The organism is Marinobacter sp. X15-166B, from assembly GCF_001752365.1.
Classification (GTDB): Bacteria; Pseudomonadota; Gammaproteobacteria; order Pseudomonadales; family Oleiphilaceae; genus Marinobacter.
The window spans coordinates 990,880-1,105,023 of record NZ_MEIY01000001.1 but is presented as its reverse complement, the minus strand read 5'-3'; the positions used below and the strand labels follow the sequence as shown (position 1 = coordinate 1,105,023).

General features: G+C 60.4%; 106 protein-coding genes (1 of these 106 only partly in view). 54 read left to right on the top strand and 52 right to left on the bottom strand.

Going from position 1 to position 114,144, the window contains the following annotated elements; all coding sequences use genetic code 11:
- The 4 genes from BG841_RS05195 to BG841_RS05180 form a co-directional block, all read left to right on the top strand.
- A partial coding sequence (locus BG841_RS05195) for a bacteriophage T4 gp5 trimerisation domain-containing protein (protein WP_416202615.1) occupies positions 1–607 on the top strand: 607 nt, incomplete at its 5' end.
- On the top strand, positions 604–1,476 hold the full coding sequence (locus BG841_RS05190; protein WP_070056679.1) for a DUF4123 domain-containing protein: 873 nt from the start codon (positions 604–606) through the stop codon (positions 1,474–1,476). The genes BG841_RS05195 and BG841_RS05190, both read left to right, overlap by 4 nt.
- Entirely contained in the window at positions 1,460–4,324 is a 2,865-nt protein-coding gene (locus tag BG841_RS05185) for a toxin VasX (RefSeq protein WP_070056678.1), read from the top strand. Before BG841_RS05190 ends, BG841_RS05185 begins: the two co-directional genes overlap by 17 nt.
- A complete protein-coding gene (locus tag BG841_RS05180) occupies positions 4,299–5,174 on the top strand; it encodes a hypothetical protein (RefSeq protein ID WP_070056677.1) in 876 nt (291 codons plus the stop codon). The genes BG841_RS05185 and BG841_RS05180 overlap by 26 nt, the downstream gene beginning before the upstream one ends.
- Before the next feature lie 30 nt (positions 5,175–5,204).
- Here BG841_RS05180 and BG841_RS05175 read toward each other — a convergent pair whose 3' ends face one another.
- Both BG841_RS05175 and BG841_RS05170 read right to left on the bottom strand, forming a co-directional pair.
- The gene (locus BG841_RS05175; RefSeq protein ID WP_070056676.1) at positions 5,205–5,891 is read right to left on the bottom strand and encodes a response regulator; all 687 of its coding nucleotides are present in this window, start codon (positions 5,889–5,891) and stop codon (positions 5,205–5,207) included.
- A complete protein-coding gene (locus tag BG841_RS05170) occupies positions 5,863–7,497 on the bottom strand; it encodes an ATP-binding protein (protein WP_070056675.1) in 1,635 nt (544 codons plus the stop codon). Before BG841_RS05170 ends, BG841_RS05175 begins: the two co-directional genes overlap by 29 nt.
- A gap of 234 nt (positions 7,498–7,731) precedes the next feature.
- Here BG841_RS05170 and BG841_RS05165 point away from each other — a divergent pair, with 234 nt between their 5' ends.
- The 8 genes from BG841_RS05165 (at position 7,732) to BG841_RS05130 (ending at position 16,111) form a co-directional block, all read left to right on the top strand.
- A complete protein-coding gene (locus BG841_RS05165; RefSeq protein ID WP_070056674.1) occupies positions 7,732–8,709 on the top strand; it encodes a Bug family tripartite tricarboxylate transporter substrate binding protein in 978 nt (325 codons plus the stop codon).
- The gene (locus BG841_RS05160) at positions 8,706–9,152 is read left to right on the top strand and encodes a tripartite tricarboxylate transporter TctB family protein (RefSeq protein WP_070056673.1); all 447 of its coding nucleotides are present in this window, start codon (positions 8,706–8,708) and stop codon (positions 9,150–9,152) included. Before BG841_RS05165 ends, BG841_RS05160 begins: the two co-directional genes overlap by 4 nt.
- Positions 9,152–10,678 (top strand): tripartite tricarboxylate transporter permease, encoded by a 1,527-nt coding sequence (locus tag BG841_RS05155; protein ID WP_070056672.1) that lies wholly within the window; start codon positions 9,152–9,154, stop codon positions 10,676–10,678. Before BG841_RS05160 ends, BG841_RS05155 begins: the two co-directional genes overlap by 1 nt.
- 170 nt (positions 10,679–10,848) lie before the next feature.
- Positions 10,849–11,049: a DUF1656 domain-containing protein gene (locus BG841_RS05150; protein ID WP_070056671.1), complete on the top strand. Its 201-nt coding sequence runs from the start codon at positions 10,849–10,851 to the stop codon at positions 11,047–11,049.
- A gap of 8 nt (positions 11,050–11,057) precedes the next feature.
- Entirely contained in the window at positions 11,058–11,921 is an 864-nt protein-coding gene (locus BG841_RS05145; RefSeq protein WP_070056670.1) for an HlyD family secretion protein, read from the top strand.
- A gap of 61 nt (positions 11,922–11,982) precedes the next feature.
- Positions 11,983–14,043, top strand: coding sequence for an FUSC family protein (locus tag BG841_RS05140; RefSeq protein WP_228141602.1), 2,061 nt, complete (start codon positions 11,983–11,985; stop codon positions 14,041–14,043).
- Positions 14,044–14,123: 80 nt separating this feature from the next.
- A complete protein-coding gene (locus BG841_RS05135; protein WP_198929154.1) occupies positions 14,124–14,954 on the top strand; it encodes a hypothetical protein in 831 nt (276 codons plus the stop codon).
- A gap of 29 nt (positions 14,955–14,983) precedes the next feature.
- Positions 14,984–16,111 (top strand): AI-2E family transporter, encoded by a 1,128-nt coding sequence (locus BG841_RS05130; RefSeq protein ID WP_228141601.1) that lies wholly within the window; start codon positions 14,984–14,986, stop codon positions 16,109–16,111.
- A gap of 12 nt (positions 16,112–16,123) precedes the next feature.
- On the opposite strand, the gene BG841_RS05125 is transcribed toward BG841_RS05130, so the two are convergent.
- On the bottom strand, positions 16,124–16,858 hold the full coding sequence (locus BG841_RS05125) for a TrmH family RNA methyltransferase (RefSeq protein WP_070056669.1): 735 nt from the start codon (positions 16,856–16,858) through the stop codon (positions 16,124–16,126).
- 147 nt (positions 16,859–17,005) lie between these two features.
- Between BG841_RS05125 and rlmE the strand changes: the two genes are divergently transcribed.
- The 5 genes from rlmE (at position 17,006) to BG841_RS05100 (ending at position 20,787) form a co-directional block, all read left to right on the top strand.
- The gene (gene rlmE, locus BG841_RS05120; protein ID WP_070056668.1) at positions 17,006–17,626 is read left to right on the top strand and encodes a 23S rRNA (uridine(2552)-2'-O)-methyltransferase RlmE; all 621 of its coding nucleotides are present in this window, start codon (positions 17,006–17,008) and stop codon (positions 17,624–17,626) included.
- Between the two features lie 227 nt (positions 17,627–17,853).
- Positions 17,854–18,267 (top strand): nucleoside diphosphate kinase regulator, encoded by a 414-nt coding sequence (gene rnk, locus BG841_RS05115; RefSeq protein WP_074454289.1) that lies wholly within the window; start codon positions 17,854–17,856, stop codon positions 18,265–18,267.
- A gap of 106 nt (positions 18,268–18,373) precedes the next feature.
- The gene (locus BG841_RS05110) at positions 18,374–18,817 is read left to right on the top strand and encodes a YtoQ family protein (protein ID WP_070056666.1); all 444 of its coding nucleotides are present in this window, start codon (positions 18,374–18,376) and stop codon (positions 18,815–18,817) included.
- Positions 18,817–19,227 (top strand): alternative ribosome rescue aminoacyl-tRNA hydrolase ArfB, encoded by a 411-nt coding sequence (gene arfB / locus BG841_RS05105; protein ID WP_070056665.1) that lies wholly within the window; start codon positions 18,817–18,819, stop codon positions 19,225–19,227. The genes BG841_RS05110 and arfB overlap by 1 nt, the downstream gene beginning before the upstream one ends.
- Positions 19,228–19,473: 246 nt before the next feature.
- Positions 19,474–20,787 carry a DEAD/DEAH box helicase gene (locus BG841_RS05100; protein ID WP_070056664.1) on the top strand — a complete coding sequence of 438 codons (1,314 nt, stop codon included), beginning with the start codon at positions 19,474–19,476 and terminating at the stop codon, positions 20,785–20,787.
- Positions 20,788–20,885: 98 nt separating this feature from the next.
- Here the strand turns inward: BG841_RS05100 and dsbG are convergent, their stop codons facing one another.
- Positions 20,886–21,674, bottom strand: coding sequence for a thiol:disulfide interchange protein DsbG (gene dsbG, locus BG841_RS05095; RefSeq protein WP_070056663.1), 789 nt, complete (start codon positions 21,672–21,674; stop codon positions 20,886–20,888).
- A gap of 8 nt (positions 21,675–21,682) precedes the next feature.
- On the bottom strand, positions 21,683–22,522 hold the full coding sequence (locus BG841_RS05090; RefSeq protein ID WP_070058695.1) for a TlpA disulfide reductase family protein: 840 nt from the start codon (positions 22,520–22,522) through the stop codon (positions 21,683–21,685).
- A gap of 257 nt (positions 22,523–22,779) precedes the next feature.
- Between BG841_RS05090 and BG841_RS05085 the strand changes: the two genes are divergently transcribed.
- A complete protein-coding gene (locus tag BG841_RS05085; RefSeq protein WP_070056662.1) occupies positions 22,780–23,352 on the top strand; it encodes a gamma-glutamylcyclotransferase in 573 nt (190 codons plus the stop codon).
- Positions 23,345–23,974 carry a MarC family protein gene (locus BG841_RS05080; protein WP_070056661.1) on the top strand — a complete coding sequence of 210 codons (630 nt, stop codon included), beginning with the start codon at positions 23,345–23,347 and terminating at the stop codon, positions 23,972–23,974. The genes BG841_RS05085 and BG841_RS05080 overlap by 8 nt, the downstream gene beginning before the upstream one ends.
- Before the next feature lie 25 nt (positions 23,975–23,999).
- On the opposite strand, the gene BG841_RS05075 is transcribed toward BG841_RS05080, so the two are convergent.
- The 5 genes from BG841_RS05075 to BG841_RS05055 form a co-directional block, all read right to left on the bottom strand.
- On the bottom strand, positions 24,000–24,899 hold the full coding sequence (locus BG841_RS05075; RefSeq protein WP_070056660.1) for a DMT family transporter: 900 nt from the start codon (positions 24,897–24,899) through the stop codon (positions 24,000–24,002).
- Positions 24,900–25,234: 335 nt separating this feature from the next.
- The gene (locus BG841_RS05070) at positions 25,235–27,736 is read right to left on the bottom strand and encodes an acyl-CoA dehydrogenase (RefSeq protein ID WP_070056659.1); all 2,502 of its coding nucleotides are present in this window, start codon (positions 27,734–27,736) and stop codon (positions 25,235–25,237) included.
- A 126-nt stretch (positions 27,737–27,862) separates the two neighbouring features.
- Positions 27,863–28,651, bottom strand: a complete 789-nt coding sequence (locus BG841_RS05065; RefSeq protein ID WP_070056658.1) for an OmpA family protein — start codon at positions 28,649–28,651, stop codon at positions 27,863–27,865.
- Positions 28,652–28,674: 23 nt separating this feature from the next.
- Entirely contained in the window at positions 28,675–29,052 is a 378-nt protein-coding gene (locus BG841_RS05060) for a DUF4398 domain-containing protein (protein ID WP_070056657.1), read from the bottom strand.
- 177 nt (positions 29,053–29,229) lie between these two features.
- On the bottom strand, positions 29,230–30,114 hold the full coding sequence (locus tag BG841_RS05055; protein ID WP_070056656.1) for an AEC family transporter: 885 nt from the start codon (positions 30,112–30,114) through the stop codon (positions 29,230–29,232).
- Between the two features lie 197 nt (positions 30,115–30,311).
- Here BG841_RS05055 and BG841_RS05050 point away from each other — a divergent pair, with 197 nt between their 5' ends.
- Positions 30,312–31,487: a MalY/PatB family protein gene (locus BG841_RS05050; protein ID WP_070056655.1), complete on the top strand. Its 1,176-nt coding sequence runs from the start codon at positions 30,312–30,314 to the stop codon at positions 31,485–31,487.
- A gap of 4 nt (positions 31,488–31,491) precedes the next feature.
- Here BG841_RS05050 and BG841_RS05045 read toward each other — a convergent pair whose 3' ends face one another.
- Entirely contained in the window at positions 31,492–32,865 is a 1,374-nt protein-coding gene (locus tag BG841_RS05045; RefSeq protein ID WP_070056654.1) for a succinylglutamate desuccinylase/aspartoacylase family protein, read from the bottom strand.
- Positions 32,866–33,068: 203 nt separating this feature from the next.
- Here BG841_RS05045 and BG841_RS05040 point away from each other — a divergent pair, with 203 nt between their 5' ends.
- A complete protein-coding gene (locus tag BG841_RS05040; protein ID WP_022989318.1) occupies positions 33,069–33,227 on the top strand; it encodes a YqaE/Pmp3 family membrane protein in 159 nt (52 codons plus the stop codon).
- A 9-nt stretch (positions 33,228–33,236) separates the two neighbouring features.
- Here the strand turns inward: BG841_RS05040 and BG841_RS05035 are convergent, their stop codons facing one another.
- Positions 33,237–34,874, bottom strand: coding sequence for an MBL fold metallo-hydrolase (locus tag BG841_RS05035; RefSeq protein WP_070056653.1), 1,638 nt, complete (start codon positions 34,872–34,874; stop codon positions 33,237–33,239).
- Between the two features lie 103 nt (positions 34,875–34,977).
- On the opposite strand from BG841_RS05035, the gene BG841_RS05030 reads away from it, so the two are divergent.
- On the top strand, positions 34,978–35,403 hold the full coding sequence (locus tag BG841_RS05030) for a thioesterase family protein (RefSeq protein ID WP_070056652.1): 426 nt from the start codon (positions 34,978–34,980) through the stop codon (positions 35,401–35,403).
- Here the strand turns inward: BG841_RS05030 and BG841_RS05025 are convergent.
- The 3 genes from BG841_RS05025 to BG841_RS05015 form a co-directional block, all read right to left on the bottom strand.
- Entirely contained in the window at positions 35,389–36,723 is a 1,335-nt protein-coding gene (locus BG841_RS05025; RefSeq protein WP_070056651.1) for an MATE family efflux transporter, read from the bottom strand. The two genes, BG841_RS05030 and BG841_RS05025, sit on opposite strands and share 15 nt — an antisense overlap.
- A 98-nt stretch (positions 36,724–36,821) precedes the next feature.
- Positions 36,822–37,319 (bottom strand): thiol peroxidase, encoded by a 498-nt coding sequence (tpx, locus tag BG841_RS05020; protein ID WP_070056650.1) that lies wholly within the window; start codon positions 37,317–37,319, stop codon positions 36,822–36,824.
- Between the two features lie 52 nt (positions 37,320–37,371).
- Positions 37,372–38,580 (bottom strand): multidrug effflux MFS transporter, encoded by a 1,209-nt coding sequence (locus BG841_RS05015; RefSeq protein WP_070056649.1) that lies wholly within the window; start codon positions 38,578–38,580, stop codon positions 37,372–37,374.
- Positions 38,581–38,791: 211 nt separating this feature from the next.
- Between BG841_RS05015 and BG841_RS05010 the strand changes: the two genes are divergently transcribed.
- On the top strand, positions 38,792–39,682 hold the full coding sequence (locus BG841_RS05010) for an acyltransferase (protein WP_070056648.1): 891 nt from the start codon (positions 38,792–38,794) through the stop codon (positions 39,680–39,682).
- Here BG841_RS05010 and BG841_RS05005 read toward each other — a convergent pair.
- The 23 genes from BG841_RS05005 to pilG form a co-directional block, all read right to left on the bottom strand.
- Complete coding sequence (locus tag BG841_RS05005; protein ID WP_070058694.1) at positions 39,679–39,891, bottom strand: hypothetical protein; 213 nt, start codon at positions 39,889–39,891, stop codon at positions 39,679–39,681. The two genes, BG841_RS05010 and BG841_RS05005, sit on opposite strands and share 4 nt — an antisense overlap.
- 74 nt (positions 39,892–39,965) lie before the next feature.
- Positions 39,966–41,945, bottom strand: a complete 1,980-nt coding sequence (locus BG841_RS05000) for a ribonuclease R family protein (protein ID WP_070056647.1) — start codon at positions 41,943–41,945, stop codon at positions 39,966–39,968.
- A gap of 189 nt (positions 41,946–42,134) precedes the next feature.
- The gene (locus BG841_RS04995; protein WP_070056646.1) at positions 42,135–42,584 is read right to left on the bottom strand and encodes a DUF411 domain-containing protein; all 450 of its coding nucleotides are present in this window, start codon (positions 42,582–42,584) and stop codon (positions 42,135–42,137) included.
- On the bottom strand, positions 42,565–45,159 hold the full coding sequence (locus tag BG841_RS04990; protein ID WP_074454287.1) for a heavy metal translocating P-type ATPase: 2,595 nt from the start codon (positions 45,157–45,159) through the stop codon (positions 42,565–42,567). The genes BG841_RS04995 and BG841_RS04990 overlap by 20 nt, the downstream gene beginning before the upstream one ends.
- Before the next feature lie 6 nt (positions 45,160–45,165).
- Entirely contained in the window at positions 45,166–45,597 is a 432-nt protein-coding gene (locus BG841_RS04985) for a MerR family transcriptional regulator (protein WP_070056645.1), read from the bottom strand.
- Positions 45,598–45,724: 127 nt separating this feature from the next.
- A complete protein-coding gene (locus BG841_RS04980; RefSeq protein WP_070056644.1) occupies positions 45,725–46,042 on the bottom strand; it encodes a hypothetical protein in 318 nt (105 codons plus the stop codon).
- Positions 46,043–46,081: 39 nt separating this feature from the next.
- The gene (locus BG841_RS04975; RefSeq protein ID WP_322853359.1) at positions 46,082–48,343 is read right to left on the bottom strand and encodes a putative bifunctional diguanylate cyclase/phosphodiesterase; all 2,262 of its coding nucleotides are present in this window, start codon (positions 48,341–48,343) and stop codon (positions 46,082–46,084) included.
- Between the two features lie 69 nt (positions 48,344–48,412).
- Complete coding sequence (locus BG841_RS04970; protein WP_070056643.1) at positions 48,413–48,841, bottom strand: CoA-binding protein; 429 nt, start codon at positions 48,839–48,841, stop codon at positions 48,413–48,415.
- 44 nt (positions 48,842–48,885) lie between these two features.
- The gene (folX, locus tag BG841_RS04965; protein ID WP_070056642.1) at positions 48,886–49,269 is read right to left on the bottom strand and encodes a dihydroneopterin triphosphate 2'-epimerase; all 384 of its coding nucleotides are present in this window, start codon (positions 49,267–49,269) and stop codon (positions 48,886–48,888) included.
- A gap of 13 nt (positions 49,270–49,282) precedes the next feature.
- The gene (gene folE, locus BG841_RS04960; RefSeq protein WP_070056641.1) at positions 49,283–49,849 is read right to left on the bottom strand and encodes a GTP cyclohydrolase I FolE; all 567 of its coding nucleotides are present in this window, start codon (positions 49,847–49,849) and stop codon (positions 49,283–49,285) included.
- A gap of 66 nt (positions 49,850–49,915) precedes the next feature.
- Entirely contained in the window at positions 49,916–51,043 is a 1,128-nt protein-coding gene (locus BG841_RS04955; protein WP_070056640.1) for a sensor domain-containing diguanylate cyclase, read from the bottom strand.
- A 108-nt stretch (positions 51,044–51,151) separates the two neighbouring features.
- Positions 51,152–52,585, bottom strand: coding sequence for a PAS domain-containing protein (locus tag BG841_RS04950; RefSeq protein WP_070056639.1), 1,434 nt, complete (start codon positions 52,583–52,585; stop codon positions 51,152–51,154).
- A gap of 106 nt (positions 52,586–52,691) precedes the next feature.
- Positions 52,692–53,504, bottom strand: a complete 813-nt coding sequence (gene znuB, locus BG841_RS04945; protein ID WP_070056638.1) for a zinc ABC transporter permease subunit ZnuB — start codon at positions 53,502–53,504, stop codon at positions 52,692–52,694.
- On the bottom strand, positions 53,491–54,273 hold the full coding sequence (znuC, locus tag BG841_RS04940; RefSeq protein ID WP_070056637.1) for a zinc ABC transporter ATP-binding protein ZnuC: 783 nt from the start codon (positions 54,271–54,273) through the stop codon (positions 53,491–53,493). Before znuC ends, znuB begins: the two co-directional genes overlap by 14 nt.
- Positions 54,266–54,766 (bottom strand): Fur family transcriptional regulator, encoded by a 501-nt coding sequence (locus tag BG841_RS04935; RefSeq protein ID WP_070056636.1) that lies wholly within the window; start codon positions 54,764–54,766, stop codon positions 54,266–54,268. The genes znuC and BG841_RS04935 overlap by 8 nt, the downstream gene beginning before the upstream one ends.
- 76 nt (positions 54,767–54,842) lie before the next feature.
- Positions 54,843–55,304 carry a chemotaxis protein CheW gene (locus tag BG841_RS04930; protein ID WP_070056635.1) on the bottom strand — a complete coding sequence of 154 codons (462 nt, stop codon included), beginning with the start codon at positions 55,302–55,304 and terminating at the stop codon, positions 54,843–54,845.
- 26 nt (positions 55,305–55,330) lie between these two features.
- Positions 55,331–56,368, bottom strand: a complete 1,038-nt coding sequence (locus BG841_RS04925) for a chemotaxis protein CheB (protein ID WP_070056634.1) — start codon at positions 56,366–56,368, stop codon at positions 55,331–55,333.
- On the bottom strand, positions 56,368–63,777 hold the full coding sequence (locus tag BG841_RS04920; RefSeq protein ID WP_070056633.1) for an Hpt domain-containing protein: 7,410 nt from the start codon (positions 63,775–63,777) through the stop codon (positions 56,368–56,370). The genes BG841_RS04925 and BG841_RS04920 overlap by 1 nt, the downstream gene beginning before the upstream one ends.
- An 11-nt stretch (positions 63,778–63,788) precedes the next feature.
- A complete protein-coding gene (locus BG841_RS04915) occupies positions 63,789–64,688 on the bottom strand; it encodes a CheR family methyltransferase (protein WP_070056632.1) in 900 nt (299 codons plus the stop codon).
- Positions 64,689–64,716: 28 nt separating this feature from the next.
- Positions 64,717–66,792 carry a methyl-accepting chemotaxis protein gene (locus tag BG841_RS04910; RefSeq protein WP_070056631.1) on the bottom strand — a complete coding sequence of 692 codons (2,076 nt, stop codon included), beginning with the start codon at positions 66,790–66,792 and terminating at the stop codon, positions 64,717–64,719.
- Between the two features lie 78 nt (positions 66,793–66,870).
- Positions 66,871–67,416 (bottom strand): chemotaxis protein CheW, encoded by a 546-nt coding sequence (locus tag BG841_RS04905; protein WP_070056630.1) that lies wholly within the window; start codon positions 67,414–67,416, stop codon positions 66,871–66,873.
- Positions 67,417–67,433: 17 nt separating this feature from the next.
- The gene (gene pilH / locus BG841_RS04900) at positions 67,434–67,796 is read right to left on the bottom strand and encodes a twitching motility response regulator PilH (protein WP_070056629.1); all 363 of its coding nucleotides are present in this window, start codon (positions 67,794–67,796) and stop codon (positions 67,434–67,436) included.
- Positions 67,797–67,830: 34 nt separating this feature from the next.
- A complete protein-coding gene (pilG, locus tag BG841_RS04895) occupies positions 67,831–68,220 on the bottom strand; it encodes a twitching motility response regulator PilG (RefSeq protein WP_070056628.1) in 390 nt (129 codons plus the stop codon).
- A gap of 300 nt (positions 68,221–68,520) precedes the next feature.
- Here pilG and gshB point away from each other — a divergent pair, with 300 nt between their 5' ends.
- From gshB to BG841_RS04860, 7 genes are read left to right on the top strand one after another with little or no spacing between them, the layout of a single operon-like run.
- The gene (gene gshB, locus BG841_RS04890) at positions 68,521–69,465 is read left to right on the top strand and encodes a glutathione synthase (protein ID WP_074454285.1); all 945 of its coding nucleotides are present in this window, start codon (positions 68,521–68,523) and stop codon (positions 69,463–69,465) included.
- A gap of 42 nt (positions 69,466–69,507) precedes the next feature.
- Positions 69,508–70,365, top strand: coding sequence for an energy transducer TonB (locus BG841_RS04885; protein WP_070056626.1), 858 nt, complete (start codon positions 69,508–69,510; stop codon positions 70,363–70,365).
- Positions 70,362–70,928, top strand: a complete 567-nt coding sequence (locus BG841_RS04880) for a YqgE/AlgH family protein (RefSeq protein WP_070056625.1) — start codon at positions 70,362–70,364, stop codon at positions 70,926–70,928. The genes BG841_RS04885 and BG841_RS04880 overlap by 4 nt, the downstream gene beginning before the upstream one ends.
- Positions 70,921–71,370 carry a Holliday junction resolvase RuvX gene (gene ruvX, locus BG841_RS04875; RefSeq protein WP_070056624.1) on the top strand — a complete coding sequence of 150 codons (450 nt, stop codon included), beginning with the start codon at positions 70,921–70,923 and terminating at the stop codon, positions 71,368–71,370. Before BG841_RS04880 ends, ruvX begins: the two co-directional genes overlap by 8 nt.
- A gap of 7 nt (positions 71,371–71,377) precedes the next feature.
- Positions 71,378–71,884, top strand: a complete 507-nt coding sequence (gene pyrR, locus BG841_RS04870; protein WP_070056623.1) for a bifunctional pyr operon transcriptional regulator/uracil phosphoribosyltransferase PyrR — start codon at positions 71,378–71,380, stop codon at positions 71,882–71,884.
- Positions 71,881–72,891 (top strand): aspartate carbamoyltransferase catalytic subunit, encoded by a 1,011-nt coding sequence (locus BG841_RS04865; protein ID WP_070056622.1) that lies wholly within the window; start codon positions 71,881–71,883, stop codon positions 72,889–72,891. Before pyrR ends, BG841_RS04865 begins: the two co-directional genes overlap by 4 nt.
- Positions 72,888–74,180, top strand: coding sequence for a dihydroorotase (locus BG841_RS04860; RefSeq protein ID WP_070056621.1), 1,293 nt, complete (start codon positions 72,888–72,890; stop codon positions 74,178–74,180). Before BG841_RS04865 ends, BG841_RS04860 begins: the two co-directional genes overlap by 4 nt.
- 86 nt (positions 74,181–74,266) lie before the next feature.
- On the opposite strand, the gene BG841_RS04855 is transcribed toward BG841_RS04860, so the two are convergent.
- The 7 genes from BG841_RS04855 to mutM all read right to left on the bottom strand — a co-directional run bounded on the left by BG841_RS04855 (position 74,267) and on the right by mutM (position 79,902).
- Positions 74,267–74,599, bottom strand: coding sequence for an HU family DNA-binding protein (locus BG841_RS04855; protein ID WP_265733891.1), 333 nt, complete (start codon positions 74,597–74,599; stop codon positions 74,267–74,269).
- Positions 74,600–74,706: 107 nt separating this feature from the next.
- On the bottom strand, positions 74,707–76,239 hold the full coding sequence (locus BG841_RS04850; protein ID WP_070056619.1) for a phosphoenolpyruvate carboxykinase: 1,533 nt from the start codon (positions 76,237–76,239) through the stop codon (positions 74,707–74,709).
- Positions 76,240–76,439: 200 nt separating this feature from the next.
- Positions 76,440–77,294 (bottom strand): Hsp33 family molecular chaperone HslO, encoded by an 855-nt coding sequence (hslO, locus tag BG841_RS04845; protein ID WP_070056618.1) that lies wholly within the window; start codon positions 77,292–77,294, stop codon positions 76,440–76,442.
- A gap of 76 nt (positions 77,295–77,370) precedes the next feature.
- Positions 77,371–77,778 (bottom strand): ribosome-associated heat shock protein Hsp15, encoded by a 408-nt coding sequence (gene hslR, locus BG841_RS04840; RefSeq protein ID WP_070056617.1) that lies wholly within the window; start codon positions 77,776–77,778, stop codon positions 77,371–77,373.
- 41 nt (positions 77,779–77,819) lie between these two features.
- Positions 77,820–78,509, bottom strand: coding sequence for a GMP/IMP nucleotidase (gene yrfG / locus BG841_RS04835; protein ID WP_070056616.1), 690 nt, complete (start codon positions 78,507–78,509; stop codon positions 77,820–77,822).
- Positions 78,510–78,624: 115 nt separating this feature from the next.
- Positions 78,625–78,957 (bottom strand): hypothetical protein, encoded by a 333-nt coding sequence (locus BG841_RS04830; protein WP_070056615.1) that lies wholly within the window; start codon positions 78,955–78,957, stop codon positions 78,625–78,627.
- Positions 78,958–79,089: 132 nt separating this feature from the next.
- On the bottom strand, positions 79,090–79,902 hold the full coding sequence (gene mutM / locus BG841_RS04825; RefSeq protein WP_070056614.1) for a bifunctional DNA-formamidopyrimidine glycosylase/DNA-(apurinic or apyrimidinic site) lyase: 813 nt from the start codon (positions 79,900–79,902) through the stop codon (positions 79,090–79,092).
- Positions 79,903–80,061: 159 nt separating this feature from the next.
- On the opposite strand from mutM, the gene BG841_RS04820 reads away from it, so the two are divergent.
- Positions 80,062–81,237: a fatty acid desaturase gene (locus tag BG841_RS04820; RefSeq protein WP_070056613.1), complete on the top strand. Its 1,176-nt coding sequence runs from the start codon at positions 80,062–80,064 to the stop codon at positions 81,235–81,237.
- Positions 81,238–81,269: 32 nt separating this feature from the next.
- Here the strand turns inward: BG841_RS04820 and rsmD are convergent, their stop codons facing one another.
- Positions 81,270–81,881 carry a 16S rRNA (guanine(966)-N(2))-methyltransferase RsmD gene (rsmD, locus tag BG841_RS04815; protein WP_070058691.1) on the bottom strand — a complete coding sequence of 204 codons (612 nt, stop codon included), beginning with the start codon at positions 81,879–81,881 and terminating at the stop codon, positions 81,270–81,272.
- Between the two features lie 185 nt (positions 81,882–82,066).
- Between rsmD and ftsY the strand changes: the two genes are divergently transcribed.
- From ftsY to BG841_RS04785, 6 genes are all read left to right on the top strand, one after another.
- Positions 82,067–83,296: a signal recognition particle-docking protein FtsY gene (gene ftsY, locus BG841_RS04810; protein WP_070056612.1), complete on the top strand. Its 1,230-nt coding sequence runs from the start codon at positions 82,067–82,069 to the stop codon at positions 83,294–83,296.
- Between the two features lie 9 nt (positions 83,297–83,305).
- Positions 83,306–83,977: a cell division ATP-binding protein FtsE gene (gene ftsE / locus BG841_RS04805; protein ID WP_070056611.1), complete on the top strand. Its 672-nt coding sequence runs from the start codon at positions 83,306–83,308 to the stop codon at positions 83,975–83,977.
- Entirely contained in the window at positions 83,967–84,977 is a 1,011-nt protein-coding gene (gene ftsX / locus BG841_RS04800) for a permease-like cell division protein FtsX (protein ID WP_070056610.1), read from the top strand. Before ftsE ends, ftsX begins: the two co-directional genes overlap by 11 nt.
- Before the next feature lie 210 nt (positions 84,978–85,187).
- Positions 85,188–86,045, top strand: a complete 858-nt coding sequence (gene rpoH, locus BG841_RS04795) for an RNA polymerase sigma factor RpoH (protein ID WP_070056609.1) — start codon at positions 85,188–85,190, stop codon at positions 86,043–86,045.
- 177 nt (positions 86,046–86,222) lie between these two features.
- Positions 86,223–86,903 (top strand): response regulator transcription factor, encoded by a 681-nt coding sequence (locus BG841_RS04790; protein WP_070056608.1) that lies wholly within the window; start codon positions 86,223–86,225, stop codon positions 86,901–86,903.
- Positions 86,890–88,377, top strand: a complete 1,488-nt coding sequence (locus tag BG841_RS04785; RefSeq protein ID WP_070056607.1) for a sensor histidine kinase — start codon at positions 86,890–86,892, stop codon at positions 88,375–88,377. The genes BG841_RS04790 and BG841_RS04785 overlap by 14 nt, the downstream gene beginning before the upstream one ends.
- Positions 88,378–88,383: 6 nt before the next feature.
- On the opposite strand, the gene BG841_RS04780 is transcribed toward BG841_RS04785, so the two are convergent.
- From BG841_RS04780 to BG841_RS04765, 4 genes are all read right to left on the bottom strand, one after another.
- Positions 88,384–88,671: a hypothetical protein gene (locus tag BG841_RS04780; protein ID WP_070056606.1), complete on the bottom strand. Its 288-nt coding sequence runs from the start codon at positions 88,669–88,671 to the stop codon at positions 88,384–88,386.
- A 286-nt stretch (positions 88,672–88,957) separates the two neighbouring features.
- A complete protein-coding gene (locus BG841_RS04775) occupies positions 88,958–89,836 on the bottom strand; it encodes an SDR family NAD(P)-dependent oxidoreductase (RefSeq protein WP_070056605.1) in 879 nt (292 codons plus the stop codon).
- A 180-nt stretch (positions 89,837–90,016) separates the two neighbouring features.
- Entirely contained in the window at positions 90,017–90,325 is a 309-nt protein-coding gene (locus BG841_RS04770) for a site-specific integrase (RefSeq protein WP_070056604.1), read from the bottom strand.
- Positions 90,326–90,453: 128 nt separating this feature from the next.
- The gene (locus BG841_RS04765; RefSeq protein WP_070058690.1) at positions 90,454–90,717 is read right to left on the bottom strand and encodes an acyl-CoA-binding protein; all 264 of its coding nucleotides are present in this window, start codon (positions 90,715–90,717) and stop codon (positions 90,454–90,456) included.
- A gap of 227 nt (positions 90,718–90,944) precedes the next feature.
- Between BG841_RS04765 and tssB the strand changes: the two genes are divergently transcribed.
- The 16 genes from tssB to BG841_RS04685 are packed head-to-tail and all read left to right on the top strand — an operon-like array spanning position 90,945 to position 112,036.
- Positions 90,945–91,439 (top strand): type VI secretion system contractile sheath small subunit, encoded by a 495-nt coding sequence (tssB, locus tag BG841_RS04760; protein ID WP_070056603.1) that lies wholly within the window; start codon positions 90,945–90,947, stop codon positions 91,437–91,439.
- A gap of 43 nt (positions 91,440–91,482) precedes the next feature.
- The gene (gene tssC, locus BG841_RS04755) at positions 91,483–92,964 is read left to right on the top strand and encodes a type VI secretion system contractile sheath large subunit (protein ID WP_070056602.1); all 1,482 of its coding nucleotides are present in this window, start codon (positions 91,483–91,485) and stop codon (positions 92,962–92,964) included.
- A gap of 3 nt (positions 92,965–92,967) precedes the next feature.
- The gene (gene tssE / locus BG841_RS04750; protein WP_070056601.1) at positions 92,968–93,411 is read left to right on the top strand and encodes a type VI secretion system baseplate subunit TssE; all 444 of its coding nucleotides are present in this window, start codon (positions 92,968–92,970) and stop codon (positions 93,409–93,411) included.
- Between the two features lie 4 nt (positions 93,412–93,415).
- Positions 93,416–95,194: a type VI secretion system baseplate subunit TssF gene (tssF, locus tag BG841_RS04745; protein ID WP_070056600.1), complete on the top strand. Its 1,779-nt coding sequence runs from the start codon at positions 93,416–93,418 to the stop codon at positions 95,192–95,194.
- Complete coding sequence (gene tssG / locus BG841_RS04740; RefSeq protein WP_070056599.1) at positions 95,158–96,171, top strand: type VI secretion system baseplate subunit TssG; 1,014 nt, start codon at positions 95,158–95,160, stop codon at positions 96,169–96,171. Before tssF ends, tssG begins: the two co-directional genes overlap by 37 nt.
- A gap of 38 nt (positions 96,172–96,209) precedes the next feature.
- A complete protein-coding gene (tagH, locus tag BG841_RS04735; RefSeq protein ID WP_070056598.1) occupies positions 96,210–97,451 on the top strand; it encodes a type VI secretion system-associated FHA domain protein TagH in 1,242 nt (413 codons plus the stop codon).
- 47 nt (positions 97,452–97,498) lie between these two features.
- The gene (tssJ, locus tag BG841_RS04730) at positions 97,499–98,038 is read left to right on the top strand and encodes a type VI secretion system lipoprotein TssJ (protein WP_070058689.1); all 540 of its coding nucleotides are present in this window, start codon (positions 97,499–97,501) and stop codon (positions 98,036–98,038) included.
- Positions 98,038–99,372, top strand: coding sequence for a type VI secretion system baseplate subunit TssK (gene tssK / locus BG841_RS04725; protein WP_070056597.1), 1,335 nt, complete (start codon positions 98,038–98,040; stop codon positions 99,370–99,372). The genes tssJ and tssK overlap by 1 nt, the downstream gene beginning before the upstream one ends.
- Positions 99,373–99,375: 3 nt before the next feature.
- Positions 99,376–100,194 (top strand): type IVB secretion system protein IcmH/DotU, encoded by an 819-nt coding sequence (icmH, locus tag BG841_RS04720; protein ID WP_070056596.1) that lies wholly within the window; start codon positions 99,376–99,378, stop codon positions 100,192–100,194.
- Positions 100,195–100,204: 10 nt separating this feature from the next.
- Positions 100,205–102,811, top strand: coding sequence for a type VI secretion system ATPase TssH (tssH, locus tag BG841_RS04715; protein WP_198929153.1), 2,607 nt, complete (start codon positions 100,205–100,207; stop codon positions 102,809–102,811).
- Positions 102,812–102,843: 32 nt separating this feature from the next.
- Entirely contained in the window at positions 102,844–104,400 is a 1,557-nt protein-coding gene (locus BG841_RS04710; RefSeq protein ID WP_070058687.1) for a sigma-54 interaction domain-containing protein, read from the top strand.
- A 2-nt stretch (positions 104,401–104,402) separates the two neighbouring features.
- Complete coding sequence (vasI, locus tag BG841_RS04705; protein ID WP_158007597.1) at positions 104,403–105,068, top strand: type VI secretion system-associated protein VasI; 666 nt, start codon at positions 104,403–104,405, stop codon at positions 105,066–105,068.
- Between the two features lie 23 nt (positions 105,069–105,091).
- Positions 105,092–106,510, top strand: a complete 1,419-nt coding sequence (gene tssA, locus BG841_RS04700; RefSeq protein WP_070056594.1) for a type VI secretion system protein TssA — start codon at positions 105,092–105,094, stop codon at positions 106,508–106,510.
- Between the two features lie 48 nt (positions 106,511–106,558).
- On the top strand, positions 106,559–110,116 hold the full coding sequence (gene tssM, locus BG841_RS04695) for a type VI secretion system membrane subunit TssM (RefSeq protein ID WP_070056593.1): 3,558 nt from the start codon (positions 106,559–106,561) through the stop codon (positions 110,114–110,116).
- A 30-nt stretch (positions 110,117–110,146) separates the two neighbouring features.
- Positions 110,147–111,037: a DNA ligase gene (locus BG841_RS04690; protein ID WP_070056592.1), complete on the top strand. Its 891-nt coding sequence runs from the start codon at positions 110,147–110,149 to the stop codon at positions 111,035–111,037.
- A 15-nt stretch (positions 111,038–111,052) separates the two neighbouring features.
- On the top strand, positions 111,053–112,036 hold the full coding sequence (locus BG841_RS04685; RefSeq protein ID WP_070056591.1) for an NAD(P)H-quinone oxidoreductase: 984 nt from the start codon (positions 111,053–111,055) through the stop codon (positions 112,034–112,036).
- A 9-nt stretch (positions 112,037–112,045) separates the two neighbouring features.
- On the opposite strand, the gene BG841_RS04680 is transcribed toward BG841_RS04685, so the two are convergent.
- Both BG841_RS04680 and cysK read right to left on the bottom strand, forming a co-directional pair.
- On the bottom strand, positions 112,046–112,450 hold the full coding sequence (locus tag BG841_RS04680) for a DUF4332 domain-containing protein (RefSeq protein ID WP_070056590.1): 405 nt from the start codon (positions 112,448–112,450) through the stop codon (positions 112,046–112,048).
- 155 nt (positions 112,451–112,605) lie between these two features.
- Positions 112,606–113,577 (bottom strand): cysteine synthase A, encoded by a 972-nt coding sequence (gene cysK / locus BG841_RS04675; protein WP_070056589.1) that lies wholly within the window; start codon positions 113,575–113,577, stop codon positions 112,606–112,608.
- 165 nt (positions 113,578–113,742) lie between these two features.
- On the opposite strand from cysK, the gene BG841_RS04670 reads away from it, so the two are divergent.
- Positions 113,743–114,144, top strand: partial view of a spermidine synthase gene (locus tag BG841_RS04670; RefSeq protein ID WP_070056588.1) — the 5' portion only. It continues 324 nt past the right edge of the window; only the first 402 of its 726 coding nucleotides appear in the window; the start codon lies at positions 113,743–113,745; the stop codon falls past the right edge of the window.

Sequence of the window (114,144 nt, the reverse complement as noted above, 5' to 3'; positions counted from 1 at the left end):
CCAGGAGCAGATTTACCTCCACGCCCAGAAAGACCTGGCTGTGCACACCCGGCACAACCGCACGGAGGTCATTCGCCACGACCGCCATCTGACCGTGGCGAACGACCGCTTCAGCCAGATAAAGGCCAACAGCCACACCACGGTCAAGGGTGACAAGTGGGCACAGACCGGCAAGAACCACAGTTTTCAGGTTACCGGCAGTCTGCACCTCAGAGCCGGAACGGCCTGGCTGAGTAAGTCCGGCGGTGAACTGCACATTAAGGCCGGTCACAAAGTTGTCATCGAGGCCGGCGCCGAAATAATCCTTCAAGCCGCTGGCAGTTTTGTAAAGATTGATCCCGGTGGCGTCGCCATGGGCGGTCCGACCATCAGGCTGAATGCAGGTGGCACGGCGGGCAGGGGAAGCGGACCGCAGACAGAGGTGCCGGAGCGGCCGGGGACGGTGGACAAATCTGGTGTGGTGAGCACAGGCGAGGTCGCGCCTTCACCGGGGGCCACAAGACCATTGGCGACCGCGGATCAGATCCGGGCGCTGAAAAATGCCGCCCAACAGGGCAAAGGACTCTGTGAGCTATGCCCAGACACGACCGCAGGTACGACCTCATGAGTATGCCTCGCATAAGCGGCGACGCGGAGACCTACATCCTGGCCGATGGCGCAAAAATAGATGGACTGTCCCGGTATATCTATGGGGATGAGGGGGCCCCGGTATGCGAGGCGCTGTACCGGGGTACCGAGCTTGAAGGGTTGATGGCGATTTCTCCCTGGTTGGTCAAGGCACCGCTCGACGGCCCTTTTGCCACCCGTTGTTTTGCTGGCTGGGTGCAACACGGGGTGGCCATTGCGCTGGCATCGGAGTTCGGGATTGAGCAGCTGGCTCGGCATTGTCGCGATTTACTGATGGCGCTGACGACCGGCGGTGAGCCGGCGATCTTTCGATTCTACGATCCGGAGATACTTCGAGGGCTGCTCTCGACCGACCGCTCCGGTGAAGACAGCGGCCGCCTGTTGGGGCCGGCGAGTGTGGTAGCTGTTCAGGAACGAACCACCGGGGCCTGGGAATATTTTCGCCAGGCTACTCCAGCCAGCGATCGGCAAACGGCCCCCTTTGTGATCCGGGAAAAGCATCTTGTGGCCATGGAGAAGGCGGTGCAGCGCACGGCACTCAGAAGGCTCGAGTGCCACACCGCCACTTATTTCCCCCAGCTGATGGGCAGCGAGAGCAGGCAGGAAGAGGGCGATTCGATCATTGTCCGGCTGATCCGGGCCGCCAATGGTAAAGGGTTGTGGAGCACAAGGGATCTGGCTCTGTATATCAATACCCACGGTTGGCTGGGCCTGGACGCGTTTGCCCGTGCGGACGTGACCGCAATCTGGGACCGTCATTCGTCGCAACCGTCACAAGCCATTGTACGCGTCGCTGCATACGCGGAACAACAGTCCAGGGAGGGACGGGATTATGGGCAACGCCAATAGTGCTGCGTTCTTGCAGGGAACGGATGATATCAATTCCGCGGTTCAGATGTGCCCCCTGCCTGACAAAACGGTGGCCCTGTACCCGGTGCGCTGGGCGGTCAGTCAGGAAGAAACTCCCTTGCCGGCGGGCTTTTCCCCGCCGGCGGTCTCTATGGGGTACGCGCATTACTGTCTGAGAAAGCTGACCGCGGGCTGGGTGTATCTGTATTCCGGGGCTTATGGCGTGCTGCATGAATACCGCGTGGACCAGAATGGAGAGATTCGGGATGTGCAGCCCGGGATAAACTCCGTGTTGTTGCCGGGGCAGGACGCGGAGCTGGCTTTGCCCTGTATTGAACACCCCGCAGCAGGGCAGGTGTTTCTGAAGTTTGTCACCCATCGGTGGCCCCCGCGCCTGCAGGAGCTGGTCAGGACGGATGCGGCGGTCCGCACGCAGTACATGCAGGTGTTTGAGCTGGATGAACTGCCAGCTAAGGGGCAGGGCGACAATATCGCTGAGGTCGAGACGGTGTTCCGGTTTATTGAAGAATTCCGGCCGCTCCCGGTTGAGTTCGGCTGGAGCCTTACGGCTTTCAATCAAGGCACGGACGCGGCTGACGTTCTCGGGGTGTGCAAGAAAACCACGGAGTATGCTTACGGCGTTGCGCTGGATGATGAAATCGGTATTGCCGCCGAATTGGGGCAACTGCACGCGTTGTATGTGCATCTGATCAAGAACCATGCGGAGGAGAACGCCTACGCCTATACCACCGCCCACATGGTGGATGCGCTGATTGCGCGGGAAACGGCCAAAAAAACCTCGGATGGCGGGCGCCAAAAGGTCACAGACACCCTGCGAGAACGCATTCGGGCATCCGAAAAGGACGCCTTTGTAGAGCATTATCACCGGCAAATTGAAGAGTATGACCAGATTCGGACCCGGGTATTTGCCGACTGGAAGCAATGGATGGCCTCCCGGCCGCTCGCCAGAAAACTGGAACTCAATGACACCTACAGTGCGGAGGGGTTTCGGGCGGTAGAACAGGAGCTGGCGGACATTCTCGACGGTTATGGCGCCGCTGACACCGGCCGGGAGGACGCCAGCACCTGGCTGGCACCGGGTGAAGACGCCGGCACCATTGGTGACACGTTAAAAAGCGTGTTGTTTCTGGTCACTGCCACCAACAAGATCACCGAAAAACTCAAGGCGCTTCCCGGCTTTGACTATGGCACCCTGAACATTGTGGACCGCATGGATGACATGCCGGGCTATGTGCCAGCCACCGCTGCAGCGGACACCCTGTTGCTGGAGTTCGCCGCGCCCGCCGCCGCAGAGGGAGGCTGGGCGGCCGACCCGCAAACCCGGGCGCAATGGCAGCAACGGATCCGGCAAGTCGCCCGGCGTTACGGGATCCTCATCCATGAACAGAGTGTGACCCTGGAAATGGCCACCGAGCTGCTCATGACTGCCAACCGCCGTGCTCTGGCGACCGCCTCGGGTTATAACCTGTCTGAACTTGCCTTGTCTCCCCTCGCCGCCGGCATACTGGAAGCAAACGCACGCAACCGGTTGCGCGACACTCTGATCGACGTGTTCCACCTGACCCCCGACTTCCGGGACAACCCCTTTGGCTGGCTGCACACCCGGCTTGACCCGGTGGTGGCCGACATCAAACAGAACCGGGGCAAATTCATCGGCGCGGTGGCTCTGTTTCAGGCAGTCAATCTGGCCAGCCTGTTCTCCGGTCTGCAGGTCACCCGGCAAGATGTCGTGCTGGCGGACCGCTCCAGCATCGACCAGTGGTTACCGATGGTGGACGGCTTATGGAGCCTGGCGGAAAGCGTGATCAACCTCAGTGGGCTGCTGATCCGCACGGAGTACGCCAAATCCCTGGGGGTGGACCTGGCGGCGGCTGGAGGCAAGGTGTCGGTGGTCTTAGGCGGTGTGAAGGAATTGAAACTCTTGTCAAAGGGTACGCAATTTATAACAAAAACGGTAATTAAATACCTGCCTTATGTTGGACCATTATTAACAATAACTCTTGAGAGTAGAGCCGCTTGGCAAGCTCAGCGTACCGGTCATAGTGTCGCGGTGGTGCTGGCCGGCGTCCAGATTGGCTTGGCCATTGGTATCGGTTACCTGACCGCGTTGGCGGTGGCAGGTACTGCCACCTTGGTGGGAACCCCGATTGTGCTTGTGGGTGCGGTGCTGGTGGTGTTTTCTGTGGCAGTCACCGCTGTCCAGCTGTACATCGCCCGCTCCCGTATCGAGGAGTTCCTGTGCCAGTCTTTCTGGGGGGATGGACCCTATCTGCGCTACTGGGCTGGCCAGTCGCGACCTGAAAACGCGGAGCTGCTGGAGGCAAGCAAGGCCTTGGTGCCAACGAAGGATGGGGCCGCGATCCGGGCCTACTTTGAGGCGGAGATGGACGCTTTTTACCATTTGCTGTTCTCGCCGGTGGTGTCCATTACAGACCATGTGCCCGCCCTGCCCGCCATCACCCGTCAGGGGGAACACCGTGTGCTGTCCGAAATCACCAGCTTGGCGGTGTATTTCCCCGGCTACCGCGAGGGACAGTGCGCAGTGCTCATCAGGCTGTACGAGGCGAATCGCAACCTGATCCTGAGCAATGAATGGAATGACATTACCGGAATATTCAGGCAGAGACGGACCGTGCGCGCCTCCCCCCCGGGGGCCACCTACCGGTTCACCCACTATAACCACAACAAATGCGACCAGCTTGAACTGCTGATCGAGTACGTCAAGGGCGGTCGCAAAGTGACCGGGGATGGCGGATTGCGGGTCATACTGGACGGTACCACCGTAAAGGAGCTGGGGGTTAATGAGCGACTCACCTTTGAACTGTGATTTGCCGGAAACGGACCTTGAGCAACAGTTACAGAAACCTTGGTATCGGACTCAGGGTGAGCGGCTCGCTAGCCCTCCGGCTTCCATGGTAGCAGGAGTGTCGACTTCGTCAGATGCAATGGACTTTGGATTTTCGCATATCGATGAACGAATCATTGATGTACGAACCGCGTTTATGATTCTTAGACGGTTTCAGTTGGTTCCCATTAACCTATTTATGATTGTCGCCTTGTCGATTATGTGGATTATTGGTCAGTTCTATTATGGCGTATTCGCTGCTTCGGCGGCGCTGTTCGTGCCCCTATGGGCGGCCGTTTACCTGTTTGAGATATTTTTTCCGCTCACTCTGCCGGTGCGGATCGACCGGCACGGGGGGGTGGTGTACGTGGGGCATAGAGGCACTTTCTACCGGATACCCTGGAATGAACTGGAGGTAAGTTTTTCCCATAATCTGCAGTATCTGGGTTCCGGCGTAATGTGGGAGCGTCAGTATTACTCACATCTATATTTGAGGAATAACCATTATTTTTGTGGAAAAAAGCCCAAAAGGGCCTTGCAGCGCAAGAGAATATCCTCAACTTTCAATGAAGGCGTTATGTATCAAAGATGGAACTTCATTGTTAGGTACTACCATGGAGAGGTTGCAGAGAAGGAGCGTGTCGAGCTTATTGGCATCAATCATGATTCATACAAAAGATATTTGAACTCCAAAACACTCATAAGACGAATATTAGGTAATTTGGTATTCATGATTTTCATGCCATCAATGTTTTGGTGGAAACTCACCCCCTTCAAGTTCAAATGGCCAAAAGAAATCGAAGCGATATTCGGCAAAAAAAACTATTACTGAGGTTGCACCAAGTGCTGTCGACCGTTCAGCCTACTCCACCACCCGATAGCGCCTTTCCGGCCGGCCCACACTGCCGTAGGTGACTTCGGCGATGAGGGTGCCGGTGCCCACCAGGTATTCGAGATAGCGTCTGGCGGTGGTGCGGGAGGCGCCGATGGCGCTGCCCACTTCCTCCGCACTCCAGTGTTCGCCGTTGGCGAGAACTTCCTGAATATTCTCCAGGGTGAGGGCATCTATGCCCTTGGGCAGACGGCCATTGGGGGTCGGAGCACCTTCCTCCGCGCTTCTGGGGATCAGCGCATCCACTTCGCTCTGGGCCAGCTGGTTCAGTCCGGACAGGTGCTCGAGTTGATGGCGGAAGCGGTTGATGGCTTCTTCCAGCCGCTCGAACACCAGCGGTTTGAGGATGTAATCAAATACGCCGCCGCGCAAAGCACTGCGCAGGGTGTCGACTTCCTTGGCGGCGGTGATCAGAATCACATCGCTGCGGCTGTCCCGGGCGCGCAGCTCCCGCAACAGCTCCAGACCGCTGCCATCGGGAAAGTACACGTCCAGTAGTATCAGGTCCGGCGCCAGCACTTCCACCAGGTCGCGGGCATCGGCGAGGGTGTGCGCAATACCACAGAGTTCAACATGGTCGAGACGTTCAACAAACCTTCGCTGAATCTCCGCAATCTGACGGTCATCTTCAGCGATCAGCAGACGGATGGTGCTCAATGGATGCTCCTGATTTATAAGGGATAGCCGGACGTTTGGGTAAGTATAAGGTGAAACGGCTGCCACTGCCGGCCAGATTTTCCAGAGTGATGGATCCGCCCCAGCGGTTCAGGAACTGCCGCACCAGATACAGCCCGTAACCGTGTTGCTGTTCTTCTTTTTGCGTTTTGGTGGTGACCCCTTTTTCGAAGATGCTTTCCCGCGCCTCCTCGGCGATGCCGGGTCCCTGATCTTCCACCTCAAAAATCAGTTCCTGCCCCAGGTCCGTCATGGAGAGGGTTACCTCTCCGCCGGCGCCGGTGTGTTTGCGGGTGGCTTCGAGGGCATTGTCGATCAGGTTGCCCAGCACGCTGACCAGCTGGTCACGGGGCAAGTTGTCAGGCAGGTCGATCATTTGGCTGCCAGGATCAATGGCGAGGTGGAGGCCCATTTCTTTGGCACGGTTGTACTTGCCCAGCAGACAGCCAGCGATCACCGGATCCGGCACCGCATCCAGCAGGAAGTGAATCAGCTCCTGATGGCCACTGACTTCCCGGCCGATCAGGCTCAGGGCGTCGGCGTTGGCGCCAATCTGAATCAGACCGGCAATGGTGTTCAATTTATTGGAGTACTCGTGCGTCTGGCTGCGCAAGGCATCGGCGTATTGCTGAATCCGGGTCAGTTGCTGGCTGACGTGATCCAGTTCATCCCGCCGTCGAAAGCTGGCAACTACGCCGATGATGTCATCGCCCTGGCGCACCGGCAGCCGGTTGACCACCATCTGACGGCCTCTGAGCCATACTTCACGGTCGAAGTCCGGTAGGCCGGACTGCAGGACGGCGAGCAGGTCGCTTTCCGGCAATACCTCCAGAATTGGCCGGCCGGCGACCGGGGTCTGTTCATCCAGCCCCAGGGTTTCCAGGGCGGTGCGGTTCACGGTGGTGATCACGCCATCCCGGTTGATGGCAATAATACCCTCCCGCACCGATTGCAGGGTGGCGTTGCGTTCTTCAAACAGGCGGGCGATCTCTTCCGGCTCAAGACCGAATATCTCCCGCTTGAAGCGTCCGGCAATCACCACCGCAATCAGAATACTGAGCAGCAACATTACCCCGACCACGCCGTAGAGCACGAAGTTGTAACGCTGAATGGTTGCGCTCACCTGGGACACGCTGTAACCGACGGACACGATCCCGATGATGTCGCCGCTTTCCGGAGCTCTGACCGGGGCCTTACCCCGCATGGACTCTCCCAGGTTGCCAACCGCGCGGGCAATGTAGCCGCGGCCGTCGATCAGAGCCTGGCGGCCATCGTCACCGTCGTCGTCCGCCATGGAGTGGCCCACCCGCTCGGGTGAGGGGTGCGCCAGCCGAATGGCCTGATGGTCGCCGATGACGATAAACAGGGCTTCATTGGTGGCCGCGAGGGTGCGGGCAAGGTGGTTCAGGGTGACCGTGTCGCGCTGTTGAATGCCCGTTATCACGGTGGGGCTGGCAGCCACTGTTTTGGCGACCATCAACGCCCGCTGGCCGATCTCGCGGTACAGCGATTCGCTGAGGTAATAACCGGCAAACCCGCCAATCAATGCGGTTTGCAAGGCACTGACCAGCCCGAGAGTAAGGATCATGCGGGTTTTGAGTTGGGTTTTTCTCGCCACGGCTTAATCGGATTTTGTTGTCGTTGAAAGTGCAGAGTAAATCACCGGTTGCGGATTTGCCCGTGAACTTTATGAACATAATGCCCGTTAGGTTTTTAAAAGGCATTACGTCCACAAACTTTGGAGAAGCAAGGGCGCCTTTTAATCTGTCTGTTGGGCGGCTCCTGCGGAGCGCATACAACAACAAGTGAAGGAAGATGATTCATGTATATCAAACGAACTCTGACGTTTGCGGCAGCGGCCGTTTTCAGTATGTCGGCCATGGCGTGGCAGCCTTCCGGCAAAGTGGAATGTCTGGCGCCGGCTGATCCGGGTGGCGGCTGGGACTTTACCTGTCGCAGTGTTGGTAACGTGATGCAAACGCTGAAGCTGGTTGAGGGCAGTGTGCAGACCATCAACATGGCCGGCGCGGGTGGTGGTGTGGCCTACGCGCACACCGTGAGCAAGCGTAACAGCGACGACAAACTTCTGGTGGCCGCGTCCACCGCGACCACGACACGCCTGGCGCAAAAGCAGTTCCCCAATCTGGATGCGGACATGGTGACCTGGGTCGGTGCGCTGGGGGCCGATTACGGCATCATCGCCGTGGGCAAGAACTCCCCTTACCAAACCTTGAGCGAGTTGTTTGAAGCCAGCAAGGCCAACCCCCGGTCGATCAAGTTTGCCGGTGGCAGTGCCCGCGGTGGCTGGGATCACCTGAAAGTGCTGATTGCCGCCAAAGCCGCTGGCGTCGAACAATTGCCGGCGATTCCCTACCTGTCCTACAACAACGGTGGCGAGGCCATGACCCAGGTGGTTGGTGGCCAGGTGGACGCCTTTACCGGTGACATCTCGGAAGCCACGGGTTTCATGGACTCGGGCGATCTGCGCGTGCTGGCGGTGCTGGCGGACGAGCGCCTGCCCGGCAAGTTCGGTGACATCCCGACGGCCAAGGAGCAGGGCATCGATGCGGTCGGCCCCAACTGGCGCGGCTTCTATATGCCCAAAGGCGCCAGTGACGAAGCCAAACAATACTGGGTCGAGGCGATCGACACACTGTACGCCAGCGACGAGTGGAAGCAGGTGATGGCCAGCAATGGTCTGATTCCGTTCCATCCGGATGCCGATCAGTTCGAAAGTTTTGTGCAGCAGCAGGTGCAGGATATTGCCGACCTGTCCCGTGAAATCGGATTGATGAAATGAGCGGACTGAGCGACCGCTTGCTCGGCCTGGGCCTGTTGGTCCTGGCCGTAGCCTACGGCTGGGTGGCCCAGCAGTGGCCTGAGCCGTTCGGTGGCTCGGAAGGGGTCGGCCCGGAGACGTTTCCCACCATATTGGCGGTGGTGCTGGTTATCGGCAGTCTCTATCTGATGGTAAAGCCGGATCCCGAGGCCGAGTGGCCCTGGGGCAAAACCGTGGTCGAGCTGCTGGTGGCCGTGGTGGTGCTGGTGGTTTATGCCTTCTTGTTGGAGCCACTGGGCTTTGTGATCTCCACCACCCTGGCGGTGGGGACCTTGTGCTGGCGCATGGGGGCGACCCCGGGCAAAGGCTTTCTCACGGGTCTGATCAGTGCCGTGGTGGTGTTCGGGCTGTTTAATTATGGCCTGTCACTGAGTCTGCCGGCCGGCCTGCTGGAGATCAACTGATGGAAACCCTCGGCTTTTTGATGGACGGGTTTGCGGTGGCGTTAACGCCGTACAACCTGATGTTCGCCCTGTTCGGGGCGTTCGTGGGCACTCTGATCGGGTGTTTGCCGGGACTGGGGCCCGCCAACGGTGTGGCGATCCTGATTCCGCTGGCGTTCACCCTCGGCTTGCCCCCGGAAACCGCAATGATCCTGCTGACTTCGGTGTACGCCGGTGCCATGTATGGCGGGCGGATCTCGTCCATTCTGCTCAACATACCCGGTGACGAACCGGCGATGATGACTTGCCTGGACGGCTATCCCATGGCGCGCAAGGGGCGGGCGGCGGATGCGCTGGCAATCTCGGCCATCGCGTCCTTTGCTGGCGGCCTGATCGGTACCATTGGTCTGATCATGCTGGCCCCGGTGTTGGCGAAATTTGCCCTGACCTTTGGCCCGGCAGAGTATTTCGCCCTGTTTGTGCTGGCGTTTGCCACCTTGGGCGGTATCACCGGTAAAAACCCGATGAAAACGGTGATTGCCGCGGCGATCGGCATCATGATTTCAACCGTGGGCATTGATATCAGCACCGGTACCCAGCGCTACACCTTCGGTGTGCTGGAACTGTACGAAGGGATCGACTTCATTCTGGCCATTGTCGGTCTGTTTGCCATCTCCGAGTTGCTGTTTTTTGTGGAATCCCGTATTCGCAGCGGCCACAAGAAGGTCAACGTCGGCAAGGTGACTCTGACATTCAAGGAGTTTTTCAGCACCCTGCCCACGCAGTTGCGCGGTGGTGTGCTGGGCTTCATCGCCGGTGTGCTGCCCGGTGCCGGCGCGTCCCTGGGCAGTTTCATCAGCTACACCCTGGAAAAGCGGGTGATTGGCAAGAAGGGTACCTTCGGTGACGGGGATATTCGTGGCGTGGTCGCGCCCGAAGCCGGTAATAATGGCGCCGCCTCCGGTGCACTGGTCCCCATGCTCACACTGGGCGTGCCCGGCAGCGGAACCACTGCGGTGTTGCTGGCGATGCTGATCTCGCTGAACATCACCCCCGGGCCGCTGATGTTTACGCAGAACGCCGACATCGTCTGGGGAGTCATTGCCGCGCTGCTGATCGGCAACGTGCTGCTGTTGCTGCTGAACGTGCCGATGATCGGGGTGTTCGTCAGGTTGCTGTCGATCCCGCCGATGTATTTGCTGCCGATCGTCACCATGGTGGCGTTCGTGGGCATCTACTCCATCAGTAACAGTACCTTCGACTTGTACTTCATGGTGGCGTTCGGAGTGGCCGGTTATTTTCTGCGCAAGTTGGAAATACCCCTGGTGCCGATCATTCTGGGGTTATTGCTGGGGCCGGAAATGGAGAAGAACCTCGGCCACGCCCTGATTCTGTCGGACGGTGACTGGAGCACCCTCTGGGCCAGTCCACTGGCGCTGGGGCTGTGGGTGGTGGCCGGTCTGGGGCTGGTATTGCCGGCGGTGGTTGGCCCCATCCTCAGACTGCGCATGAAAGCTGCCCTCAAAGAGGGGCCGCTCGGCGATTAAGCAAGACATCTTCAGTGGTTTTCTGATGATCAGTCTGTCATCAGCTTCACACCGGGCCCTGCCCGGTGTTTTTTATTGCCGGCAAAAAAAACTGACCCCCGCCAGCGATTTAGCTATTCTTGGCAACACATCTGTTTTTCTTGCAGTGACACAGTCACGATAAGGGATACATGCTTCACGAACTGAGTTTTGGAGGAGTGCTGATCAGTCCGCTGCTGGCTCTGGTGCCAATGGCGTTCATACTGACGGCGCTGACCCGGCAAGTCTTACATTATCTGGATTGGCGCCGTCATATCTGGAAGGCAGCCTGGTTCGAGGTGGGGCTGCTGGTGTGTTATCTGGCGGCAATCGTTTATTTGTTCGGGAATTAGACTGGCTTATGGCAAAAATGGTGCGTATCGGGGTGACGTTGCTGGTGGTGGTGGTCGCACTGCTGGCGGGTTACTGGGTCTGGAATCATTATCTGTATTCCCCCTGGACCCGGGATGGCCGGGTACGAGCGGAAGTGATCACGCTGGCGCCGGACGTCTCCGGTTGGGTGACCCGACTGCATGTGGCCAACAACCAGGCGGTCAGCGCCGGCGACCCGCTATTTGCCATTGATGACACCCGTGCCAAGGCAAGAATTGCCGAAGCGGAGGCCTACCTTGCCGAGCAGCGCAGCGCCTGGGAACTGGCCGTGCATCAGTATGAGCGCCGCCAGGGGCTGAGTGGCCGCCAGACCATCAGCGATGAAAGTCTGGAAACCTATCGTATCCAGGCCGAGTCGGCCCGGGCCAGTTACGAACTGGCCCGGGCACAGCTCAACAGCGCGCGCATTGACCTGACACGCACCCGCATGACGGCGCCGGAAGACGGCACCATCAGCAACATCAGTCTGCGGGAAGGCAATTACGTCACCAGAGGCGAGGCGGTGTTGTCTCTGCTGAAAAAGGACTCTTTTTACGTTACCGGCTATTTTGAAGAGACCAAACTGCAGGGCGTCCATGTGGGCCAGCACGCCCGAATCACGTTGATGGGCGGGCAGCACAAACTCACCGGCCAGGTGGTGAGCATCGCCCGGGGCATCGCCGATACCAACGCCAGCAGTAACAGCGAACTCCTGCCCCAGGTCAAACAGGTGGTCAATTGGGTGCGTCTGGCGCAACGCATCCCGGTGGACATTGCCCTCGATCCACTTCCTGAGGGTATCAATATCAGTGCAGGCATGACCGTTTCGATTTACCTTGACGCCGACCAGTAGGGTGGTTGCCATGTCCACGCACCCCTTAGCGGTTCAGTTGCTCACCCCCGACCGGAGCAGCATGATTTTTGCTGTGAAGGGGGTGATCGCCATGGCCATGGCGTTGTTTGTATCCATGTCGCTGGGGCTGGACCGGCCCTATTGGGCTCTGGTATCCGCCATCTTTCTGCAGATTCGTCCCGAAAGTGGCCTGGTGATCGAAAAGGTGGTCTGTCAGGTGGCCGGTTCGGTGGTCGGTGGGCTGGTTGGTATTCTGATCCTGGCGTTCCTTACCCCTTACCCCTATCTGGCCCTCGCCGGACTGGCTCTTTGGGTCGGATTGAACTCGGCCGCCGCCACTATGGTGCTCAGCCGGAACTTTACCTACGCCTTTGCGATGGCCGCTATGACCGCTGGCCTGGTGGTGGTCATGGTGATGGTGGATACCACCACCGCCAACAGCGAGGCGGTTTTTGTGATTGCCCAGGCGCGGATCAGTGAAATTGCCGTCGGTGCCGTGTGCGCCATGCTGGTCAGCCAACTGCTGTGGCCGGTTCAGGTCAAGGACAGCCTGCGCCGCCACGCCCGTAATGTCATCAACATGACGGTGAGTTACCTCACGCTGGAGCTGGACCCGAAAAGTACCCACGAGCAGCGTCACCAGCAGGCGGACAAGATTCTGGAAACCCTGATGACGCTGACGGAGGATTCCAGTGCCGTGGTTTATGAAGGCCCGGAGGGCCCGGGTCGGGCCCGGGCGGCCAATGTGCTGTGCAACAAGGTGATGTCCCTGCTGGCGGTGATTCAGATCCTCGGGCGTTTTCATCGAAACCACGGCGATCTGGTGTCCCCGGCGTTTGCCACCCTGCAACAGCAAATGCAGGCGCATTTCAAAAAGATTGTCGCCGCCAACAACTACGGAGAAGCCTACCTGCAGACCCAGGCCCTGCGGCGGGATCTGCTGGAAAAGCGCGAACGCTTTGTGGACGAGTCCGCGATCATTTTCCGCATGACCCGTACCTCGCTGGAGCTGGTTGCGGATCTGGTGGTGGTGCTGCGGGCTTATAACGCGTTGGAAAACCGGGACAGCACCCTGTTGAACGCCCCCAAGCTGACCACCCACCGGGACCCCCTGCTGGGGGCCATCAACGGCTTGCGGACCGCGGTGGTGTTTCTGATTGGCGCGGGGGTGTGGGTGGCCACCGCCAGTCCTGCCGCGGTTGTCATGATGATCATGCCGGTGGTGTTTTCGGTCACCCTGGCGCGCTTTTCACTGGTCGCGCTGACGTCGTTTATGCGCCGCCTCCTGGTGGGGGTGATCGTGTCGATACCCTTCGCCCTGGTGTTTGGGCTGGCCTTGTTGTCACAAGGCAGCGGTGATTATGAAATTTTGGTACTGGTGCTGGCCGGACCCTATTTTTTAGGGTTGTTGGCGCTGGCGAAATGGCCGACACTGCCTTACGGACTGGGGTTTTGCATTCCGTTTACCATCATTGTGCAGCCCAGCAACAACATGATGTTCAATGTGGAAGTCGCCCTCAGTACCGCATTGGGCTTGTTCGTCGGCATCGGGCTTCTCTATTGGGTGTTCAAACTGGTCGCTCCTCCGGACAGCCAGTTGATGCAACGCCGGCTGCTGAAAGCCACCGCCCGGGACTTGCTGGATATCGACAACCACCCCCATCCTGAAAACTGGTTCAATGGCCGCATGGGGGAGCGCCTGTTGCGGCTGGCCAACTACGATCAGGACATCGGTCATAAGGATCGTTACATCACCGACTTGGGGTTCACCGGGCTGAACCTGGGCCATGTATCCATGCGTTTGCGGCAGTTGATCAAAAAACACCGCGGGCTGCGGGTTGACGCCCGGCTTCAGCAATGGCAGCAGGCGCTGGCCGAGACTTACCTGATGAGTTCCCGGGGGGAGAGCAATACATTGTTCCGGGATGCCAGTGCCCGTCTGCTGGTGGCTGTACGGGCGGGCCAAGAGGAACCCGACAACAACACTCTTATTGCCGAGGGCCTGTGCGAGCGCCTCGCCCTGACCTTTGAGCGCACCGCCATGACCGTGTCCGCCGCCAAGGGTAAACCGGCCTGGAGCAGTTTGGAGACCGGCCAGGCTCATACCGGTACCGGCGCATAACTTGCCAGACACAGTCCGGCTACTTAAGCTGAACTGTTGTCTGCCTATCTGTGATCAGTCTGTTGAGCCGGGGTTTCTCAGTGCTGCATGTTCGTCGTTTTTTCCGTTTTTTCCGTTTGTTCCCCCTGGTATTGCTGCTGTTGCTCGCGGGCTGCGAGGATCAACCATCCGAGTCCGGACTGCGCTTGAGCGGCGCGGAACTGGCGTGGGTGGGGCAGCGGATTTTCCAGAACGAATGTGCCAGTGAACATCGCTGTCTGGTGCACTGGAACCGGGGTGAGGCGTTTCCATCGTTGGGGATCGGTCATTTTATCTGGTACCCGGAGGGTGTGGATGAACGATTTGTGGAAAGCTTTCCCGCCTTGATCAGTTTTATGAGGCTGCGTTCCGTGGAGCTGCCGGGCTGGCTGGATGAACTCGACCCCATGGCGGCCCCCTGGGCTGATCGCGACCAATTTATGGCGGCAGAGGACAGCGACCAGGTGCGCTCACTGCGGCTGTTTCTGGCAGACACCCACGCCATCCAGACTGAATTTATCGTGGCCCGGGCGAGGGCATCCCTGGGCCGGGCGATTGCGGCGGCACCACCAGCGGAGCAGCAGCGCTTACAGCAACGACTGCAAGCCTTGGTTGAAACGCCGGGCGGCACCTATGCTGTAATAGACTATGTGAATTTCAAAGGCGAAGGCTTGTCTTCCCGCGAGCGTTATAACGGCGAAGGTTGGGGCTTGCTGCAGGTCTTGCAGCAGATGGACGCTGCCGGAGGCCAGTCGGCGTTGCAGCAGTTCCGCGAGGCGGCCGCAGTGGTGCTGACCCGGCGCGCCCACAACGCCCGAAACCCCATTGAGCGGCATACCTGGTTGCCGGGTTGGCTCAACCGACTGCAAAGCTACCGGGAGCCAGAGGTGTAGCGACACGACTCTAACAAGGAGTTCAGTTGGTGAACCAGCCTGACAATACACCTGCAACCCGCCGGCCACCGCTGATCAAGGCGATAAACGCCCGCAGCGTATCTCTTATTGTGCTGGCGAGTGTCGCGTCGATTTTCTTTATCGACTGGGCGCAGGCGGTGTTACTGCCACTGGTGGTTGCGGTGCTGATCAGTTACGCGCTGGACCCGTTGGTGTCACCCTTTGACCGCTTCCATGTGCCCCGTCCGATCAGCGCGGCCTTCGTTGTCACTCTGGTTGTGGCGATCCTTGTCAGTGCCGCTATACCGCTGCACAGTGAAGCTCTGGCGATGCTGGACAAGGTGCCGGAGGCCGTTGGTAAATTCCAGCAACAAAAAGCGCGGGTGCCGGTCACCGAAGAAAGTATTCTCGAAAAAGCACAGGTGGCCGCTGAAGAAATCGAAGCCTCGGCCAGTGACGCGGACACCGGCATGCCGGGGGTGACCCCGGTGCGCATCGTCGAACAGCCCTTCAGTGTGCAGCGGTTTCTGCTCGGCGGGGCCTCTGCCGGTCTGGTGCTGGTGTCTCAGGGTTTTTCCGCCCTGTTTCTGGTGTACTTTCTGTTGTCGGTGGGCAAATTATACCGGCGCAAGGTGGTCCGCATGGCGGGGCCTTCTTTTGGGCGTATGCGCAAGGCGGCCTACATTATGGCGGATTTTCACCATCAGGTCCGGCGCTTCTTGTTCGTGATGTTGCTGAGCGGGGTGTTTGTCGGGGTTCTGACCTGGCTGGCGTTTTTGCTGCTGGGGGTCGAGCAAGCCGGTTTCTGGGGGGCCGTCGCCGGAGTGGCCAGCAGTATTCCCTACCTGGGCCCGTTCCTGGTGTTTCTGGGCACCGGCACCGCCGGGTTTATCCAGTTTGGTTCCATGAATATGGCTCTGATCGTCGCCGGTGTCTCCCTGTTCATTACCAGCCTGCAAGGTTATTTATTGATGCCCTGGCTGACCAGCCGCCTGTCCAGTCTCAACCCGGTGGCGGTCTTTGTGGGGTTGCTGTTCTGGGGCTGGTTGTGGGGGGCGGTGGGGTTGGTCATTGCCACCCCGGTGATGATGGTGATCAAATCCCTCTGTGACCACGTCATCAATCTGCGCCCACTGGGGGAGCTGTTGGGAAAATAACGCGCTGCGGGATTATTGGCGCATCAGTTCGTACACACACATGTTGACCGTCGACGCCAGATTGAGGGAGTCGATGGTGCCACTGCCCGGGATGCTGTACGCCCGCGCCTTCAGTTGCTGGCGTGCGGCGGCGGGTACCCCGCGGGCTTCGTTGCCAAACACATAGCAGTCGCTCTGCTGAAAGCCGGTGGCCGTCAGGCGGTCACCGTCCAGATCCAGGCAAGCGATGCGGGCATAGCGGTGCGGCAGAGACTCCAGAGACACGCCCGTCTCCAGGGGCACGTGAAAGATGGCCCCCATGCTCGAGCGAACCACTTTGGGGTTGTAGGGGTCGACGCTGTCGGGGCTGAGCAGGCAACGAAAGCCGCCAAACCAGGCCAGGGTGCGCAAAATTGTTCCCAGATTGCCGGGGTCCTGCACTTCATGCAGGTAAATTGCCTTGGCAGCGGATGAGTCAGCCTGCTGGGTACCGCTGGCCGACGGCAGCGGCACGACCGCCAGAATGCCCTGCGGGGTGCGGGTGTCGGCGATGTGCGCCATTTGCCGGTCGCTGACCACGCGAGTGTCAAACGGGCTGGCCCAGCTACTGTAGGCGTCGGTCACATACAGCTGCGCCCGTTGCAGGGCGGGTTGTTGGCGGGCGGCTTTTTGCAGCTCCAGAATCAGGTGCTCGCCTTCCACCAGATAGTGCCCGAATGCCTGGCGATATTTTTTCTGGTGCAGTTTTTTTACGTCATCCAGTTTCACGGGGTCGATCCGGCAGTGTAGGGGAGGGACCAATTGTACGTGGGCCGTCGGGCAATGTCAGTGTCACCGGCCGCAGCCCCGGATTTTGCGGCGATTGCGCCGGCGACGTACAATAACGACCGAATTTCTTCAGGTGACAAACTTCCCATGGCCCGTTCCAAAAGCAGTAATCGCTGGCTCGATGAGCACGTCAACGACCCCTTCGTTAAACAGGCGCAGGTGGACGGTTACCGCTCGCGCGCCAGCTACAAGCTTCTTGAAATCAACAAAAAAGACAAGTTGATTCGTCCCAATATGCTGGTGATGGATCTGGGCTCCGCGCCCGGTGGCTGGTCACAGGTGGCGGCCGATCTGGTGGGCCATAACGGCCGGGTGATAGCGTCGGACATTCTCCCCATGGCGGCGATCGCCGGGGTTGAGTTTATTCAGGGAGATTTCACCGAGGACGCGGTGTTCGAGGCGATTATGGCCACACTGGCGGGTGCCAGGGCCGATGTGGTGGTGTCGGACATGGCGCCCAATATCAGCGGGGTCAATGCTGCGGATCAGGCTGCGTCCATGTATCTGGTCGAGCTGGCCCTCGACATGGCCTGCGAGGTGCTCAAGCCCAAAGGCAGCTTTGTGGCCAAAGTGTTCCATGGTGAAGGCTACGACGAGTATGTCAAAGCGGTCCGTGCGGTGTTTGACAAGGTGGTGGTGCGCAAACCGGATTCGTCACGGGCCCGTTCCCGGGAGGTTTATCTGGTGGGCAAGGGCTATAAACGCTGAGCCCGCAATTATTTTCCGGTCCGCTGCACCCGCCAGTAGCCAAGGCCGTCAGTCTGGGCTAGAGTCGTATTGAGACCCGGCGTCTCTCGTTTTTCCGTTCTGTAGCAACACCTTAATATTTATAGTTATTTTTCCAGATAGTCTGCCCAGGCAGGTGGATCGGTCTGTTCCACCGTTTTAGCTATTTACGTCAATAAAGTATTAACAACGAGTATAAGAGGGTTAACGTGAGTACAAAGCCAAAAATCATTATGTCGTCGCTCGACGCCGAACGCCTCGATGCGTTGCTCGACTCTCTGCCGGAGAACGCCTTCCCGGGCAGAGACGCGCTGGAAGCGGAACTGGATCGCGCGGAGGTGGTCGAGCCGACCGAGGTTCCCGAGACGGTGGTCACCATGAATTCGACCGTCAAGTTCAAGGTGACCTCATCGGACGAAGAGTTTTGCCTGACCCTGGTCTATCCCCGGGATGTTGACCCCGAGGCGGACAATATTTCGATCCTGGCGCCGGTGGGCAGTGCTCTGCTGGGGCTTTCCCAGGGGGACGAAATTGAATGGCCCAAGCCGGGTGGCGGGGTATTGCGGGTGCGCATAGAGGACGTTATTTTCCAGCCGGAGCGCGCCGGCGAATACCATCGTTGATTCTTGTCGCAAGGGTGCCGATGTGCTTCTGTTGCCCCGGTGGCGTATCATCCACCGGGTTGTATGGCCTTTCAATGACATCTGATTACCATAGCAGGAGACCATTATGATCTGGACCGTTTACCTTTCCGGTGAAATCCATACCGACTGGCGTGAACAGATTCAGGCCGGTGCGCAAGCGGCCGGATTACCGGTTGAATTTACCGCGCCGGTCACCAACCATGACGCCAGTGATGCAGCGGGTGATGTGCTGGGGGATGAATCCGATTCTTTCTGGCGGGATCATAAATCGGCCAAGGTGAATGGTATCCGTACCCAAACCTTGATTGAAATGTGTGATCTGGCGGTGATTCGCTTTGGTGACAAATACAAACAGTGGAACGCGGCCTTTGATGCGGGCTATTGTGCGGCCCTGGGTACGCCTTACATCACCCTGCACGATAAGGATATTATTCATCCTCTGAAAGAGGTTGATGCCGCCGCCATGGCGTGGGCGCAAACCCCGGAACAGGTGGTGGAAGTGCTGAAGTATGTCACCACGGCGCAGTAATGCTGCGCATTTCCAATGCAGTGAGCATCGCGGATTGGGAGCTTGAAATTACCCAGGTGCGCGCCCGGGGGCCGGGTGGCCAGAATGTGAACAAGGTCTCGTCGGCCGTCCATTTGCGTTTTGACGTGCCCAATTCCGCTTTGCCGGCCTATTACAAGGAGTGTCTGCTGGCGCTGGCTGACCAGCGCATCAGCAAAGACGGCGTCATTGTCATCAAGGCGCAGACTTATCGAACCCTGGAGCAGAACAAGGACGACGCTCTGGAACGTTTGCGAGTGATGATTCAGGAAGCGGTCAAACCCAGAAAGGCGCGCCGTGCCACCCGGCCGTCGCTGTCAGCCCGGCGCCGGCGTCTCGACAACAAAGCGCAGCGGGGCAAAATCAAAGCCTTGCGGGGCAGAGTGTTGTGACTAAAACGCCCCGGGATGTTTATCTACCTATGGCTATTCACCCGGCGCTCTGTTAGTGTGCGTGCATCCTGCCTCGAAGGAATCCGCAGTTAACGGTTAGTTATGCCAACTCGCGGGCTCATCCGATACGACCTGTTAGAGGACGGCACCCCAGCATTGGTGGGTGACCGTAGTCGTTCTTTATTTCCGTGATTCGGTCACGGGCTCTCCCGCCTTGTCGGGGGACAATCCAAGAGTTAATCAATTATGAGTTTTTCTTCACTCGGCCTTACCGAGAAGCTGGTTCGTGCAACAGCGGATCAGGGTTATGAAACACCGTCACCTATTCAGCAACAAGCGATTCCTGCCGTACTTTCCGGCCGGGATGTCATGGCCGCCGCCCAGACCGGTACCGGTAAAACCGCAGGCTTTACCTTGCCCTTGCTACAGCGTCTGGCGGAAAAGCCCCGTGCAGGCAAAGGTCCCCGGGTCCTGATTCTGGCGCCTACCCGTGAACTGGCGGCGCAGGTTCACGAGAGCGTGGAGCATTACAGCAAATATTTGCCCACAGCCTCGGCGGTCGTCTTTGGCGGGGTAAAGATCAACCCGCAAATGATGAAACTGCGCAAAGGCCTGGACGTGCTGGTAGCAACTCCGGGCCGGCTGATGGATCTGTACGGCCAGAACGCCGTGCGCTTCAACGAAGTTGAAATTTTGGTGCTGGACGAAGCCGACCGTATGCTGGATATGGGCTTTATCCGCGACATTCGCAAAATTCTGGCGCTGCTGCCCAAGCAGCGGCAAAACCTGCTGTTCTCGGCGACCTTCTCGGGTGAGATCCGCAAGTTGGCTGAAGGCTTGCTGAACAACCCGGTGCAGGTTGAAGTCGCGACCCGGAATACCACCGCAGAAACGATCAAGCAAACCGTGTACCCGGTGGACCAGAGTCAGAAATCGGCCCTGCTGAGCAAGCTGGTGCAGCAAAACGACTGGCAACAGGTGTTGGTGTTTACCCGCACCAAACACGGCGCCAACCGTCTGACCCAGAAACTGGAAAGAGACGGCATTACCGCCGCCGCCATTCATGGCAACAAATCACAGGGTGCACGGACGCGGGCCCTGAGCAATTTCAAACTGGGTGAAGTGCGGGTGCTGGTGGCGACGGACATCGCTGCCCGTGGTCTGGATATCAAACAATTGCCACAGGTGGTGAACTTCGAGTTGCCCAATGTGCCGGAAGACTATGTGCACCGCATTGGCCGTACGGGTCGCGCGGGTGAGCAGGGGCATGCGTTGTCATTGGTCAGTGCCGATGAGGGCCGTATGTTGGCGGGCATCGAACGGCTGATCAAAAAGCAGCTGCCGCGCAAAACCGTCGAAGGCTTTGAGCCGAGTAACAATTTGCCGCTGAAACCCAAGGCCAAGGCGGACCCCAGCCGAGCCCGTAACCGCAGCCGTCGTCCTGCCGGTGGGACCAGTGCTGCGCCCGGCCGCGGTCGCGGGAACGGCCGTGGTCAGGGGCAGGGGCGGAACCAGGGGCAGAGCGGACGTCGCTCCAGTCCGCAGTCTGCACGGGACTGAGCGCGCGTAACAAGCGCCGACGCGTGATGTTAAAAAAAGCCGCGGGACCTGATGGTCCGCGCGGCTTTTTTATGGCTCGGGCACCGGTCGGGCCCGGATTACCGGGGGCGCTCGCTGCCCATGATGGCGCTGATTTCCGCCGGGCGGGGCAGCCCCTGCTTCATCGTCACCTGGCCATCGGCGTCCTTGTAGAAGGTGCTGGGTGTGGCCCGCAGACCGAGGCTTTGCATCAGCTGGTTGTTGGCGGCGACCTGGTCACGGGCTTTGCTCACCGCACGGTCATCGACTTTGATACCGCCGGATGAGAAAGCCGCGTTATGACGGACGATGGCTTCGTGGGGGTTGTTGCTGCCCAGAATGGTGGCCGCTTTGGTCAGGCTGTCGGCCCGCAGAATGCCTACCATCACGTGGCGCAGCTGTACCTTGCCCGCATCCACCCAGGGTTGTGCCGCTTCGTGGAATTTATGGCAGTACGGACAGTTGGGGTCGGTGAAAGTGTAGACAATGGTTTCCGCATTGGCGTCACCTTCGCGGGCCCAGTTGCTTTGTTCCAATTGCGGCCAGGCTTGGGCCATTTTGGGGCCGATAACCAGTTTCTGCACTTTGTCATCGGTGAGGTTGTTGCCTGCTGCGTCCAGCATGGGGCCGATGATCACGTGCTGGCCGTCATCGGTCAGATAAAAGGCAACCGGCTGGCCCTGCATTTCACCAACATACCCGGTCAGGTTTCCCGGGGCATCAAACTGGTCGACAATATCGACGCCACGCTCAACCAGCTGCTGCACCGGAGCCGGATAGTCGGCCGCCTGCACCGTCAGCGGCAGCAGTGCCGTGGTTGCCAGAGCGGCTCCGAGAGCCAGGCGGCGAAGGGGGGTTGGTCCGGTCATAGTCGTTGTTACTCCTGAGTAGATGAGGGGGTCAGATAGTGCGCATCGAAGCGTCTGAGACCCTGGGCGAGTGTGGCTCTGGACAGCTCGCCCAGATGAGAGTCTACCAGTCGTCCGTTGGCATCATAAAATAATGTGGTTGGTAATGCCTGGCTGCCGGCTTGCCGGCCCACCAGACCGGAGCGGTCACTGTACACATGTTCCAGTGATAATCCCTGTTCGTCGAGAAACCGGCGGATTGCCTCTTCCGGCTCGCCCTGGTTTACAAACACAAAGGCAATCTCCGGATACTGTTGCTGGGCGGCCTCCAGCACCGGCATTTCGCGGACGCAGGGCGGGCACCAGGTGGCCCACAGGTTGACAACCCGGGGCTGGCCTGCGGCCACCGCGCTCAGTTGCACGGCGGTGCCGTCCATTTGGGTGAGCGCGACTTCCGGCATGGCCGTTGCCTGTTGGTCAATCAGATTGATCAGCCCAAAAGTGGCCCCCCAGCTCAGCAGACCGGCGGTAACGGCGATCCCCAGAGGGCGACGGATGGGTGGGCGACGCCACAGCAACCAGGCAGTAAAGGCGAGGGTGCCGATCAGCCCGGAAACCATATCGAAGCCGCCGTCGCGGATGTCAATCAGACCGAACAGGTTGTCGCGGTAATAGTCAAAGTAGCGCACCACAAACCCCAGTCGGGCGCTCAGCATGGCCACGACAAACACGTCTACCAGCGTACTGGCGGTGGGTATTTGCCGTTGTCGGCCCGCCAGCCCGCCGGTGATCAACGCAATCACAAAGGCCACCATCACCAGCAGTTGTCCGAGGGACAGACTCAGGGGGCCAACACTGACCGACAACATCGACAGACTCCGTTTAACGAAAAGGGCGCATTGCAGCCATGAACCCGGGTTGACCGGAAAATTGGCCGGGAGTTCACCGGGCCCGGGCAGCATATACTCATTTGTGTGAAAATGAGACGCAGGGCACCCGCGCGGGTTGCGCAGGGGTTTTCCCGCATTGTCAGCCGCCCCGCAGAGCGTCTAGGATGGGCAGTTTAAACAACGCTCCGTGAGGGGTTTCGCAAGTCCTTTCGACGAATTCCGCAGAGACAGGTTGCATGATCGCCAATACCATTGAAGACAACCGCCAGCGCCAGTGTTTTGAAGGGGTGTCGTCGGTGTGGTTGTTTGGTTACGGGTCCTTGATTTACAAGGTCGACTTTCCCTTTCTGGAACAACGGGCCGCCAGTATCGAAGGCTGGGCACGGCGCTTCTGGCAGGGCTCCCATGACCATCGGGGTACGCCGCAGGCGCCCGGACGGGTTGTCACTCTGGTGGAACAGCCCGGGGCCCGATGCCGGGGCATGGCCTATCGCGTCGCCCCTGAAGTGTTCACTCATCTGGATGAGCGGGAAAAAAACGGTTACCTGCGATTTACCACCGCCATGCAGTTTGATGACGGCACCCGGTGTGACGGTCTGGTGTACATTGCGACCGCCGATAACAGTGCGTTTCTCGGCCCCGCTGATGACCTGGATATCGCCCGACAGATCGACACCGCCGAGGGCCCCAGTGGGCCCAACCGGGATTACCTGCTGCAGCTGGCCGATGCCCTGCGCAGTCTGGGGGACGACGATCACCACGTATTCACCCTGGAAACCTTGCTCTCCTGGACCCCCGCCGATGCTTGACTCTTTTCTGGGCACCTACCTGAGCAGTGCCATCCGCTTCCTGTTTCTGCTGGCGCCATTTTTTGTGGTCACCATGTTTCTGGCGCTGACCCGAGGCCAACCCGCGGCTGAGAAAAATTCGATTATCCGGCGTGCCACCCTGTCGGCACTGATTTTGGGGCTGATTCTGTTCTTTGCCGGTCCGGTGTTGTTCAATGCGATCGGCATCACCCTGAACTCGTTCCGTATCGGTGCGGGCACGCTGCTGTTTCTGACGGCAATCAGCCTGGTGAACAGCGGTACCCGCAATCACGCCACGGGCTTGCCGGTGGAGGACCGCGACGACATTGCCGTGGTCCCGCTGGCCATACCGGTGATGATCGGGCCTGCCACCATCGGTGCCATCCTGGTATACGGTGCGGAACTGAGAACCGCCACCGAAATGATCGGCGGCGTCCTGGGACTGGTCACCGGGTTGCTGTTTCTGGCCCTGTTGCTGTACCTGTCCAACTATCTGGAAAAGGCTTTGGGCCGAACCGGTCTGAATATCATGTCGAAAATCAGCGGCCTGGTGCTCTCGGCCATGGCCGCCGAAATTGTTTTGACGGGGGTTGCCGGCTTTATTGCCAGTGCCGGACTCTGAGGTTCAGCCGCTCACCGGCAACGCCTCAGCCGGAGGTTTCCGGACATTCCCTGGCAGTGACAAAGTGGCTTTCGGCGCGGGGCAGACGGCGCTGGCGCAGACTGACCATGATCAGGGGGATTACGATCATGCAGCTGCCCACCACGAACCACAGGTCGGGGGTTTCATTGAACCAGATCCAGCCAATGGCGACGGCCCAGATCAGTCCGGTGTATTCCGCACTGGTCACCTGGTTGGCGTCCACTTGCCGGTACGCCAGCAGCACGGTGATGTTGTAACCCAAAATCAACAGCGCCGACGCAATGGCGGTGGTCACGATGGCCGGGTTAAAGGGAGCGCCTTCGTACAGCATCAGGGCAAAACTGGCGGGTAAAACCATCAGATAGGTCAGGAACAACGTGTGCACGGTGGTCTGGTGCTTTGGCAACATGCGCACCATCACCGCATTGACCGCAAGAGACGCGGCCGCGCCCAACGCCATGATGGCGGCCCAGTTGAACTCCACCGGACGCAGGATAACAATGATGCCGGAAAAGCCGCAGCCCACGGCCAATACACTCAAGGTGGACAAGCGCTCCCCGAATACCAGCACCGACAGCACCATGACCAGAATGGGCGCAACGTAGAAGATCGCGTTCGCGGTGGCCAGCGGTAATGACCCCAGAGCGATTACCATGCACACAATACCCGCCAGATGGGCGTGTGCCCGGAAACAGTGTACTACGCCCCCTTCAAACAACTTTTCCCGATTGATCTGTTTCCACAGGGGCAAGAGCACCAGCAGGGTAACGGCACAGCGGATGAATGCAAACTGAAAGATCGGGACGTCGGTGCCCAGCATCTTGATCAATACATCAGACACCAATGCGATGGCATTGCCGATGATCAGTAACAGGATGGCACTGTTGACGGTTTTTCCAGACATATGTTGGCTTCCTCCCTGTTGGTAGTTGTCGTATACGTAGCGGTGTTCAGGTGAACCTACTGAGCATCTGCAGGGCTTGTCGGTGCGGGCATTAGCGGAAGGCGTCAGTCCCTGCGGTGGCTCTGCAGCCAGCTCATCAGACTGGCGCCCTGGCCAGAACCCCAAGTACCAAACAGTAGATTTACGAATGAGTCAGAAGGGACCGTCAGTGTAGTCAACAAGCACGGTCCGGCATAATGCTGATTTACCCGTATTTGCAGACAAATCAGATAGGTAAAACCACCAACCCGGACCACACAGGGGCGGTGAAAAACAAGGTCCCGCAGCCGCCTCGATTACTCGTGGGGAGGGCGCTCAATCACCCGGCGTTTGCCCTCGGCGGCGGCAGCCAGTTCCTTGAGACCGTCGGCGTCGAAGGCATCCACCCGTATCACGTCGTACAGGGCTGTCAGGGCTTCCAGCAGCGCGTCACACTCGGAACCTTGAATGATGTCTTGTTCACAGGCCCAGTCCACCAGCTGTTTGCGCTCGTGCCCCATCAGCAAGGCTATGGCATCCAGCTCGTCTTCATTACGGGCGCGGATGGCCTGGTGCAGGCGCGCGCGCATTTCCCGGGTTTCATTGGCCAGCCGGTAGGCTTGGAGTACCCGTCCCAGTGGGTCGTCCGGGTTGTCTGTCCGGAAGCAGCCCCGGGTGATGCGTTCCCGCAGGGGCGTGTCTTGCACAATACTGGCGGCAACGGTGGCGCCCAGTGGGTCGCCGGGCCCGTTGAGGCCGGTGGCACCCAAGGGGAACACCAGCAGGCGCAAGGGCCAGCGCAGGGACCTTACCGGGAAGTTGATGATCAGTTCCCGCATCTGATGCTGCAGATCCCGCAGGCAGGTTTTCAGACCCCACTCCACCACCGGACGCTGGTTGGGGGGATACCCCTCCTCATGCCATTGTTTGATGATGGCGGAGGCGTAATAAAGGTGCACCAGGCAGTCAGCCATGCGCCCGGATAAACGCTGGCGGGCTTTGAGGGCGCCGCCGACGGACAGCAGGGTCACATCGGTCAACAGCGCAAATGCGGCTGAAAAACGTGCCAGCTGGCGATAACAGGGGCGGATGTTGCCCCGATCCGGGACTGGTTCAAGCACCCCTCGGGTCAGGCCGAGAACCAGTGCACGCAGGGCGTTGCGGGTGGTGTGAGCGAGGTGCCGGTAAAATACCCCGTCAAATTTTTCCACCGCGGCCTGCTGGTCTTCCATGCCCGCCGCGGCTATTTCCTCGGCGATGAAGGGGTGACAGCGAATAGCGCCCTGACCAAAAATCATCAGACTGCGGGTCAGAATATTGGCCCCCTCAACGGTGATGCCGATGGGAACGGCCTGGTAGGCACGGGACAGAAAATTGCGTGGTCCGGTGATCACACCACGCCCGGCCACCACGTCCATGGCGTGATTGATCACCTCGCGCATCAGGTCGGTATTGCGGTACTTCAGCACCGCGGAAGGCACCGCGGGCCAGACCCCCCGATCCAGCATGCCGGCGGTCAATAAACGGGCGGCATCCATCATGTAGGTGTAGCCGGCAATTGGCTCTAATGCCTCCTGGACGCCTTCAAACTGACTGATGGAGCGGCCAAACTGCTCCCGCACCAGGGCGTAGGAGCCGGTGGCCAGACACGCTACCTTGCCAGCGCCCGTGCCCAGCGCCGGCAGTGAGATGGAGCGGCCAATGGACAGGCATTCCAGCAGCATGGTCCAGCCACGACCGAGCATCGCTTGCCCGCCAATGACCTGGTCCATAGGAATAAACACCTCCGTGCCCCAGGTCGGTCCATTCATGAAGACGGTGTTCATGGGCAAGTGACGGGCACCGCGGTGCACCCCTTCAAGGTCGGCGGGCACCAGCACGCAGGTCACGCCCACCTCCTCCTCACCACCCAGTAACCGGTCCGGGTCGTACACCTTGATGGCCAACCCGATCAGCGTGGCGACCGGTGCGAGGGTGATATACCGCTTGTTCCAGGTGACCTTCAGCCCCAGCACCTGCTCGCCCTGCCAGTCGCCTCGGCACACGATGCCTTTGTCGGGAATGGCGCCCGCATCGGAACCGGCAATCGGTGAAGTGAGTGCGAAACAGGGAATCTCGGTGCCCGCCGCCAGCCGGGGCAGGTAGTGTTTTTTCTGGGCGTCGGTACCGTAATGCATCAGCAACTCGCCCGGGCCGAGCGAGTTGGGCACCATGACGGTGACGGCGGCCGATACACTGCGGGTGGATAGTTTCATCACAATTTCGGAATGCGCCGTATTGGAAAAGCCTTTCCCGCCATCTTCTTTGGGAATCACCAAACCGAAAAAACCGTTGTGGCGAATGAACGTCCAGGCTTGTTCCGGTAAGTCATAGAGTTCGTTGGTGATTTTCCAGTCGTCGAGCATCCCGCACAGTTCTTCCACCGGTCCGTCCAGAAAAGCCTGTTCTTCGTTGCTCAGATGCGCCGGTGCGGCGGCCAGTAGTTTGGACCAGTCGGGCTGGCCGGAAAACAGCTCCCCATCCCAATCGACGGTGCCGGTTTGCAGCGCTTCGGCCTCGGTGGCGGACAACTGGGGCAGTTTGCCCTTTACCCAGCGCAATAACGGAGCACTCAGTCTGTCTTTGCGCAATTGAGTCGGAAACAGGAGGAGCAGCCCAAAAGCAAGCGCCGCACCGCCCAATAACAGGCTGAGAAAGTGCCAATCATCGAGCACCACACCGATAAGGAGCGCGATCACCAGCGTGATTGTGGCGCGGGTTCCACCGATGCCCAGATAAATCAACACCAGGGCGCTGATTAACAGTAGCAAAACGCTCATAGTGAGGTCCCTTTCCGAGTGCCGGTGAACCAGTGATACGCCGGTTACATGGTTGGGTCAAGGCACCCCCAAGCCGGGGCGGATGGTCCGGCTTGGGGGCGTTTACAACACCGTCCGAGAGGCGCGTCAGCGTGCTTGCAGCCGGCCGTCCTGATCAGAAATCACGATTTCCACCCGCCGGTTCTGTTGCCTGCCGCTGGCAGTATCGTTGCTGACGACCGGGTACTGTTCGCCGTAACCCTGATACTCGATCCGGCTGCTGGCAATACCCCGGGCCTGCAGGGCGTCGCGCACCGCCAGGGCGCGGCGCTCGGACAGTTGCTGGTTGTACCCGGCGTCACCGGTACTGTCGGTGTAACCTTCGATGCGCACCCGCCGCTCCGGGTACTCGGCCATGAATTCGGCCAGCCGGTCGATGGTGCGCGCAGACGCGGCTTTGAGGTCGGCTTTGTTGACGTCGAACAATACGTCACCGAGGGTCAGCACCATGCCCCGCTCGGTTTTTTCGGCTTGCAGGGCGGCCATTTGCCGGCGCAATGCCTCGGCTTCCCGATTACTGTTTTGCAGCATAATTTGGCGGCGGGTCTCTTCCGCCTGGTTGATGCGTTTGCTCAGCGCCTCGCGTTCGCCTTTTCGGGCGGCGATCATCGCATGTTGCCTGGCCAGATAAGCCGCGTGTTCCACCTTGACGGTTTCGGCGTCTTCGGCCAGCAGTGACTCGGCGTTTTCCAGATATTTGTTGGCGCTGCGCAGATCGGTGGCGGCGCTGCGGGCAACGTTGGGGTCGTTTTCAATGGCGGCGACGGCACGGCGGGCCTCGGCGACCATGGCGTTGTCCTGGGGGGCACTGGCGCAGCCTGCGATGGCCAGAAACGCCACCGCCAACAGGCTTGCAGACAGACTCTGCTTGATCATGGTGTCATCTCCTGTTGCAGGGCTCACTGGGCGTTCTCATTGAGTTCCATACGCAAGGCTTCAATATTGCGGCTGATTTCTTCAGCGGCTTGCCGGGATTTTTGCGTTTCCGAACTGGCTGCCGCGAGCTGGGCGTCCACCGTGGCCTGCTCCAGCAGGCGTGTGGCTTGTTGGTACTGTTCCCGGTCGATCAGTTCCCGGGCGTCGGCGGCCTTATTGGTGGCCTGATTCAGCAGCACAGGTTCGTACTGACGGGCGCCGGCTGCTTCGGCCTGTTCGATCGCCGCCGAGGCGGAGATAACCAAAGCATCGGGTCGCGGAGCTTTGCTCGCACACCCCGCTAACAGAATGAGGCAACCGAGCGCAATCGCGGCGTGCCTGCAATTTCGAAGAAGATTCATGCAGCGACTCCTTGAGTGGAAAACGGAACCGTCATCCCCTCTCGTCTACTGCTCATAACGGACGGACTGCCTGACGAAAACGGCTAGACTTAACTATAGCAGCCGGTGCCGGCGCCGCTAACTCTGATCGTGCATCGGCTGAGCCGGGCGGGCGATCGCGGCGGCGCGTCGCTGGGGTCAGGCTTGCAGGGTAAACACCGCTCCCAGCACCAGAGGCATGACCACCAAACTGCCCAGATTGCCGATGAGTACGAGCGAGGCCACCCGGTGAGGCTCCTGACGGTATTGTTCGGCGACCATATAGTTCAAGACCGCCGGTGGCAGCGCGGCGAATACCCACAGGGCGGCCACTTGCAGGGGCGGCAGGTCCATCAGCCACACCAGCGGGCAGGCGAGAATCAGGCCACTGAGGGGGCAGGCAACCGCCCCGAGCATGCCCAGTTTCCAGTCGTTGAAGTCCACCTCCAGCATGCGCACGCCGAGGGTAAACAACATGAGCGGAATGCATACACTGCCGAGCATATTGAGGGCCTCCAGCAGCCAGCCGGGCAGAGCTACGCCTCCCAGATTGATGCTCAGACCGGCGATGGTGGCGATCACCACCGGTACCCTGAACAAACGCCACAACGGGGAGTGGGGGTCGAGCATGCGCAGCCCCACGGAAAAGTGCAGCAGCATTTCGACAATGAACAAGACCACCGCCGCGGGCAGCGCCGCTTCTCCAAATGCCAGCACAATCAATGGCAGCCCCATGTTGCCGGAATTGTTGAACATCATCGGAGGCAGGAAGGTTTTGACATCCAGTTGCAGCCATTTCGCCAAGGGCCACAGCAACAGGCCCGAACCGAGCACGATCACCGTCGCAGCCACCGCCAAATGGGCGTAATCCTGCAACGGGGCCTGCTGGTCGGCAAGCACCGCAAACACCAGCATGGGTACAAACAGTTCCATGTTCAGGGTGTTCAGTCCCTGGATATCGGGGCTGCGATAACGACCATAAAGTGCACCGCAGGCGGCGATTGCAAACACCGGCAACAGCGTGGCGAGAATCTGGGCAAGCATATAAGGGCTCCGGAACGGGTAATGTCGAACGAGAACAAGCTGCTAGCTTCGCAAGCATTGCGGGCCCGAGGCAAGCTACCGGGTCCCCGCATTTGACCAAGGTAGGGAGGCAAACTGGAGGGAGTCGGTTGCGGGCATGATAAGGTGAGTCTGCAGAGGCACCAAACCACCATTGGAAATCGATAGGAACGGGTGAAATGAAGCATCAGTTTGATCGGGTTATTGCACGGGAGCAGACGGCAGCGGTCAAGGTTGACGCCCGTCGGGCGGTGTTCGGGGATGACAAGGTGTTGCCGCTGTGGGTTGCGGACATGGATTTTGCCGCGCCCGAGGACATCACCCGGGCGCTGAGCGCGCGGGCCGCGCACCCCCTGTATGGCTACACCCTGATTGAGGAATCGCTGTATCAATCGCTGATCGAGTGGTTTGCGCACCGCCATCACTGGGCCATCCACCGGGATTGGGTGGTGATGGCACCCGGGGTGGTGCCGTCGTTGCATGCCGCCGCGCTGGTGTTCGCCGAGGAGGGAGAGGGCATCATTATCCAGCCACCGGTGTACCCGCCCTTTTACAGCGCGATCAAAAAAACCGGGCGCCGGGTGGTCGAAAATCCGCTGCGCTGCCGCGCTGGCCGTTATGAGATGGATCTGGCACACCTGGAACAGTGCGCCAAAGCCGGGGCCAGGGTGTTGTTTTTGTGTTCGCCCCACAACCCGGTCGGGCGTGTGTGGACGGAGACGGAACTGGCCGAGGTGCTCGCCATCACCCGCCGTTACGGGGTGGTGGTGATTTCCGACGAGATCCACGCCGATCTGGTGTACCCCGATTGCCGACCCCACACGGTCATGGCGCGACTGGCAACGGCGGAGGACCAGCTGATTACCGCCGTGTCGCCCAGCAAAACCTTCAACATTCCCGGGTTGGGGCTGTCGGCGCTGATTATACCCGATGCCCGTCAGCGCCAGCGTTTTAAACACGTCTTCGACCGTCTGCACTGTTTGCAGGTGAACCCGTTCAGCACCGTGGCTTTTGAAACCGGTTACCGGCAGGGTGCCGCCTGGCTGGATGCGTTGCGTCGCTACCTGCAAGTCAGCCGGGACCGGGTGACCGCCCGCCTGCGCGAGATGCCCGGCATCGAGCTGATTGAGCCGGAAGGCACTTATTTGCTGTGGCTCGATTGCCGCGGATTGGCGTTCGATGACGCCGCGCTGCAGCGGTTTTTTGTTGACCAGGCCGGTCTGGGCCTGAACCCCGGGGCGAGTTTTGGCACCGGCGGCAGCGGGTTTATGCGCATGAACATTGCGTCGCCGCTGGCGGTGCTGGAAGAGGGCGTGTCACAACTGGAGCAGGCGATAGCGGCGCGGTGCCGCTGACGCCTTAGCCCTCCTCCGGCGATGTGGCTTTGGACCCGATGTGGTAGGCCGCAAACCCGGCCATCACCACCTGATCCACGGCCATGCCGATGATGCGCCCCTTACTGGTGGCTTTAATGGGGTGCTGGGCGTTGGTGATCGGGTCGGCCACATACCCGAGGATCTGCCCATCGGAGACTGTATCGCCCAGTTTGACCTCACTGAACAGTATCCCACCGTGTTGCGCGCGTACCCAGTGGGAGTCGTAGTAGACCGGTTCCGGATTGCCCCACACAAACATACGCGAAATCATGCCCTGCTTTTCCATCAGACTGTTCAGACTGTTCACCCCCGCGTTGATCTGGTGCTCCTGAATTCGCAAGGATTCACCGGCTTCCATGGTGACAGCGGTGATGCCTGCATCGACCGCGGCATTGCGCAACATGCCCCGGCTGCCACTGCTGTGCACCACCGCCATGCGATCAAACCCCTTGGTGAAGCTGGCCACTGCCGGGTTGTTCATGTCGGCCCGCAACTGGGGCAGGTTGGTGCGTCGTAACGAACCGGTGTGTATGTCCACCAGCAGGTCGCAGTGACGGATGACCCGCTGGAACAGCGAGTGAGCGATCCGGTCGGCCAGACTGCCATCGGGTTTACCGGGGAAGTGCCGGTTGAGGTCGCGGCGATCCGGCAGGTAGCGGCTGGCCTGCTGAAACCCTTGCAGATTGACGATGGGGACGCCGATGACCCGGCCGGACAATTTGGCAGGGTTAAGGTCATAAACCGTACGCCGCACGATCTCGATGCCGTTGAGTTCGTCGCCGTGGATGGCCGCCGTCAGGCACAAATTGGGCCCCGGGCGGGTGCCGTTAACCACCAGCACCGGTGTCGGCTGGGCCAGCCCGGCGATCTGGATATTGGGGGTCCAGGCCAGGCGGGTCGAGGTGCCGGGCAGCACGTCGGTGTCCAGCAGGGTCAGGGTTGCTGCCTGAGGGGGTGATTCGGACGCTGCCGGTGACGGCGCTACGGGGGCGTCGTCTGGCTCGGCGTCCGTCTCCGCTGCCGCCTCAAGGGGCTCGGCGGTGAGCGCCTCCGGGGTCACTTCTTTCAAGTCGATATTGGGTGCGATCCGTTTTGCAGGCTCGGCCGGCGGCCGGTCAGTGTTACCGGCGGCGGTAGGCTGAGTAATCGGTGCCACGGGGGGCACGGTGCCGTTGGTACGGGGAACGGAGTTTTCAATATCCGCCACCTCTTCATCCTCGTCGGTATCGACCGGTGCATCGGGGCTCACCGTCTCTTCCGGCAGGTCCGCCCGGACAGGGGTGGTGAGCGCAGTACTCAGGCTCAACCCCGCAATAACAACAAACAGAACCCTGTGCGAATAGTGAATAATGGACATACGCCCTCTTGCGTCAGTGTGGCAGCAGGTGCACAGCATAAAGGGCTGCGTGGCCGCTGGAAACGGGTGTGACAAAGGTTTAATGCCCGCACCAGGGTCCATTTCAACTATGTTTGAAAGGAAGAGACGCGAGGTTTCTGCTCGGTGGTGAGCAAACCCGTTAACCGGTCAATATCGAAAACCGCACACTGGGAACCGAAACTATGGACTTACTGCGTATTCTTATCGCCATCTTGTTGCCGCCCCTGGGGGTCTTCTTGCAGGTTGGTATCGGCAAGCATTTCTGGATCAACATCGTGCTGACCCTGCTGGGTTACATCCCGGGCATCGTGCATGCCGTGTGGGTGATCGCCAAGAAATAAGCCGGGCAGTCACAACAGGCGCCAATGGTCATCGGTCTGCGCAACCCGGTCTTCCTGTTCCAGCTTGAACAGATGCGCCAGTAACGAACGGCGCGCCAGGGGGTGAATGGCGGTGGGCACGTCGTCGTAGGCGACTTTGGTAATCTCCGTGCTGCTGGCGGGACCGGTCTGGGCCATCGCGTCAATGATTTTGTGTTCCCGCGCCAGCCGGTGGGTCACCAGATGATCGATGGCGGCGTGGGGATTGCCCATCAGAAAACCATGTCCGGGGGCAATGAATTCAAGGTGTTCGGTGTGCAAACCGTTCAGCGAGTCCAGGTAGGCTTTCATGTCACCATCCGGCGGGTTGATCACCACGGTGGAGCCTTGCATGATGTGGTCGCCGGAAAATAACAGGCGTTGCCCGGTCAACAGATAGCACAGGTGGTTGGATGCGTGGCCTGGGGTGTGAATCACTTTCAGCGGACCGGCTGCGGTGGGCAGAGTCTCGCCATGCACCGGCACGGTGTCGGGTTTGAAACTGCTGTCCTGACTGCCGCCTGCCGGTGCCGGCATACCCATCACCCGGGCGCCGGTCGCCGCCTGCAGCAGACGGGCGCCGGGGGAGTGGTCGCTGTGGGTGTGGGTCACCAGAATGCGGCTGATGGGTCCTTGGGCATGGGTGAGAATGGCGTCTATATGCGCGGGATCGGCCGGACCGGGGTCAATCACCAGCGTATCCTGTGCATCGCTGAGCAAATAGGTGTTGGTGCCCGGCCCCGTCATCATCCCCGGGTTGGGGGCGGTCAGACGAAACACCCCGGCGCCCAGACACACCGGTGAGCCCGGCGTAATTTCCGCCAGTGCAGAACCGTGACGCTGTGGGTCCAGTTTGCGCACTTCGTCGTAGGCGGGCGCGTCCGGTTCGATCAGGTGACGCTCCCCCCGCTGCAATGCCGGCCATGGAATCGATGGTCGGGGGGCCGGCGGGTTGGCGTGGGCATAGGCCAACAGGGCGTCAACCCGGGTAAAGTCGCTCAGTACCCGCAGTGTTCTGAGGGTGGGCGCGCTGAGCAGTAATTCGCCCCGGTGATGGCGCTCCAGCGCTTCCCGGGGGGATACCCAAAGGTGGTCGATGGTTTCGTCGCCATCGTGGGCGGAGGGTTGCTCCTGTGGAGCCCGTGCCACAAAGAAGCGGGTATCAAAGCGCCGCGGCAAACCCGGCGGGGTAATCCAGTGGCTCAGATACGCCAACCGATCCAGGGGCAAGGTGAGATGGAGTTCCTCACACAGCTGGGAAAACAACCCTTCACCCGTGCACAGGGCGTGGCGCCGGGCCAGTGCGGTCTGATATTGCCGGGTGGTCAGCGGCTTGCCCTGGTGCCCGTTGGCCAGCAACAACCCGGCCTCTTCAAAACACTCGCGCAGCGCGGCAATCATATAAGCGGCGCCGCCCTGATCGAGGCTCATGGTCTGGCTGACGGCGCGATCACTGACTCCGGTTATCCGCGCCTGATGCTGTTGATCGTCCGCGTCGACGGTGCCACCGGGAAACACATAGTAGCCGGGCATGAAAGAGGCATTCCAGGTGCGTTGCAACAGCAACACTTCCAGTCCTCCGGAGACGTCGCGGAGCAGGGCCAGGGTCGCAGCAGGGCGGATAGTCATGATGGATCCAAACTCAGGGTGGTTGTTGGGTATGCACAATAATCATCAGGTATGATGGCGGTATTGCGTCAGCTTTTAAACCCCACGAACAGGGAGTCCCATTGTGGCCAGAATTCAACTGTCGTTTCCCGACGATGTGTTTAACTACGCGACCGAAATGCAGGTGCGGATCACCGATATCAACGGTGCCAACCATCTCGGTAACGATGCGCTGGTGTCGATGCTGTCAGAAGCCCGGGCGCGCTTTCTGGCTGCTCAGGGCATCGACGAAGGCAGCGATGATGAAGTGGGGGTGATCGTTACCGATCTGGCTACCCAGTATCAGTCGGAGTCGTTTTTTCCCGACCGTCTGAAATTTGAAGTCGGGGTGACGGACTTTAACCAGTACGGCGGTGACTTTGTGTTCCGGGTCACCAAAGTGGGCAGTGGCCACCCCGTCGCTCTGGCCAAGTACGGCTTCGTGTTTTTCAATTTTGCCGACAAGAAGGTGGTGCCCATGCCCGCAGCGTTTCGCTCACGTTTTGTTTGACGCGTCCAGCTGGCGTATGCCTGCGCGGTAGAGTGCGTAAGCCATTACCCCGGCCAGCAGATTGCCCGCCAGAGCGCCACTCATCAGACCGGGGATTCCCCCCAGTTGGGCGCCCAGCCACAATAACGGCAGGAAACAGGCGAACAGCCTTAAGGTGGCCATCAACAGGGCGCGCATGGCCAGACCGAGGGCGTTGCAGACCGAGACCATCAGGATGCACACGCCCAGGCCACTGTAACTCAGTGGCACCCGTATCAGATAGTTGTGGAGCACCGCGCTGACCGAGGCGTCGGTGCTGAACAGTTCGGACACCAGGCCGGAGGCCAGCAGCCAGATCAGCCCCACCGCCAGCTGCCAGCCCACCACAAAACGCACACTCAGGCGGATAAGCTGACGAATTTCATGCAGCTGACCGGCACCCAGCAGGCGGCCAATCATGGGCGGCAGGGACATGGTCAGGGCCAGCACCACCACCATGGAAAACAGCTCGAGTCGCGAACCCAGCCCCCACGCGGCCACGGCCGCCGAGCCGAAGCCGGCCACCAGCGCCGTGGCCAGCATGGCCGACAGCGGTGGCATCAGCTGGCTGATCATGGCCGGTGCCATAATACGGCCAAGTTGGGCCAGCGCTGCGCCCACCGCCAGCTCGCCGTATTCGAAGCGCAACCAGCCTCGCCGCAGCAGCGCCGGGTAGACCACCAGACCACCGCAGGTGAAGGCTGCGATCGACGCCCAGGCCGCGCCCGGCAGCCCCCAGCCAAAGACAAAAATAAACAGCGGATCCAGAGCGATATTGAGCAGGCTGGTGCAGACCATCATATAACCCGGCAGCCGGGTGTCACCGTGGGAACGGCAGATGCTGTAACCAAAATACAGCATGGCGGCGGTCCACGCCGACATCAGCCAGGGTATCCAATAGCTCTGAATCAGTGGCAGTAACACGACATCGGCGCCAAGCAGCGCCATGATGGGGGCCTGCAAAAACCACAGCACCAGACACACCAGGGCGACCATAACCGCTCCGCTGATCACAACCAGGCCCGCCAGTTGTTCGGCCTTGCGCTGGCCGCCGGCCCCCAGGGTGCGGGACAGGATGGCGGTGGTGGCGATGCCCAGACCAACTTGCAGACCGATGATGAGCTGCTGCATGGGCAGCGTGAATCCCAGCGCCGCCAGAGGGTCGCGGCCCAGTTGGCCGATGAACGCACTGTCGACCAGCTGGAAAGTCATCAGCGACAGCACGCCAAACAGCATGGGCCAGGTCATGCTGATCAGCTGGCGGGCCAGGGGGGAAGCAGATTCGGGGTGTGGTGCAGTCATTCAACGGCCTTGATGGGACTTCGGGCCGGTGAGTGTACCAGAATCAGCGTCAAACCTTGCCGGGGGCGCGCCATCGCCCCGCCGGCAAGGGGTGGCTGTCAGAGTGCCGCCAGCGCGGCGTTGTAGTCCGGTTCGTTTTTGATCTCGTCAACCAACTGGCGGTGGAGCACGGTATTGTTCTCGTCCAGTACCAGCACCGCGCGGGCGCACAGGCCGGCGAGGGGGCCGTCTTCAATACCCACGCCGTAATCCTGAAGGAAACGGTGGTTGCGGAAGGTCGACAGGGTGGTGACGTTCTGCAGCCCTTCGGCCCCACAGAACCGGCTGGCGGCAAAGGGCAGGTCCGCAGACACCACCAGCACCACGGTGTTATCCAGTGCACCGGCTTTTTCATTGAACTTGCGGGTCGATGCGGCACACACGCCGGTATCGACGCTGGGGACAATATTAAGAACCTTGCGCTGGCCCGCGTAGGTGTCGAGGGTTACCTCGTCCAGACTTTGGCTGGTCAGGGTGAAGGCCGGAGCGGTATCGCCGGTTGCCGGTAACTCGCCGCTGAGAGTGATGGGGTTGCCATCCAGGGTTACGGTGCTCATCGAAATCTCCTGATCGGGACTGGGGGCGGTGCGCCTCGGGGTTTGGCGTCTCTCAGGTGAGCGACTCAAAACCCTGGGCCGGGTGTCGTTGTACCAGCAAAATATAGCACAGCAACGCGGACAGGGCCGCCGCCGCGATGATCAGCGCCATCTCCAGCGAGCTGCCGCTGTAAAGCACGCCGACCAGCATCCCGGCGCCGGCCGCCACAGCCATCTGCAGGAATCCGAACAGGGCCGAGGCTGAACCGGCCATGCCCGGAAAATTCGCCAGCGCACCGGCCATGGTCTGGGGCAACACCATGCCCACGCCGAAGGTCAGAACGACCTGCGGGACAATCACCGCCCAGACATTGAACACTTCGGCCATGGCCAGAGCGGCCATGGCACTGCCGGCCAGCGCCGCGATGAGCAGCCCCCGCAGGAGCAACTGATCGGGCGACAGAGCGCGGCTGAGACGCACGGAACTGAGATTGCCGGCAATGTAGCCGGCCACGATGCAGGCAAAATACAACCCAAAATGATCCGTTGCGACCCCCATGAAATCAATCAGGACGAAAGGGGAGCCGGATAAAAATGCAAAAAAGCTGGAGAAAATCAATGCGTTGGTCAGCGTGTAGCTGACGAACGTGCGGTCCGAGACGATGGTGCGATAGTTGGCCAGCAAGCGCCCGAGGCGCAAGGATTGGCGGTGCGCCGGTGACATGGGCTCGGGAATGCCAACGGCAATCACCACCATCATGATCGCGCCATAGCCCGCCAGCAGCATAAAAATAGACGACCAGCCAAACACTTTCAGCATCAGCCCCCCCAGCGTGGGCGCGATGGCCGGCGCCAGTGCCATGATGCTGGCCAGAATCGCCATGATTCTGGCCGCCTCGCGGGGTTGGTAAATATCCCGTATGGCGGCACGTCCCAGCACCGGTCCCGCCGAACCGCCTACCGCCTGCAGAAAGCGGCAAAGTATCAGGGTTTCGATGTCGGTGGCCAGAGCGCAACCCACGCTGGCGGCGGCGAACACCAGAAAACCTCCAATCATCACCGGTTTGCGGCCGAAGCGGTCCGCCAGGGGGCCACAAAACAGCTGCGCCAGGGCAAACCCGATCAGATAGGCGCTGAGGGTCATCTGTACCTTGTCGGGCCCGGCGGCAAGGGCGGCGCCCAGTCCGGGCAGGGCGGGCAGATACATGTCGGTGGCGAGTGGTCCCAGAGCCACGGCCGCGGCCAGTAGCACTGTCGTCCAGATGCTGGTGAGTGCAAGCATGAGAGTCCTGAATGAGAGAAATAGTACCAGCCGGTGCGAGTGTGTCGGGCAGGCGAATCGAAACCGGTTATAAAGCTACCATTGTATCCTAGGGTGACCGGTTCTTCGATACGCGATTAAACGGAGCGTTGCTGTCAGCCAGGACCGCTGCCATAATCAAGCGCGCAGTATTTCTGCTGACACCATCGAATCACCACCGACGGATCTCAACATGCTCAGCGTTCTTCCCGCTCCTCTGGTAGGTGTTCTGGCGGCAACTCTATTGGCCCTTAACACCCTGCTCTGGTGTCTGCTGCTTTATATTCCCGCGCTCTGCAAGCTGATCGTTCCCCATCAGGGCTTCCGGGTGCGGTGTACCCGCATGATCATCTGGGTGTCGGAGTCCTGGGTTGCCTGCAATACCGCCTGGATGAAACTCACCCAGAATACGCACTGGGACGTTGAGGGGGCGGACAAGCTGCAGCGGCAGGGCTGGTACCTGGTGCTGGCGAACCACCAGAGCTGGGTGGATATTATGGCTATGCAGCGGGTGTTCAATCGTCGCGCCCCGTTTTTGAAGTTTTTCCTCAAGCAGCAACTCATCTGGGTGCCGGTGATCGGGCTGGCGTGGTGGGGGCTGGATTTCCCCTTCATGAAGCGCTATTCCCGTGAATATCTGCTCAAACACCCGGACAAGCGAGGCGAAGACCTCAAGGCGACCCGCAAGGCCTGTGAAAAATTCCGGCATGCGCCGGTGAGTGTCATGAACTTTGTGGAGGGCACCCGGTTCACCCCGGTCAAACATGCCCGGCAGAACTCCCCCTACCAGCGACTGCTGCCCCCCAAAGCCGGTGGCGTCGGTTTTGTGCTGGACGCAATGGGCGATTCCATCGACACGCTGGTGGACATCACCATTGCTTATCCGCAGGGCGCCCCGTCGTTCTGGGATTTTCTCTGCGGACGGGTGACCACCATCAAAATGCACATCGATACGGTGGCGATACCCGATCACCTGAAAGGACGGGACTACAGCTCCGACGCGACACACCGCCGCAACGTCAAAGACTGGCTGGCGGCGCACTGGCGTGCTAAAGACGCCCGGCTGGAGCGCATGCTGGGTTAACTCCCGCCATCGTCGTCGTCTTCAACTTCGTCCGGATGTTCTCTTTTAAAGCGTTCCCAGTCTTCCCAGTCATGGGGCGTACCCGCATTAGGCCGTTTCAGGTGTTTGGCATGGTTCAGGGCGTTTCGGCGCAAGCTGTGGTCACGCTCTTCGGTGTCGTCGGTGTCGAAACCGTGCTTGCGTAAGAATTCATCAGGCGTGATGGGCATGGCGAAGGACCTCCCGGATTCATCATGCTGTACCCTCAGCATGCGCTCCGGGAGGCGGGTTTTCAAGTGGCGGCTCAGGCAGTGGTGGTCGTCACCGGGGTGGCTTCGACCAGCCGGAAGTGGATTTGTTTGCGTTCGTCGTCCACCGAATCTAAGGTCACGGTGACCGCTTGTTCGAGCTGGAAGATGCGCCCGTTCTTGTTATGGATCAGGCGCAGGGTGACCGGGTCAAAGCTGTATTTGCCGTTGAGGTATTTACAACTGACGAAGCCCTCCAGACCGTTGCTTTCCAGGCGAACAAAAAAACCGGCCGGAATGGTGCGGCAGATGGTGCCGGCCATGGGCTGATCGTCCAGGTGCTTGGCAAACTCGCATTTGAGCCAGTTTTCCAGGCTGTTGGCCGCTTGTCGTGCCCGGGTCTGGGCCTGTTGCAGGGCGTGCAGCTGTTCCTCTGTCAGGGGCGTGGCGGTTTCCTGCCACAGGGCGGCTTTGATCAGCCGGTGCACATGGAAGTCAGTGAACTTGCGCAGCGGCGAGGTAAAGGTGGTGTACACGGGCAGTCCCATGCCCTGGTGCGCGCCCGCCTGCAAGGACAATTCGGCCCGCGCCAGCTGCCGCTGCAGGATGGCCTTCACCGGCACCTCGGCTGCGAGGCGATCACTGGCCTGCATCAGGGCACGGAACCCCTCCGCGGTGGCCGGGTCATGCTTCTGCTCGGCCAGCGCCGGCGCGTAGGTGGCCAGCAGTTTGGCGACGTTGTCCAGACGGTCGGCCCGCAGTCCGGGGTGGCGGATGAACAAACCCTGTGGTTGATTGCTCAGGAAATCGGCTGCGCAGCGGTTGGCGGCCACCATGCATTCTTCGATCAGCCGGTGGGCTTCGTTCTGCACGGCCGGCTCGATCAGGCGAATACGCCGGTTTTCGTCCAGCCGCAACCGGAATTCGGGACGTTCGGGGCTCAGCAGGGCGTGTTCGGCGCGCCATTTGCGCAACGCCGTGGCGGCCTGATGGAGCTGGTCGAGGCTGTTGGTAACGGCGTCCGGCAGGGCCTCGGTTTCCTCATCGTCGCGTCCTTCCAGCACATGGGTGACCAACTCATAGCTGAGTTTGCCGTGGGAACGGATCACCGCCAGGTGAAAACTGTAGTCTCCCAGACTGCCATCGTTGTTCACCTGTATGTCGCACACCAGTGCCAGGCGGCGGGTGCCGGGCAACAGGGAGCACAGCCGGGTACTGATGGTATCCGGAAGCATGGGGCGCGGTTCACCGGGAAAGTATATCGCTGTGGCGCGAGCCCGGGCTTCCAGTTCCGCCGCCGAGTCGGGCGCAATCAGCGCCGTCGGGTCGGCAATGGCCACGGACAGCAACCAGCCGGTAGCGTTGGGTTCCGCGATGATGGCGTCGTCCATATCCTGGGTGCCGGGGCTGTCGATGGTGACATACGCGCGCCCGGTGCGGTCTTCCCGCCCGGTCATGTACGCCTCGATCTGCGGTTCGTCGAGGGCATCGGCCTGGGCCTGCACCGCATCGGGCCAGGCATCGTGCAGGTCATGGCTGGCCAGTGTAAAGGCGCGTTCTATACCAGGCTGGCCGGCTTTGCCGAGGACTTGCAGAATTTTTGCCTGGCCTTTGCCGTCCTTGAAAGGATGTCGGAGTATGCTGCAGTAGATGAAATCGTCCGGTTCGGCGTTCAGGCGCTCCCGGGGCGGGATAAAAATCCAGCGATTGATGCCCGGGGTCTCGGGCACCACAAAATGGCCTTTGCCTTTGATCAGATAGCGGCCCACAAAGGTGCTCAGGCTGGAGTCCAGCAGTTCGTCCACCAGACCCTGACGCTTGCCGTCGTCATCCACCTGTTCGGTGACGTTGACCCGGTCGCCCGGCAAAACCTTCTGCATCTCTTCCGGGGGCAAAAACAGATCGCGGCCTTCATCCAGAGCGACAAACCCGAAACGGCCGTTAGTAGCTTTAACGGTGCCCGGGAAGACGGTTTTGTTGTCTTTTATTTCGGTTTTCAGCTGGCGCAACTGGGTGAGGGCGTCGGCATTAAGCATGGATAGAACCTGGCTGTTGGATAAAAATTTGTTGCCGCAAAGTATACCGGTTTCCTGATGGCAGGTCAGTCGGGTTTGCCTTGCGTGCACAATCCGGTGCCGCGATCGCCAGCAGTTTATCCGGCTGCCAGCGCCCGCCGGGGCAGACAGGCGCTGGCACAGATCGCCACGGGGGCGATGCTTCCGGTTTCAGTTGTGTTCGGAGAATACCCGGGTCTGGCCGCGGTCGTTGAACATCAGTACCTGGTAGGGATCCCGACGGTCACCCATCTCCATGCCGGGGGAACCGATGGGCATGCCCGGAACCGCCAGCCCCAGGGTGTCCGGGGATTCGGCCAGCAGGCGTTTGACGTCGTCCGCCGGCACGTGGCCTTCAATCACATACCCGTCGACAAAGGCGGTATGGCAACTGGCCAGCGCGGGGGTCAGCCCTGAATCGGCCTTGATGTGGTTGAGACGCTGGGTATCGATGCTCTTCACACGGAAGCCGTTGTCCTCCATGTGGTTGGCCCAGTCGATGCAGCACCCGCAGTTGGGGTCTTTGTAAACGGTGATTTCCGGCTTACTGTCTGCCGCCACCGGCATGCTGGTGGACGACAGAATCAGGGCGAGGCCGAGGCTAGGCAGGATAGGTTTCATGGGATTGACCTTTGCTTGCGTGAGTGGCGTCCGGTTGGACGGCGCTGGTTTTAAACAGGCGTAACCGGTTGGCGTTGGTAACCACGGTTACTGAGGACAGTGACATGGCGGCACCGGCCAGGATCGGGCTCATCAATACCCCCCAAAACGGGTAGAGCACACCGGCGGCAACCGGAATGCCCAGGGTGTTGTAGATGAACGCACCAAACAGGTTCTGATGGATGTTACGTACCGTGGCACGGGAGATTTCAATGGCATCCGGTACACCGTGCAGCGAACCGCGCATCAAGGTAATGGACGCACTTTCGATGGCGACGTCGGTGCCGGTACCAATGGCAAAACCCACATCGGCGGCGGCCAGAGCCGGGGCATCGTTAATGCCGTCGCCCACCATGGCGACCACGTGGCCTGCGTTGCGCATCTCTGCCACGATGGCGGCCTTGTCTTTGGGCAAGACTTCGGCACGCACATCATCGATATCCGCCAGTCTGGCGATGGCGGTGGCGGTGGACCCGATATCGCCGGTGACCATCATTACGCGGATGCCGGCTTCGTGCAGCCGGGCAATGGCCGCTTTCGAGTCGGCCTTGATGCTGTCGGCCACCCCGATCACCCCCAGCGCCCGCTGGTCCCGCGCCACAAAAAGCGGCGATCCGGCCTGGTCGGTGATGGTGCGGGCATGGGCATCCAGCGCAGACACATCCACCCCCTGGCTCTCGAGCCAGCGCCGGTTACCGATCCGGATCATGGCGGTGTCGCTGGTGCCTTGCACGCCGCGACCCTCAAGGGCTTCGAAACCGCTGATCCGGCTCAGGGCCAGTTGCCTGGATTTTGCTTCCGCAACAATGGCCTCCGCCAAGGGGTGCTCGGAGTGTTGCTCCAACCCCGCCGCCAGAGCCAGCAAGGCAGACTCATCCCCATCCAATGCCTCCACATGGGTGACCGTCGGTCTGCCTTCGGTAATGGTGCCGGTCTTGTCCAGAATAACCAGATCCACCTTGCCTGCGAGCTGCAGGGCATCGCCCTGACGGATCAACACCCCGTATTCGGCGGCTTTGCCCACACCCACCATGACCGACATGGGTGTGGCCAGCCCCAGAGCGCACGGGCAGGCGATGATGAGCACGGTGGTGGCTGCGATCATCATGTGGGCAATTTTCGGTTCCGGTCCGACCAGATACCACACCACGGCCGATGCCAGGGCAATCACCACGACACCGGGCACGAACACCGACGAAATACGGTCGGCCAGCCTGCCGATAGCCGGTTTGGACCCCTGAGCTTTCTTCACCAGCTGAATGATTTGTGCCAGCGCGGTTTCGCTGCCAACCCGGGTAGCCTCGTACACAATGGCCCCGCGGGTATTGAGGGTACCAGCGGAGACTGCGTCACCACGGCTCCTGGCGGCCGGTATGGGCTCACCGGTGAGCATGCTTTCATCAATGCGGGTGTCGCCTTCGGTGATAACGCCGTCAACCGGCAGTTTTTCGCCCGGGCGAACCCGGAGATGATCGCCCCGCTGCACCTGTTCCACGGGTATTTCCTGCTCTTCGCCATCACGGAGGACCCGGGCCGTCTTGGCCCGTAAATCCAGCAACCGGCGGATGGCGGCCGAGGTTTTGCCCTTGCCGCGCAACTCCAGCGCCTGTCCCAGGTTGATAAACCCGATGATCATGGCCGAGGCCTCAAAATACACGTGGCGCGCCATTTCCGGCAGCAGCCCGGGTGCCGTTGCCACCACCATGGAGTAGAGCCACGCGGTGCCGGTCCCCAGGGCAATCAGCGTATCCATATTGCTGTTGCCGTGCCGCAGTGCTTTCGCGGCGCCGGTAAAGTAATGCCCACCGGTGGTGGCCATGACCACCAGCGTCACCAGGCCGAGTACAAACCAGAGTGTCCGGTTGGCGTCGGTGACCATCATGGAATCAACCCCCATACCCCATACCATCAGCGCAATCCCCAAACCGAGACTGACCGCCATTTTGATCAGCAGCTTGCGGTACTGCGCCCGGTTGGTCTGCTCGTTTTGCGCATCGGCGGTTTCCGGGTCGACGATGATACTGGCACCATAACCGGCCTGTTCGATGGCGTTGATCAGCTGTTCCGCGTCGGCCACACCGCCAGCGGTTGCGGTGTTGTCCGCCAGATTCAGATGCGCCGAGGTCACCCCGGCGACCGCCAGGAGTGCGTGTTCGATGGTCCGCACACAGGAGGCACAGGTGGCGCCCGTCACCGCCAGATAGGTGAACGCAGCGTCCGCTCGGCGCGGGTCGCCGGGGGAAACCGGTGGCGTGTCGGCAACCGGAGACGGTGCGGACTGCGAATCCTGAGCCCGGCCGGGCCGATTGCGCTCCGGCAATGCCTGTGCAGGGTAGCCTGCGTCCGTAACGGCACGGGCGGCCGCAGTGACATCGGTCCCCGCGGGCAGGGCAATGGTTTGCTGTTCAAGGTCGACCCATACGTCGTCGGGGTTGCCCACCAGCGAAGACAGGGCGTTGCGGATCTTCCTGACACAACCCTGGCAGGTGGCGCCGGAGACCGACAGCCGGGGCAGCGGGTCGGTAGACGTAGTCATAACCAGTCACTCCTTGGTGGCGGTGAGCGGGGCGGAGTCGTCCCAGTGTTCGATCAACTGGCATATGGTGTGGCCGTCGGGAACGCCATCGGGCATCTCTTGCCAGATCGCCAGCGCTGACTTCATACGCTGGCGCAGCTGGGTGAGTTCGCAGATCTGCTGTTCAACCTCGGCCAGACGCCGCTCGAACACTTCGCGAACCATCGGGCAGGGCGAATGGGCATGATCCGCTTGCTGCAGGATGCCGCGGATCTCCGGCAGTGAAAACCCCAGTTGCCGGGCTTTGCGGACAAAACGCAGGCGCCGCAAATCGTCCGGGCTGTAGTGATGATAATTGTTGGCCGGATTGCGCTGCGGGTTCAGCAGCTTTTCGCGGGTGTAATGGCGAACCGTATCCGGACTCACCCCGGTTAACGCAGCGAGCTCACTGACTTTCATAAAACACCTGTGCGTGACGTGTACCGTTAGCATAGCTTAAAACCTGTGAGTTACTCACAGGTCAAGCAAGCAATTGATATCAGCCCGCAATGGCCGGGCACAGTGGTTTCAGAAACCTTGCCGTGGTTCAGGCTGACTGCTTTGAGCGCAGGAAACGATGACAATGGGGGCACTGATCCGGAGCCATCAGTTTGGCGTGCCAGCCTATTTTCTGATCACAGGCGGGGCATCGCAGCCGCAACTGCAAAATGATGATGGGTAGAATCAACAGTACGAGAACAACCCCCAGCGGTCCCCAGCTGTCCGCACTGGACAGACCCAGCTCACTGCTGAACACCAGCACCACGATCAGGGCGATGAAGGCGACGATGAAATATCCGCGGTTCCAGGATTCCCAGCGGCGCAGGCGCCGGTTTTGTTCGGGGCTCAGATAGTGGGACGACATAAGCAAAACGCCTGTGGTAGCGAGTGAATCATGCCGGGCTTAAACCGGCTCCAGGTGCAGCAGGTCAGCGTAGCTCTGTTGCAAAGCCGTATCCAGCGCGTGGGCCGGGATCGGCCGGCTGATGAAGTAGCCCTGTGCGCAGTCGCAGTGGTGCTGTTGCAGAAATTGCAGCTGCTCAATGGTTTCAATCCCTTCGGCCACCACCTTCAGCCCCAGATTGTGGCCCAGATTGATGACCGCGCGGGTGATGATCGCGTCGTCGTGCTGTTGGGTCACGTTGGTAATAAAAGAACGGTCGATCTTGATCAGGTCGACCGGAAAATCCCGCAGGTAACCAAGCGATGAATAGCCCACGCCAAAATCATCAATTGCCAGCTTCACGCCAATGTCCCGGAGCCGCGTCAACTGGTTTTTGTTGCGTTCGATGTTCCGGATGAAGTGTTCTTCCGTCAGTTCCACTTCCAGACGGTTGGCGTCGATACGGTGGTGGGTCAGGGTGTGCTGGATGTAATCGACCAGTTCATGGTCGTCCAGTTCCCGCCCCGACAGGTTCACAGCAATGATCAGGTCACGGTAGGGTCCGGTGCGCCAGTGCGCCAGTTGCTGGCAGGCCGCTTTGATCACCCAGCGGCCGAGTGCGGTGATTTGGCCGCTTTCCACCGCCAGCGAAATAAACTCGTCGGGGACCAGCAGGCCACGTTTGGGGTGCTGCCAGCGAACCAGAGCTTCCACACTGCTGATTGTGCCGGTTCGGAGATCAAGCTGGGGCTGGAAAAACAGCACAAACTCCTCACGCACCAGGGCATCAGCGAATTCTTTTTGCAGTGCCAGCCGTTGCAGCTCACGCTCCTGCATCCCTTCGGTGTAAAACTGGTATGTGTTGCGGCCGTTATTTTTGGCGCGGTAGAGGGCAATGTCGGCGTTACGCAACAACAGGTCCGCGTCCAGGCCGCTGTGGGGGTAAACCGCTGCGCCCAGGGTGGCGGTGATGCTGTAACGTTCGCCATGCAGCAGGAAGGGGTCGCGGAAACAACGTTGCAGTTGGCCCAGCAACCAGATGACATCATCCAGACTGGTGACGTGTTGCTGGCAGACCATGAATTCGTCGCCCCCTGAGTAGGCAATCAGAACCCGCTCGTCGCTGAGCGTATCCAGGCGTTGCGCAACCTTAACCAGTAACTCGTCGCCCAGCTGATGGCCCAGGGTGTCATTGAGTGTCTGAAACCGGTCGAGATCGATCATCACCAGCGCCAGCTGGTGTTCCAGGCGCGCGGCAATGGTGAGCGCGTGGGCCACATCGGCCATGAAAAATCGCCGATTGGCCAACCCGGTTAACGCGTCGGTTGATTCCAGGCGGGCCAGGGTCTGTTGTACACCTTCGCGCTGGCGGGTTTCCTGTGACAGGCGCGCGCGCGCGTTGGACAGGGCGCGGTTCCGCTGCAACACGGTTTGCGCCAGCCATATCAGGGCACTGGCCAGAGCGCCCATCAATATCATGGTGATGTAGGTGTACCCGGGCCAGTTGCTGTATTGGGTCTCGACCCAGGCGGTGTTCGGTTTCAGCGTCAACGCCCAGTCCACTGCCGGCAGCTCCACCGTCTCGGTGTGGGTAAAATCCGGATGCAAGGGATGGGCCTGACTGAGCTGGTAGGCCAGGCGGCCGTTTTCAACGATATCTATATCGAAATGTTGGCGCACCCGGGGGGTCAGCAGGGTGCTGGCCAGGGTATCCATGCGGAAGACGCCGGCAATGAACCCGCGGTTTTGCCGGCCGGACGCCACCGGTGCATACAACACCATGCCGGAGCCACCCTGTTGCAGCTCGATCACTCCGGAAATGTCCACCGTGCCGTTGGCCGCAGCGTCCAGCAGGGCGGCCCGCCGGGCGGGTGTAAAACCGACATTGAACCCCAGTGCGTCGGCGTTACCGTCCAGAGGTTCCACCCAGCGGATGAACAGCGCCTCGTCCACCCATTCCAGAGCCTGGTAATTGCCAAAATCAACCAGGTAGCTGCGGGCGTCGTAGCGCCATAACGGCTCGGTCAGTCCGGGGTTTTCCGCCATGCGCTGCGCCATGCGTTGCAACGCCTTGACGTGGGTGTCGAACTCGCGCTCCAGGTTGGCCGCGAGCCGTTGCGCTTCGTAATCGAGGGCCGCCCGTACCCGAAAACTTTCCTGACGCTCAAGTCCGGATTTAAGCCCGATGGCAATAGTGATAAAACCCACCAGGATGAGGAGCGGCATCAGGGGGCTGAGCAGCACCTTCACGGGGCGTTTGTCAGTGGCGCCGGGGGTAATCACAGGAGGTTTCCTCTGACAATATGCATGTGGTTCCATCGGGTAATTTACGTGTGCATTTCACGGGCCTGCCTACTTGCGCAAGGACACGCCCAGCCGCGGAATCTCCTGTTTGGGGCAGCGGTCCATCACCACCGACACCCCGGCGGCCTCGGCACGGGCAGCGCCGCTTTCATTGAGGACGCCGATCTGCATCCAGATCACCGGAATCTTCAGGTTGATGGCCTGATCAATCACCGCATCGGTGCGCACCGGTGCGAGAAACAGATCAGCCATATCCACCGGCTCCGGTATGTCCGCGAGGCTGGCGTACACGGTTTCGCCCCGGAGGGTTTGGCCGGCCAGCTTCGGGTTGACCGGTATGACCCGATAGCCGCGCCCCTGCAGATAAGCCATGACTTCATGGCTGGGCCGGTGGGGTTTGTCACTGGCACCGACAAGCGCCAGCGTGCGGACCGACTCAAGGATCCGGCGGATCTGTTCGGGATGACTGAGGGGCATGGAGCACGGTCTCCGGTTAGCGGTGGACGGGAACGGACGTTACGTTATACCGGATCGCGTCCGGCTTCCAGCGCAATGGATACGGACTCTGTGAAACGCAGCGCATGGGGTTTGTCGATCTCTACCCGCGCCCATTCAACCCGCTGGTGATCCATGACGATGTTCAGCACTTCATGGGTCATGCGTTCCAGCAGTGCGAAGCGGTTGTTTTCGACGTGTTGAATAATCTGTTTGGTGATGGTGCGATAATTCAGGGCCGACTCGATCTCATTGCGGTCGATGGCGTCGGCCGCATCGTAGGTGAGGCACACGTTGATGCGCACGTCCTGCTGATTGTTAATCTCTTCGTCGTTGATGCCGATGTAGGTTCGCAGCAACAAGTTCTGGATGCGCACCGTTGCCTTATGGTTGGCAGCATAAACAGCCATGACAGATCCTCGGTTATCGTTTGTTGATCAGATTGAGAAATTCGGCGCGGGTCGCTTGCGAGTCGCGGAACGACCCCAGCATCATTGACGTTTTCATCAACGAATTCTGCTTCTCGACGCCGCGCATCATCATGCACATGTGCTGGGCTTCGATAACGACAGCGACGCCGCTGGCCCGGGTCACCTGCTCTATGGCGGTGGCAATTTCCCAGGTGAGGTTTTCCTGAATTTGTAGCCGCCGTGCATACATATCAACAATGCGTGCAAACTTCGACAACCCGAGTACCTTGCCCTGGGGAATGTAGGCGATGTGGCATTTGCCAATAAAGGGCAACAGATGGTGCTCACACAAGCTGTAGAGCTCGATGTCCTGCACCACCACCATTTCATCCATGGTGGACGCGAACACGGCGTCGTTGATCAGTTCTGCCAGAGTCTGCTGGTAGCCCCGGGTCAGAAACCGGATCGCCTTGGCTGCCCGCATCGGGGTGTCACGCAGGCCTTCCCGGTCCGGATCTTCGCCCAGGCCGCGAATAATTTCACGGTAGTGTTTGCTGATTTTGCTGGGGGAATCGCTCATGGTTGTCTGCTTCTCGTGGCTCACTGTAAGACGGTTGACCGCGCCGGGCCGCTAGTCGGACCCCGGTCAGGGGTCTGTTTGAGGCCGGTCCTTGTCTGCGTCAGGCGCACCCTGCGGTTGCCGGGTGCGGGCTGTCGGTAGGGGGCTCGGTTTCCGTTGCGGATCGGTCCGCGCCCCGGTCCCCCCCAGACTGATCACTTGATTGCGGCCCTGGTGTTTGGCACGGTACAGCGCCTGGTCCGCACGGTTTAGCCAGGTCGACCAGGTGTCCTTGGCGACGACCTCAGACACCCCGGCGCTGGCGGTCACCTCGATGTCCTGGAAAAACGACTGGGCACGAACGGCCTGTAACAGTTGCATGGCCAGATGAACGGCGTCTTTTTGGCGGGTTTCGGGCAGCACCAGCATGAATTCCTCGCCGCCGATCCGAAACAGCTGATCACTGTCCCGCAGACGTTGCCGCACCCGCTGAGAAAACTCCTGCAGCACCCGGTCACCGACAAGGTGTCCCCATCGGTCGTTGATTTGTTTGAAATAGTCCAGATCGAGCAGGACCAGACTGGACACCCGCTCATAACGTTCGCGGATCTGTATATGGCGGTTAAGAATTTCGGCTAACTGGGACCGGTTGAGACATCCGGTGAGAGGATCGGTGGTCGCCAGACGGGTTAGTTCGGTCTGCAGCAGGCCCACCAGCCACGCGAAGGTCATCACGAACACATAGGTCAACCCGAGTGAGAAACTGATGCGCCAGAAATACCCTTCCGAAAAGGTGGCCAATGAAATGGCGGAGATCACCGCCACATACAGTCCGCTGGTGATGGCCGCGCTGCGCAGGGGCAGCAGGAAAAACGCCGCGGCGGCGGAGGGGTACGCCCAGTAAAGACCAGAATGGCCGTTGATCAGGACCGAATAGGTCGAGCAGACAAACGCCAGGATGACAAAGGGCCAGCCGGCCAGAAAAGAGGTGCGCCGCCAGCGCAAGAAGGCAATGGCCAGAATGGCGTTGACGCAAAACAGCAGCAGCAACGCGGAAAGTACCCGGTTACCCTGACCCCACTGCACCACGACCAGTGGCAGGATGGCAACCAGTGCCCAGAAATGCAGGTGGTAAATTATCTGCCGCTTGAACCCCAGAACCGCCAGTGTGGGGTTGGAAGGCGCCCGGTCATCGGGATTAGAGGCAAATGGCAATATGCGACTCCTGCTGCGCTGCGATAGAACTGTTTCGGTCAGACTTGATCGGGTGAGTCTATCACGCCGTGACGGGGTTGGTTATCTCCGCGCTGACCGCCACCAGACTTACTCCCGGCGATGGGCGCTGAGGCGGTATCCGGTAAAACCGTTAATGGGGTCAATCAGTGCCTTGAAACGGCAGGTGACCGCCACCGGGGTGCTGTTTGCGTCCTGCAGCCAGGTGTCGATGCGGGTGACCGAGCCTTCTTCCCGGGCGGCGTGCAGTGCTGCGTTGACGTTGGTGCGTTCCGCCGGCACCACCCGGTCGGTAAACGACTGCTGGGCCAGCTCGGCAGGGGGCGACTGCAACAGATCGACGACCTGGTCCGAGATGTACCCGATACGCAGTTGCTCGTCCAGTTCGCACACAAAGCCATGGTGCAGGGCCACCAGGTCGCGGCTTCGTTGTTCGCTGTCCCCCAGGGCGCGGTGCAGCACCTCGCGCTCGACGACGGAATTGTCAAAACGCAGCTGCAATTGCTGATGACGGCGGTCACTGCGCGCCAGTTGGCGCTTGTATTCGAACAACCGGGCACTCAGCCAGCCGGTCACCGCAGCGGCCAGTACGGTGAGCAGAAAGCCGCTGATGATGATGCGCCAGCGCGCCGCCGCCCCGGCAGCCACCATGGCCTGACGGCTGGGGGTGAGGGTCAACATCCAGCTGCGGTCACCCAGGGCGATTTCTGAACGTACAGCCACGGAGGCGTCGCCAGGGCCACTGGTGGTGCGTTGAAAAAGGGGCATTTTGGCGTGCTGGCTCAGATCGTGAACGGTGAGTGCAAAGTCCGGGGAGGGAATGTCACGATAGATGGTTGTCAGCCACTCTTGCGGGTCGATGGCCAGACTGACCAGGCCGGTGGTTGAGGCCGGAATGAACAGACGCAAGGCGTCCAGATCCACTCCGCCCCGCCGCACATCGGTGATCGGGGTGGCGGTAATCCGGTCTTCCCGCAGCGCCAGATCGAGCGCCCGGCGCCAGTGGGGAACCGTGGTCGCGACCAGGCCGACGGTGCTGTCCGCCACCAGCGCGTCGGGTTGCGTCCGGGCCCACCGCACAATCAGATATTGCTCCGCAGAATTCAGGGGTTCGGGGGACGGGCCCCGTTGCCAGCGGCCCAACCTTACCGGTTCGCCAACCTCCGCGGAGAGGGCTTGCTCGACCGTGGTACGCTGGCCCGCGGCCACTGGCTTAAGGGCCTCAACCGCCATGACATAGTGGTGGTTGCCGAGCAGGATGCCGGCCCGGTGTTGAAAGAGGGCGAAGGTATCGCTGGGGAAATCGGCGAGCGCCTGGCCCTCGGCAATCAGCTGGGAGATGTGCGAGCGGAGCACCGTGGACAGCCGTTTTTCCTGTTCGTGCAAGGATTTCAGCACCAGCGCCTGGGTTGCCGATCGGGCGGCGTAAGCGGAAAACCAGGTGGTGCCCAGGCCAACCAGGAACACAGCCGCAGGCAGCCACAAAATCGCTGTCCAGCGTACCGCAGAGGCGGGGATAGCCATGTGGGTCTCCATAGGGGAGCCGTAATCTGGCGGCTCCGATGTAGGCATACCCCTACTTTAGTCCAGCCTATGGCGGGAAGGAAACTTTGATAACCGCCTGCGATGGTCAGCTGCGCGGCTGGCGAACGGCGCCGTAAACCAGCAGGAACATGGCAAACGCCGTAACCACCACGGAGGGTCCCGCCGGCGTATCGGCATGCCAGGACAGGCTCAGGCCGCCGCTGACGGCCATTATGCCGATGACCACCGTGATCAGCGCCATCTGTTCGGGACTGCTGGCGAGGCGCCGGGCCGTGGCCGCTGGAATGATCAGCAGGGCGGTGATCAGCAGAACGCCCACAATCTTCATGGCGACCGCGATCACCAGCGAAAACATCAACATCAGCACCAGTCGCAGGCGTTCGACCGCAAAGCCTTCAACCCGCGCCAGCTCTTCGTGAATGGTGGCCATCAACAACCCCTGCCAGAGCCACACCAGCAAAGCCACGATGAGGACCGCGCCGCCGTAGATCCACATCAGGTCATGGCGGCTCATGGCCAGCAGATCACCAAACAGATACCCATTGAGATCGACCCTTACATTGGGCATGAAGCTGAGGGTCACCAGCCCGATGGCCAGGGCGCTGTGGGCCAATATGCCCAGCAAGGTGTCCGTGGCCAGGGTGCGGCTGCGCGCCAGTATGACCAGCACCAGAGCCAGAGCAACGGAGGTAACCACAATGCCGAGATTGAGCGGGATCTGCAACAGAAACCCCAGAGCGATACCCAGCAAGGCCGAGTGGGCCAGAGTGTCGCCGAAATAGGCCAGCCGGCGCCAGACCACAAAACAGCCGAGCGGCCCGGCAACCAGTGCCACCCCGACGCCGCCGAGCAGCGCCCGCCAGAAAAAATCGTCCAGTATGCTGTTAATGAAGGCCATGGGTGGCGCAGTCCTCGGAGTGGTTGTGGTCGTGTGCAATGACATTGCCATGCAGGTCGTGGTCGTGGTTGTGCCGGTGGTGGTAAATGGCCAGGCTTTCGGCCACCGATTGACCGAAGGTCTCAATAAAGGCAGGGTCTTGGGAGATGTCCGCCGGGTAGCCGCTGCAGCAGACGTGCTGATTCAGGCAAATGACTTTGTCGGTGGCGGCCATGACCAGATGGAGGTCGTGGGAAATCATGATCACCCCGCAGTTGAGGGTGTCCCGGAGTTCGCGGATCAGCGTGTACAGGGCGGCCTGGCCGTTGATGTCCACCCCTTGGGCGGGTTCATCCAGGACCAGCAGGTCCGGGCTACGCACCAGCGCCCGGGCGATCAGGACCCGCTGCATTTCCCCGCCGGACAGGTTATGGACGGAGGCGTTCTCAAACAGGTGCTCAACCCGGGTTCGCGCCAGGGCCTCGCGGCAGTTCTGCGCCGATTCTCCGGTCAGCATCATGAACCGTTTCACACTCAGGGGCAGGGTGGCCTGCAAATGGATGTGCTGGGGCACATAGCCGGTCTTGATGCCGGGGTGACGCCAGATGCTGCCCCCGGTAATGGGCTGGATACCGAGCACCGCCTTGATCAGGGTTGTTTTCCCCGCCCCGTTGGGTCCGATGATGGTGAGAATGTCCCCCCGGTTGACGGTCAGGCTGATGTTGCTGACGACGGCAGTGTCCGCAAAGCTCACGGATACCTGTTTCAGTTCGGCGAGGCGATCAGTCATGGGGTTGGGTCTCATGTTCGGGGCTGCAGCCAGGGCATTGACCGGTGATTTCCATGATGGCCTCTTCCGCCACAAAGCGATGGGCCTGGGCCGTTTGGGTGACTGCTGCGGACACCGTCGATGATGAGATTTCCAAGGTGTTCCGGCAGTGGCGGCAAATCAGAAACAGGCTGGTGTGGCACGCGCCCGCGTGGGCGCAGCCGATAAAGGCATTCAAGGACGCAATGCGATGTACCAGGCCGTATTGTTGCAAAAAGTCCAGTGCCCGGTAAACCGTGGGTGGCGCCGCGTTGCGGCCATCGTTTGCAAGGGCCGCCAGCAATTCATAAGCCCCCAGGGGCTGGTGGGACTGCCAAATGAGTTCCAGGACCCGCTCGCGGATGGGGGTCAGGCGTGCATTATGCGCCTTGCATATACTACGGGCATCGGCCAGTGCCTGGGCAACGCAGGCATCATGGTCGTGTGGCCGATAGGGCAACGCAGGGTCTGACATGTCAGTGGCATCCGGTTCAATGTTTGCAACATTATAACATCCGCCGGATTCGCCGTCACGCCATCCTCCGGCGGGCCTAGTGGGCCGCCTCGCGGGCGAGTGACTCCAGATAGTCGAGATTGGGGATTCGCACCGCTTCGCCCTCAATGTCCACCAGCATCAGATCGGCGGGGCCGGTATCACCCTCCACAGCACGAATTTGGTTGCGGGTGACCCGGATCTGGCTGGGAATGCCCTGGGTCACCAGAGCAATGAAAGGTTGCGCCTGCTGCTGGTCGCTGATGGTGTTAAGGATCGCAATCCGGCTGCGGCTGCCTTCCGCAGCGGGTCGCGGGGAGCCGTTGGCGGCATCGTAGGCCAGCGCCGGCAGGGTGAGGCCGCGCCATTCAAGATCGCCCGCCAGCCAGTCCGGCATAGACTCCCTCGGTTCGATGCGAGCGTAATCAACAACTTCCGCAATGGAAACGTTGGGCAGTAATAACTGGGACTCTCCCATGGGGATGATGACGCAGGAGAGCAGGTGGGCGTTTTCGTTCATGAATGTGGTCCTCTGGCGGAATTCCGTTAGTGCCGCTGGGGCTGCCGGCAGGGTTGTGCAAGGGTGTGCACCAGTTGTTGGGCGAGCTGCACCGGTGTGCCGGTAAAGCTGGCACAGCCGGTGGCGGCGACCGAGTCCGGCATGGAGCTGCTGCCGCAGCTGGCGCTGTCCTGTACCCAGATCTTGCTGCCGTGCGCCCGCAGAAAAGGGGCCGCACGGGCCCCGTCGTCGCCCATACCGGAAAACAGTATGGCGTGGCAGTGAGGGCCGTAATGATCCCCTACGTTGAGCAGCACCTGGTCAATGGAGGGGCTGTAGGGACCGGGCCAGGGTGTGTCTTTTTCGATCAGGGTGCCGTTGCGGGACAGGGTCCACTCGTGTTCGACAGGCAACAGGATTGCCTCACCGTTGTGAATTTTCTGTCCGGAAACAGGGCGTTTGAACTGATAGTGAGCGTGGCGGCCGAGCACCCGGGTCAGCACCTCGGTAAAATTGCCGTCAATGTGTTGGGCGTACACAAAGCCCACCGGCAAACCGGGCGGCAGGCTGTCGAGAAACTCCTTGATGGCGGCCGGGCCGCCCAGAGAGGCTCCCAACACCCAGATTTGTTGCGCTGGTCGGGCCGCCTCGCCGGCGGCTGCCCCGGGCACCGGTGGGGGGCCGTCCTGTTCCGGGGCCGACGGGCTGGCGGGCGCGGTGGCCGCAGCGACGGCGTCCGCGGTTTCAAGTACACCCAGATGCTGCGCCAGGGTACGCTGCAGGCGGCGCTCCCAGAGCCGGTAATCCGTGCTGTTGGGTCCCGGTGCGGCTTGCATCCCGAACAGCACCGGCGAATCGCTGTCGGCAAGCAACCGGTCAAACTGGTCCGAGTGGGCGGATTCGTCCTCCAGTACCACCAGCCAGAGCTGCACCTGCGGCAAAGTCGGGTAGGCCGCCAGCCCGTCCGGGACACCCGAAAACCCCGCATCCAGACCCAGTCTGGCGGTGGCGGCCTGCATCCGCTGACATTGCAGCACCGAGTCTGCCACAATCCCGACCCGGGGCCGGGCTGCCGGGCCTGCCATCACTGCTCTCCGGTTAACCGGGCAATCGTGGCCAGCAACACGGCTTCCTGGAAAGGTTTGCCGAGGTATTCGTTAACGCCGATGGCCAGCGCCCGCTCCCGGTGCTTTTGCCCCGTCCGTGACGTGATCATGCAGATGGGAATGTCGCGCAGGCTGCTGTCGTGGCGCACGAAACTGGCGACTTCGAACCCATCCATGCGGGGCATTTCAATATCCAGCAGAATGATATCCGGCTGGTGATCCTGCAGCTGGGCCACCGCATCGAGCCCGTCTTTGGCGGTGATCACCTCCATGCCGTTGCGCTCCAGCAGCCGTGAGGTTACCTTGCGCACCGTCACCGAGTCGTCCACCACCATGACAACAGTGGGCCGCACCTCGTCCAGTTTCGCTTTCTCGATGGCATCCAGTACGGTCTGGCGTTGCTGCTCCGACAACACATCGGAACGGATCATGGCGGGCAAGTCGAGGATGACCACCACGTTTCCGTCACCCAGAATGGTGGCGCCGGAGACCCCCCGGGTGCTGCTGAATTGCGGGCCGAGGGATTTAACCACGATTTCACGGCTGCCGAGGATGTTATCCACCTGCAGCGCCATGGGCTGTTCAGCACCCCGCACCAGAATAACCGGTAAGGGCAGCGCCTGCCCCTGAAGCTTGGGGTGATGGTCGCTGTTCAGCAGGCCGCCCAGGTATTGCAGACGGTATTGCTGGCCGGCGTACTCGTACAGGGGTGCATCCGGCTGGTAGTACTCTTCCAGTTCATAGGTGCTGACCCGCACGATACCTTCGATCGTGTTCAAGGGGATGGCGTAGAAGTCTTCCCCCGTGGAAACCATCAGGGCGCGGTTCACGGAGACCGTAAACGGCAACCGGACGATGAACGTGGTGCCTTGGCCGGGCTTGGAGTCGATGTCAAGACTGCCACCCAGCTGCTTGATTTCACTGGCCACCACGTCCATGCCCACCCCGCGGCCGGAGATCTGGGTGACATTCTGCGCGGTGGAAAATCCGGGCTGCAAGATAAACTGCAGAATGTCCCGGTCGCTGAAATCGTCGTCCGCGCGCATCATTCCCAGCTTAATCGCCTTCTCACGGATGTTCTGCACCGGGATACCGGCCCCGTCATCCATCATCCGCAAGACGACATCACCCCCTTCGCGGGACAGTGACAGGGTGATGTTGCCCGCTTCGGGTTTACCGGCCTGCACACGGGCTTCCGGCGATTCGATGCCGTGGTCGAGGGCGTTGCGCAGCATGTGCTCCATGGGCGCAATCATCCGCTCCAGGATATTGCGGTCCATTTCGCCCTCGGCGTTGCGCACGTCAAAGCTGGCCTTCTTGCCCAGCTCACTGCTGATCTGGCGAACAATGCGGCGCAGCCGTGGCAGCATGGAGGCAAACGGGATCATCCGGGTCTTCATCAGGCCTTCCTGAAGCTCGGTGTTGATCCGGGATTGTTGCACCAGCAACGTTTCCGTGTCTTTCAGGCGCTCGGCCAGGGTCGAGCGCAGATCGGCGAGGTCGGAGGACGACTCGCTGAGCGCGCGGGAGAGTTGCTGGATGGAGGAATAGCGGTCCATCTCCAGCGGGTCGAAATCGTCGCCGTAATCCGGGCCGTGCTCCCGTTCGGTGCGGAACAGGATTTGTGCTTCGGTTTCGATGTCCATGCGCCGCAGTTGTTCGCGCAAACGTTCGATGGTCGAGGCCATTTCATCCAGGGTGTGACTGAAATCACTGGTCTGCTGTTCCAGCCGACCCCGGGTGATACTGGTTTCGCCCGCCAGATTGACCAGTTCATCCAGCAGCGGCGCCGACACCCGGATGCTTTCCTGGGCCGTGCGGCTGGCTGGTGCGCCCCGATTGGGTTCAGCCGGCTTGGCGGCGGCCTTCATCGGCGGGGCCGCTGGTTTGGGGGCCGTGGCTGGCTCTGTTGCTGCCGCCGCCACTGGCGTTTCCGGCGCCGCGTTCACCTGTTCGTCATAGCGCTGGCTGATGTCGACCAGCTGGGCATTCAGCTGTTGGTAATCGGCGTTGATCGTCTGCCACACCGCCGGTTCCGGTAGCTGACCCTCGATCTCCACCAGCCGCATTTCCAGGTTGTGGGCCAGATCACCCAGTTCCGGCAGTTGCGACAGACGCGCGCCGCCTTTCAAGGTATGCAGTACGCGCTGCGCATCCCGGTTGAACTGGGGATTGGCGGGTTCGGCCTGCCAGGCGGCGAAAAACTGCGCTAATTGGTCGAGCAGTTCACGGGCCTCCTCTTTGAACGTCTCGAGGACATCCAGGTCGATGGCGGTTTCCTCGAGGCTTGCCGCCTGCACCGCTTCGGCTGTGGCGTCGTTAAGCGCGGTTATGATCGCACTGGCATCCAGCGCGGGCGCGGGGGTGCGGGCCAGCGAGTCCAGCATGGTGTTCAGCGAGGCGTGGGCGCGGTCACTCAGCACCAGCACCGCCTGCTGGGCGCCGGGGTGGCTGAGCAGTGTATTGAGGCTTGCGTCCCATGCGTCCGCGAGGTCGGCAATGGCGTCCACGTCTGACAGCCGGGCACCGCCTTTGAGGGTATGCAACTCTTGCTGTATGCCCGACACACTGGCCAGCGCCATGCCTCCTTCGCGCCAATGCACCAGGTGTTCCGCGATGGCCTGAGCGATTTCCCGGGCTTCTGTCAGGAAGATGTCGATTAGCTCGCTGTGGTCTTCGTCGGCCGGCAAGGCGGCGGTTGTGGCCATGTCCAGGGCGGTCAGCGCAGGCGTGGTCGGCAGACTGCGGCCGTCACTGACCGCTGTTTGCAGTTCGCTCAGCAGCGCCGGATCGGAGCTGCACTGACCGCTGTCGGTAATGGTTTCCACCAGGGTCGCCAGATGGTCGTGCGCCCGGACCGCCAGATCGCGGCGGGCTTCGGTGGCGGCAATCTGGCCGTCGGCGATCCGCTCGAACAGGGTTTCCATTTCGTGGGCGATATCGGCGATGGGGGCGATATCCGCCATGCGGGCACCGCCCTTGAGGGTGTGTAATTCCCGCTGTAGCTCGGTGACCAGCTGCGGCTGTTCCGGATTGGCACGCCAGTTGTGCAGCAGCTCCGCGGTGGTGTCGATGATTTCGGTGGCTTCTTCGAGGAAAATCTCCACCACCTCGGAATCCAGCGCGACCACCTGGGGCGCCGCCGGCTGGCTTTCGCTGACCGGGGCACCACTGGCCCCATCCCGGGTATTGGCCCGGTAGGTCTGGATGTCGCCAATCAGATCCGGCGCCGGGCGCAGCACGGACTGGCTCGACAGCGCGTCGATCATGCCGGCGATCCGGTCGTGGCAGCGGAACAGCAAATCAGACAACTCTTCGCTGACCGGTACCCGTGCGCCGGTCAAATCCTCGAACAGGTTCTCCAGCTCATGGGTCAGATCGCCTACCGGCCCAATGTCTGCCAGCCTCGCTCCGCCCTTGAGTGTATGAATGTTCCGCTGCACGAGCCGCAACAGTTCTTCGTTGTCCGGCTGGTCGCTCCACGCCTGCAGCGCTTCGCCCGAACTGGCAACCAGTTCCTGGGCTTCTTCCAGAAATATTTCCGTCAGCTCCAGATCATCGTCGGAGAGGTCGGGGTGCGAGTCATCTTGCCCGGCGGTTCCGGTAAGCCCCAGATCCAGGTCCAGAGAGCGGGCCAGGTCGTCCAGTTCGCCGCTGAGCTCCTGTGCCTGGGCTGCAGCGACCGTGTTGGCGTCGTTGGCCGGCCGGTTGCTCAACAGGTATTCCAGCTCATTGATGAGCGAAGCGTCGAGCGCGGTCGCCAATCCTGCGGCGGCCTGATCCATCATGTTGATCAGGTTTTCATGGGCCTCTCTGGACACGCTCACAAAGGCTTCGGACGGCGCCTTGTGGAGCTTCAGGTGGCGCCGGTAGCAGGTGGCCAGGGCGGCAGCCAGCTCGGCAATGTCGTCGAGCCGGGCCTGTTGGGCGGCGCCGGTCAATTGTTGCAGTTCCGCGATCAGGGTATCCAGTGGCGCCGTCTGCTCGGGTTCGCTGGCCCACTGGTTCAGCAGGGTATCTGCGTTCAGCAGGATGTCCAGGCCTTCATGGAGGAACAACTGGACCAGCTGGGGATCGGCCTGGGGGTCAACGGACTGGATCTCGGCGTCGGTATGGCTGCCCAGGGTGTGCACCGAGACCTGATTGAGGCGTTCAAGAAACGCTTCGGTGCCGGGCAGGTCGCTTTGCGGGCAGCGACGGATTTGCTCCAGACCTTCGTCGACAAACCGGCAGGCCCGGTCTATCAGCTCGATCACGTCACGATCCGCGCGCAGGTTCTGGGCGCGCGCATCTTTCACATAGCGCTCGAGCGGTGTGACGATCTTGGCGATGGGCGAAATGGCGGCGGTGTGGGCGCTGCCCTTCAGGGTGTGCAGTGCCCGCGAGACATGGTCGTTGTAACTGACGGAGTGCTTGCCCTCGGCATTCTTCAAAAAGCCGTGCAGGGTGCCCAGGTGTGCCCGGGTTTCACTTTCAAAAATTTCCAGCAATACCGGGTCAACCAGCTCATGGATGGCGCCGTCTTCGTACCCCTCGGCGCTGTCTGCTGCCGGGACGTCAGTATCGGCCATCGGCATGGCGTGGGCGTTGGGGATTTCCCCGTTGGCCAGCGTCTGAGCCAGGGCTTCGAACGCTGTTGTGTCATGGCGGGGTGGGCGCCGGGCTTCAAAATCCGCCACCAGATCCGGCATGATGCCGGTCACTCTGGTGAGCAGATCGGCGATGTCGGCGTTCATGAATACGCCGCCGTCGATCACCCGGTTCAGCATGTTCTCGATGGCCCAGGCCAGCTCGCCGATATCATCGGCGCCGACCATCCGGCCACTGCCCTTGAGGGTATGGTAGGCACGGCGCACTTCGGCCAGTGCGCTGCGGTCGTCGGGCTGCCGCAACAACTGGGGAAGGAACTCGCCAATGGTGTCGAGCACCTCTGCGGCCTCTTCGACGAATATTTCCAGAATTTCGTCGTCGATGAGGTCATCCGTGTCCGCCTCCGGAATACCGGTATTGGCTTCGGTACCTGGTTGCGCTTCAATGTCGGCTTCGGCTTCGGCTTCGGCTTCGGCTTCGGCTTCGGCTTCGGCTTCGGCTTCGGCTTCGGCCTCAACTGGGGCGTCCAGGGGGAAGCCATCTGTGATTTGCTCTTCGGGGGCGGCGGCATCTGTGGCGGTCGTTTCAACGCTGACCGTGTCCGGTTCCCCGGTGGTGTCGGCGGACACCTTGCGGGTGGTTGACAGGGCTTCGGCGCGGGCAATCAGTGCCCGGACATCGCCATCGGCCTGGCCTTGACGGAATTCGGCGATCAGCTCAGGCAACCGCTCGTGAACGGTATCGAGCAGGGTAAACAGCTCGTCCACCGGTTTGAGCGTCTGGTTAATCACCAGGTTTAACAAGCTCTCGACCGCCCATGCGAGCTCCGCCAGACTGTTGGCGCCCACCAGGCGACCACTGCCTTTCAGGGTGTGATAGGCACGGCGTACTTCCGACAGCGCACGGTGATTGCCAGGGTCCTGAAGCAGTTGCGGATAATAGTGGCGAATGGTGTCCAGCACTTCTTCCGCTTCTTCGACAAAGATACTGAGGATCTCATCATCCAGTAACTCGTCGTCAGACGCCTTGTCTGCCGGTGGCGCAGCCGCGGGTTCGACGCTGTCGCTTGCTGCGGTTTCGGCCTGGGTCCAGGTGGCTGCCGCTCCGGCTGGAAAGCCCAGCGACTCAAGGCTCTGTTCGGCGATCCGCAAAATACTCTCATTTTCGGTTATCCCGTCGAGCAGACGCTCGAGGTAGTACTCGATACTGGTGACCGCGTCGGCGAGCGTGTCCAGTTGCTGCCAGTCGGGCACATGTTTACCGGTCAGCAGCACGTTGCTGACGTAGGCTTCACAGGATTCCAGCATGTCGGTGATGCGGGGCAGGGGCAGCAGACTGAGGCCTCCGCGAATGCTGTGGATCAGCCCGGGTACGTGTTCGATTTCGCGGCTGTCCCACTGGGACGCAATAAAATTGATGATCGCCGTTTTAATCTGCTCCAGCGTATTGCGGGATTCCCGCAGCAAGGCAGTGTTGGCGTCTCCCAACTCTTGACGGCCATAGTTGGCCTCACCGGATTGGGTGTCCCCGGACGGAAGCTGCTGGTCGTTATCGAGGCTGGTCAGACTGGATTCGACGTACAGCAGCGCCCCGGCGATGTCCATCAGCGTGGTGTCGTCCACCGCCTCCGCCTGGTTGCTCAGCCGGTCGATGATGTCGATCTGTTCGGCAATCACCTGGCGGGGGATGCCCAGGCCCAGCACGTCCAGAGTGTTGGCAATCTGACGCAATCCGGGTATCAGGTCGACCAGGTCATTGGTATTGCGCATCGGGGACCGGACAAACAGATCCAATTGGTCTTTTTGTTTGGCCAGTTCCTCATTCAGGGCGATGACCACCGAATGAATGGCTTCGCGTCCGGGACCGCTGACACGGGTGCGTGCCGCGCTGACATCATCCTCCGAGGGCAACGCCTCGTCGAGCCGGTAGCGCTCACGGAGTTCCCGGGTGTAGGGGCTGTCCAGCTCGCGGGCGCGGGCAACGTAATACAGCAGGTGCTTGAACAGTGCCTCCGGCATGGGCTGTTGCAGGATGTCGACGTGTTCGTCCACCAGCCGGCGCAGTTCGAGGTCGAGATTGCGCAGAATGGATTTGACGGCGGTATTAACCGGGTTGTCTCCGCTTTGCAGGGTTTCCACGAACCCGCCCGCGGCCTTCCAGAGTTCGGCCCGGGAGGTGGGCTGACAGAGTTTGACCAGGCGCTCAATCACCTTGTGCAGATAGTCGAATTGGGCCGGCAAGCTTTCCTCGCGGACAATGCCGACCAGCGCATGCTGGTACATCTGACGCAGTTTGCGCAGGTAACCCTGCACCTTCGCGTCACTGAGGCGCACCGAAGAGCTGCCAGTGGCCTTGGACTGGATATGGGTCAGGTCCGGCTTGAACAGGGCGGTGTCCGACAGCAGGGATTCACCCCGGGCCGCGCGCAGATCGTTGAGCAGCGGCAGCAGCACCAGCGGGAAGTCATCCCGGCTACTTCCCAGATGCTCAAGGTACTGGGGCAGCTGGAGGATGGCGTCCATCAGCACGGATATCGCTTCGTCGACGCTGGTGACGGTTTCGTTGAGGAGCGCCAGTGTCAGATTTTCCATCTCTTCGGTCAGCGAGGCCGCCCCAAAGAGTTCCACCATCTGCAAAGTGCCGTGCACCTGATGGAGATAGTTCAGGCAGAACCGCAAACGTGCGGTATCGTCTCGATTTTCGGCAAACGCCTCGAGCGCCTGCTGACTCTGTGTCAGCGTCTCCTGTATTTCGCCTCGGACCCAGTCCAGGGCGCTTCTGCCATGGTGATTGCCCATAACCACTCCGGTTATTCTTTGTCAGTCTGGCGTCGAGTCCACGCCAGCACATTCTCTGAGGGTACCCGCTGCAGTCCTGGTAGCTGCCAATCGGTCAGCTCACCCTGACCGAGAACCAACAGGCCCCCGGGTGCCAGTCTCTCTGCGAGTCGCGTAACAATTTCGCGCCGTCGCCAGCGGCGAAAATAAATCAACAGATTCTGGCAGAAGATGATGTTCATGCCGTGCATGGGCGCGTATTTCAGATCCAGGACGTTGAGCCTGGTGAAGCACACGCGCTCACGAATCGAATCTGCAATCTGCACGGCATGCCGCCCGGCGGGGCGGAAATACCGTGTCTGCAATGTGTCGTCCACGTCCAGCAGTTTGCGGCGGGTGAACCTGCCTTGCTGCGCCTTGCTGATGGCCGGTTTACTGACGTCGGAACCGGTTACGCCGAACAAGGGCGGCAGTTCCAGCCGGGTCATGCACTCATTCAGCAGCATGGCCAGCGAATACACCTCTTCGCCGGTCGAACACCCCACACTCCACGCCTCCAAGGGGCGGTGCCGGAGCGACTCTTCCGGCTGTGCAAGCACGTAATCCGCCACCAGATCAAAGGCGTCAGGATCCCGGAAGAACCGGGTCTCCTGCACGGTCAGGCGGTCGACCAGAACCGACCACTCGACCATCGCGGCCGGGCTCGAGACCACCGTTTCGTAATAGGTCTGGAAGTTGCTGCAGCCGATTTCCCGCATGCGAATACCCAGATGCGTCTCGAGAAACGACTTGCGGTGTGACGGCAGTGTTATCCCGGTACGGTGTTCCAGCAGGTTCTGCCACTGGTTGAACTGCGCCTCGTCCATGTTCAGACGTCGGCGCAGGGTCCAGGGGCCGGAGCCAGCGGCAAGCGGGTGGTGAACATCGGCCATGATCAGTCGTCAGCTCCAGCGGTGCCGCTCAGACCACTACCGGCACGTCGTGATCCTGTTCTGCAGTCTCTGCGGCAGACTCTTCTTCCGGCAGGGTAAAGCCGGCCACCGACGAGCGCAGTTCAGACGCCATCTCGGCAAGGTTTCCGATCGACCTTGCGGTAGCGTTGGTACCCGACGAGGTCTGGGAGGTGATTTCCTGGATCACGTTCATCGTGTTGGAAATGTGTGCCGCCGACGACGACTGCTGGCGTGCAGCGTTCGAGATGTTCTGGATCAGTTCCGCCAGACTCATCGAAACGTTCTCGATTTCCTCCAGAGCGATACCGGCATCCTGGGCCAAGCGGGCACCACGGACCACCTCGGCGGTGGTGTGCTCCATCGAGATAACGGCTTCGTTGGTATCCGACTGGATGGTCTTGACCAGCGCTTCGATCTGTTTGGTCGCCGCAGAGGAGCGTTCCGCCAGCCGCTGGACTTCATCGGCAACTACCGCAAAGCCTCGTCCGGCATCACCGGCCATACTGGCCTGGATAGCGGCGTTCAGCGACAGAATGTTGGTCTGGTCGGCGATGTCGTTGATCAACGAGACGATGTCACCGATCTCCTGGGACGATTCACCCAGGCGTTTGATCCGTTTGGAGGTTTCCTGGATCTGCTCGCGAATGTTGTCCATGCCGCGAATGGTGTTCTGTACCACTTCCGCGCCTTTCTTGGCGATCGCAACCGAGCGCTCGGCAACCGCAGAGGATTCGGCGGCGTTGGACGATACCTGGTCGATCGACACGGCCATTTCGTTGACCGCCGCCGAGGCACCGGCAATTTCCTGCGCCTGGTGCTCGGAGGCGTCGGCCAGATGCATGGCCGTTGACTGGGTTTCCTGAGCGGCGGACGACACCCGGACCGCGGTCCCACGAATGGACTGTACCAGCCCGCGCATCTGGTCTATCGCGTAGTTGATGGAGTCGGCAATAGCACCGGTAAAATCTTCGGTTACAGTGGCTTCGGCGGTGAGGTCACCGTCGGCCAGGTCGGCCAGTTCGTCCAGCAGGCGCAGAATCGCGTTCTGGTTCTGCTCGTTCTGATCCTGGGTGGTTGCCAGGCGACCCTGGGCTTCGCGATAGGAGCTCACCCCGATCAGCACTACAATACTGACCATGGTGGCCAGCAGGATGAACGCCAGCGCCGGACTGATCAGGCGGGAGTCGGCCGCCTCCTGGTAACCGCTTACCAGCTCGGAAATGCCATCGAGCAGTACCTGGGAGTTCTGGAAAATGTCATTGGCTGCGGTGCGCACCCGGAAGAGGTCGGGAGAAGCTTCAAGGATGGCATCGACGTTTTCGGCAACGAATTCAAACAGTTCGGCAACCGCTTCCAGGCCGTAAATGGCGTCTGCGTTTTCCACCGCAGTAATGCCCATCGACAGGCTGCCGGATTGCTGACCCTGCAGAACGCGACCAAACAGGTTGGCGTCACGACCAAAGCGGTCGGCGGCAATGACCGCGCTCTGGTCACCGGACAGGATAGAGTCCACCGAGCGGGCAATACGCTCAGCCAGCAGTGCCTGGCGCTGGGCAAGGCGAACCTGAGCGGCCGGGGCGTCACTCACCAGCAGGGTCTCGACGATATCGTCGTACTCCACCTGCAGCTGCGGAATGGTTTCGTTCAGACGCTGGGCAACCTGTTGCAGATGCAGTACCGCGTCTCCGGAGGACAGAATGCGGTCCGCATTGGCACGCACCGTGGCCCAGTTCGTGTTGACCTCACTGTCGGCCGCGGCCGGGTTGGCCGGCAGTCCGGTTTGGGGGTTACCATCGACGATGTAGCTCCAGCGTTGCGCGAACTCGTCCCGCGACCGCCGTAACTGATCAAACGCGGCTTCGGTTCCACCGGCGGCCTCCGTCGCGTTCTTGGCAATTTCCTGAGAAAGAACTCTCAGTTCACTGGTGTGGGCGAGGAATTCCTGATCGCTATTGCTGTTCTTGTTGATTATGAACAAGACTGCAATGAGCAGCGCGGTTAGTGCAATCAGAGTGATGATCAGGCCGGCAACAAACGAGCTGCCTCCTTGGCCCGAACCGACTCTTCCGGATCTGTTTTTCATTTTCTGGCTCCCGGCCTCATCAATGGCAAGTGGGTTCTGCGGTGTTGGAATTAGGCGGTGATGTTCTTGCCACAGCCATCACCATTGGGCAACATCCAGAAAGCGCTCATCGCCGACCAACTCGACCGTTGAGAACACTTTCCAGACTTCCTTGTTACGCTCAAATCCTCCCTGCACGAAAGGCTGAACGCTTGCAGGGGTATCCTGTGGCGCAGCCACAAAGTTATCCGCTGCGAAATACTGCATGCCGGCAACACTGTCCACCACCAGGCCGCTGAAGATGTCACCCTGCTCAATCACCAGAACCCGTCGCTCTCTCGAGCTTCGGGCACTGCGAGGCAGATCAAAAAAGTGGGCGAGATCAATCAGGGGCAGCAGCCGGCCGCGGACGTTCGCGGCCCCTAGCAGGAACGGCCGTACACCCGGTACGCGGGTATACCGGGGTACATGGAGGATTTCGACGACTTCGCCCATGGAGGCGATGTAGCGCTGCCCGGCCAGAATAAAGCCGATGCCGTTCCAGAGTTCGGCGGCTTCCTCTTGCTCGGGGAGTCCGGCGGCCATGGTGCGGCTGCGCCGGGCGATATCCGTCAAAATGGCAAACGGGTCGGCCTGTGCGGACATGCGTACTCCGTCGCTGCTCAGCCGAGCAGGCTGTTGATGGTGTTGATCAGGTCATCCTCGTTAACCGGCTTGACCAGATACCCTTTGGCACCCTGGCGCGTGCCCCATACGCGATCCGTTTCCTGATCTTTGGTGGTGACGATGACCACCGGGATAGACGCGGTTTCCGGTGCGCGGGTCAACTGGCGGGTGGCCTGGAAACCGTTGAGGCCCGGCATCACCACGTCCATCAGGACCAGGTCAGGAGTCTCTGCACGGGCTTTGGCGACACCGTCGGCGCCGTTGTCGGCGGACAGCACTTCGTGGTTGTGCTTTTCGAGAATGGTGGAGATTTTTTTCACTTCGGTTGGCGAGTCGTCAACAATAAGAATGCGGGCCATGTTTTCCTCAATAATGCTGTGCAGTGGTTATGCCTTAACCCTCTTGGGGGACATACTGCCGAATAGTGTTTAGCAGCTCATCTTTGCTGAACGGCTTGGTCAGATACTGGTCCGACCCTACGATGCGGCCTTTGGCCTTATCGAACAACCCGTCCTTGCTCGAAAGCATGATTACGGGCGTTTTCCTGAACGAAGAGTTGTTCTTGATCAGCGCGCAGGTCTGGTAGCCGTCCAGACGGGGCATCATGATATCAACAAATATGATGTCCGGCCGGGAATCGGCAATTTTTGCCAGCGCATCAAAGCCGTCAGTCGCCGTAAAAACTTCGCAGCCGACCTTTTTCAACAGGGTCTCTGCGGTGCGACGGATCGTCTTGCTGTCGTCAATCACCATGATCTTCAGGTTTTCGAAGTTGTCATCCATTGTCCGACTGCCTTGAGCTTAGCGGGTATCGTGGTTGTAACACGGGGATTAAACACCTACGGTCAGAGTGTTCCATAAACCCCTCATAGTTATAGAGTATTGGTGCCAATAGAAACAGCACAACATTGTGACCAAATGTACCTGTGGTGATTGAGTCACGCTTGCAGCAACACAATCACCCGGTGCACTCAGAGATTGGGTACAATACCATCAGTGTCCGGAGCTTAACATCAATGTCACCGGTTCTCTGTTGACCGGTTCCGGTTTTTCACCTTTGTTTTCATTTTTTTAAGAGGCGTCATGACAGTTCGACTCGGAATCGTAATGGATCCCATTGAGGATATCAGCTTTTACAAAGACAGTTCGCTGGCCATGCTGTGGGCGGCGCAACGACGCGGCTGGCAGATTGAATACATGGAATTGCCGGATCTGTATCTTGACGGCGGGCAGGCGCGGGCGCGTACCCGCAGCCTGACGGTGCGCATGGATCCCGAGGACTGGTTCAGTTACGGAGCCGAACAGGATATCCGCCTGGCAGATCTGGATGTCATTTTGATGCGCCAGGATCCGCCGGTGGACCGTGAGTTCGTGATGGCCACCTATATACTGGAAGCAGCCGAGCGCGAGGGTACACTGGTGGTCAACCCGCCGGCGGCGCTGCGGGACTGCAATGAAAAGTTGTTTGCGACCCAATTTGACGATTTCACCCCGCCGCTGATCGTCACCCGCTCACCCCAGCGGTTGCGGGATTTTCATGCCGAGCATGGCGATGTGATCATGAAACCCGTGGACGGCATGGGCGGGGCGTCCATTTTTCGGGTGCGCGGCGACGACGGCAACCTCGGGGTCATCATCGAAACCCTGACCAATCATGGCGCCACGCAAACCATGGCGCAGAAATTCATTCCTGAGATTCGTGACGGGGATAAGCGAATCCTGATGATTGACGGCGAGCCGGTGCCTTATGCGCTGGCCCGGATTCCGGTCAAAGGCGAAAACCGCGGAAACCTGGCGGCAGGTGGTCGTGGGGAAGGGCGCGAACTCACTGCCCGCGATCGTGAAATCTGTGCCCGGGTGGCCCCTGCGCTCAAGGCCAAGGGATTGGTGTTTGTGGGACTGGACGTCATCGGAGACTACCTGACGGAGATTAACGTCACCAGTCCGACCTGCATCCGCGAGCTGGATTCGGCCTATGGCCTCGATATCTCGGCACAATTGCTGGACGCGATAGAGCAACGGCTCTGACGCGCAGGCCCACTTCAATCTACTACGGGACAGATGGCGGTAATGGCAGCTCAGGTCAGTGATTTTGATCGGTTTTCATTCACCCTGTTTGTGGCGCTGGCGCTGCACGCGGTCTTGGTGCTGGGAATTACCATTGCACCGGAATCGCCGCCGCGTTCGGCACAAACCATGGAAATCACCTTGGCGCAATTTGACGACGAGGTCGATCCGGAGGAGGCTGATTTTCTGGCGCAAACCAGCCAGCAGGGCAGCGGTACGGAGGAAGAACGGCAGGAGCTGGCCACGGCGCACACCGCGGTGTTCAATGACCCTGCGCCGCAGCCGGTGCAGCCGCTGGCACCGGCTCAAACCGCCGTCAGCGCACCCAGCCCGGCAGTCGTGACGACAGTGGCACCTGCCCGGCCAGCGGTGGCCGCCGAAGATGAGCGTTCCGTTGCCGAAGATCTGCCGGTGCGCAACAAGCAGAGCCTGATGGAGCGCAGCCTGGAAATCGCCAGCCTGGAGGCCCGCCTCGATGCCCAACTGCAGAGCTATGCGAAAAAACCCCGGGTGCTGCGGGTCACCGCCGCGTCGACCTTGCGGTCTGCGAACGCCTGGTATGTGCAGAACTGGGTCAGCAAGGTCACCCGGGTGGGAAATATGAATTACCCTGCGGAAGCCAGGCGGGCCGGTGTTTATGGCGCCCTGCGAATGCTGGTATCCTTGCGTAACGACGGCTCCATCAAGGAAATTGCGATCCTTGAATCGTCCGGCAGTTCGGTGCTGGACGACGCCGCCATACACATCGTGCGCATGGCTTCGCCCTTTGCGCCGTTTCCGGCAAACATGAAAGAGCAGACCGATGAGCTTGAGATCATTCGTACCTGGTCTTTCCAGCGTCAGGGGTTGAGTTCAGGATGACAGCTACCGACACCAGCACAGGCAGTCTGCGGGATCACTTTCTGATCGCTTCGCCCTACCTGGCCGATCCGCGATTTCACGGCACCGTGATTTATCTGTGTGAGCACTCCGCCGATGGCGCCCTGGGGCTGGTACTGAATCGGCCGCTGGACATACCTCTGGGCGAGATCCTCGAACAACTGGACCTGGCCGGTGGCGAACTCGACGAGCCGGTGATGGAGGGCGGCCCGGTGCAACCGCAGCGGGGGTTTGTGTTGCACAGCCCGGGTACCCGCTGGCAGCACAGTGTGAGCGTGAGCGAACAGGTCGCGCTGACCACCTCAAGAGACATCCTGGAGGCCATCGGTCAGGGGCAGGGCCCCGACAGTTATCTGGTCGCGCTGGGTTATTCTGGTTGGGGCGAAGGCCAGCTGGAAAGCGAGCTGGCCAGTAATTCCTGGCTGGTGTGCCGGGCCGATGCGGAGATCCTGTTCAGCACCGCCTGGCAAGATCGATACGCGGCGGTGCTGGATTTGATGGGCATTGATCTGGCCCAGTTGAGTGAGTCCATCGGTCATGCCTGAGCACACCCGTGCCCGCCGTGTGCTGGCGTTCGATTTCGGCACCCGGCGCATGGGGGTGGCGATCGGCCAGGAATTGCTTGGCAAAGCCCGTCCGCTGACCATGATCCCGGCCCGGGATGGGGTACCCGACTGGGAAACCATCCGGGCGCTGTTCGGGGAGTGGTGCCCGGATCACGTGCTGGTGGGGTTGCCGCTGAATATGGACGGCAGTGAAAACGACATGTGTGCCCGGGCGCGCAAATTTGGCAAGCGCCTGCACGGCCGGTTCCATGTGCCCGTGGATATGATGGACGAGCGGCTGACCAGTTTCGAAGCCAAAGGTGAGGTGCTGGCCGCAGGCGGTGAGGACGATTTTGGCCGTTACGGTGTCGATGATCTCGCAGCAGTGCTGATCCTGGAAGCCTGGTTTCGTCAACCCGACACCGCCCTTCGTCTTATGTGAGGACAACATGACCGCAATGCTTGATATTAACCGGTTGCTCGACGACCTGGAGGCCGGGCTGCGCGCGCGGCTTGAAGAACGCGCCATCACCGCGCCGGTGCTGATCGGTATACGGACCGGTGGGGTGTGGCTGGCAGACATACTCCACCGGCGGCTGGCACTGGCGGACCCCCTGGGTGAGCTGGACATCTCGTTTTACCGGGACGATTTCAGTCGCATCGGTCTGAACCCCAGAGTCACCCCTTCCCGGCTGCCCTTTGCCACCGAAGACCGGGATATCATACTGGTGGACGACGTCATCATGAGTGGCCGCACCATTCGCGCCGCCATGAACGAAATCTTTGATTACGGCCGCCCGGCCAGCATTACCCTGGTCACCCTGATTGATCTGGGCGCCCGCGAGCTGCCTGTCCAGCCGGACATCTGCGGGCGCACGCTCACGCTCGCCGCGCATCAGCGCGTCAAACTCCGGGGACCTGACCCATTGCACATTGAATTGCGGGATGCCCTATGACCCACGACCCATACTCCCACGCCCTGCAGCTGACGGCGGACGGTCAGCTCAGACATTTTCTGACGCTGGACGGTCTCGGCAAGGACCTGCTGACCGACATTCTGGATACCGCCGATTCCTTTATCGAAGTGGGTGAGCGCACCATCAAAAATGTACCCCTGCTGCGCGGCCGCACGGTGGTGAACCTGTTTTTCGAGTCCAGCACCCGCACCCGCAGTACCTTCGAGCTGGCCGCCAAGCGCCTGTCGGCGGATGTGCTCAATCTGGATATCAGCACCTCGGCGACCTCAAAAGGCGAATCCTTGTCGGACACGCTGCTGAATCTGGAGGCCATGGCCAGTGATATGTTTGTGGTCCGCCATTCGCAAAGTGGCGCCCCCCACTTTATTGCTGAGAGCGTGACCCCCGGGGTGGCCATCATCAACGCCGGTGATGGCCGGCATGCCCACCCCACCCAGGCGATGCTGGATATGCTCACCATCCGTCAGCGCAAACACAATTTTGAAGGCCTGAAAGTGGCCATCGTCGGCGACATCCTCCACTCCCGGGTGGCACGCTCGCAAATCCGCGCGCTGAATGCGCTGGGTGCCGCCGAAATCCGGGTCATTGCCCCGGCCACCCTGTTGCCCAGCGACATTGAGGCCCTCGGCTGTCGGGTGGAGTACAACATGGTGGAAGGTATGCGGGACCTGGATGTCGTGATCATGCTGCGTCTGCAGCGGGAGCGAATGGCGGGTGCGCTGCTGCCGAGCGAGCGCGAGTTTTACCGGCTGTACGGGCTGAGCCAGGACAAGCTGGCACTGGCCAACCCGGGGTGTCTGGTCATGCATCCGGGGCCGATCAACCGGGGTGTTGAAATTGAGTCTGCGGTCGCCGATGGTCCGCAGTCGGTCATCCTCAATCAGGTGACCAACGGAATTGCCGTGCGTATGGCGGTTATGTCAATGGCAATGAGCGGGCAGGTCGAAGAGCGCAGCCGGCTCAGGCAGGAAAGCGGAGCACTATGATGGCAACAGGGCACAACAGTCTTCGCATTGTCGGTGGGCGCTTGCTGGACGGGTTAGGGGGTGAGTATGCGACCACCTCCCTGCTGATTCGGGACGGACAGGTGGTTGCCGTCGGTGAGGACGCCGACCGGGCAGCCGCGGATCAGGTGATTGACGCAACCGGTTGTGTGGTAAGCCCCGGGTTTGTCGATCTCAACTGCAACCTGCGGGAACCCGGTAACGGCCAGAAAGGCAAAATCGCCACCGAGACCCGCGCAGCCGCGAAGGGCGGTTACACCCGGGTGTGCGCTTCGCCGGAAACTTCGCCGGTGAACGATTCCGGGGCGGTGACCCATCTGATTGTCGATAACGCCGCCCTGGACTCGCCGATTCAGGTCAGTCCGCTGGGGGCACTGACCCGTGGGCTGGAGGGCGAGCTCCTCAGTGATATGGCGGGGCTGGTGGCGGCGGGCTGTGCCGCCCTCAGTAACGGCAGTCGCCCGGTGGCCAACGCGCGGATTCTGCGGCGTTGCATGGCCTACGCGCAGACCTTCGGATTCACGTTGATGCTGACACCACTGAACCAGGCGCTGGCTGCTGACGGCTATGCCCATGAGGGCCGGGTGGCTACCCGGCTGGGGTTGCTGGGCATCCCGGAAGTTGCGGAAACCGCCGCGGTGATGGAAATGCTGTTGCTGGCGGAAGACACCGGCGTGCGCCTGCATCTGAGCCAGCTGTCCACTGCCCGCAGTGTGGCCATGGTTGCCGAGGCCCAGCGCCGCGGCGTAGCCGTGACCGCGGATGTGGCGATGCAACAGCTGGTGTTCACCGAGGAGGCGCTGGCCGGCTATGACAGTCGTTTTCACGTGCGTCCGCCCCTGCGCACCGAGGCGGATCGCCAGGCGTTGCTGGCGGGCGTGCGGGATGGGGTGATCACCGCCATTGTCAGTGCCCATCAGCCCCACGACTCAGCGGCCAAGCAGGCACCGGTGGGGGCTACTGAGCCGGGTCTGTCGACCATCGAGAGTGTACTCTCCCTTGGGCTCAAACTCGTGGAGGCGGCGGAGCTGACCTTGCCGCAACTGGTGGCGGGAATAACCACCGGGCCGGCCAGGGTGCTGGGCATCAGTAACGGATTGACGGCGGGTGCCGTGGCCGACGTCTGCGTATTTGACCCGGCGGCCCGCTGGAGCGCCGACGAAACCACGCTGCTGTCGTCCGGCAAGCACGCGCCCATCCTGCAGCAGCCTCTGCCGGGGGTGGTGCGTCACACCCTGTGCCGTGGGCAGGTGGTCTGGAGCGCAGACTGAGCGGACCGGGTTGCCGGTGCGGTGCGCCGGGTGATGGCTGCCAATGCAGCGAGAGCAACGGGCTCGCAGGTAACGAGCCCGGGTGCTTACCGGACCGCGTCCTTCAGCGCCTTGCCGGATTTGAACCCAACCGTGCGGCTGGCAGCGATCTGGATTTCCGCACCGGTTTGCGGGTTGCGCCCGGTGCGGGCGGCACGTTCACGGACGTTAAAGGTACCAAAGCCGGTCAGGCTGACCTGGTCGCCCCGGGCGGCGGCCGCCGACACCTGGTCGGTGAACGCGGTGATCACTTCATGGGCCTTGTCGCGGTTCAGGCCGGTTTGTTCCGCAATTGCCGCGGCAAGCTCGGGTTTGCGCATGGTGTACTCCTTGATTGTTGTTGGTGCGCTGACACGGTTGCCAGCACCTTGGTAGTGGATACCCTGCGACAGATTTGGCGATCCGCCGGGTATTGTCAAACCCGCCGGGACACAAAAACAAAAAAAGGGCACCCGAGGGTGCCTTTTTTATGGCCTGTGTCGCGCTATTACAGTTGCGGACCGGCGGCGACGATGGCCTCGGACACTTCAAACTTTTTGAAGTTGTCGACGAACTGAGCGATCAGTTCCCGGGCCTTGGCGTCGTATGCGTCGGTGCTGCTCCAAGTGTTACGCGGGTTCAGCAACTTGCTGTCCACGTCGGGCACACTGACGGGGACGTCCAGATTCAACGCCGGCAGGTGCTCGGTTTCCACATCTTTCAGGGCGCCGTTCTGAATGGCGCTGATGATGGCCCGGGTGGTGGGGATGCTGAAACGCTCACCAACACCGTGGGGGCCACCGGTCCAGCCGGTGTTTACCAGGTAAACGCGGCTGCCAAAAGCTTCCATCCGCTTCATCAGCAGTTCGGCGTAAACCCCCGCCGGACGTGGGAAGAAGGGGGCGCCAAAGCAGGTGGAAAAGGTGGACTTCAGTTGCGATGACGAACCCATTTCCGTGGAGCCGACCAGTGCCGTGTAACCGCTCAGGAAGTGATAAGCAGCGGCTTCTTTGCTGAGAATGGACACCGGCGGCAATACGCCAGTCATGTCGCAGGTCAGAAATACGATGGCGGTCGGCTCGCCCGCGCGGTTTTCCAGAACGCGCTTTTCAACGTGTTCGAGCGGGTAGGCGCAGCGGGAGTTTTCGGTCAGGGAGACGTCGGTGTAATCCGGCTCGCGGGTGTCCGGGTCAACAGTGACGTTCTCGACAATGGCGCCGAAACGAATGGCGTCCCAGATGATCGGTTCGTTCTTCTGGCTCAAATCGATGCACTTGGCGTAGCAGCCGCCTTCGATATTGAATACCGTGCCGGGGCCCCAGCCGTGCTCGTCGTCGCCGATCAGGTAACGCTCTGGATCTGCAGACAGGGTGGTCTTGCCGGTGCCGGACAGGCCAAAGAACAGGCAGGTCTCGCCGTCTTCGCCAACGTTGGCGGAGCAGTGCATGGGCAGCACGTCCTGGGCCGGCAGCAGGAAGTTCTGCACCGAGAACATGGCTTTTTTCATCTCGCCGGCGTAACGCATACCTGCCAGCAGCACCTTGCGCTGGGCAAAGTTGAGGATGACGCAGCCGTTGCTGTTGGTGCCGTCCCGCTCGGGCACGCACTCAAAAGTGGCGGCGTTAAGGATCTGCCATTCGGGCTTGTCGGCGGGGTTGTACGCGTCCGGGCGGATAAACAGGTTGCGGCCGAACAGGTTCTGCCAGGCGGTCTCGGTGGTCATGTGGACCGGCAGGTAGTGTTCGGGGTCTGCACCAACATGCACGTGGGAAACAAAGCGGTCCCGCTCGGCAACGTGGGCTTCAACCCGGCTCCACAGCGCGTCGAACTTGTCACTGTCGAACGGACGGTTGACGGGGCCCCACTGGATTTCCCCTGCAGTACCGGGTTCTTCAACAATGAAACGGTCCATGGGAGAACGACCCGTGCGCTCACCGGTCTTTACGACCAGTGAACCGTTTGCAGCCAGCTGGCCTTCGCGTTTTTCAAGTGCCAGCTCGACCAGTCGCGCTGAACTCAGATCAGTATATGTGTTGCTCACTTCGACCTCGCCCTCTGGGTGTCATCGTGATTGCTCCAGCCGCTGATACCACCACAGATCCCTAGGGTTTGCCGGCAGACAGTCGTTCTTGTGAGCAATCAAGTCAATTAAGGCGCGCAATTATGCCAGAGATCCGACAAAAAAACGACTGCCTGGGAAACCCCGGTTTTTTTGGCTTGCCGGGGGAAAGAGTCGGCTCCTCAATGCAGCGAGTGGCCGCTGAATAATTGGTCAATGTCGTTGCGCACAAACCGGTACTGCGCATGGCAGAACTGGCAGTCCATGTCGATTACCTCCTGCTCGGCAAGAATGGCGTAACACTCCTCCGCGCCGATGGACTCAAGCGCTGCCAGGGTGCGTTCGCGGGAGCAGGAGCAGTGGAACCGCACCGGTTCCGCGTCGAAGATGCGTACTTCTTCTTCGTGGAACAGACGATTGAGCAGGGTCTCACTGTCCAGGTTGAGCATTTCCTCGGCGGTGACCGTGGCGGCAAGATGATTGACTCGCTGCCAGATGTCGTTATCCGGATCGACCACGCCGGGCATACGTTGCAGCAACAACCCCGCACAGGTATTTTCATCGGCGAACAGCAGCAGCGCGGTGTCGATCTGCTCGGAGCGGGTGAAGTAGTCCTGCAGGCAGCCGGCCAGCGAATCGGATTCGCGGGGTACTACGCCTTGATAGCGCTGCCCCTGGGCGGGGGTAATGGTGATCACCATGTTGCCTTCCCCCAACAGGTTGTTGAGCCCGGATTGCGCGATGGCGGTGTCGTCGTAGCGCGCCAGTCCGCGGATCGCCCGCTCATGGGAGCATTCGGCCATCAGCGTCCGTAACGGCCCGGTACCCTGCGCCTGCAACGCTAACATGCCATTGAATTTGAGCGTACCACTCATCAGTACACTGGCGACCAGTGATTCCCCCAGCAGTTCACGCACCGAGGCGGGGTAGGGGGCCTGACCGGTGATCTGGTTATAACTGTCGCCGAGTTTGACCCAGGCGCCGCGGATCTGGCTGTGCTCAAATATGAAGCGTTGAAAGTGATCCTGGGACGCCATGGTCTAATCTCCTGAGTGGTTCTGCGAATATGGGGTTGGTCGGAATGCTCCCGATATGGGGGCACTTTGGCGAGTATCAAATATTGTTTTGCTCTTTGAAGCGCTGCAGGGTCCGGCGGTCTTTTTTGGACGGCCGGCGGGCCGGCGGTAGCTGCGAGGCCAGCAGGGTCTTTCGTTGCCAGGCCTGGTCTTCGCGACGGCGCACACTGTCGTCCGTTTCGCGGTACAGCAGGGATGCCTCCGGAGCGCCGCGGCGCTGGCCACTGATGCCGTCGATGATCACCTCACGTTCCTGCCACCCGGTGCGCAAGGTCACCCGGGCACCGGTTTCCACCACTTTTCCGGGTTTGCACCGCTGGTTGTTGTAGTGCACTTTACCGCCTTCTATGGCGGCTTTGGCCAGGCTGCGGGTTTTGTAAAAGCGCGCCGCCCACAACCACTTGTCCAGTCGAATCTTCGGGTCTTCCTGGGTGTTTGAGGTCATAGTTCCTACCCTGTCCGGTACACAGGTACAGTATAACGGTTTCAGTGGGTGACCGGCGCGGCCGGCCGTGCCAGGGCGCCGGCGGGAATTTCATCAAAATGCCGGATGGAGGGAATCACCGGGTGTGCGCTGACGGCCGGTTTTTTGCTGTCGGGGGCGGTGATCATCAGGCATTGGCCGATCCCGGCGCGTATGGCGCTTTCCAGCACCGGCAGGCTGTCGTCCACCATCAGCGTGCGGGCGGGGTCGTAGCGATGCCGGCCTTGCAGGCGCCGCCAGAATTCTCCGGCTTCCTTGGGGTAGCCGAGTTCGTGACTGGAAATAATGCTGTCCACGTGCCCTTCGAGCCCGGTCAGCGCCAGCTTCAGGGCGAGCGGGTCCGGGTGACAGTTGGTCACAATGATGCTGCGCAGGCCGGCACCGCGCACCGACTCCAGAAACGAGTGCACATGCGGCCGGTAGCCGATGCGATCGCTTACTTCAGCCTTCAGTGCGTTAACGTCGAGCGCCAGTTGCTCGCTCCAGTAATCGGTGCAATACCAGTTCAGCGAGCCTTTCTGGGCGTTGATCATCGCCATGAGTTTTTGCTTGGCGGCGTCGGGCGACAGCGCGTGCGTCTCTGCGTACCGTCTGGGAAGGTGCTCAAGCCAGAAATGGTTGTCGAAATGCAGGTCCAGCAGTGTTCCGTCCATATCTAGGAACACGGTATCAAGGGAGTGCCAGTGGATCATGGTATCAAACTGCCTGAGCGGGGTTTACTGGTGAAATATTGCACAGGCTGCACGAAATTGCCATAGCGCGCAACCCCGGATTTGTACCGGGAATGGCGCGCCGGACAGGGCGGGATCAGGTGTCGGTCTGGGCAACCACCTCGTCTTTGCGACCGGAGCGCTCACAACCGAGGCAGCGTACAAAGGTTGCTTTGGCGGGGCCGACCACCAGGGCTTGCCCGGCTTCCTCGGCATTGCCCCCCAGCAGAGAGAAAGGCAGCGACACCACGTAGAGCGCCGTACCGACAACGGTGGTGGCCAGCAAAATCGGGCGGGCAAACACGGCGTCGACGGCCATCGCACCGGCGGAGGGTGACTCATCAATTGCGCGGGCATGCCCGACCGAGGCAAACGCCAGCATACATATCGCCGCAGTCGTCGTAAGAATACGGGTGAGGTGAGCGGTCATGAAGAGTATCTCCTGATCTAAAAGCTTTTTATAAGGTCCGGGCCTTGGTTTGCATGGTATCTGCAAGCGTAACGCTAACTATGGATCATGTTCACATTTATTCAAACGTATTTTGCGGAATTTATGACGGCGTTAACGCTGGCAGCGGGTGCAATACACCGTGGTGCGCTGGTTCATTTGCACCTCTTTGAGCGTGCCGCCGCAGGTCAGACAGGGTTGGCCGCCGCGGCCGTACACCCGCAGGGATTGCGCGAAGTAGCCCGGTTTGCCGTCGCTGTTGACGAAGTCTTTCAAGGTGGTGCCGCCCTGTAGGATGGCGTTACCGAGGGTGTCCTTGATGTGACTGACCAGCCGGTTGCAGCGCGCCAGACTGATATTGCCCGCTGGCCGCTGCGGGTGAATGCCGGCCGCAAACAAGGCTTCATTGGCGTAGATGTTGCCGACCCCAACCACGATCTTGCCGTTCATGATGAACGTTTTGATCGCGACCTTGCGGTTACCGGCCTGGGCGTGCAGGTACGCCCCGTTAAATTCCGCTGACAGGGGTTCCGGCCCCAGGTCAGTGAGCAGCGGATGGGTGTCGCCGGCAGCCGCCCACAACCAGCAGCCAAACCGTCGCGGATCGTTGTAGCGCAGACGTACGCCGGTCGCCAGGGTCAGTTCGACGTGGTCGTGACGCTGCAGGGGGGCGTCATCGGTAATCACCCGCAGGCTGCCCGACATGCCCAGATGGATGATCAGGGTGCCCGTGGGGACGCGCAGCAACAGGTATTTGGCCCGTCGGGATACCGCCAGAATCTCCTGTTGCTCAAGGAGTGCGGCCAGATTCTCCGGTACCGGCCAACGCAATCTTCCGTTGAAGACCCGGACCGCAGCGACTGTTACATGTTTGCAAAACGGTTCAATACCCCGGAGGGTGGTTTCAACTTCGGGCAATTCGGGCAAAGCTATGCTCCCGTTCAAAGGGGTGGCTGTCAGAGTGTGCGCTACTGTGCAGTCGGGCCCGAATCCGCTTGTTCGGGCGTACAGCTGTACGCTAGAGTGTTGAAGTCAAAAAGCCAGGTCTGATAGCCGTCCTGGACGCTTTCTGTGGGGTATGGATGTATGTGGTACAACGGTCTCCTCGACCTCTCTGTGATGCAGCTTATCGCGGTAACGCTGGCGCTGACGCATGTCACCATCGTCAGTGTGACGCTCTATCTGCATCGTCACTCCGCCCATAATTCGCTGGATTTGCATCCGGCGCTGGCGCATTTTTTTCGCTTCTGGCTGTGGTTGACCACCGCCCAGAATACCAAAGAATGGACCGCAATCCACCGCAAGCATCACGCCAAGTGCGAAACCGAAGACGACCCCCACAGCCCGGTGGTCAAGGGCATCAGAAAAGTGCTCTTCGAAGGTGCCGAACTCTACGCCGAGGCGGCGACCGCCGAAACCCTGGAGCGCTATGGCCAGCGCACCCCGGAAGACTGGGTCGAGCGTCAGGTCTACAGTCGTTACCGGATGCTGGGTATTACCCTGATGGCAGCTGTGAATTTGCTGCTGTTCGGTGTCAATGGTATCTGGATCTGGGCTGTGCAGATGATGTGGATACCGGTCTGGGCAGCGGGTGTGGTGAACGGTATTGGGCATTACGTCGGCTACCGCAATTTCGAGTGTGCCGATAACGCCCGCAACATTTCCCCCATCGGTCTGCTGATCGGTGGTGAGGAACTGCACAACAACCATCACACCTACCCCAACTCGGCAAAGCTGTCGCGCCGCTGGTATGAAGTGGATATCGGTTGGGGGTATATACGGGTGTTTCAGCTGTTCGGGCTTGCCAAACCGAAAGGTTTCCGGCCGGTCGCCCATCGGGTGCCGGGCAAAAACGTGGTCGATGTGGAGACCGTACAGGCGATTGCCAACAATCGCTTCGACATCATGCGCCAGTATCGCAAGCAGGTCATGGAGCCGGCGATGCGTCAGCAGAAAGCCAAGCTGGAGGATGCCATCAGACCACGTTACCGTAAGCTGAAACGGATGCTGTCGCAGGAGACCAGCCTGATCAAGCCAAAAGATCAGGTGCACCTTGAGTTGCTGCTCGAGACCAATCCGGTGTTGTCCCAGTTGTATCAGAAGAGCCACGAATTGCAGGCATTGTGGCGCCGCCGCGGAGTCAAACCGCAGGAAAAGCTGCAGGCCCTGCTGGACTGGTGCCGTGATGCGGAGGCCAGCGGTATCCGCCATCTGGAGGAGTTCGCCGCTTACCTGAAGGCGTACTCATTGCGCCCGGCCTGAGCGGATCACAAACCACCCTCGCGGTGGTTTTTTTATGCCGGGAGGGCGTTCCGATACAGGCAGTAGGTCACCTGCCCGGCGGTTTTCTGGCGGTGCAGGTGCCAATGCGCCGGGGTCAGTGGCATCGCAAGCCCGCTTTCGTACTCGATATAAATCCAGCCGCCCGGTGCCAGCCAGCGGTGCGTGTCCACGAATGGCAGCAGGCGGTCAAGCAGACCCTGCCGGAACGGCGGGTCCATAAAAATAATATCGAACGCTTGCGATGCAGGGGCGCCCAGCAGGTGTTCCGCCGGCGCGGTGAGTACCTTGCCGCGCGTACACTTGAGTGCGCCCAGGTTGGCTTGCAGCGCGCGGGTCAGGTTGGTGTTATGGTCTACCAGCAGGGCCGTTTCAGCGCCGCGGGAAAGGGCCTCCAGACCGAGCGCGCCGCTGCCGGCGAACAGATCAAGGCAGTGACTGCCGGGCAGGTAGGGCGTGAGCCAGTTGAACAGGGTTTCGCGGGTACGCGCCGGGGTCGGGCGAACCCCACCGACCGCGGGAAAGCGAAGTTTGCGGCTGCGCCACTCCCCCCCAATGATGCGTAACTCGCCGCTTGCCGCCGTTGACGGGTTGGCGAGATGCCGGGTCGGTTTTTTTCGCGCCATAAGCTCGCTGCTCCCATGCAGGCTAAGGGTGTATTCAATGCGTTTGATGGCCGCACCTGGCAGCGCTGCGCCATGATAACGAAAAAAACGATTCGCGGAACCGCCCATGCTTGGACGCTGCCCTCGGTGGGGGCTAGAATGGGCGCCTTCTTTTATCCCGCCAATCCGAGACTGATGGAAAGATTATGACGGCAGAGTGGATTTTGACAGGTTTGTTGGTTCTTTTGATACTGGTTTTTGTGCTGGATGTCGCCGCCAGCCGCCGCCGTATTCCGCGGCCCAAACCCGTACCACAGAAACAACCCCAGCCGCAGCCCGGAGCTGCACCCATTGAGGCGGACACCGAAGAGCCAGAAGCTCCGGCGGCGGTAACCACCGAGCCGGAAATCGAACCGGTACCTGCGCCAGCACCTGTGCCCGCGCCCGAACCGGAGCCCGCGCCCGAACCGGAGCCAGAGCCAGAGCCAGAGCCAGAGCCAGAGCCAGAGCCGGCCCCGGTCAGTGTGTTCGAGCGTATTCGTGGGGGACTGGGGAAAACCCGCGCCAGCCTGACATCCGGCCTGGCGGACATGTTCGCGGTCAGCAAGAAAATCGATGAAGACCTGCTGGAAGAAATCGAAACCACCCTGCTGATGGCGGATGTCGGGGTAACCGCGACCACGGAGATTGTCGAGTCGCTGACCGACAAGCTGCAGCGCAACGAATTGAAGGACGGGGAGGCATTGCGGGCGGCGCTGCGGGCGGAACTGCAGGGTATCCTGGCGGAAGTCTCTCAGCCGCTGGAGGTGGTTGCCGACACCACACCCTACGTGATTTTGATGGTGGGCGTGAACGGGGTGGGGAAAACCACCACCATTGGCAAATTGACCGCCCAGTTCAAGCGGGAAGGCAAGAGTGTCATGCTGGCGGCAGGGGACACCTTCCGGGCTGCCGCGGTGGAGCAGTTGCAGGTGTGGGGAGAGCGGAACGACGTTCCGGTGATTGCCCAGCACACCGGGGCGGACAGCGCGTCGGTGATTTTCGACGCGGTGCAGGCGGCCAAGTCCAGAGGCATTGACGTGGTGATCGCCGATACCGCCGGGCGTCTGCAGAATAAAGACAACCTGATGAGCGAACTGGAAAAGGTGGTGCGGGTCGTTAAAAAACTGGATGCCGACGCACCCCACGAGGTGATGCTGGTTCTGGATGCCGGCACCGGCCAGAATGCGCTGAGCCAGGCCCAGGTCTTCCAGCAGGCGGTGGGCGTCAGTGGCATTACCCTGACCAAGCTCGATGGTACTGCCAAGGGCGGTATTGTGTTCGCCATTGCGCGCCAGCTGCAGTTGCCGATTCGCTACATCGGTGTGGGCGAGCAGGTCGATGACCTGCGGGCATTTGACGCGCAAACCTTTGTGGAAGCGTTGTTTGATGAGTAACACCCGGCAATGATTGAGTTTCAGCAGGTCACCAAACGCTACGACAGCGACCACACCGCACTGCGGCAGGTGAACTTCAGCCTGTCACGGGGCGAGCTAACGTTTCTGACCGGCCACTCGGGGGCGGGGAAAAGTACCCTGCTGAAACTGATCATGCTGATGGAACGGCCCACCGCGGGCAAAATCGTTATTGGCGGGCAGCTGCTGAACACCTTGCCGCGCCGTCAGATACCGTATCTGCGCCGGCATATCGGGGTGGTGTTTCAGAACCACCAACTGTTGTTTGATCGCACCGTGTTTGCCAACGTGGCCATGCCCCTCGAAGTGATGGGCACCCCGGCGCGGGACATCGGTCGCCGGGTGCGCGCCGCCCTCGACAAAGTTGGCTTGTTGAGCAAAGAAAAAATGAACCCCATGCAATTGTCCGGGGGGGAACAGCAGCGGGTGGGCATCGCCCGCGCGGTGGTCAACAAGCCGCCGGTGCTGCTGGCCGATGAGCCCACCGGTAACCTGGACCCGGACTTGTCCGCGGACATCATGCGCCTGTTTGAACAGTTCAGTCAGGTGGGGGTAACCGTGCTGATTGCCAGTCACGATATATCGTTGATCAACGCCATGGGCCGTCGAACCCTCACCCTTGAGCAGGGGCGCCTGGTCGCAGGAGCCGCCCATGGCCACTGACCCCCTTCTCCGGCGACCAAAACCCGCCCGGGCGGTGGGCCGAAAAGCGCCCCTGCTGCCGGAAGCGGCGGGCATTTATCTGGCGCACCACCGCCAGGTGGCGAAAGACAGTGCACAGCGGCTGTGGCGGGCGCCCCTGGCCAGTCTGATGACCTGGTTGGTCATGGGGGTGGCGCTGGCGTTGCCGGTGGGTTTGTTGCTGGTGCTCTCCAGCGTGCAGGGGGTCAGCGCCGGCTGGGACAGCAGCGCGCGCATCACCGTGTACCTGGCCGACCAGGTGACTCTGGAGCAGGCCCGGAGGCTGCGGGCGGATGTGGCAGCGCGGGCCAACATCCAGGAGGTGGTGCTGGTGGACCGGGACACTGCGTTGCAGGAATTTCGTACCGGGTCCGGTCTGGACGAGGCACTGGCTTATCTGGATGAGAATCCCCTGCCACACAGTTTGCTGGTGACCCCGGATGAGTCGGCGCGCACCGCCGCCGCCGTCGAGTTGCTTGCTGACAGTCTTGGGGCCATGGGCGAGGCGGCCCGGGTGCAGATTGATCTTGACTGGCTGCAGCGGCTCAGCGCCATCACCCGGTTATTGGAACGGGTGGTGTGGGTATTGGCACTTTTGCTCGGTGGCGCTGTCATTCTGGTGATAGGGAATACCATCCGGCTGGCCATTGAAAACCGGCGGGATGAAATTCTGGTCGCCAAGCTGGTGGGGGGCACCGACGGGTTTGTGCGCCGCCCCTTCCTGTATACCGGTCTCTGGTACGGCCTGGGCGGCGGACTGGTGGCCTTGCTGCTGCTGGGGCTGGCGTTGTGGTGGCTCAGCGGGCCGGTGGAGCGGCTGGCGGATTTGTATCGCAGTCAGTTCGAATTGAGCGGGTTGGGGCTTGAGGGGGTGCTGGCGCTGCTTGGTTGCGCCATGTTGCTCGGTTGGCTGGGGGCCTGGCTCGCCGTCAAACGGCATCTGGACGCCATAGAGCCGGGGGTCCCGGCCGGCAGTGGCTGACGCACGGTGCCGGAAAGACCGTATTGTCGGATGGCGGCTGCAGCGGTAGTATCCACCTGTTGGATTTGGATCGCGACGCGCAGGTGTTGTGAGTCGTAGGTGTGTAACTTGTTGATTTTAATAGTTTAGTGAGGTTATGACGTACCCATTCACGCTAGGCGGTTGGAAAAATAGCTGCTATATTTGCAAGCTCCCAGTAGGAGGGACGGCATGAGTACAAGTTTACAGCTAGCTGACAGATTGGTTCCGGGTGTTAATCTCGAGTCCTATATTCAGGCTGCGAGCCGGATTCCAGTGCTTACGGTGGAGGAAGAGCGTGAGCTCACCCATCGTCTTTATTACGAAGACGATGTTGACGCCGCTCGTCAGCTGGTACTCTCCCATCTGAGATTTGTGATTCACATTGCCCGCAGTTATTCGGGCTACGGGTTGGCCCATGCCGACCTGATTCAAGAAGGCAATGTGGGTCTGATGAAGGCGGTGAAGCGCTTCAATCCCGAGTACGGTGTGCGCCTGGTGTCCTTTGCGGTGCACTGGATCAAGGCCGAGATCCACGAATTTATTCTGCGCAACTGGCGTATCGTGAAAGTCGCGACCACCAAAGCGCAGCGCAAACTGTTTTTTAATTTGCGCAGTCAGAAAAAACGGCTGGGGTGGCTGAATCACGAAGAATTGCAGGCGGTAGCCACCGATCTGGGGGTTGAGCCCCGGGTGGTGCGCGAAATGGAAGGCCGACTGGCGTCCCATGACATGGCGTTCGATGGCCCCATGGACGACGATGACAACGTGTATCAGGCTCCGGCGTATTACCTGGAAGACCATCGCAGTGATCCGGCCGTGCAGGTGGAAAAGACCGACTGGTCCGAAGATTCCAACGGCCGCCTGATGGAAGCCATGAACTCGCTGGATGAGCGCAGTCAGGATATCCTGCGTGAACGCTGGTTGATGGACAGCAAAGCCACGCTGCATGAACTGGCCAGCAAATACGGTATTTCTGCGGAGCGCATTCGCCAGCTTGAGAAAAATGCCATGAATAAAATACGCCAGCAAATGACCGAATTGGCCTAGCCCTTCAGGTTCTGCCGGCATGCACACACACAATGCCACCGGTTGATCCCGGTGGCATTGTGCGTTTGAGACCGTAGCCAATGGCGACACCCTCTTACAAGATGGTAACTGGCGGCTTGTGGCGGTTCGCCGTAATCTGATGGTCATGAAGACATCCGCCATACGGGAGGCTTTTCAGTGAAAGCGCTGGTAATAGAAGACGATCAGGATGTAGCAAATTACCTGATCAAGGGCTTGAAAGAGTCGGACTTCGTGGTCGACCATGCCGCCGATGGCAAAGGTGGCATGATGATGGCGGCCAGTGGCGACTACGACATCATGATTGTGGATCGCATGCTGCCGGGTATGGACGGTCTGTCGATCATCAAAACCGTGCGGGCCACCGGCAACCAGGTACCGGTATTGATTCTGAGTGCCCTGGGGGACGTGGATGACCGGGTGGAAGGCTTGCGCGGTGGCGGGGACGATTACCTGACCAAACCTTTCTCATTCACCGAGCTGTTGGCGCGGATCGAATCTCTGGTGCGTCGTCATCGGCAGTCGGCGGAAACGGAAACCGTGCTGCACGTGGCCGATCTGGAAATGGACCTGCTGGCGCGCACCGTCAAGCGGGCGGGGCAGAATATCGACGTCCAGCCCCGGGAGTTCCGCCTGCTGGAATACCTCATGCGGAATGCTGGCCAGGTGGTGACCCGCACCATGTTGCTGGAAAAAGTATGGGATTATCACTTCGATCCGCAAACCAACGTGATTGATGTCCACATCAGTCGCTTGCGGGCCAAGATAGACAAGGAATTCGACACGCCCTTGCTGCAGACCGTTCGGGGTGCCGGATACATGCTGCGTGAAACTGCTTAGCCAGCTCAAAACCTCCACCTTCAGGCTGGCACTGCTGTACATGGTGGTGTTCGCCACCTCGGTATTTTTGTTGCTGGCTTTTATCTACTGGCGAACCGCCGGGTTCATGACCGCCCAAACCGATGAAACCATCGAAGCGGAAATTGCAGGCTTGGCGGAGCAGTACCGCGGACGGGGCATCAACGGCCTGATCACCATCATTCGCGAGCGTGTGGCTCGCGACCCCAACGCCAAATCTCTCTATCTGGTCACCACCGACGATTACATGAAACTGGCCGGCAACCTCTCGGCCTGGCCGGAAGGGACCCAGTCACAGCGGGGCTGGATCAATTTTACTCTCAATGAAAGTATTGGCTGGACCGGGCCTGAGCGCCTGGCCCGGGCTCGCATTTTTGAAGTGCAGGGTGGGTTGCGGCTGCTGGTCGGACGGGATGTCGACGACCTGACCGCGCTGAAGAAAGTCATCGAGGGAGCCATCAATTGGGGCATGGGTATTACCCTGGCGCTGGCTCTGCTGGGCGGGTTCATGATCAGCCGCAGCACCACCCGACGCATCGAAACAATCAATATCACCTCGCGCAAGATCATGAGCGGTCACCTGTCGCAACGGATACCGACCCGCGGTACCGACGACGACTTTGATCAGTTGGCGGATAACCTCAACCAGATGCTTGACCGGATCGTGTATCTGATGGAGGGCATCCGGCATGTGTCCGACAGCATCGCCCATGATTTACGCACTCCCCTGACCCGCCTGCGTAACCAGTTGGAAAACACCCTGCTGTCGGTCGACAACGATGAGGCCCGGGAGCAGGCCGGCCGCGCGGTCGCCGAGGCCGACCAGTTACTGGCCACCTTTAATGCCTTGTTACGGATTGCCCGTCTGGAAACCCGCGGGAACGCCGCGGACATGAAACCGGTGTCGCTCGGCATTCTGGTCAGCGACGCCTGTGAACTCTACGAAGCGCTGTCGGAAGACAAGGAGCAGCAGTTCGAGCAAACGGTGTCGGAGGAGGTCATGATCGAAGGCGACCGTGACCTGCTGTTTCAGATGGTCAGCAACCTCATTGATAACGCCATCAAGTACACCCCCGAACGCGGTTCCATACGGGTTGCGGTGTACACCGACGGGGATGCGGCCGTGTTTGCCGTTGCCGACAGCGGTATTGGCATACCCGACAGCGAAAAAGACTACGTGTTCCAGCGATTCTACCGGGTCGGGAAAAGCCGCTCGCTGCCGGGGAACGGCTTGGGACTGAGTCTGGTCAGTGCGGTCGCCGAAATCCATCAGGGGCAAATTGAGTTAAGCGATACCTACCCGGGGAAGACACCGCCCGGGCTGACCATCGCCATCCGCATGCCGGTGTATCGACCAGCCAGAAGACGTCTGCGCACCGCCCAGGCCCGACTCCTGCCGGCGGCCGATGCGGAGCGCGAGCGGCCGGCCGCCTCAGAGCACACCCACACGGCCTGACCGGAATCAGTCCTCTTTCGAGTTGAACCGCTTGCTCACCCGTGCCAACAGCGGTTGGACCATGGTGTCCGCGCGGCGTTCCAGATTGTTGACGGTATTTTCCAGTTTCAGTTTTTTGCGATCCAGCCGCACTTGCAGACTGTCCCACTGGCCTTCGAGGCGCTTTTGCTCGAGCATGGCCCGGGCGGCCAGGTTATGGCGGGTAACCTTGTTGGTTATGCCCATGCTGTCCAGATAAAAGCCCAGCCTGTCGAGGCCGTTGAGAGCGTGATTAAGCAATTTTTTGGAAAGCATGAACAGAGTGCCCCGTGTCGTGGTGAGTTGCGGATGCAACCAGTTTAGCGTGAACAACCCGATGTGTGCTGTCAAAAATGTAATGCGGCCGCCACGCCGGGGTAACGGCGGGTGTGGATAATGGAACCCAATCGCCAGACCGGACCCGTCATCGGACGTTGCCGGTCTGACCGATCAGTACAGCGCTAGCCTTGACCCCGCCTCACCGCGGGGTTTTTTTGTTGGGCGTGGTACGCGGGCCGCACCCCTCCTTGCTGCAGCCTTAACTTACCGAAACCTTGCGGTATTATTCAACTCTGGCCGGGTGGTATTCCCGCGGTGAACCGAGCAAATCACGAAAAGACGGGGGCTGACGCTCGCCATCGTCGCTTACACCGTAGCTTGCCGCCAACTCGGCCGTGATCAGGGTCCGGCCGGACAACTGCGCCAGATCTGCAGCGTTAAACAGCGCCAGAATGACCCGGCCATTGAATTCAGGTGTTTCTGCATTCGCCATGACGGCTTCGTAGGTGTCGGCGCGCTCTGCCGCAGCGATCGCCGAGCGCTCCGTGCGCTGCGGTCCTAACCACAAAGACACCGTGGCCACGGTGGTGCCGTCAAAGTCCACCGCCATATCATAGGCCATTTTATCAATCCCGGCTTTCTGGGCACCGTAGGCCGGGCCGTGCATATAGCAGCCAGCCCCAAAGGACGAAGTGAACACGACCAGCCCCCGCGGCGCGTTCAGCAATAATGGTGCTGCGTGATAACTGGTTATGTAAGAGGACCGCAGCCCGACGTTGAGCATGTCTGCCATGTCCACAGGCTTGCTCCAGAAGGGGCCCGGATCAATCAGGTTTTCATGCATAAACGCGGCATTGTTGACCAGCAGGTCCAGATGCCCATGTTCACGCTCAACCTGAGCAAACAGCTCGTGCACCTGCTCATCGTTTGTGTGGTCGCACGCCACGGCAATGCCCTGGCCCCCGGCCTGATTAATCGCCTCCACGGTTTCAGCCAGGGTGCCCGACAATATCCGGCCGCGTAGCTGCGAAACACTTCGGGTGGCAGAGCGACCAGTGACGTAAACCGTCATACCTGCGGAACCCAGAGCCACAGCAATACCCCGGCCAGCGCCGCGGCTGGCGCCGGTAACGACTGCTACTTTCCTGATTGCCTTACTCATATACACGCCCTCATGATGGTGTCTGTGGTGCTTATCCCATGAAGGGTGGCCGCGCGGGCTGAGTGCTGCATCGTCCTGTCAGACTACGCAGGCATGCCCGGAAGAGGCGCAACGGTATAGCTCAGGCAGTCCCGCTGGAGTGCAAGTGAGGTCAAGGGCAGCTGCCGGCGCAGCCTGAACTCAGGCCACGCTGGTGGGCATTTCTTCCATACCCAGTACATCCTGGAAGAAGAACCGCAGCGCCAGGCGGGCCTGATTTTGGCGGGCCCGGGAGGCAGGGATGGACTCTTCCAGGTAGTGGATGAAACTCTGATGGTCGGCGGGGACTATCTCATCCACGCTCTTCAGATCATGAAACACCAGAAACCGTTGGATCCAGTGCAGGTAGGCCTGCTCGGTCCGTTGGCTCAGGTTGTGTTTTTCAATTGCGCGTGTCACTCGGCGAAACAGGCCAGGCTGGGATTGATCCAGCGCCTCGGCAATATGCATGGTCGGGCTTCCAGAGGGTATATAATTATTATGGTGGCGGCATTCTATGACAAACCTGTGAACGGCGCAAAATCGGCCCTCCGGAGCCCCGTCGCCGCAGCCGGTTACCGCTGCGGCTGGCGCGCTACTCAGGGTTTGAAGGCGTTCAGCCGGTTGATGTATTGCTGCATGGCCTGCTCGCTGGTGGTGCCTTTGAGCTTCGCCCAGGCGTCGTATTTGGCGCGGCCGACAAAATCCATCATCCCCGGGCGCGTGCCCCTGACATCGCCTTCGGTGGCCTGTTTGTACAGGGCGTAAAATTCCAGCTTCAGTTCGTTGGAAGGGTTGAAGTCGCCGTCCGCCGACTGGACAAACTTAACCGACTGATCAAACTGATCTTTTAATTCGCTCATGAACATCTCCTCCGAGGATGGGTCTGCGCCCGAGTATATCCTTGCCCGCCCCCGCACGTCAGGCTTGTTGGGGGTCGGAATGGGGCTCAGTTCCGCAAGTTGGCGGTATATGGCTTGAGAGAACCTGTATTCCTGTGTAGAGTCTGTCAGTGTCGCGTGCCAGGAAGGTGCCGACAATGGACTGTAACGACTGCAAATGATTGCAACGACAACCAAGGATGGTAACCATGTCGAAGGACGGCACCGTTGCGCCCAGAGAGCGCATCAACATCAAATATGTCCCCGCCACCGGAGAACAGCAGGCAGAAACGGAACTGCCCCTGAAGCTGTTTGTCGTCGGTGATTTCAAAGGACAGCCTGAACAAACCCCGATTGAAGACCGCACTACCATTTCAGTGGACAAGAACAACTTCCAGACCGTGATGGAAGAAGCGGGCTTGTTGCTGACCACCACCGTATCCAATAACCTCAGCGATGACACCGATGAATTGCCGGTGACCCTCGAATTCCGGAATCTGGCTGATTTCTCCCCTGACAGCATCGCCCGTCAAGTACCCGAGCTACGAGCTTTGGTCGAGTTGCGGGAAGCTTTGGTGGCCCTCAAGGGACCACTCGGTAACCTGCCCTCGTTCCGCTCCAAACTGCAGGAATTGCTGGACAGTGACGATGCCCGCGAGCGACTGCTGCATGAGTTGCAATTGACGACCGGCGACGCCCAGTAAGCCACACAGCGACTTTATTCAACAGCTACTGAAGGGATGGAGTATGTCTGATACTGCTGCGCAGCCGTCGGCTGCCTCGGATTCGCTAAAGGAAGGGTCACTGCTTGACCAAGTGATGGCCAACAGCCGCATGGCGCCGACCGATGAAGGTTATGAAATTGCTCGTCGCGGAGTCGCCACGTTTATAGCAAACTTGTTGAAAAACAATGAGCGGGGCCAGCCAGTTAACAAGGCGTTGGTGGACCAGATGGTGGTCGAACTGGATCGCAGAATCAGTGCCCAGATGGACAAGGTGTTGCACGCACCGCAACTACAGGCACTGGAGGCTGCCTGGCGGGGCCTGCAACTGATGGTCGAACGAACCGATTTTCGGGAAAACATCAAAGTAGAGATGTTGCACGCCACCAAGGCCGAACTGCTGGAAGATTTCGAGTTTGCTCCTGACGTGACCCAGTCCGGTTTATACAAGCACGTGTATTCAACGGAATACGGCCAGTTTGGCGGTGAACCTGTGGGGGCCGTGGTGGGTAATTATGCGTTTACGCCGTCCACACCCGATATGAAATTGCTGCAATACGTTGCAGCGGTGGGAGCCATGGCCCATGCCCCTTTTCTGTCGTCGGTGGCGCCCGAGTTCTTTGGCGTTGACAGTTTTCAGGAACTGCCGGCGATCAAGGAACTCAAGGCCGTTTTTGAAGGCCCGCGGTATGCCAAATGGCGGGCGTTGCGGGAAACGGAAGATGCCCGCTATGTGGGGCTGACCGCCCCCCGGTTCCTGTTGCGGGTGCCCTACGACCCCACCGAAAACCCGGCTACCAGTTTCAGCTACAAAGAAGACGTCAGCGCCAGCCACGACCATTACCTGTGGGGTAATACCGCTTATTTGCTGGCCACCCGACTGACCGAAAGCTTTGCCAAATACCGCTGGTGCCCGAACATCATCGGCCCGCAAAGCGGTGGTGCGGTGGAGGACCTGCCGGTGCACCGGTATGACGCTTTCGGTCAGCTGGAAGCCAAAATTCCCACCGAAGTACTGATCACCGATCGGCGTGAATATGAAATGGCCGACGAAGGCTTTATTGCACTGACCATGCGTAAAGGCAGTGATAACGCTGCGTTTTTCTCCGCCAACTCGGTGCAGAAACCCAGGCAGTTTGCCAACACCAAAGAGGGCCAACAAGCGGAGACCAACTACAAACTGGGCACCCAGTTGCCGTATATGTTCATCGTTAACCGGCTGGCTCATTACATCAAGGTGCTGCAGCGCGAACAGATCGGATCCTGGAAAGAGCGTCAGGATCTGGAGCGTGAATTGAACACCTGGATCCGCCAGTATGTTGCCGACCAGGAAAACCCACCGGCGGAGGTGCGCAGCCGGCGTCCGTTGCGAGCCGCACGGATCAGCGTGGCGAATGTGACCGGTGATCCCGGTTGGTACCAGGTGTCGTTGGCGGTCCGCCCCCACTTCAAGTACATGGGCGCCAATTTCGAGTTGTCGTTGACTGGCCGGCTGGACAAGGAGTAGCGGATGGTCAATTGCGCGACTGTGGGCCCGGGCGGGGCCCCCGAAGACAGTTTATTCGAGCGGCTGGGACAGCCGGGCGCGGCACCAGCAGATCTGGGAAACGGGGGCTTCAGCCGCGTGGTGGTATCGATTAAACGCCATTTGGTGTGTCTGTTGAATTCCCGTCCGGGAAACAGCACCAGCGCACCGGCATTGGGTCTGGTGGATTTCAATGACGCTACCTTGGGCACCGAGGAACTGAGCATGCAGCTGTGTAGCGCCATCCGCCAATGCATTGAGCGCTTCGAGCCGCGAGTGAACCGGGTGGAGGTGAAGCCGCAGCCCCCGGGGTGGGACCCGCTGCAATTGCGTTTTCAAGTGACTGTTTACCTGAATCTGCCGGCGGTTGAAGGCAAGACCACAATTGACTTGATGATGGACGACAAACGATATTGTCGGCTGGTGTAACCCAGTGCAGCTAAAAAGGTTTTATCGCGATGAACTGAGCTTCCTGCGTCTGCAGGGGCGGGAGTTTGCCGAAGCGCATCCTCAGCTGAGTCGCTTTCTTTCAGAACCGAGCACCGATCCGGATGTGGAGCGGCTGCTGGAAGGATTTGCTTTCCTGACCGGGCGGCTGCGGGAAAAAGTCGAAGACCAGCTCCCTGAACTGACCCACTCGTTGCTCAACATCCTGTGGCCCAATTACCTTCGCCCCGTCCCCAGCTGCACCATCATGCGGTTCGATCCACAGCTGCACGTCGTCAGCAAACGGCAGCGGGTGGCCCGGCACACCGAAATCCGCAGTCGCCCGGTGGGGGCCCCCGATCATCAGACCCAATGCCGGTTTCGCACCTGTCGCGATGTTGACGTTTTTCCGCTGAGTGTGGCGCAGGCGGGCGCCGAGCACTCCCGCGACACGTCGACGGTCACCGTGGATCTGGCGGTACACAGTGATCAACCTGTGTCGACTCTGGAGCTGGAGCGACTGCGATTTTACCTCGGAGGTGATGAACATACCTCTCAGACGTTGTACCTGTGGCTGGACCATCACCTGGAGGGCATAGAGGTGATGGTGGCAGGCCAGAATTTTACGCTGGCACCTGAGCAGTTACAGCCGGTCGGTTTTGGTACCGACGAGGCGCTGTTACCCTATCCGGAAAACGCCTATTCCGGTTATCGGATCCTGCAGGAATATCTGAGTTTTCCCGAAGCATTCTGTTTTGTGGATGTCGCCGGGCTGGAAGGAGTGTTACCCGTGGTGCAGGCCGATGAATTCAGTCTGCGATTCCGCTTTAACCGGATTTTACCGCCGGATATCAGAGTGCACGCGGACAGTTTTCAGTTGTATTGCACGCCCGCGATCAATCTGTTCAGTCACGCAGCGGAGCCGGTGGATTTGAACGGCCACGAGACCGAGTACCGGGTCGTGCCTTCCCATCGGGCGCCGGACCATTTTGAAGTGTTCAGCGTCGACCGGGTGGAAGGCTGGCTGGAAGGTGACCCGGAGCGGGGTAGTGGCGAGCCCCGGGTGTACAGCGCGTTCGAAAGGTTTCAGCACGAAAGCGACCGTACCTCTGGCCGTGCTGCGCTGTTTTATCGGCTCAGGGCTCGGGAGCGCATGCGCGGCAACGGTTTTGACCATTATCTGGCGCTGGTTCGTGATGATGAGAGTGACTGTCTGAACCGTCATGAAGCGGTGTCCCTGACGCTCACCTGCACCAACCGGCAGCTCCCCCAGCAACTGGCCATCGGCGATTTGTGCGTGGCCACGGAATCAACCCCGGCGTTTGCGTCGTTTCGTAACATCACCCGGCCCACACAGACCCTGAGGCCCCGGCTCGATGACGGTCTGTTGTGGAAATTGATTTCCAACCTGTCTTTGAACTACCTGTCTTTGCTTGATGCGGAAGCATTGCGCACGGTGCTTGGTTTTTACGATTTTCGTGCCTTGGCAGATCGGCAGGCCAAGCGGGTCTCACAGAATCGGCTGGCGGGCATTCAGAGCATCGCCACTGAACCGGTGGACCGGATGATACAAGGCCTGCCGGTGCGCGGTATTCGCTCAGTACTCACCCTGGATCAGCAGGCGTTTGCCACGGAAGGCGATCTCTACCTGTTTGGTGCCGTACTCAGCCGGTTCTTCTCGCTATACAGCAGCATAAACGCTTTTCACCTGCTGGAGGTGGTCAACATGGACAATAAGGAACGCTATACATGGACGTTACAGCAAGGTCAGCAGCCGCTGATGTAGCACGGTTGGAGCCCGCCTTGGGCAACGCACAGCGCTACAGTTTTTTCCAGTTGGTGGATCTGATCCACCGGCACCACGGGGATGATCTCGAGCGTGGCCAGGACCTGCCGTCCCAGGAGCGTATTCGCTATTCGTCAGCTGCAGGCTTGGGTTTTCCCGGCAGCGATGTCCTGTCGGCATCAGTGCCCGAGCATGAGCACGCCCCCTACCAGCTGGAGATCAGTTTTCTGGGCTTGCACGGTGCGCAATCACCATTGCCGGGTTATTACCTGGAAACCCTGGCCTGGGAATCTGCCCAGGATGTGGGTATCCGCCGACATTTCCTCGATTTCTTCAACCACCGATTGGTGATCTTGTTTCATCGGGTCTGGCGCAAATACCGTTATTACGTCCGTTATAAGCCCGGCGCCAGTGACGCCTTCTCTGCACACCTGTTCGCTTTGACCGGAATGGCGGACAGCCGACTGCGAAATGCCACTCCGATTCACTGGCCGAATATGCTGGCCTGCGCCGGTTTGATGGCCGGGCGCAGCCGTTCACCCGAAGTGGTCAGCGGCATAGTGGCGCACTGTTTTGACCTTGAGCAGGTGGAAATCGAGCAGTGGGTATTACGCAAGGTGGCGATCCCCGAGGACCAACAAACCCGTCTCGGGCAGGCCAATGCAAAACTGGGGGTAACCGTTATGGCGGGTAACGTTAAGCGGGACCGCGGTGGCAAGTTTGTATTGCGGTTAAGGGGGCTGAGTCAGCAACGTTTTGCCGATTTTTTACCGAATGGTTGTGACTATGAAGCATTGCTGAAGCTGGTCGAATTCATTACCCCCGAGCCCCTGGCCTATGACCTTGAACTGGCGCTGAGGCACCGGGAGGCGCAACCCATGGTATTGGGTCGGGCAGCGCGACTGGGCTGGAATTCGTTTGTCGATCCGGCAACCGATACAGCACTCCCCGGAGTGCGCATTCAAATTCGCCGGTAATACCCACCGGGACGAGTGATACCACAAGGACCGTGTTCATGGCGACCAAAACGATCACCTTAACCGTGAGCAACCCTCAGGAAGTGGGCAGCGATCTCCGTACCGCGCATCGGTTTTGTGGCCAGGGCGGATCCATCGGCACGGCTGCCAGTGACACCTGGCAACTTTCGACCCACCGCACCGGCGTGGTCGCCGGACATGCAGAAATCCGCTTGATAGACGGTGTGTTTTGTCTTATCGATCGCAGTGGACGGACCTTTCTCAACAGCACCAACCAACCGCTGGGGCGGGGCCGGCGGGCCCGGTTGCGCAACGGCGATACGGTCATCATCGGCCGCTATCAATTGCAGGCACAGGTGCACAGCGGGAAGCGCAAAAACGCGGGGGACGATATGCTGGTCGAGCCTGCCAACGCACGCCTTTCGGGCAACGGACCCGCATTACAACAATGCCACCGCCATGGGTTTGAACGCCCCGGTCTTGAACCGCTGCAGCACTTGGGCGGGCTCACTGCGGAGCCCTCAGCTCCCGACCCCGGCGCGGGACGGGAGCTAACCGATGAGTATCCTGAACAGTGCGATGTCGCTCTCAGTTTGCCAGTGATCCCATCCTGCCCGGCCAACAGCCGGGCACCCGCTGCCAAGCCGGACACCCCCGCCGCAGTTTCTGAACCGGCAGACACCACGCACCAGCATCTTAGCGCTGCGCCCTTGCTGAGGGGGATGGGGGAGCGGTTGCGGTTCACCGACGGTGACGCCATGTGGCTGTTTTTGGAAGAGGCCGGGCAGACACTGCGGGCCGCCATTGAGGGCCTGCTGGCCTTGCATCAGCAAGAACACGCTCGTCACCAGGTGTTGCGAACCCACCTGCAGCCCCTGGAAGACAATCCCTTACGCCTCGGACAGGACTACGCAACCACGGTGCAATCATTATTCGCCAGCCAGCGCAGCCCGGTACATTTGTCGGCTCCGGCTGCGGTTCGTGACAGCCTGATCGGGCTAGGCCAGCACCAGCAGGCGACGCAGGTCGCTATCAGCGCAGCTCTTAAGGCGATCTTGCAAGCGTTTTCACCGGAGGCACTGTTGCGCCGCTTTCATGGTTACCGCCGCGGGCTTCGGGAAGGCGAGCCAGAAGCCGAATGGGCCTGGCAGATGTACGAGCATTATTACCGGGAGCTCAGCTCCAGCCGTCAGCAAGGCTTTGAGCGCCTGTTCCGGGAGGTATTCGAACAGGCTTACGACCACCAGTTACGGGAACTGCAGAGAGAGTCAATATTGTGAAGCGTAAAGTCAACCGCAAGAGTGCGGTTCTGTCATCTACAGTCACGATACGGTCGCCACTCCGCTATGCCGGTGTCCTGGCAGTCGTGTGGCTGCTGACGGGTTGCAGTACACCCTATAACGCGGTGACCAAGACTGCCAAGGTGCTCTGGGATCCCGACATTCCGGTGGGCTACCCGGAGGACTTGCCCAGCCGGGTGGACCTGCTCCTGCTGGCCGAGCCGGATGTGAATCCCAACGAATTTCTGGCGGCCACCCCTATTGCGTTTCAGGTCATCGAAATGCGTGACAGTTCCCGTCTGATGGCGGCAGACTTTGACCAGTTGCTGATCCGACTGGAAGCGTCTTTGGGGCGCAACTACATCGAGCATCGTGATTACACCCTGATTCCGGGTCAGTTCAGGTTCATAGAGCCGTTTGATGTCAGTAAACACACCCGGTTTATCGGGGTGATCGCCTTCTATGCCTACCCGAATTCATCACAATGGAAAAAGGTGGTGCGTATCGATCCGGTGGGCGAGCGTTATCACCTGCTGGTGAATCTGCGCGCCCGTGAGGTTCAACTCAGGCGCGCGGATGAATCCTGATGACAAATAAAAACCGGGTTATCTGGAACGACGGGCTGTTTATCAAGCCCCAGCATTTTCAACAGCAGCAGCGGTATTTCGAGTCCCTGGCGCGCGAGCAGGCGGTGGCGGTGTCCGACTACCTGTACGGTTTCAGGGCGTTGGAATTGAACGCCGAATACCTGAGTTTTGGCCGCATCGGTTTGGTCCGCGCCGATGGGTTCTTTCCGGATGGCACCCGTTTCAATTTGCCGCAAGACGATGTAATGCCGGAACCATTGGACATAAGCGACGCTGGTGTGGCCAATCAGGTCGTGTATCTTGCACTGCCCCTGGCCAGTGACAGCCTGGGCGACGTAGCCTGGCCCGAGTCTGGGGCTGCGGGGCGCTTCGTGGCCCACAGCTGTGACCTGCGCGATTTGCATTCTATCGATGGCGATACCCACACCATCCAAGTGGCGAAAGCCGCGCCGCGGTTGTTGCTGGAGCGTGATGACCGCAGCGCATACGCCACTTTGGCCCTGGGGCGCGTGCTGGAAAAGCGCCCGGATGGCAGCCTGGTAATGGATCCTGATTTTCTACCGACCCTGTTAAGTGTGGAGGCTGCGCCGCGTTTGCAGCGGTTTGTCGGGACCATGGCGGACCTGATGAGGGAGCGCGCACGCAATATTGCCGATCGGCTGGGGGCACCTGGCCAGGGCGGGGTGGCCGATGTCGCCGACTTCATGCTGTTGCAAACCCTCAACAGAGCGCAGCCCCGATTCATGCATCTGGCCCGGTTAGGTCGGCTGCACCCGGAACGGTTGTACCAAGCCCTGTTGGAACTCTGTGGCGAGCTGGTGACATTCACCGATGAAAACCGTTTGCCAAAGGAATACGGGGGCTACGACCACAACCTGCCGGAAGCGTCGTTTGCTCCCTTGATGCAAGCGCTCAGGCAGTCCTTGAGCACCGTACTGGAACCACGTGCTTTGGCGATTCAGTTGCAACCACAACAATACGGTCTCACGGTGGCCCCGCTGCAGGAGAATCAGTTGACCGGCGCGGCCGAATTCGTACTGGCGGTGAAAGCGGAGGTGCCGCCAGATACCTTGCGCCAGCAGTTCGTTCAGCGCTGCAAAGTGGCCTCGGTGGAGAAAATCCGCGACCTCATCAGTCTGCAGTTGCCGGGGGTGCCGCTGATACCTTTACCGGTAGCTCCCCGTCAGCTGCCGTACCATGCCGGCTTCAGCTACTTCCGGCTGGATGAGCAGAGTCAGGCTTGGCAGATGCTGGAAAACGGCAGTGGCTTTGCTTTTCACGTCGCCGGGGATTTCCCCGGTCTGGAAATGCAATTCTGGGCAATCAGGAGTTAAGTGATGACAGGCCATTCAACGATCGAAGGATTTGATCAGGACAAGGCATCCAGTGGATTGCTGTGCGCTAATGGGGCGGGATCGGCTTCAGCGCAGCGAGAAGTGACCGCCGCCCAGGCTGCCTGGCAGTTCCAGCTTCACGGCCATCACCACAACTGCCTGGTCGATGGTGCCAATGCTCTGCTGGGGCTGGTGTTGAGGGTACGGCGGTTGACGGATTTCGACAAGGTCTCCGAGTTGCAGCAGCAAGTCGCCGATGACATCGCCAGATTGAACCACGAACTGCTCGAGGGAGGCTGTGAGCCTGCGACGGTCGTGGCGTATCGCTACGTGCTGTGTACCTTCATCGACGAGGCCGTGCTGGGAACTGATTGGGGCGCCCACAGTGTATGGTCGCAGCAATCCCTGTTATCGCGTTTTCATAACGAAACCTGGGGCGGGGAAAAAGTGTTCGCTATCTTGTCGCGCATGCGGCAGGACCCCTCCCGACACCGTGACATGCTCGAGTTTATCTTCGTGTGCCTGTGCCTGGGGTTCGAGGGGCGATACAAGGTGATGAGCAATGGCCGGGAAGACTGCGAACAGATCCTCAGTGAGCTGCATGAACTGTTGCAGACGCTAGCGACGGATGCCAGCCCGTTTCCGCTGAGCGCGCCGCTGACCCACGTTACCGCGTCCTGTCACCGCGTTCGCAAGAGTTGGCCAGTGTGGGGCAGCGGCTTGTTTGTGGTGGTGATGGCCGGTGTATATAGCCTGTATAAGATTGCGCTGAACGAGCGTATCACGGATGTGCTCGGCGTACTGGAACAACTGCCAAGATAAGGATATCGCTGTGATTCGGGTGGAGCTACCGGCGCTGATCGGGCGTCTCAATAGTGTCTGCCGTCAGGCCCTGGAAGAGTCTGCGGCTTTATGTATCAGTCGATTGGGGGCGGAAATCACCCCCGCGCACTTGCTGTTCAAATTGCTGGACAGGCCCTGTTCGGATGCATGTCAGATTCTTGCCCACACCGGGATTGACGCGAGCCGGTTGCAGGCGCTTGTGGGGGCCAGTCTCGATGGTGAAGCACTGTCGGCCGAGCCCTATCCCTCGTTCTCTCCTTTGCTGGTGGATGTGCTTCAGGACGGCTGGTTGCTGGCCACTACCGAGCTTGATCACCCGGAATTGCGCTCAGGCGCGGTGGTGTTGGCGATGTTACTGCATGCGGAACGCTACCTGTCACCCCAGGTCACCCGATATTTGGCTGACATCAACAGGGAACAATTGCGCAAGCATTTCGACACGCTAACGGCCGGTTCGATGGAGCATGCACCAGCCGATGCTGAGGCACCACCGACTGCAGAAAACGCGGCGGATGCGTTGCGCCATTTTGCCACAAATTTCACGGGTCTGGCGAAGCAAGAGAAGCTGGACCCCGTGCTATGCCGGGACCGCGAAATTGATCAGATGATCGATATTCTCTGTCGTCGCCGCAAAAACAATCCCATTGTGGTGGGTGAAGCCGGTGTCGGTAAAAGTGCCGTGGTGGAGGGGCTGGCACGGCGCATTGCCAGTGGAGAAGTGCCTGACCGACTGAAAACGGTGGAGTTGTGGGCGCTGGACATGGGGGCCTTGCAGGCCGGAGCCTCGGTGAGAGGCGAGTTTGAGAGGCGGCTCAAGGGGGTGATGGACGCGGTCAAAGCCTCGGCTACCCCGATCATCCTGTTCATTGACGAAGCCCATACGTTGATTGGCGCGGGCAACATCGACGGCGGCACCGACGCCGCCAACCTGATGAAGCCGGCGCTGGCGCGAGGAGAGTTGCGCACCATTGCCGCCACCACCTGGCGGGAATACAAGAAATACGTCGAGAAGGATCCGGCCCTCAGTCGACGCTTTCAGCCGGTTGCTCTGGACGCACCAAGCCCGGCCCAAACAGTCCATATATTGCGCGGGCTGCGGGATCCCTACGAACGCGCCCACAGGGTGCTGATCGCCGATTGCGCCTTGCAGGCTGCCGCGGAATTGACGGCACGCTATCTGGCGGGGCGTAAACTGCCCGATAAAGCCATTGATGTTCTGGATACCGCCTGTGCACGCGTCAGTCTGAATCTGAGCACGCCACCGCGTCCGTTGAGCCACGTGCACAATCAATTGCATCAGCTGCGTCTGGAGCACGCCTTGCTGCACCGGGAGCACCGGCTGGGCCAGCCCGATAACGGTGAACGCCGGGCTGCGTTGGTACAACAGATCGCCTCGTTGCACGAACAGCGTGAAGAGTTGACGACGCGCTGGAAGCTCCAGCGCACACTGGTGGCCCGATTGAAGGCAGCACGGGCACTGCTGTTGGCGAAGGGTGACGCTGACTCTGATGGAGTGGCGGACGAAGTGGCCGCTTTGCAGGCAGAAACCGCTGCCCTGGAAAGGGAATTGGACGGTCTGCAAGAGGATGGGGTGTTGGTGGCTTCGCGGGTGAACGCGCGCCAGATTGCTGAAGTCATCGCCGACTGGACCGGCATACCGGTCAATCGCATAACCACGGATGAACTGGACAAGGTCACCCGCTTGCCCGCTTACCTGCAGGATCACATTCAAGGCCAGGAACTCGCCATAGCCTGTCTGCATCGTCATTTACTGACTGCACGGGCCGATCTGCGGCGCCCGGGCCGGCCGATGGGCGTCTTTCTGCTGGCAGGCCCGAGTGGCGTTGGCAAAACCGAAACCGTGATACAGCTGGTGGAGTGGCTGTACGGCGGACGCCAGTTCCTGATCACCCTGAACATGTCGGAGTATCAGGAACAACACACGGTGTCGCGATTGATCGGCTCGCCGCCGGGTTATATCGGATTTGGTGAAGGCGGTGTCCTTACCGAGGCCATCCGACAGAAACCCTATTCAGTGGTGCTGCTGGACGAGGTGGAAAAGGCTCATCCGGAGGTGCTCAACTTGTTTTATCAGGCGTTTGATAAAGGTGAGCTGGCGGATGGCGAGGGCCGCCCGGTTGATTGCAAAAACCTGGTGTTCTTTATGACTTCCAATCTGGGTGCTCAGACTATTGCCGATCACGCGGAGACTCCGCACACCATCGACGATGCGCTGTACCCGGAACTGGAGGACTTTTTCAAGCCGGCCTTGCTGGCGCGGATGGAGGTGGTGCCATACCTGCCACTCGGAGCAGATACGATGAGGCAGATTGTGGCGACCAAACTACAGCGCCTGAGTCGCCAGATTGAACGCCAGTATAACACCCAGGTCACGCTGGACGAGGGGCTGGCCGAGGCCATCCGCAGCCGCGCGACCCGCAGTGAAAATGGCGCTCGCATGCTGGAATCCATTATTGAGGGTGAACTTTTGCCACCGGTGTCACTGGCGCTGCTGGAAAAACTCGCTGCCCGCGAACCGGTTCGGCATGTGCGCTTGGGTGTCGTCGATGGCCGTTTAACGGGCACGGTCAATTAAGGCCCGCACAGAAGGAGGGAGTCATGGCACGGATGCAGAGGGAATTGCATACGGGGATCGAGTTGGCGGTTGAACTGGATCGTCAGCCCACTTTGCCGGCTTTATTACAAACGGCAGCTGGCCAGATTGAGCGTACCTTTGGTCTGCCGCATTGCTGGCTGCTGGAACTGGATCTGAGTGGCCGGTCACTCAGATGTGCCGCGGTAAATGAGCTCGGTGAGTTTGATTGCGGGGATTTCAGCCATCCGTTCGCCCATGTCCTGCAGCAGGGCAATGCCAAAGAAGTGTCACGCACCGCCAGCTACCGGCTGGATCACCCCGGCTTTCAGTCCTTGTTGAACGCCAGTGGCAGGCCAGAATCGGTATGGTTGCACCCCGTGAAACGGAAGGACGGGCGCCTGCTGGGGGTGTTGATGATGTGCGGCAAGGTCGTGGATTGGTCCAGCGTGGTCGATCAGCCCTTGTTTCTTGGAATACTGACCCTGCTGGCGTTCCGCTGGGCGGCGCATCTAAAACACAGCGACGAGGTCGGCCAGCGTCGACTGTTGAAAAATTCACTGGATCACTTGCATGCCAGTGTCAACGCATACCAGCACAGTGAACGGTTGGCGGGTACCTTGATAGGCACCTCTTCGGCAATGGTTGACTTGCGCAACCAGATCGTACGCGCTGCGGGCAGTCAGTTGGCGGTGCTGGTGCAAGGTGAAACCGGCTGTGGCAAAGATCTGATCGCGCAGGGGCTGCATCAGCTCTCCCGGCGCGCAGCCAGGTCATTGGTGGTGGTAAATTGCGCCGCCATTCCGGAGTCGCTGCTGGAGAGCGAACTCTTTGGGCACGTCAAAGGAGCCTTTTCAGGCGCCGACAAAACCAAGCCCGGTTTGTTGGCGCAGGCCGATGGCGGCACTCTGTTTCTCGATGAGATCGGCGACATGCCCCTCAACTTGCAGGCCAAGTTGCTGCGGGTGCTGGAAACAGGGCGATTTCGCCCCTTGGGGGCGCAACGGGAGCAATGCTCGGATTTCCGTCTGGTGGCCGCAACACATCAGCCCTTGCACGCGCTTATCCAGGATGGCAGGTTCCGCCGCGATTTGTTCTATCGTCTGAGCCAGTTTCCGCTCACGGTTGCGCCATTGCGGGAACGCCCCGACGACCTCGAGCCGTTAAGCCGTCACTTTGTCCGCGCTTACTCAATCCGGGAAGGAGCCGGGCCTCTCGGGGTCAGCAGCCAGGCCTTGCAGCATCTCGCCGGGTACAGTTTTCCCGGTAATGTACGCGAACTGCGTAACCTGATCGAGTTCGCCTGCCTGCAAACCGATGACGGTGAGGACATCCGCACGGAACATCTGCGGCTTGATTTGCTCACTCTGCAAGCAGCGGCAGGAGAGACAGCCGCAACAGAGATACCGACCGACCACACCGGCCGGGGCGTGAATGATTTGCGCCTGGCCGCGCAGCAGTTCGAGGCGCGGATTATCCGTGCCCGGCTGCGCCAATACGGGGGGAACCGTGCCAAGGCCGCGGCCAGCCTGGGGTTGCCTAAACGCACCCTCGCTTACAAGTGTCAGAAGTTCAATCTGCGGGAGAACTGAGGGTGCCCCCAAACAGACGGAATTGGCGAAGATTGCCTCTGGCCGCCCTGGTCACCCTGGTGACGGTCTGGTGCGGATCGGCGCGCGCGTTGGCCGTCAGTCAACTGGAACAGCTGGAGGCCGCCCGGGCGTGTGCCCGGGAAAGTCAGCGGTTGGAGCGTCTGGCATGCTTTGATCGGCTGTTCGCAACACCGGTCGTGGTGAGTGCACCCTCTGCTGCGCCGGTCAGGCGTTCGGCGCGATGGCTGCAGGCGTATGCGCAGGAGCAGCAACGCACCGCCGGTGACGGTGCCCTCTACCGACACAGCGGCTCCCAGGCCGGGCACCTGATTACGCTGCCGGCACTGGGCAGCGCAGTTCCACGCCCGCTGCTGACGATCCAGTGCCACCATAACATCACCGAACTGTCGCTGATGCTGCCTCAGCCGTTACCGGAGGAACGCGTGACGCTGGCTTGGGGCGATTATCAGCAGGTATGGCGGACCCGGGAGCACGGCCTGGTGCTGAGTGGCGGCCGAGGCCTGCCCGCGATCGCTACCATCAAGGCGATGGTGCCATTGTCGCACTTGCAGCTCTCTTCGACGAATCCTGCGGTGAATGGGCTCGTGTTCGATTTGGCTGGCCTGACGACTCAGCTGAGGCCTGTGCGGGTAGCCTGCAGCTGGTAGCAATCTAACAATGAGGAAGCGGGATGCACTCAGTAGAACAACATCCTTATGTGGAACAAGTGGTTACGGTGTTGCCGGGCGATAGCGCGGTGGGGCAGGCACTGGGGGAGGACCCGACCCTGGATTTTCTCGAGAACGAACTCATGAAAGTCGGCTCGCTGGCCCACGCCGGCATCGACTGGGACAGGATCGAGAGCGAGTCCTTGCTGGTGCTGGCGGAACGCAGCAAGGACCTGAAAGTCTTCAGTGCGCTGATGCTGTGTTTGCAACGAGGGGGCAGTGGCGATCGCTTTTCTTTATCTCTGTATCTGCTGACCCGGGTCTTGGCGAGCTGGTGGCGTGACGCTTGGCCATTTCCGGGTGAACAGGGCAGGCGTGCCCGTAGTTTGTTGTTCAATCAGATCCTCCAGCGGGCCGGTCGGGCCGCCAGCAGCTTGAGTTTTGCAACCGATGTAGCTGCCGAGCGCAGTTATTGTCTGGCGTTGCTTGATCAGGTGCGGGTGGCGGCCGGCGTTGAGGGATTAAGCACGGACCGGGTGACCGAGTTGCACCGCAGTATTGCCCGTCTGCCGGCAGGTACCGACGGAATCGCCCCCGGCTCGCGGGTAGGGGCTGCCGACATAAAGTCATCACCGGAGGCGGGCTCTGCAGCGGATCGCAGTGGTTTGGGATCGCTGACGCTGGATGCGGAGAACGAACGGGCTACCCGGCAGAGTTTGCTGAAAGTGGCTGCCCTGTTGACTGAGCAGGCACCTGGTGAACCCTTGGGTTACCAACTCCGCCGCTATGCCATCTGGTGCGGTATTGCCACGGCGCCGCCGGCGCAGGACGGCATTAAAACCGAGTTGGCCGCTGTCAGTGCGGACCGGGTGGTGACTTATCGCGAAGCGCTGGCACTGCAGCCGGACCACAACCTGTGGCAGCGCATTGAACAAAGCCTGACGGTCAGTCCGTTTTGGCTAGAGGGTCACTGGTACAGCGCCCAGGTGGCGCAAGCGCTGGGGCTGACCGCCTGCGCGGACGCTATTCGCCGATCCCTGCAAACGTTTGTCGAGCGTTTGCCCACGCTGACCAGTCTGACCTTCAGTGACGGCACTCCGTTCATCCCCGGTGCGGTGGCCGAATGGATTTGGGGCGCACCAGACAACCGGGACAACGGCAGCGTCGGTGATCCCTGGAATCAGGCCTATGAAGCCGCCTGTGACCTGCTCGAACACGACGGGCTGGGGGCCGCCATGCAAGGGTTGGAAGAGGGGCTGGCCGCAGCCAGAGAACCCCGTGCGCGGTTTTATTGGCGACTGGTGAGCGCCGACCTGTTGCGCCTCGGTGGAATGACCACGCTGGCGGAGCTGCAGTTGCAGGATTTACGGAAGCAGGCCGGTGACATCACCCTGGCGCACTGGGAACCAGGGTTGATCGTGCGGCTGGAGCGCAACCGCTGAGCGCATCCTGCGGCACCAACCGAACACAAATTGACTGGAATGGAAGCCATGTGGAGAAAACTGTTACGGGTGGCGCGCCGGGCCTTGCCTTATCTGCGCAATGCGGCCCCTTCGGCGTTGATCCTGACGCTAATCAGCGTGATCGCCGCCATCTGGTGGCTGGGACCAGGTTGGCAAATGGCGGGCGCTTACCCGTTGGCCAGCTGGCAACCTCGGGCGTTAATGACCATGGGCGCGGTGCTGCTGGTGGTGGTGCTTTGGGGCTGGACTTTGGCGCGTAAACTGGCACGAGTAAACCGCGCCAGGACTGCGGTGTCCCGCGAAACTGAAGACCCGGTGCTGGTGTACGAGCGTCGTCAGCAGCGCCTGCTGGACCAGCAGCTGCGATTGCTGAAGGCCCGGTTACCCGGCCGGCATCGTGAGTATCGGTTGCCCTGGTATCTGGTCGTGGGCTTACAGGGGGGCGGTAAAACCAGCCTTGTACACGGTTCTGGTCACAATTTTACCTTGATCGATGACCCCCGCCGTGGGTTCGACGATACCAACCCTTATGGGCTGGCATGGTGGATCGGTGATGACGGAGTGGTAATCGATCCCGATGGGGCGTTGATGGACCAATCCGATAACGGTGCCGTTGCGGAGGTTCAGCAACGACTATGGCAGCAGTTTTTGGAGTGGTTGAATCACGCCCGGCCGCAGCGACCGTTGAATGGGGTTGTGCTGGCGATTGATCTGGCGCACTTCGCTCGTGAATCCAGCGATCAGCGGCGGGCCCGAGCGATGATTTTGCGCGGCCGGTTGCGTGAGCTGATGGAGCAGCTGAGATCACGGCTGCCGGTGTACGTCAGCTTCACCAAGATGGATCTGTTGCACGGTTTTTCCACGTTCTTCCGGCAACTGCCGGAAACCGAGCGCGAGCAGCCGCTGGGCTTCACTTTTCAGGTTAATTTGCAAGCCGACCAGGACGATTGGCAGAACCAGTTCGAGACTCAATACGCCGCCTTGATCAATGCGCTGAATCAACGCCTGCCGGATATCCTTGCTGCTTGTCGCGAAGGCGAAGATCGCGCTGCTGCCTTCTCTTTCAGTCGCCAATTGGCGGGGCTGAAAGACGGGATTCTGCAGTTTTTGGTGCACACTTTGTCGGTGGATGCGTTTTCGGCCCCGGCGTTGGTGCGCGGGGTTTATTTTACGTCGGTACTGCAGGAGGGCGTACCGGAAGATGCTTTTGTCACCGCGGCCGCCGCCACCTATAGCCTGAGGGAACCGACCCAGGCCGCCCAGAGTGGCCGCCTGCCACGGGCTTACTTTTCCGCGGGATTGTTCCCGAAGGTGATTTTCCCCGAGGCGGGTTTGGCCGGAGATAGCCTCCCTGTGGTGCGTCAGCGCCGTCACCGGAGAATGATGGCTGCGACACTGGCGGCGTGCACCGGGCTGGCCATGACGGCGGGCTGGCACCACTATTTCAGCAAAAATGCCGAGGCGGCGACTGCCGTGGAGCAGGGAGTGCAAAAATTCATCGACCACTGGCGTCCGCTCGGTTTTGAAGCGGAGGCCAGCGGGCGCAATCTGCTGGACCCGCTGGATTGGTTGCGGGAAGCCACACTGGCGTTTGGTGAGTATCGCGATGTCTGGCCGATGGTGGCAGATATGGGCCTGTACCAGGGTGACCGGGTGGGTGGTAAAGTGGAGTCTACCTATCTTGACATGCTTGCCTACCAATTTTTGCCGGCCTTGATGCTGGGGGTGGCTGAACAGATGAGCCATGCCCCGGATGACAGTCCGGAACGATTGCAACACTTGCGGGTCCTGCGCATGTTGTACGACGGCAGCGGTCGCCGTGCGGACGTAGTGGTCAATTATATGAACCGCTATTGGCAGCGCCGGTACCCCGGGCAGCGCGAGGTGCAGCGGCGGCTGCGCACTCATCTGGACCATGGCCTCGCACATACCGATCTGGCCGCCAGGGTGAGGGCTGGCGATCCGCATGCCACGCTGACTCTGGCGCCGTTTCAGAACAGTGTGCAGTGGGCGCAGCAGGATCTGGGTCGTATGTCCACGCCGGATCGGGTTTACCGTAGTCTGGGCCGTGATGCTGCCAGCAGTCTCAAGGCGCCGCTGAATCTGGCGCAACAGATAGGACCGGGCTTTGGCGTGGTATTTACCCGGCTGGATGAGCACGGCGAACCCCTGGCCGAAACGCAAGGGGCATCAGCAACCGACGATCCCCTGCAGATACCCGCGATGCTGACTCGCCAGGGTCTGGACCATTATTTCCTGAAGAAATCCGAAGCGGTCATCGAACTCGCGCTGATTGACGCCTGGGTGCTGGGCCGCCGCGATAACGTCGATTTCAGTCAATCCGACGAAACACAGTTGCAATCCCAGGTGCAGGCACTCTATGCCGGAGAGTACGTCAGCCGCTGGCGGCAGGCATTGAGCCGCGTCGACATTCAGCGCTTTCGCGATCTGAACCACGGTGTCCGGGTGCTGGACAGTCTGAGCGGCAGCCACCAACCGCTGACACAATTGTTGTTGCAGGTGCAGAAAAACACCCGGCTGACCCCTGGCGCCGATCCGGCAGCTCCTGGTTTTTACCTGATGCAGGATATTGAGCGCCAGTTTGAGCACCTCAATCAGGTGTTGGTCAAGGAGGGCGAACTCCCGTCGGCGCTGAAGCACCTCCACGATGCACTCACCAGTTTGCACATTTACATGCGCGGCATTCAGGAAGCACCGGATCGGGGTAAGGCCGCGCTGGTGGCCGCGCGCGCCCGACTGGGTCTGCAAGGAGAGGACCCTATTTTCACCGTACAGCGTCTGGCTGCCAATCAGCCAGCGCCGCTGGATCGCTTGCTGACCCGGCTGGCCAGTGAAAGCTGGCGGGTGCTGCTGGATGAGGCCGTGGCGCAACTGGAACGCCGCTGGTATCAGGATGTCTATTTACCCTTCCAGCAAACCCTGGCACGGCACTATCCGTTCACCCCCGATGCCACCCGGGATGCGGCGTTGCAGGATTTTGAGCGCTTTTTTGCACCTGAAGGAACCCTGAATCGCTTCTACATGGACCACCTGAAGTTGTTTCTCGAAGATCATCCGGAACAGGTGCAGGGGGCACAGCGCGCATCCCTGGTCCGGCGCGACGTGAAGACAGCCCTGGGCCAGGCCAATCAAATCCGTCGGGCGTTCTTCACTCGGGGTGGCTCGCTGGATGTGGAGTTTGCCCTCGAGCCCCGGCACCTGTCATCCAATAAACGACGCAGCGTGGTCAACGTGGATGGCCAGTTGGTGGAATTCAGCCATGGACCGCGCCAGAGCATTCCGCTGGTGTGGCCCAACACGCTGAGAGATGCGGTCGAAAGCCGGATTACACTGGTGCCGACGCAGGTGAACCGTTCGCCGCGCAGCGAATCAACCCAAGGTCCCTGGGCGTTGTTCCGATTGCTGGACAAGGCCGACATCACTGGTATCAGCAGCAGCGCCGTGGATGTGAAATTCTCCATAGACGGGGGCGAAATGCGCTACCGTCTGCACGCCGGCAGCAATACCAACCCGTTTACTCAGCAACTGTTGGCGGGCTACCGGATACCGCGCTACTTGTATTAACCATGCATTACTTCAGGCAAAGGAGTTGCCATGAACTTGCTCAACCGGCCAGCCGCTGCCGCATTCCGGCTGGGCCTCTTCCTGGTCAACATAGTGCTTTTTGCAACGGTCCTGCACGCGGCGCCGCCGCCATTGTTGCTGGCCAAGGTGTACGCCGAGCAGACGTCACTGGATGGGTACTGGATCAGCGAAAAACTCGACGGGGTGCGGGCCTACTGGGATGGGAAACGACTCTGGTCACGGCAGGGCCATATTTATGCAGCTCCGCCCTGGTTTACCGCCGGCTTTCCGCGCGAACCGCTGGATGGAGAATTGTGGATGGGGCGTGGCACCTTTGCGCGGCTGTCTGCGGCCGTCAGACGGTACCGGCCGGATGAGACCGAATGGCGGCAAATACGCTACCAGGTGTTTGACCTACCCCACAGTGGTCTGCCCTTCTCCGCGCGGCTACAGCGATTGCGACAGCTCGTTGGTGACTCACCATCGCGCTTTATTGGGCTGGTCGAACAAACCCCTGCCACGAACCACGCCGAATTGATGGAGCGGTTGGATAAGGTGCTGGCCAAGGGCGGTGAGGGGTTGATGTTGCACCATGGCGACAGTCTCTACCGGGCGGGCCGCTCGGACCGGTTACTCAAGGTTAAACGCTATCAAGATGCAGAAGCGGTTGTGGTTGGGCATACTGAGGGTAAAGGCAAATACGCCGGTATGCTCGGGGCGTTGGTGGTGCAGCTGCCGGATCGGCGCCGCTTGCGGATAGGGACGGGATTCAGTGACGCACAACGCCGCTCGCCGCCGGCCATTGGCGCCACCATCACCTATCAGTATATTGGTCTGACCGCATCCGGGTTGCCGCGCTTTGCCAGCTTTTTGCGGGTGAGGAACGACGAACCTTTGGGTAGTATCGATAACAATGAGTAACATGGAGTGAACCAAATGACGAAAGCCATCGTCGAACACGATCAGGCCTTGAGCTGGGAAGAATATGAGATTCCCCGCGAGGTTACTGGTGGGCTTGTCGCCATTGATGTCGCCTGGGCGGGGGTAAATCGAGCCGATCTTGCGCAGCGCGCGGGCCATTATCCGGCGCCCCCGGGGGCCTCCAAAATTCTGGGACTGGAAGTCAGCGGGTACGTTGCTGCGGTGGGCCCGGAAGTGACCCACGTCAAACCGGGCGATGCGGTGTGTGCCCTGCTGACCGGCGGCGGTTACGCCACCCATGTGGTCGTGCCGGGCAAACAGGTGCTGCCCATTCCCGAGGGTCTGACTCTGCGGCAGGCGGCGGCCATACCCGAAGTGTTTGCGACCGCGTGGCTGAATCTGTACGACGAAGCCGCGCTGGAACCGGGCGAGCGGGTGCTGCTGCACGCTGCTGCCAGCGGTCTGGGTACCGCGGTGATCCAGCTGGCGACCTCGCTGGGCAATCCGGTGTTCGCCACCGCCGGCAGTGACGACAAGCTGGCGGTCTGTCGTGAGCTGGGTGCCAGCGGTACCTGGAACCGCCATAAGGGGTCGTTCGTGGAGGCCGTGCGCCAGTGGGGCGGGGTCGACATGGTGCTCGACCCGGTGGGCGGCGATTACCTGCTGGACGATCAGAAAGTACTGAATGCGGAGGGTCGCATTACCCAGATCGGGATGCTGGGCGGCCGCTTCGCCAAAATTGATCTGGGCTTGCTGTTGATGAAGCGCCAGCGTCTGATCGGCAGCACCCTGCGTTCCCAGTCGCTGGCGGTGAAGGGCAAGGTGATGAAGGCGCTGTACGACCGTGTCTGGCCCTTGCTGAGCGCCGGCCAGATTGTCCCGGTGATTGACCAGTGCTGGCCCATCGAGCAGGCCGAGGAAGCCATGGCCTATGTGGCCGAGGACAAGAATACCGGCAAGGTGTTACTGGAAGTCGCCGCTGACGGCCAGGGCACTTAGGCTAATCGGCTAGTGCGTCACCGCCCGGGGCAGCGCTTTGGCCTGGGTGACCCAGTCGCTTACCTGGGACAGCCCGGGCAGCTGACGCACCAGCCGGCGTGATTCATTGATCTCCGCCATTTTGGTGTGCAGGTTGTCGGGGTTGCGCTGCGCCAGTTCCGGCACCGTGTCCACTCCGGCGTGCTCCAGCAAATCCGCGTACTGGGTGCTGATGCCTTTGATCCGGGCAAGATCGGCGCGATTCACCCAGCCGAGAATGAGTTTTTCGCTAATGCCGCAGGCCTCAGCGGTTTGTTGCCGGCCTTTTTTATGCCCGCAGGCGGCCAGCAGCTGCTCCACTGAGCTGATTCCGGCCTGCTCCAGTTTGCCGGCCTGTACGGCACCAATGCCTTCGATATCCGCTAGTTTTGTCATTGTCCCGGTCTCACATTGACCCATCACAGGGGAGGGAAGCGGCGCGTGATCAGCATCCCGCGCCGCTGTTGCAGCTTTAAATGTAGCCGACAATGGCAAAAGGAAAAGAAAAGGGGCGGCCATCAGCCGGCTGCCCCTTGCGTGGCCAGTCGCCCTTACTGCACGTTTTCGGTCTCACCGAACTGGTCGGCAAACAGGGGGCTGGACAGATAGCGCTCGGCGGAATCGGGCAGAATGACCACGATGTTTTTGCCCTGATGTTCCGGTTGCTGACTGACCCGGAGGGCGGCTACCACGGCCGCGCCACAAGATATGCCGCAGAGAATGCCCTCTTCCTGCATCAACCGGTGTGCCATGGCAATGGCGTCGTCGTTGCTGACCGTCTCCACCTGATCCACCAGGCTCATATCGAGGTTCTGGGGCACGAAACCCGCGCCGATACCCTGGATTTTGTGGGGAGCCGGCTTGGGGGCTTCGCCGTTGCGCACCTGGGTGATGATGGGGGAGTCGGTGGGCTCAACCGCCACGGTGGTGATCGCCTTGCCCTGGGTGTGTTTGATGTACCGTGACACGCCGGTCAGCGTGCCACCCGTGCCCACCCCGGCGACAAACACGTCCACTGCGCCATCGGTATCGGTCCAGATCTCGGGGCCGGTGGTGTCTTCGTGAATCTGCGGGTTGGCGGGGTTATTGAATTGCTGCGGCAGAAAATACTTGTCGGGTTCGCCCGCCGCCAGTTCTTCCGCCTTGGCGATCGCACCGGGCATGCCTTTGGCGGGCTCGGTCAACAGCAGATCAGCGCCCAGTGCTTTCAACACCTTGCGACGTTCCAGGCTCATCGAAGCCGGCATGGTCAGGGTGATATTGTAGCCTCGGGCCGCGGCGACAAACGCCAGCGCAATGCCGGTGTTGCCACTGGTGGGCTCGATGATGGTCATTCCCGGTTTCAGCGCGCCCCGTTTTTCGGCGTCCCAGATCATGGCTGCGCCAATCCGGCATTTTACCGAGTAGGCGGGGTTGCGGCCTTCGATTTTGGCCCAAATGGTTGCGCCAGCGTTGATACGGTTCAGCTTGACCAGCGGTGTGTTGCCAATGGCCTGTGAATTGTCTTCAAATATCCGGGGCATCATTTATCTCCTTAATTTTTTTAGGAATTATATCATTGCGCGATCAAAAGCGAGCGCCTGAACCGGCCCCTGGTTAGAATCTCTTGTTATTAGCATATCTGTTGGTCAGTCCGGCCGGTGAAAGTGATAGCATGGCTGGCATCTGCCACCGAGACGGAGTCTGCCATGAGCCCCATGTTTGAAGAAATTGATAGCCAGCCCTCAGCGTTGGGTGACATTACCCTGCGTCGCCGGCGCATTCCGGCGTTTGGGGACCGGGATATCTATGAGGTCAAACTGGGCGACGAATTCTTGATGTCCAGTATGTTTGTCGACGCTGAGGTGGCGTTGGCGGATCTGGGTCTGGCGGCAGTGGCGGGCTCGTCGTTAGACGTTGTGGTGGGCGGTCTGGGGTTGGGGTACACCGCCGCTGCAGCGCTAAAACACGACCGCGTTGGGGAGTTGCTGGTCGTGGATGCCCTGTCGACAGTGATTCATTGGCACCAGCAGGAAAAAGTCCCCCTTGGCAAGGTGCTCAATGAGGATGACCGCTGCCGTTATGTGCACGGTAATTTCTTCGAATTGGCG

What these genes read in the sequence shown, in the direction of transcription:
- BG841_RS05185 (WP_070056678.1), top strand. Translation starts at nt 1,460, where the DNA reads ATGGGCAACGCCAATAGTGCTGCGTTCTTGCAGGGAACGGATGATATC.
- hslR (WP_070056617.1), bottom strand. Translation starts at nt 77,778, where the DNA reads ATGACCTCAAACACCCAGGAAGACCCGAAGATTCGACTGGACAAGTGG.
- tssB (WP_070056603.1), top strand. Translation starts at nt 90,945, where the DNA reads ATGTCGAAGGACGGCACCGTTGCGCCCAGAGAGCGCATCAACATCAAA.
- BG841_RS04820 (WP_070056613.1), top strand. Translation starts at nt 80,062, where the DNA reads ATGTGGTACAACGGTCTCCTCGACCTCTCTGTGATGCAGCTTATCGCG.
- BG841_RS05090 (WP_070058695.1), bottom strand. Translation starts at nt 22,522, where the DNA reads ATGTTGTCGGTCAGTGTTGGCCCCCTGAGTCTGTCCCTCGGACAACTG.
- znuC (WP_070056637.1), bottom strand. Translation starts at nt 54,273, where the DNA reads ATGACTGATCGCCTCGCCGAACTGAAACAGGTATCCGTGAGCTTTGCG.
- BG841_RS04990 (WP_074454287.1), bottom strand. Translation starts at nt 45,159, where the DNA reads ATGACTACGTCTACCGACCCGCTGCCCCGGCTGTCGGTCTCCGGCGCC.
- BG841_RS04770 (WP_070056604.1), bottom strand. Translation starts at nt 90,325, where the DNA reads ATGCATATTGCCGAGGCGCTGGATCAATCCCAGCCTGGCCTGTTTCGC.
- rpoH (WP_070056609.1), top strand. Translation starts at nt 85,188, where the DNA reads ATGAGTACAAGTTTACAGCTAGCTGACAGATTGGTTCCGGGTGTTAAT.
- tssC (WP_070056602.1), top strand. Translation starts at nt 91,483, where the DNA reads ATGTCTGATACTGCTGCGCAGCCGTCGGCTGCCTCGGATTCGCTAAAG.
- BG841_RS04690 (WP_070056592.1), top strand. Translation starts at nt 110,147, where the DNA reads ATGAACTTGCTCAACCGGCCAGCCGCTGCCGCATTCCGGCTGGGCCTC.
- BG841_RS05045 (WP_070056654.1), bottom strand. Translation starts at nt 32,865, where the DNA reads ATGTCCATTATTCACTATTCGCACAGGGTTCTGTTTGTTGTTATTGCG.
- BG841_RS04930 (WP_070056635.1), bottom strand. Translation starts at nt 55,304, where the DNA reads ATGAACGAAAACGCCCACCTGCTCTCCTGCGTCATCATCCCCATGGGA.
- BG841_RS05150 (WP_070056671.1), top strand. Translation starts at nt 10,849, where the DNA reads ATGCTTCACGAACTGAGTTTTGGAGGAGTGCTGATCAGTCCGCTGCTG.
- BG841_RS05025 (WP_070056651.1), bottom strand. Translation starts at nt 36,723, where the DNA reads ATGACTGCACCACACCCCGAATCTGCTTCCCCCCTGGCCCGCCAGCTG.
- dsbG (WP_070056663.1), bottom strand. Translation starts at nt 21,674, where the DNA reads ATGACCGGACCAACCCCCCTTCGCCGCCTGGCTCTCGGAGCCGCTCTG.
- BG841_RS04775 (WP_070056605.1), bottom strand. Translation starts at nt 89,836, where the DNA reads ATGAGTAAGGCAATCAGGAAAGTAGCAGTCGTTACCGGCGCCAGCCGC.
- BG841_RS05000 (WP_070056647.1), bottom strand. Translation starts at nt 41,945, where the DNA reads ATGCTTAATGCCGACGCCCTCACCCAGTTGCGCCAGCTGAAAACCGAA.
- BG841_RS05040 (WP_022989318.1), top strand. Translation starts at nt 33,069, where the DNA reads ATGGACTTACTGCGTATTCTTATCGCCATCTTGTTGCCGCCCCTGGGG.
- arfB (WP_070056665.1), top strand. Translation starts at nt 18,817, where the DNA reads ATGCTGCGCATTTCCAATGCAGTGAGCATCGCGGATTGGGAGCTTGAA.
- BG841_RS05065 (WP_070056658.1), bottom strand. Translation starts at nt 28,651, where the DNA reads ATGATCAAGCAGAGTCTGTCTGCAAGCCTGTTGGCGGTGGCGTTTCTG.
- ftsX (WP_070056610.1), top strand. Translation starts at nt 83,967, where the DNA reads ATGGCCACTGACCCCCTTCTCCGGCGACCAAAACCCGCCCGGGCGGTG.
- tssE (WP_070056601.1), top strand. Translation starts at nt 92,968, where the DNA reads ATGGTCAATTGCGCGACTGTGGGCCCGGGCGGGGCCCCCGAAGACAGT.
- BG841_RS04685 (WP_070056591.1), top strand. Translation starts at nt 111,053, where the DNA reads ATGACGAAAGCCATCGTCGAACACGATCAGGCCTTGAGCTGGGAAGAA.
- BG841_RS04885 (WP_070056626.1), top strand. Translation starts at nt 69,508, where the DNA reads ATGGCAGCTCAGGTCAGTGATTTTGATCGGTTTTCATTCACCCTGTTT.
- BG841_RS05015 (WP_070056649.1), bottom strand. Translation starts at nt 38,580, where the DNA reads ATGCTTGCACTCACCAGCATCTGGACGACAGTGCTACTGGCCGCGGCC.
- BG841_RS04920 (WP_070056633.1), bottom strand. Translation starts at nt 63,777, where the DNA reads ATGGGCAATCACCATGGCAGAAGCGCCCTGGACTGGGTCCGAGGCGAA.
- hslO (WP_070056618.1), bottom strand. Translation starts at nt 77,294, where the DNA reads ATGGCGTCCCAGGATCACTTTCAACGCTTCATATTTGAGCACAGCCAG.
- BG841_RS05035 (WP_070056653.1), bottom strand. Translation starts at nt 34,874, where the DNA reads ATGACTATCCGCCCTGCTGCGACCCTGGCCCTGCTCCGCGACGTCTCC.
- pilH (WP_070056629.1), bottom strand. Translation starts at nt 67,796, where the DNA reads ATGGCCCGCATTCTTATTGTTGACGACTCGCCAACCGAAGTGAAAAAA.
- pyrR (WP_070056623.1), top strand. Translation starts at nt 71,378, where the DNA reads ATGACCGCAATGCTTGATATTAACCGGTTGCTCGACGACCTGGAGGCC.
- ruvX (WP_070056624.1), top strand. Translation starts at nt 70,921, where the DNA reads ATGCCTGAGCACACCCGTGCCCGCCGTGTGCTGGCGTTCGATTTCGGC.
- BG841_RS05145 (WP_070056670.1), top strand. Translation starts at nt 11,058, where the DNA reads ATGGCAAAAATGGTGCGTATCGGGGTGACGTTGCTGGTGGTGGTGGTC.
- BG841_RS04830 (WP_070056615.1), bottom strand. Translation starts at nt 78,957, where the DNA reads ATGACCGCTCACCTCACCCGTATTCTTACGACGACTGCGGCGATATGT.
- BG841_RS04915 (WP_070056632.1), bottom strand. Translation starts at nt 64,688, where the DNA reads ATGGCCGATGTTCACCACCCGCTTGCCGCTGGCTCCGGCCCCTGGACC.
- BG841_RS04995 (WP_070056646.1), bottom strand. Translation starts at nt 42,584, where the DNA reads ATGAAACCTATCCTGCCTAGCCTCGGCCTCGCCCTGATTCTGTCGTCC.
- BG841_RS05075 (WP_070056660.1), bottom strand. Translation starts at nt 24,899, where the DNA reads ATGTCTGGAAAAACCGTCAACAGTGCCATCCTGTTACTGATCATCGGC.
- tssA (WP_070056594.1), top strand. Translation starts at nt 105,092, where the DNA reads ATGCACTCAGTAGAACAACATCCTTATGTGGAACAAGTGGTTACGGTG.
- icmH (WP_070056596.1), top strand. Translation starts at nt 99,376, where the DNA reads ATGACAGGCCATTCAACGATCGAAGGATTTGATCAGGACAAGGCATCC.
- BG841_RS04950 (WP_070056639.1), bottom strand. Translation starts at nt 52,585, where the DNA reads ATGGCTATCCCCGCCTCTGCGGTACGCTGGACAGCGATTTTGTGGCTG.
- BG841_RS05155 (WP_070056672.1), top strand. Translation starts at nt 9,152, where the DNA reads ATGGAAACCCTCGGCTTTTTGATGGACGGGTTTGCGGTGGCGTTAACG.
- BG841_RS05050 (WP_070056655.1), top strand. Translation starts at nt 30,312, where the DNA reads ATGAAGCATCAGTTTGATCGGGTTATTGCACGGGAGCAGACGGCAGCG.
- BG841_RS05070 (WP_070056659.1), bottom strand. Translation starts at nt 27,736, where the DNA reads ATGAGCGTTTTGCTACTGTTAATCAGCGCCCTGGTGTTGATTTATCTG.
- BG841_RS05110 (WP_070056666.1), top strand. Translation starts at nt 18,374, where the DNA reads ATGATCTGGACCGTTTACCTTTCCGGTGAAATCCATACCGACTGGCGT.
- BG841_RS05170 (WP_070056675.1), bottom strand. Translation starts at nt 7,497, where the DNA reads ATGATCCTTACTCTCGGGCTGGTCAGTGCCTTGCAAACCGCATTGATT.
- BG841_RS04880 (WP_070056625.1), top strand. Translation starts at nt 70,362, where the DNA reads ATGACAGCTACCGACACCAGCACAGGCAGTCTGCGGGATCACTTTCTG.
- BG841_RS05160 (WP_070056673.1), top strand. Translation starts at nt 8,706, where the DNA reads ATGAGCGGACTGAGCGACCGCTTGCTCGGCCTGGGCCTGTTGGTCCTG.
- yrfG (WP_070056616.1), bottom strand. Translation starts at nt 78,509, where the DNA reads ATGATCCACTGGCACTCCCTTGATACCGTGTTCCTAGATATGGACGGA.
- folE (WP_070056641.1), bottom strand. Translation starts at nt 49,849, where the DNA reads ATGAGCGATTCCCCCAGCAAAATCAGCAAACACTACCGTGAAATTATT.
- BG841_RS04860 (WP_070056621.1), top strand. Translation starts at nt 72,888, where the DNA reads ATGATGGCAACAGGGCACAACAGTCTTCGCATTGTCGGTGGGCGCTTG.
- folX (WP_070056642.1), bottom strand. Translation starts at nt 49,269, where the DNA reads ATGGCTGTTTATGCTGCCAACCATAAGGCAACGGTGCGCATCCAGAAC.
- BG841_RS05080 (WP_070056661.1), top strand. Translation starts at nt 23,345, where the DNA reads ATGCTTGACTCTTTTCTGGGCACCTACCTGAGCAGTGCCATCCGCTTC.
- BG841_RS05100 (WP_070056664.1), top strand. Translation starts at nt 19,474, where the DNA reads ATGAGTTTTTCTTCACTCGGCCTTACCGAGAAGCTGGTTCGTGCAACA.
- cysK (WP_070056589.1), bottom strand. Translation starts at nt 113,577, where the DNA reads ATGCCCCGGATATTTGAAGACAATTCACAGGCCATTGGCAACACACCG.
- tpx (WP_070056650.1), bottom strand. Translation starts at nt 37,319, where the DNA reads ATGAGCACCGTAACCCTGGATGGCAACCCCATCACTCTCAGCGGCGAG.
- pilG (WP_070056628.1), bottom strand. Translation starts at nt 68,220, where the DNA reads ATGGATGACAACTTCGAAAACCTGAAGATCATGGTGATTGACGACAGC.
- BG841_RS05005 (WP_070058694.1), bottom strand. Translation starts at nt 39,891, where the DNA reads ATGCCCATCACGCCTGATGAATTCTTACGCAAGCACGGTTTCGACACC.
- znuB (WP_070056638.1), bottom strand. Translation starts at nt 53,504, where the DNA reads ATGGCCTTCATTAACAGCATACTGGACGATTTTTTCTGGCGGGCGCTG.
- tssG (WP_070056599.1), top strand. Translation starts at nt 95,158, where the DNA reads ATGGACGTTACAGCAAGGTCAGCAGCCGCTGATGTAGCACGGTTGGAG.
- BG841_RS04910 (WP_070056631.1), bottom strand. Translation starts at nt 66,792, where the DNA reads ATGAAAAACAGATCCGGAAGAGTCGGTTCGGGCCAAGGAGGCAGCTCG.
- ftsY (WP_070056612.1), top strand. Translation starts at nt 82,067, where the DNA reads ATGACGGCAGAGTGGATTTTGACAGGTTTGTTGGTTCTTTTGATACTG.
- BG841_RS04935 (WP_070056636.1), bottom strand. Translation starts at nt 54,766, where the DNA reads ATGTCAGACCCTGCGTTGCCCTATCGGCCACACGACCATGATGCCTGC.
- BG841_RS05140 (WP_228141602.1), top strand. Translation starts at nt 11,983, where the DNA reads ATGATTTTTGCTGTGAAGGGGGTGATCGCCATGGCCATGGCGTTGTTT.
- rlmE (WP_070056668.1), top strand. Translation starts at nt 17,006, where the DNA reads ATGGCCCGTTCCAAAAGCAGTAATCGCTGGCTCGATGAGCACGTCAAC.
- BG841_RS04780 (WP_070056606.1), bottom strand. Translation starts at nt 88,671, where the DNA reads ATGCTTTCCAAAAAATTGCTTAATCACGCTCTCAACGGCCTCGACAGG.
- BG841_RS05180 (WP_070056677.1), top strand. Translation starts at nt 4,299, where the DNA reads ATGAGCGACTCACCTTTGAACTGTGATTTGCCGGAAACGGACCTTGAG.
- ftsE (WP_070056611.1), top strand. Translation starts at nt 83,306, where the DNA reads ATGATTGAGTTTCAGCAGGTCACCAAACGCTACGACAGCGACCACACC.
- tagH (WP_070056598.1), top strand. Translation starts at nt 96,210, where the DNA reads ATGGCGACCAAAACGATCACCTTAACCGTGAGCAACCCTCAGGAAGTG.
- BG841_RS05010 (WP_070056648.1), top strand. Translation starts at nt 38,792, where the DNA reads ATGCTCAGCGTTCTTCCCGCTCCTCTGGTAGGTGTTCTGGCGGCAACT.
- BG841_RS04925 (WP_070056634.1), bottom strand. Translation starts at nt 56,368, where the DNA reads ATGGCAGGCCCGGCAGCCCGGCCCCGGGTCGGGATTGTGGCAGACTCG.
- BG841_RS04985 (WP_070056645.1), bottom strand. Translation starts at nt 45,597, where the DNA reads ATGAAAGTCAGTGAGCTCGCTGCGTTAACCGGGGTGAGTCCGGATACG.
- BG841_RS04980 (WP_070056644.1), bottom strand. Translation starts at nt 46,042, where the DNA reads ATGTCGTCCCACTATCTGAGCCCCGAACAAAACCGGCGCCTGCGCCGC.
- BG841_RS05165 (WP_070056674.1), top strand. Translation starts at nt 7,732, where the DNA reads ATGTATATCAAACGAACTCTGACGTTTGCGGCAGCGGCCGTTTTCAGT.
- BG841_RS04680 (WP_070056590.1), bottom strand. Translation starts at nt 112,450, where the DNA reads ATGACAAAACTAGCGGATATCGAAGGCATTGGTGCCGTACAGGCCGGC.
- tssK (WP_070056597.1), top strand. Translation starts at nt 98,038, where the DNA reads ATGACAAATAAAAACCGGGTTATCTGGAACGACGGGCTGTTTATCAAG.
- BG841_RS05190 (WP_070056679.1), top strand. Translation starts at nt 604, where the DNA reads ATGAGTATGCCTCGCATAAGCGGCGACGCGGAGACCTACATCCTGGCC.
- BG841_RS04765 (WP_070058690.1), bottom strand. Translation starts at nt 90,717, where the DNA reads ATGAGCGAATTAAAAGATCAGTTTGATCAGTCGGTTAAGTTTGTCCAG.
- BG841_RS04970 (WP_070056643.1), bottom strand. Translation starts at nt 48,841, where the DNA reads ATGCCCCTCAGTCATCCCGAACAGATCCGCCGGATCCTTGAGTCGGTC.
- BG841_RS05055 (WP_070056656.1), bottom strand. Translation starts at nt 30,114, where the DNA reads ATGCTTGCCCAGATTCTCGCCACGCTGTTGCCGGTGTTTGCAATCGCC.
- BG841_RS05060 (WP_070056657.1), bottom strand. Translation starts at nt 29,052, where the DNA reads ATGAATCTTCTTCGAAATTGCAGGCACGCCGCGATTGCGCTCGGTTGC.
- BG841_RS04905 (WP_070056630.1), bottom strand. Translation starts at nt 67,416, where the DNA reads ATGTCCGCACAGGCCGACCCGTTTGCCATTTTGACGGATATCGCCCGG.
- BG841_RS04710 (WP_070058687.1), top strand. Translation starts at nt 102,844, where the DNA reads ATGCAGAGGGAATTGCATACGGGGATCGAGTTGGCGGTTGAACTGGAT.
- rsmD (WP_070058691.1), bottom strand. Translation starts at nt 81,881, where the DNA reads ATGGCGCGAAAAAAACCGACCCGGCATCTCGCCAACCCGTCAACGGCG.
- tssM (WP_070056593.1), top strand. Translation starts at nt 106,559, where the DNA reads ATGTGGAGAAAACTGTTACGGGTGGCGCGCCGGGCCTTGCCTTATCTG.
- BG841_RS05085 (WP_070056662.1), top strand. Translation starts at nt 22,780, where the DNA reads ATGATCGCCAATACCATTGAAGACAACCGCCAGCGCCAGTGTTTTGAA.
- gshB (WP_074454285.1), top strand. Translation starts at nt 68,521, where the DNA reads ATGACAGTTCGACTCGGAATCGTAATGGATCCCATTGAGGATATCAGC.
- BG841_RS04865 (WP_070056622.1), top strand. Translation starts at nt 71,881, where the DNA reads ATGACCCACGACCCATACTCCCACGCCCTGCAGCTGACGGCGGACGGT.